Origin of the sequence: Micromonospora okii (genome assembly GCF_020884795.1) — a bacterium.
Taxonomy (GTDB): domain Bacteria; phylum Actinomycetota; class Actinomycetes; order Mycobacteriales; family Micromonosporaceae; genus Micromonospora; species Micromonospora okii.
Map to the genome: position 1 here is coordinate 165328 of NZ_BBZF01000015.1, position 113762 is coordinate 279089.

Consider the following 113762-nt stretch of genomic DNA (forward strand, 5'->3'; position numbering starts at 1 on the left):
CCCAGCGGCCCCAGGAGCCGTCGGCCCGCTGCCCGGCCAGCACCCACTCCCCCGCCCGGCCCACCGCGTCCGCCACGGCCGGCCCCCGGCCGTAGCCGGCCAGGGCGAGCACGGCGCAGCTCGTGGCGTAGTACGGCGAGGCGTGCCAGCGGTCGGCCCAGCCCCCGTCGGGGCCCTGCCGGTCGACGAGCCAGCCGGTGAGCCGCCGCACCACCGCGTCGAGCCGGGCGTCGGCCGGCGCGCGGTGGGTCAGGTGCCAGCCGAACGCGTCGAGCACGTGCGCGTTGGTGGTGATCGAGGCGCCGTCCTCCCCCCGCCAGGTGCAGAAGTGCTCGCCGGTGTCGTATCCCCACAGGCTCGCCGGGGCCACCGGGTGGCCCAGCCGGGCCAGCGCGTAGAGGGTCACGGCGGTGGTGTCGGCGTCGGCGGGCAGCCCGGGGGCGGTGGGCGTGCCGGCGGGCCCCACCGTCGCCACGAGGTCGGCCAGCAGCCGGGGCGGGACCGGCAGCGCGATGCCCGCCCGGCTCAGGGTGCTCAGCGCCCAGGCCCGTTCGAACACGGTGATCGGGGTGGCGCACGGCACCGGCCCGCCCTGCCGGCGGGCCACGTCCTCCAGGTAGGACAGCGCCGCCGCGACGCCCGGCCCGGAGTCGGGCACGCCGAGCCAGGCCGCGGTCGCCGCCGGCGAGGCGCCGACGGTGCCGGGCCCGACCGGTCTCGCCCCGGCCGCGCGGCGGGCCGCCGGGCCGGCGACCTCCAGGGCGTGCAGCAGCTTCTCGGGCAGGGGGCCGCCGGCGGCGACCAGCGCGCGGACCCGGGCCAGCCGGACGCCATCGAGGCCCGGTGGCAGCGGCAGCGGCCCCGCCTCCCACCAGGGGGCCAGGCCGGGCGGCGGGGCGGCGCGCAGCGCGTCGAGGTGCGCGGTCACCGCGCCGGCCAGCGCGGGAACGGTCAGGTCGACGGCGGGGAGGTCGGGCGGCGCGGACGCGGCCGGGCCGGTGAGCCGCCCGTACAGCAGGCGCAGCCCCCGGTCGGCGGCGGCGGCGAGGCGCACGGCGGGGCGGGCGCCGCCGAGCCAGGCGGCGTCGCCCCGGCGCAGGGCGGTCAGCAGCGCCTCGGTGGCGCTCAGCGTCGGCACCAGGGCGTACCCCTCCGGGCCGCCCCAGCCGCCGTCGGGGCGCTGCGCGGCCAGCAGGTACCCGATCCGCTCGCCGTGGTGGACCAGCCAGGGCGCGAGGCTGACCAGGCGGGCGGTCTCGTACACCGAGGGCGAGGACTGCCCGCAGCGGGTGAGGGTCATCGCGGCGACCAGCTCGCGGGCGTCGGCTGCGGAGACCGGGTCGCGCCCCGGCCGGCCGGCCCGCCCCGGCTCCCCGGCGGCGGCGTGCTCCGGCTCCTCGGCGGCGTGCTCCGGTTCCCCGGCAGTGGCCCGGCCCGGTTCCCTGGTGACGGCGCGCTCGGCGACGCCGGGGAGGAGGGCCGCGCCGCGCCGCCGGGTCGCCGTCACCGTTCGCCCCAGAAGTCGGTGGACCGGTAGAAGCCGCTGCTGAACCCGATCTGCCGCGACAGGTACGCCGCCTGGAGCGGACAGGTCGCGGCGAGCGGGGTGAGCAGGTCGGTGCACCGCTCGACCAGCTCGACGATGCGCTGGTCGACCTCGGCCCGGTCGGCGACGAGCAGCAGGGCGTTGAGGTCGCCCCAGCGCAGGTCGCGCTCGTGGGTGGCCAGGTCGTTGACCAGCCGCAGCACCCGCTGCACCCCGTCGCTGGCGGCCACCAGCCGGTCGAGGTGGCGGTGGGTCTCCGCGTCGCCGGTGGAGATCCAGTGCACGACGTTGACCACGGTGCAGGCGAGGTTGTCGGCGTTGTCGAGGTATTCGGCGAGGCCGGGCAGGGGCGCGCCGGCGGTCTCGCGGGCGGTCTTCCAGTCCCACTCGCGCGCCATCGCGGTCACCGTCCGGCGTACCGCCCCACGCCAGGTGTCGCGCAGCTCGGCGAAGGCCGGCGTCGTGGCCAACTCGTCGCGCAGCTCGGCCAGGAGCCGGCCGAGCGGGTCGTCGGCGTCGGGGCTGGCCCCTTCGGCGACGGCCAGGGCCCCGCTCACCACGCGGTCCACGTCGGCCCGGGACTTCGCCAGGTAGTCGACCTGCCAGTCGAGGGCGAACCCCCACAGCACCGCCCGGTTGGTCACCCGTAGCTGCTCCGGGGTGCACCACGGCGCGCCGAAGGCGATGGCCAGGGCGATGTTGCTGTACAGGGCGGCGTCGAAGGGCCGGCCGGAGAAGAGGTCCGGGTAGCGGGCGGCCTGCCGTTGCAGGTCGCGCTGCCCCTTCGCGGCGAGGGCGCAGATCCGGCCCTGCTCGGCGGCGGCGGACATCTGGTCGGGCAGCAGCGGGCCCGGCGGCGGGGTGGCGACGTTCACGCGGCGGCCCCGGCGCTGATCGGGGTCAGGTCCAGCTCGACGCGGCCCCCGGCGCGCAGCGCGGCGGCGAGTCGCACGCCGGGCGGCCCGGAGCCGCGCGTGCGCAGCCGGTAGCGGCTCAGCACGTTCGCCACGATGAGCTGCGCCTCCACGTAGAACAGGTGCATCCCCAGGCACTGGTGCGGCCCGCCGCCGAAGGGGAAGAACGCGTACCGGTGCCGGGCCCGGACCCGCTCGGGGGTGAAGCGGTCCGGGTCGAATACCTCGGGCCGCTCCCAGTACCGCGCCAGCCGCTGGGTGATCAGCGGGCTGAGCAGCAACGTCGCCCCGGCGTCGAGGCGGACCCCGCCGAGCACGGTCGGGCGGGTCACCTGCCGGGGGGCCACCCAGCCCACCGGGTAGAGCCGGACCAGCTCGTCCAGCACCATCCGGGTGTAGCGCAGCCGGGGTAGGTGCTCGGGGCCGACCCGGTCCTCGCCGACGACCTCGTCGATCTCCGCCTGCAACCGGGCGGCCACCTCCGGGGCGCGTTCGAGGTGCGGCCACAGCCAGGTCAGCACGTTGACCGTCGTCTCGGTCGTCACGGCGACCATCGCGACGGTGTCGTTGCGGACCTGCCGCTCGTCCAGCGGGCGGCCGTCGGCGGTGGTGCCCCGCCACAGGGTGGCGATGACGTCGTCGCCCTCGGCGGCGGTGGCCCGCGCCGACCGGACGATCGGCACCAGCACCTCGTCGATGCGCCGCACGGCGTCCCGGAAGACCCGATCGCCGGGCATGGGCAGCGCCAGCGGGACGAACGGCGCCAGCACCCGGGGGATCAGCGAGGTGGCGATGGCGTCCTGGGCCTCGATGACGCGCAGCGCGTCGGCGACCGTGACCCGGTCCCCGAAGAACGTCTCCATGACCGCCCGGCAGACGATCCGGGCCTGCTCGGCGCCGATGTCCACCGGCCGGCCGGCGCGGGCGGGCCCGTCCAGCTCGGCCACGGCGTCGGCGATCGTCCCGGCCATCCCGCCCAGCAGCGCCTCGACGCGCTTCGCGGTGAAGAGCGGCTGGAGGACGCGCCGGCTGTCGGACCACACCGGACCGTCGCCGAGGATGCCGTCGCCGAACAGCCGGCGCAGCGGGCCCCAGAACGCGCCGTCGCCGGCGCGGGCGAAGCCGCCGGAGCGGTCGGAGAGCACCTGCTGGACGTGGGCCGGGTCGGTCACCAGGTAGGGGCGGAACGCGCCGAGGCTGAGCCGGACGATCTCGCCGTCGGCGCGCTCGCCGAACCCGACGAGGGCGCGGACGGGGTCGCGCAGCAGGCCGGACGCCACACGCCACAGCGGAACGGTTTTCGCTCGCCGGGCACGGGTGGGGGCGGTGTGTGGGGTTACCACGTGTGGTGCACTCCCCTGGTCAACGGTGAGTCGCGACGCGACCGTGCAACGTGATGCTTCACGGGGAGCATGCCATCGAGCAGGTCAACTTCTCCAGGGGAGAGCGGAATAATTTTCGCGAGCGAAAATTTCCGCTTCCACAAGGGACGGGTCGCGCGCCTCCCACCTGCGCAAATCCCATGGGGCCGGCGGTGCCGGGAGCGGTCCCAGCGACGAGATCCGGGGGCCGCTCCGTCGAAGGCCGCCGCCGTACCGCGACCGGGCCCTCGGTCGCGAGAACCCGGCGCGGCCGGGCGGGCTGTGCCAGGCTCAGGTCATGGACGACAAGACCATCCTTAACCGGATCTCCGAGCTGGTCGACGAGGAGCACCGGCTCCGCTCCGCCGCCCAGGCCCGCGAGTCCGACACCGAGGGCGAGCGGGTCCGGCTGCGCGAGCTGGAGGAGTCCCTGGACCAGTGCTGGGACCTGCTGCGTCGGCGGCGGGCCGCGCGCCAGACCCACGGCGACCCCGACGCCCAGGGGGTACGCCCCAGACCCGAGGTCGAGCGCTACCTCCAGTGAGCGCGGCCGGCGCGGCCCGGGCGGGGCGCGCGGGCGCCGGGCGGTGACCCGGCACCCGCGCGGCGGGGCTCAGCGCAGGCCGGCCTCCCGCAGCAGCAGCTCGGTCAGGCGCTCCGGGTCGACGTCGTCGGCCGACAGCCCGCGCGCCGCGAACCAGGCCCCCACCACCCGCACGTCCCGGGCCAGGAACTCCGGGCCCTGCGGGTTGGCCACCAGGTCCACCACCTGCGGCAGGTCGATCATGACCAGCCGACCGGAGTGCACCAGCAGGTTGTACGGGGACAGGTCGCCGTGGGCGTGCCCGGCCCGGGCCAGCACCACGAGGGCGTCGACGAGCTGCTCCCAGAGGTCGCGCAGCTCGTCCGGCTCGGGGCGGCACTGGGCCAGCCGGGGCGCGGCAAGGCCCTCGTCGGGGTCACCGACGAACTCCAGCATCAGCTCGGTGCCGAGCAACTGCACCGGGTACGGCACGGCGATCCGGCCGTGCGCCGCCCCGATCTCCCAGAGCCGGGACAGTGCGGCGAACTCGGCGGCGGCCCACTGCCCGGCGATCATCTGCCGGCCGAAGGCCGTCCGCCCCTCCATCGCCCGGTTCTCCCGGGACCGGCGCACCCGGCGGCCCTCCAGGTAGCCCGCGTCGCGGTGGAAGAGCCGGTGCTGGGCGTCCCGGTAGCGCTTGACCGCCAGCAGGCAGGACCGGTCGGTGCCCGGCACGCCCCGGCGGACCAGGTGGACGTCGGCCTCCTTGCCGGTCTTGAGCACGCCGAGCTCAGTGTCCCGGGCGGCCAGCTCGGTGACCAGCCAGGCGGGGTGCGGCTCGGGGCCGTGTACGGCCCGGTCCCAGGAGGACCAGGCGTCGCCGCCGCCGTCCGGGTCGGGGTCGGGGTCGGTCAGGACCGGCTCGGCGGGCCGGCTGCGCTTCAGGAAGCGGGGTTCGTCGTCGTCGAAGCGGCTCTTGCCGCGCGTCCGGCGCCCCTGCGCCGGGAAGTCGTCGTCACGCACTGTGCTGGTGATCCCTTGATCGAAGCTGGTGAAGGCAGGTGGAAGAGCCCTGCGAAGACGGCCATGACCGACCTCCTTCTCCTCGTTCGACCGGGAACACCGGCTGCGCCCGCGCGCGGCACCATGCTGGGCCGCGCCGGCCCGCCGCCGCAACCGAATTACCCCGCCCCGGCCAGGACGGCGGCGACGGCGGCGAGCACGCCGTCGACGGTGACCGTCGGGGCACACCGGGGGTCCGCCCAGACCCGCCCCCGGTGCAGCCAGACGCTGGGCAGGCCCACCGCCGCCGCCCCGCCGATGTCCCCCTCCGGGCCGTCGCCCACCATCCACGCCCCGCGCAGCGTCGTCCCGGCCCGCCGGGCGGCCAGCTCGAAGATCCTCGGGTTGGGCTTGCCGAACCCGGCCTCCTCGGAGATCACCCAGTCGGCGACGTACCGGTCCAGCCCGGTGCCGCGGATCTTCGCCTCGTGCTGGCGTACGGCGCCGTTGCTGACCACGACGGGCACCCAGCCGGCCCCGTGGGCGATCCGCAGCGCGCAGGCCACCAGCGGGTCGAGCCGGGTGTGGGCCAGCACCCCGTCGTGCAGCTCCTCGACCAGGTCGGCCGAGGGGACGAGCAGCCCGTACCGGTGGCGCAGGGCGTCGGCCAGGTCCCAGCGGTCGGTCAGCCCGTCGGCGTCGTTGGAGACCAGCCAGTCGATGTCGCTGGCCGGGGCCCCGACGTCGGCCAGGAACCGCTCGCCCCAGGCGCGGAACGGACCAGCCCGGTCGAGCAGGGTGTCGTCCAGGTCCAACAGGAGCAGCGGCACTCGGGCACCTCAGGGAAGACGGGCGGGCCGGAGCGGAGCACGGCCGGTCAGCAGCGCATCGAGGCGCGGGCCGCCCCGGGGTCGGCGGGGCGGTCGGCGAGCATGGAGTGCGCGGCCCGGGTGGCCGCGAGCACCGCCGGGTCGAGGTCGGCCACCAGCACGTCCTCGCCGGTGTCCGCGCCCCGGGCCAGCGGGCGGCCCTGCGGGTCGTACACGGCCGCCCCGCCGTTGAACCGCCAGGGCGACGCGCCGTCGACGGCGTTGGCGAAGACGACGAACATGGTGTTGTCCAGGGCGCGCGCGGCGTAGTAGAGGTCCCGCCGGTGCGCGGAGCCGGCGAGGTATCCGCTCGGGCAGAGGTAGCCGTGGGCACCGTCCACGGCGGCGGCCCGCCCGTGCTCGGGGAAGCAGCCGTCGTAGCAGATGCCGAGGCCGAAGCGCCAGTCGTCGACCAGCAGGGTCGCCCCCCGATCGCCGGGGACGAACAGCTCCCGCTCGTCGGCCCAGAGCTGCTGCTTGTCGTACGCCGCGCGGGCCGTGCCGCGCCGGTCCACCGCCAGCGCGGAGACGGTGCGCCGGCCGTCCGGGTGCCGGACCGCCGCGCCGATCACCACGACGGCCGCGCCGTCGCGGGCGGCGGCCCGCAGCGGGTCGAGGCGGGCGTCGTCCACCGTGCCGTCCCCGGCCGCCGCGACGTCGGTGCGGGGCGGGTCGGCGGCCAGCGCCGGGAGGTGGTAGGCGGGCAGGAACAGCTCGGGCAGCACCACCACCCGCGCGCCCGCGTCGACGGCCCGGCCGACGAGCCGCGCGGCGGAGGCGGCGTTGCCGGCGACGTCGCCCGGCACCGGGTCGGCCTGGACGGCCGCCACGGTCAGCGGCGCGGCGGGCAGAACGGGGGTGGCGGACTGCGTCACCGGGCGATCGTAGCCGCCCGATGTCCGCGGGCGGCAGGGCCGGTGTCGGGCCCTTTCGCAAGCCGTACGTACGGTTTGCACCCCGTCCGGCCACCTGACACGATCGTCAGGTGCCCAGAGTAAGCCAGGACCAGCTCGACGCCCGCAGGCAGGAGATCCTCGCCGCCGCCCGCGCGTGTTTCGCCCGGCACGGGTACGAGGGCGCCACGGTGCGCCGGCTGGAGGAGGCCACCGGGCTGTCCCGGGGGGCGATCTTCCACCACTTCCGGGACAAGGACTCGCTCTTCCTCGCCGTCGCCGAGGACGACGCGGCGGCCATGGTGGAGACCGTCGCCCGCAACGGCCTGGTCCAGGTGATGCGGGACCTGCTGGCCCGGGCCGTCTCGCCGGACACCACCGGCTGGCTGGGCAGCCAGCTCGAGGTCTCCCGGCGGCTGCGCACCGACCCCGCGTTCGCCCGCCGCTGGGCGGAGCGCTCCGCCGCCATCGCCGAGGCCACCCGGGACCGGCTGGCCCGGCAGCGGGAAGCGGGGGTGCTCCGCGAGGACGTGCCGATCGACGTGCTCGCCCAGTTCCTCGAACTCGCCTACGACGGGCTCGTGCTGCACCTGGCGATGGGCCGCCCGGCCGGCGACCTCGGGCCGGTGCTCGACCTGGTCGAGGAGGCCGTCCGCCGCCGCTGACGGTCACCACCCGGCACCCCGCCCCGGGCCGGGTCACCCCTGGCGGGCCTACCCCACAATGAGGGCCGGCGTTCCCCTCGCGCGACAGGAGCAGCAGCATGACCGTCCTCGCGGCGACCGGCGACACCTGGGGCATCCCCGGCCCCACCTTCCTCGGGTTCTATCTGCTGGTCGCCCTCGCGGTCGTCGTCGGCGCCGTCCTGCACCGGCGTCGGGTCCTCGCCGGCTCCCCGGTCGCCGACGCCGGCCGGCTCGGCCCGCAGCAGGCGGCCTACCTCAACGGCGGCGACCGGCTCGCGATCGTCGCCTCGCTGGGCGGCCTGCGCGGCAGCGGCGCCGTCGCCACCGGGTCCGGCCGGCGGCTGGTCGCCACCGGCCCCCTGCCGGCCGGTGCCACCCCGCTCGACCACGCGGTGTACCAGGCCGCCACGCGCGGCCTGCACGCCCGCTACCTGGGCCGCGACGGCCAGGTGCGGCGGGCCCTCGAACGGCTGCGCGACGACCTCCGGCGGCAGGGCCTGCTGCTCAGCCCCGAGCGGCGCATGGCCGCCCGCCGTGGGGCGTTCCCGCTGCTCTCGCTCGTCGTGCTCGGTGTGGTCCGGGTCGTCGCCGGGCTGTCCAACGACCGGCCGGTGGCCTTCCTGAGCATCTCCCTGCTTCCGCTGGTCGTCGCGGCGGTGCTGCTCGCCCGGGTGCCGGCGCGCACCAGGGCCGCCGACGCGGCCCTGCGCGACCTGCGGCGGCGTCACGCGCACCTGGCCCCGACCGCCGCCCCGGCGTACGCCACCTACGGCGCGGCCGGCGCGGCGATGGGCGTCGCCCTGTTCGGCGGCGCAGCGCTCTGGGTGATGGACCCGACCTTCGCCGCGGAGGCCGAGATCCAGCGGCAGGCGATGTCGGGCGGCGCCTCCGGCGGGGGCAGCTCGTGCGGCGGCGCGGGCGGCTGCGGCGGGGGGTGCGGCGGGGGCTGCGGCGGGGGGTGCGGCGGATGACCGCGCCGGCCGACCCCGGCGCGGGGCCCGCCGGGGTCGGCATCGGCTGGCGGCCGGAGATCGCCGGCTTCGTCGCCGGGCTGCCGGGGCTGCGCTTCGTGGAGGTGGTCGCCGAGGCGGTCGCCCCGCACGGGCCGCCGCCGGCCGGGCTCGCCGAGCTGGTCGAGCGCGGCGTCACCGTCGTACCGCACGGGGTGCGGCTCTCCCTCGGCGGCGCGGAGCCGGTCGACGCGGCCCGGGTGGCCCACCTGGCGCGGGTGGCCGACCTGGTGCGCGCGCCGCTGGTCAGCGAGCACATCGCCTTCGTCCGGGCCGGCGGCCTGGAGGCCGGCCACCTGCTGCCGCTGCCGCGCAGCCGGGAGGCCGTCGCCGCCGTGGTGGCCAACGTGCGCCGGGCGCGGGCCGAGCTGCCGGTGCCGCTCGCGCTGGAGCCGATCGCCGCGCTGTTCGACTGGCCGGACGACGAGCTGGACGAGGCGGACTTCCTCACCGAGATCCTGGACGCCACCGACGCGACGTTGCTGCTGGACGTCGCCAACGTGCACGCCAACGCCCGCAACCGGGGGGCCGACCCGCTCGACCTGCTCGACCGGCTGCCGCTGGAGCGGGTGTCCTACGTGCACGTCGCCGGGGGTGCCGAGCAGGGCGGTTTCTACCACGACACGCACACCGACCCGGTCCCGCCGGAGGTGTTCGACCTGATCCGCGAGCTGTGCGCCCGGCACCGCCCGCCCGCGCTGCTGTTGGAGCGGGACGGCCATTGGCCGCCCGCATCGACGCTGCGCGCCGAGCTGGACGCGATCGCCGCCGTGTCCGGTTACCCGGTGGTGACGTGAGCGGCGACCCGGCCGTCCCGGCCCCGGGCGACCTGGCGGCCCGGCAGGCGGCCCTGGTGGCGGCGCTGGTCGCCGGGGGGCCGTTGCCACCCGGGTTCGCCCCCGCCCCGGTCGACGCGGCCCGCCGCGCCCTGCTGCGCAAGCGGGCCGGCGATGTCGCCCGGCACTGGCCGCTGCTCGCCGCCGGCCTCGGCCCGGCCTGGCCGGCGACCTTCGCCGGGTGGGCGGCGGGCCGGCCCACCAACGGCTCGCTGCGCGACGGCTGGGACCTCGCCCGGGAGCTGCGCGGGCGGGGCGAGCTGCCACCGCTGGGCGCGGAGGAGCTGGCCACCCGCGAGGCGGCCAGCCGCTACGACGGCACGCGGGCCCCGCGCCGCCGCCGGCTGCCGGCCCTCGCCCGCGCCGGCGGGGCCGTCGCGGTGCAGCTCGCGGGCCGGGTACGCCTGCTGCGCCCGGCCCGCCGCTGACCGCCGTCCCCTCTCGGCACCCCGCCCGTCCGCGCCGCCGACCGTCGACCGTCGCGTGGCCGCCACCGCCGCCGTGCGGCAGGATCGGGGGCATGGATCTAGGGCTCACCGACCGGGTGTACGTGCTGACCGGCGCCTCGCGCGGGCTGGGTTTCGCCACCGCCGAGTGCCTCGTCGCCGACGGGGCGCGGGTCGTCCTCTCCGCCCGGGCGACCCCGGGGGTGGCCGAGGCGGTGGAGCGGCTCGGCGGCCCGGAGCGGGCCATCGGGCTGACCGCCGACCTGGCGGACCCGGCCACCCCCGAGCGGCTGGTCGCCGCCGCCAGGGAGCACTTCGGCCGGCTCGACGGCGCGCTGGTCTCGGTCGGCGGGCCGCCGGCAGGCACGGCGGCCGGGGCGAGCGACGCGCAGTGGCGGGAGGCGTTCGAGACCGTCTTCCTCGGCACCGTCCGCACCGCCCGCACGGTCGCCGCCGCGCTGACCGGCGGCGGGGCGATCGGGCTGGTCCTGTCCACCTCGGCGCGCGCCCCGCTGGCCGGGCTGGGCATCTCCAACGGGCTGCGGCCCGGGCTCGCCGGGGTGGCCAAGGACATGGCCGACGAGTACGGGCCCCGGGGCGTGCGGGTCGTCGGGCTCCTCCCGGGGCGGATCATGACCGACCGGAACCGGCAGCTCCTGGCCGCCTCGGGCGACGCCGAGCGGGCCCGCGCCGAGGTCGAGGCGGGCATTCCGCTGCGCCGCATCGGTGAGCCCGCCGAGTTCGGCCGGGTGGCCGCGTTCGTCCTCTCCCCCGCCGCCGGCTACCTGACCGGGATCACCCTCCCGGTCGACGGCGGCGCGCTGCGGGGCCTGTGATGACCGGCGCGGCGCACCGGCGGCGGCCGACCGGGGAGGATCCGCCCCGGCCCGGAGAGGCCGGTCGGTGGCGGCCAACCCGGGAGGAGCTGGCCGCGGCGGCGGACCGCACCATCCCGGACCTCATCGCGCCGGGGCTGGACGTGCTCTTCGTCGGGATCAACCCCGGGCTCTGGTCGGCGGCGACCGGCTGGCACTTCGCCCGGCCGGGCAACCGGTTCTGGCCGGCCCTGCACCGGGGCGGCTTCACCCCCCGCCAGCTCCACCCCAGCGAGCAGGACGCGCTGCCCGGCTACGGGCTGGGCATCACCAACATGGTGGCCCGGGCGAGCGCGCGGGCCGACGAGCTGACCGCCGCCGAGCTGGTCGAGGGCGCGGAGATCCTCACCGGCAAGGTGCGCCGCTACCGGCCCGCGTGGGCGGCGGTGGTGGGGGTGACCGCGTACCGGATCGGGTTCGGTCGGCCGAAGGCGGCCTTCGGGCCGCAGCCGGAGCTGCTCGCCGACGCCCGGCTCTGGGTGCTGCCCAACCCGAGCGGGCTCAACGCGCACTTCACGGCGGAGACGCTGGGGGCGGCGTTCGCCGAACTCCGCGCCGCCGCGACCGCCTGACGCGGCGGCCCGCTTCCCGGTGACGGCGTGGCGTCAGTTGGCGGCGGCCGGCGGGACCGGCTCGCCGGGGACGTACGCGGCCATCGGCACGGTGGTGACCACCGGCTCGGGGCCGGTCGCGTCCACGTACGGGGTGGGCGAGTCGGCGACCGCGAACTGGGTGCGGTACAACTCGGCGTAGAGGCCGCCGACCGCCACCAGCTCCTCGTGCCGGCCGCGCTCGACGATCCGCCCCTCGTCCAGGACGAGGATCTGGTCGGCGTCCCGGACGGTGGAGAGCCGGTGCGCGATCACCAGCGCGGTACGCCCGGTCAGCGCCACCGACAGGGCCCGCTGCACCGCCGCCTCGCTCTCCGAGTCCAGGTGCGCGGTCGCCTCGTCGAGGATCACGATGGACGGGGCCTTGAGCAGCAGCCGGGCGATGGCGATGCGCTGCTTCTCGCCCCCGGAGAAGCGGTACCCGCGCTCGCCGACGGTGGTCTCCAGCCCGTCGGGCAGGGAGCGGACCAGGTCGGCGACCTGCGCACCCGCCAGGGCGGCCCAGATCTCGTCGTCGGTCGCGTCCGGCTTGGCGTAGCGCAGGTTCTCGGCGATGGTCTCGTGGAACAGGTGCGAGTCCTGGGTGACCACGCCGATCTCGTCGCGCAGCGAGGCGAGCGTGGCGTCGCGGACGTCGACCCCGCCGACGAGCACCTGGCCGTCGGTGACGTCGTACACCCGGGGAAGCAGCATGGACAGGGTGGACTTGCCCGCCCCGGACGGGCCGACCAGGGCGACCATCTGCCCGGGCTCGACGGCGAACGACACGCCCCGCAGCACCGGCTCGTTGACGGTGCGGTCGAGCGTGGTGACCTCCTCCAGCGAGGCCAGCGACACCTCGGAGGCGGCGGGGTAGCGGAACCGGACGTCGCGGAACTCCACCCGGCCGTTGCCCCGGGGCACGGGCACCGCGTCGGGCCGCTCCTCGATGCCGGGGCGCAGGTCGAGCACCTCGAAGACCCGGTCGAAGGAGACCAGCGCGCTCATCACGTCCACCCGCACGTTGGACAGCGCGGTCAGCGGGCCGTAGAGCCGGGTGAGCAGCAGCGCCAGGGTGACCACGGTGCCGGCGCTGACGCTGCCGGTGACCGCGAGCCAGCCGCCGAGGCCGTAGGTGAGCGCCTGGGCCAGCGAGGCGACCAGCAGCATCGCCACGAAGAACGTCCGCGAGTACATCGCCGACTGGATGCCGATGTCGCGGACCCGCTCGGCGCGGCCGGCGAACCGGCGGGCCTCCACCTCGGGCGAGCCGAAGAGCTTGACCAGCAACGCGCCGGCCACCCCGAACCGCTCGGTCATCGTGGCGTTCATGCCCGCGTTCAGGTTGTACGACTCGCGCGTGATCTCGGCCAGCCGCCGGCCGACCCGGCGGGCCGGGACGATGAAGATCGGCAGCATGACCAGCGACAGCACGGTGATCTGCCACGACAGGGTGAGCATGACCGCGGCGGTGAGCACGAGCTGGATGACGTTGCTGACCACACCGGACAGGGTGGAGGTGAACGCCCGCTGGGCCCCCATCACGTCGTTGTTCAGCCGGCTGACCAGCGCGCCGGTCTGGGTGCGGGTGAAGAACTGGAGCGGCATCCGCTGGACGTGGTCGTAGACCCGGGTCCGCAGGTCGAGGATGATCCCCTCCCCGATGCGCGCCGAGTACCACCGCTGGGCCAGGGAGAAGAGCGCGTCGGCGACCGCGAGGGCCCCGATGACCAGGGCCAGCCGGACCACGGTCGACCCGGCCTCGGGCCCGCCCCGGCTGATCGCGTTGATCACGTCACCGGCGAGGACGGGGGTGGCGACGCCGATCACTGCGGCGACGACCACGGTGACGAGGAAGACGACGATGTCCCGTCGGTACGGCCGGGCGAACTCGACGATCCGCCGGGCGGTGCCGCGCGTGAGCCGGTGGCCGGAGACCTCGTCCTGGCTGCGCATCGACCGGAGCACACTCCAGCCGGACATGCCACCGTCGGACATCACGTGTCACCTCCGGATCGTGGGCGCCCCCGCGCCGTCGGGTTCCTGCTCGACGGCCACGGCGACCGGCCTCGGGTCGATTCTCCCGACGCCTACGACAACCTCGGCGGTGACCCCGTTCTTCCCCGGGCCCGGGCCGTTCCCCCCGGGCCGCTCCCCGCGCGGGTCGCGCCCGGCGCGGGCTACTCCCCCCGGCCGGCGAGGTCGCGCAGCCGGCGGGTCTGGGCCTCGCGCTCGGCCCGCTGCTGCTCGGTGTGGGACCGGCCGCCGGCACCGGCGAGCAGGGCCTTGATCTCGACCACGGCGTCGCGGGGGTGGGCGAGCAGACCGGCGGCGAGGTCGCGCACCGTGGCGTCCAGCTCGGCGCCCGGCACCACGAGGGTGGCCAGCCCGAGCCGGTCGGCCTCGGCGGCGCCCATCCGCCGGCCGGTGGCGCAGATCTCCAGGGCGCGGGCGTAGCCGACCATCTCGACCAGGCGCTTCGTGCCGGCCAGGTCGGGAACCAGGCCGAGGGTCACCTCGGCCATCGAGAACGTGGCGTCGGAGGCCAGCACACGCAGGTCGCACGCGAGCGCGAGCTGGAAGCCGGCGCCGATGGCGTGCCCCTGCACGGCGGCCACCGAGACGACGTCCGGCCGGTGCAGCCAGGTGAAGGCGCCCTGGAACTCCGCGATCCGGTCGGCGCACTCCTGCTCGGGCAGGGCGGCCAGCTCGGCGAAGGAGCCCGGGCCGGTGGCTCCGGCCACCGCGAGGTCGAGGCCGGCGGAGAAGGCACGCCCCTCGCCGCGCACGACGACGACGCGTACGTCGCCGGGCAGGTCGCGGGAGAAGCCGCTCATCGCGCGCCACATCGCCGGGGTCTGCGCGTTGAGCACGTCGGGCCGGCACAACGTGACCGTCGCGACCGGCCCGTCGCAGTCGAGTCGTACCCCGACCGCTTCCGGGGTCACCGGGCGTCCCGGGGGATGGCGCTGGTGGACGACGTCGGTGGGCGGGTCACGCCTTCTTGCGCCGCCGGGCGCCGCCACGCTGCCGCAGCTGGACGCCGGACTCGGTGAGCACCCGGTGGATGAACCCGTAGGATCGTCCGGTGGAGGCCGCGAGCGCACGGATGCTCTCTCCCGAGGTGTACCGCTTTACCAGGTCCTTGGCGAGCGTCTGACGCTCGGCTCCGACGATCCGGCGACCCTTCTCAGTGCTGGTGGCTGTGCCGGTGGCTGCCATGCTGATTCCTCACGTCCCAGACTGTGCGGTTCGATACGGTCCCACCTATTAGACCGCCTCGAACGATCATGCGCCAGATATCAACTATTCGCCAACCGACACGCTATGCAATGTCGGTTACCCGATAGGGTGACGGCGGCGGGGGGTCCACCCGCCCACGTCCGCAACGATCGTCGCTCTCCGGAGACGGTTGACTTCGCCGCCCGCCGGTCACGCAGCGCAACGCCCCGCAAAAAGGTGCCGAAACTCACCCTCCGCGCGAATCGGTCGAGATCGGGCGGAGGGTGAGACCCAGGTCAGGCCAGCTCGACCAGTTCGAGCAGGTCGTCGCTCCAGGCGTCCTCGTCGCCGTCGGGCAGCAGGATCGCCCGGTCGGGCTTGAGCGCCAGCACCGCGCCGGGGTCGTGGGTGACCAGCACGATCGCCCCCGGGTACCGGGCGATGGCGTCGAGCACCTGCTCCCGGCTGACCGGGTCGAGGTTGTTCGTCGGCTCGTCGAGCAGCAGCACGTTGGCGCCGGAGCAGACCAGGGTGGACAGGGCCAGGCGGGTCTTCTCCCCGCCGGAGAGCACCCCGGCCGGCTTGTCCACGTCCTCACCGGAGAAGAGGAACGCGCCGAGGATCTTCCGCAGCTCGGTGTCGGTCTGCTCGATCGCGGCGGCGCGCATGTTCTCCAGCACCGTCCGCTCCACGTCCAGGGTCTCGTGCTCCTGGGCGTAGTAGCCCAGCCGCAGCCCGTGCCCCGCGTGCACCTCGCCGGTGTCGGGTTGAAGCAGGCCGCCGAGCATCCGCAGCAGCGTGGTCTTGCCCGCGCCGTTGAGGCCGAGGATGGCCACCCGGGAGCCCCGGTCGACCGCCACATTCACGTCGGTGAAGATCTCCAGCGAGCCGTACGACTTCGACAGGCCGCTCGCGGTCAGCGGCGTCTTGCCGCACGGCGCCGGGTTCGGGAAGCGGACCTTGGCCACCTTGTCGGAGACCCTGACCTCCTCCAGCCCGGAGATCAGCTTCTCGGCGCGGCGGGCCATGTTCTGCGCCGCGACGGTCTTGGTGGCCTTGGCCCGCATCTTGTCGGCCTGGGCCATCAGCGCGCCGGCCTTCTTCTCGGCGTTGGCCCGCTCCCGGCGGCGGCGGCGCTCGTCGGTCTCCCGCGCCTCCAGGTACGCCTTCCAGCCCAGGTTGTAAACGTCGACCACGGAGCGGGTGGCGTCGAGGAACCAGACCTTGTTGACCACCGACTCCAGCAGCGCGCCGTCGTGGGAGATCACGATGAGGCCGCCCTTGTGGTTGGCGAGGAAGCCGCGCAGCCAGGTGATCGAGTCGGCGTCGAGGTGGTTGGTGGGCTCGTCGAGCAGCAGGATGCCGCCGCCGTTCTCCCCGGCGTCGCGGAACAGGATGCGGGCCAGCTCGATGCGGCGGCGCTGGCCGCCGGAGAGGGTGCCGATGGTCTGGGCGAGCGCCCGGTCGGGCAGGCCGAGGTTGGCGCAGATCCGAGCGGCCTCGGCCTCCGCGGCGTACCCGCCGAGGGCGGCGAACTGGTCCTCCAGCGCGCCGTAGCGGCGGACCAGCTTGTCGTCGGCGTTCTCGGCGAGCTGCGCCTCGACCTCCTTCATCCTGGCCATCAGCACGTCCAGCCCCCGGGCGGAGAGCACCCGGTCGCGGCCGGTGACGTCCAGGTCGCCCGTGCGCGGGTCCTGCGGGAGGTAACCGATCGCGCTGCGTCGGTCGATCTGCCCGGCGTACGGCTGCCCCTCCCCCGCCAGCACCTTGAGGGTGGTCGTCTTGCCCGCGCCGTTGCGGCCCACCAGGCCGATGCGGTCGCCCGGCTGCACCCGCAGGGTGGTGTCGGACAGCAGGATTCGGGCGCCGGCGCGCAGCTCCAGGCCGGTGGCAGTGATCATGTCGAGGGCTCGCTCTCGGGGTCCGGAAAGGCTGACTCAGGGCACGCGAAAGCGCCGCCGGGTGGTTGGTTCCCGTCGGCGCGGGGCGGTTCAGCCTTCGCAGCGCAGCACGGGGCAAGTGTACCGGGCCGCCCGACGCCCGTTGCCCGGATTACCGTTCAAGATCATCGGGTACGGAGGCGTCGTCCGGACCCGGTCCGGCACCGCAACCACCAGACGTGACGAATCGGTGATCGGGGTCAACATGGAGCTGAACGAGAACGCGCAGGTCGACACCAGTCAGGTGGACGATCGGCGAGGGTCCGGCGGGGGCGGTGGCCTGGGTGGCATCCCCATCCCCATCGGCGGTGGACGCGGCGGCATCGTCGGCATCATCGTCGCGGTGCTGGTCGCCCTCGTCGGCGGCGGCTTCGGGCTGAACGCGGCCATCGACGGCGGCGGCTCGGAGCAGGGCGACAACACCTCGCTGGAGCAGAAGTGCTCGGCCGAGGACGCGCTCCAGCAGCTTGACTGCCGCAACACGCTGTACGTCAACTCGATCCAGGCGTACTGGCGCACCGCCCTGCCCGAGACGTTCGGCGAGCAGTACCAGCCGTCCAAGACGGTCTTCTTCAGCCAGGGCGTCAGCACCCGCTGCGGCCAGGCCGACTCCGGCGTCGGGCCGTTCTACTGCCCCGCCGACGACCTGGTCTACATCGACCTGACCTTCTACCGCCAGCTCGCCGACCAGCTCGGCGCGAAGGGCGAGTTCGCCCAGCCGTACGTGCTGGCCCACGAGTACGGCCACCACGTGCAGGACCTCCTCGGCACCGAGGCGCAGATGCGCCGCCAGCAGCAGCGCGACCCGGACAACGCCAACGCGCTGTCGGTGAAGCTGGAGCTCCAGGCCGACTGCTACGCGGGCGCGTGGGCCAAGAACGCCACCGGCACCGCCGACCAGCAGGGCCAGAAGATCTTCAAGAGCATCACCGAACAGGACATCGCCCAGGCCATCGACGCCGCCGAGAAGATCGGCGACGACGCCATCCAGCAGCGCTCGGGCCGCCCGGTGAACCCGGACGAGTTCACCCACGGCACGTCGCAGCAGCGCAAGGACTGGTTCACCAAGGGGTACGACACCGGCGACCCGAAGCAGTGCGACACCTTCGGCGGCAGCCTCTGACCCTCGCGCCTCGGCTGGCGGTCGTCACCGGCCGCCCCGGGCTCTCTCCCGGCACCTCCCTCCGGCGTCTGACCTTGTACCGGTACTGATATCGGTACAAGGTCAGACGCCGGATTCGGTACGAGGCTGGCCGGATCACCTCTCCACTCACCGGCACCATCCATCCACCCCCTCCGATAGTTTCCGGAAGTCGTTGACGCGTTCGAAACGCCGCTGCAATACTCCGACGCGTAACGAAATTCATCCATGTTTGTTAATGCCAGGCATCGTCAGGCGTCCCGCCACCAGGAGGACCTGCGCATGTTCGTCAACCTCGGCGGCCCCCGCCGCCCGTTCGCACCCCGAGCATCGCGCCGCACCCTCCGATTGGCAGCGCTCGCCACCACCGTGGCACTGGGTGCCGTCGGTCTCGCGGTCGCCGCCACCCCGTCCAGCGCCGCCGCCTGCAACGGCTATGTCGGTCTCACCTTCGACGACGGTCCGACCGGCAGCACCAGCACGCTGCTCTCCGTGCTGCGGGCCAACAACGCACGGGCGACCATGTTCAACGTCGGGCAGAACGTGCAGGGCAACCAGTCGGCCGCGCGGGCCCAGGTCGATGCCGGCATGTGGGTCGCCAACCACAGTTGGAACCACGCGCACATGACCTCGATGAGCCAGAGCCAGATGCAGTCGGACCTCTCCCAGGCCAACTCGGCGATCCAGTCGGCGACGGGCGTCCGGCCGCAGTTGTTCCGCCCGCCCTACGGCGAGACCAACTCGACCCTCCAGTCGGTCGCCACGTCGCTCGGCCTGCGCCAGGTGATCTGGGACGTCGACTCCCAGGACTGGAACGGCGCCAGCGTCAGCCAGATCGTCGCCAACGCCGGCCGGCTCCAGGCCGGCCAGGTGATCCTGATGCACGACGGCATCCAGAACACCCGCGACGCGATCCCGCAGATCATGGCCAACCTGACCAGCCGCGGCCTCTGCCCGGGCATGATCTCACCGAACACCGGCCGGGCGGTGGCCCCGGACGACTCCCCGTCGCCGACCGGCACGCCGACCACCCCGCCGCCTGGCGGAGGGTGCACCGCGACGGCGACGACCCCCAACGTCTGGGGCGACCGGTACAACACCTCGGTCACCGTCCAGGGGGCCAGCAACTGGACCGTGGTCGTGGCGGTGACCGCGCCGCAACGGATCAGCACCACCTGGAACGGCACCCCCAGTTGGGACAGCACCGGTTACGTGATGACGATGCGGCCCAACGGCAGCGGCAACACCTTCGGCTTCACCACGATGATGAACGGCAACAGCAGCGCCAGGCCCCAGATCCGTTCCTGCACCGCCGGTTGACGCCGGGTACGGCACCGGCGGCCCGAAGCAGCGCGACACCTTCGGCGGCCCCCTCTGACGCTCGCGCCGTCCCCGGCGGGCTCTGGGCCCCTCACCCAGCGCCCGCCGGCGGGCCTGTGCCACCAGGGTCGGCTCACGGCCTGCCGGGAACCGCCTCCGGGACGGCCCCCTGCCGGGTCACCCCCTCGCCACCCGGGCGGGGAGCGAGCGCGCGGGTGAGGCCGGCGATGACGATCATGACGACGGCCAGCGGCAGGGTGGTCAGACCGAACGCCTCGGGGATCTCGTTGCCGCGCACCAGGGCGAGGTAGAGCGACCCGACGATCGCGGATCCGAGAGCGGTGAACATCTGCTGCGTGGTGATCAGGATGCCGCTGCCGAGGCCGGCCGTGGCGGCGGGCACCCGGCTGAGGATGATGCCGAACAGCGGCGACCAGACCAGTCCCACACCGAGCCCGGTCAGCGCCATCGCGGGCAGGACGGTGGCCGCGTGCGACGGGTCGAACTGTCGCACCACGTACCCGAGGAGACCGTAACCGGCCGCGGCGACCACGGCCCCGACGGTGAGGACCGAGACGCCGTACCGGCCGACCAGGCGGCCCCCGATGATCGAGGCGGCCAGGAACCCCAGCGCGAACGGGAGCAGGCTGACGCCGGTGGCCAGCGGCGACATGCCGGTGGACTGGGCGGTGCGCGCGTAGATGAACATGAACCCGCCGAACGCGGTGAAGAACGGGGCACCGATGGCCAGGCCGATCGCCATGCTCCGCATCCCGAGCATCGACGGGGGCACGAGCGGCATGCCGCCGCGTTGCTCGCTGCGGCGCTGCCACCACCAGAGGCCGGCGGCGACGGGGACGAAGGCGACTAGGGCGAGGACGGTCCAGGCCGGCCACCCCAGCGCACGGCCCTCGGCCAGAGGAACGATGAGCAGGGTCATCGCTGCGGTGAGCAGCAGCGCGCCAGCGAGGTCGAGCTTCGGGCGGACGGCACCGCGAACGTCGGGCACCCAGCGGGCGACGGCGAGCATCACCACGACCGCGACCGGGGCGTTGACCCAGAAGATCGCCCGCCAGCCGAGCCAGTCGACACCGGAGCCGGTCAGCGCGCCGGCGACCAGGAAGGCGAGCGCGGTCGCGATCCCGGCCGACGCCCCGAAGAGCCCGACCGCCCGGTCGCGGTGGCGGCCCTCGTTGCCTGCGTGGATGATGGCCAGCACCTGCGGTGAGACCAGCGAGGCACCGACGCCCTGCAGGAGCCGGGCGGCGATGAGCTGCCACGGGTTCTGGGCGACCGCGCAGAGCAGACTGGTGACCAGGAACAGCGCGAGGCCGACCTGCATCACCCGCCGCCTGCCGAACCCGTCGCCGAGGCGCCCGCCGATCACGACGAGACTCGCGAACGTGACGCCGTACGACGCCACGACGAGCTGGAGCACGGCGTCGGACGCGCCGAGTTCCGCCCCGATCTCGCCGAGCGCCACGTTGACGCCGAAGAAGGACATGACGGAGAGCCCGGCCGCGACGAGGACGGCGACCAGCGCCGCGTAGGGCATCCTCTTCGGTTCGTGACGGCCGACTGGAACAGCGGATACGGATCGTGTTTCCTTCACACCACCGATCGTCGGTCACGCCGGTCCTGGTATTCAGTGTCCAGTGATCCTGGTACCGGGAGTACCTGGATGCGGCTCGCGACTACGGAGACAATCGCATCATGCCTGCGACAACCGACGCCCGACGCGCCGAACTCGCCGGGTTCCTGCGTACCCGACGGGAGCGGATCACGCCCGAGGACGTCGGCCTGCCCCTCGGCAGCCGGCGGCGCACCCCCGGGCTGCGCCGCGAGGAGGTCGCGCAGCTCGCCGGCGTCGGCGTCACCTGGTACACCTGGCTCGAACAGGGCCGCCGGATCAACGCCTCCACGCAGGTCCTCCACGCGATCGCCAACACCCTGCGCATGGACACCCAGGAGCGGGCGCACCTGCTGCGGCTAGCCGGGGCGACCGCCACCCCCGGCAGCAGACCCGCCCCGCTGCCGGACGGCATCGAGGCGATCCTCGACCGGCTCGACCCGTACCCGGCGTTCGTGCTGTCCGAACGCTTCGACATCCTCGCGCACAACCGCGCGTACGGTCTGGTCTTCGGTGACATCGACACGCTGGACCCGGAGGACCGCAACCACCTCTGGCTGTTCTTCACCCACCCGTCCTGGCGCGGCAACTGCATGAATCGCGGCCCCGCCTCCCGTCACCTCGTCAACAATCTCCGCGCCGCGATGTCGACACACCTCGACGACCCGATCTGGACCTCGCTGATCGGTCGCCTCCGCAGGGCGTCCCCGGAGTTCGACGGCCTGTGGAAGCACTACGACGTGACGTCGCCGGCGTTGCCGGCGAAGGGCTTCCACAGCCCGTACGGCGACGTGCGCGTGCACGGCACCCGACTAACGGTCGGCCTCGACGGCCTCAACCACTTGATCGTCTACACACCGAGCGACGCGGAGAGCCGATCCCGCCTCGAACGCCTCTGCGCCGAGGGCTGACCGCGACCTGGTCGTGCCGGACACCGCCGTATCCTCTCGAGTACGCATCCTCTCCGGCGACTTGACTCCTCGCATCGCACTGCCGCAGACCGGTCTACGCGATCTTTTGGTGTGCTCTCAGGGCTCCCGCATCCACAGCTTCGGATCGTTGACGAAGACGCCCTTGCCCTGGTGGCGGCGGATGACCCGCAACGCTTCCAGTCGCACGTAGACCTGCTTGACGGTGGACGGGCTGACCTTGTGCGTGGCGGCGAGCTGCGTGATCGAGGGCAGCTTGGCACCCGGTGCGAACCTCCCAGCCCTGATGTCGGCGACGATCTCGTCAGCGATGCGGATGTAGTCGGCAGTAATCGGCATGGCTCCCCCTGCGTGGCACGTCAATTCGATCACGCAACGCCACTCCGCAACAACACATGGTTTGACTGGGGTGACTGGGACAGCTAAGTTGGCTCTTGCCTCTCCCCTTGCGTGGCAACAAGGAGAAGAGGCTCCCCCTGGTCGGGGCGGGTGTGCACGCCCGTCCCGACCCACGGTTCACTCCGTCGCCGTACCGCCGATCAGGGCTGCGGCGGCGGAGCGGGCGGGTCGTGCGCTGCCGGCATGCGGACGGCCCGCCCTTCCAGCAACCACCGCACGGGCCCTCCGCGCCTCCCCCGCCCCGGAAAGGATCGTCGTGGCACAGGTGTATCGAGGTGGCCAGCTCCACGGGACCGGCCAGCCGGCCCGGATGACCCCGCGCGAGGTGCTCACCCGGGAGTTCGACCCGCGCCGGCGCGGCGTCGACCGCGAGCAGGTACGCGACTTCCAGGCCCGGCTGGCCGGCGAGCTGGCCGACCTGTACCGGGAGCTGCGGCTACTCGTGCAGGAGAACACCCGGCTGCAGCGGGCGCTGCGCGACTGGCAGCTCATGCACGCCCGCGAGTGCCGGCCCCCGGAGGAGCATCACGGGAACCAGCGCTGGTGACCGCCCGCCCCTCCCCCGGCGACCTGCTGACGGTCGACGGCTGCGCCTCGGTGCAGTTCGCCGGGGATCGCGCGCTCACGTTCCGCGTCGTCTCGGTGTCCGACCGGCCGACGTACCACGGGTGGCTCTGGCTGACCGGCTACGTACTGGACCGCAGGGGTCTGGCGACCGGCAAGCGCGAGATCTTCGTCCAGCTCTCCGGGCTGCACCCGAGCCGGGGCGCGGAGGCAGCCGCAGCGCGACCCCCGCACCACTGACCCGGTCCGCGTCCTCCCACCGGCGGCTCGGCACGGAGGGCGGGCATACGGCGGGCGGGCCCGGTCGCCGAAGCGATCGGGCCCGCCCTATCCCGGAAGGAAGCGGTTGTCAGACGCGCTGCCACAGGGCGGGAGTGTTCGGGGGCTCCCACCCGGGGTGGGCGGTGTGCGACTGGAGGCAGCGGTACGACTGCCCGCCGTAGAGCACCGTCGCGCCGGCGGTGTAGGTGCCGCCGACCTGCCAGGTGGTGTCACCCGGCGAGCTGGACCCGGTGGGGGTGGGCGTCGGGTTCGGGCCGCTGCCCGAGGTGATCAGGGTCAGGCCGTAGGCGGCCAGGATCGGGTTGACCGGCTGGAAGTACATCGTGCCACCGCTGGTGCAGTTGCCCGAGCCGCCCGAGGTGACGCCCTGGGCCTGGTTGCCGGACATCCAGGAGCCGCCGGAGTCGCCCGGCTCGGCGCAGGCGTTGCTGCGGGTCACGCCCGAGACGGTGCCCTCCGGGTAGGTGACGGAGGTGTTCTTCTGCTGGATGGTGCCGCAGCGCCAGCCGGTGGTGGAACCGGAGCGGCAGACGGCGGCGCCGACGGCGGCCTCGGTGCTGCCGGCCACGGCGACCGTGCTGCCGTTGTACTGGTTGACCAGGCCGCGCGGGGTGTTGCCGGCGTCCACCTGCACCCAGGCGTAGTCACGGCCGGGGAAGGTGGAGCCGCGGAACGTGCCGCTCGGCGACGTGGTGCGGCTGCCCGTGGTGCCACAGTGCCCGGCCGTGACGAAGCCGCCCTGCACCGAGAAGCCGACCGAGCAACGGCCGCCGCCGCTCATGTAGTAGGCGTTGCCGCCGATCACGTCGGCGTACGGCCGGGGCTGCTCCGTGGTGGCCTCCACCCGGACCACGCCGGCCGGCGCGCCGGAGACGAACGCGTCCAGCGCCTTGGCGGCGGCGGAGCGGGACAGCACCACGACGCTGTTCGTGGGCAGGTCGGCGTACCAGCCGACGACGCCCTTGGGCGCCTTCCGCTGGTTCAGCCGCTCCACCACCGCGTCCAGGGCCTTCTCGCCGTGCCGCACGGAGACCGGGACGGCACCGAGGTCACGCACGGCAGCCGCGTCGGCGGCGTTGGTGACACCGGTGGTGACGGCGCCCTCGCCCGAGACCCAGGTGCCGCCGTAGCGGCTGCCGAAGGTCTTGCGCAGCACCTGCTCGACGCGGCCGGCCTGGGTGCCGGCCTCGAGCCGGGCCCGCGCCTGGGCGGGGGTCAGCCGCAGGTCACGCTGGAGCGCGGTGAACATCTCCGGGGCGATGCCCTGGGGGGCCACGGCGGCCGCGTCAACGGGGGCGGGACGGGCCCCGGCCTGCGCGGTCATGGTGAAGGTGAGCACCGTGGCAGCGGCGCCCAGGAAGGCTGCCGCCACAGTGGCTGGTCGTCGACGCATTTAGGGGCTCCTTGCAGGTGGTGGAGGTCCGGCATCGGGCGGGCGCGCACACCGACACGTCCGCCGCGCTACCGGAGAGCTAACATTTGTTGTTAACTCTGTTGCCAGTACGGTAAGTGAGGCATTCGAATGCGTCAACACTCCCGCCGGCCAGCCGGTGGCTGCCGTGACCGTCTGGAGTCGCCTTGCCCACCACGTCCCGCCCCGCCCCGGCCCGCCGCCGGGTGACGCCCGGCCAGCCGGCGCCCCTGCCCCGGCACGAGCTCGACGTCGCCACGCCCGCCGAGCTGCCCCTCGCGGTCAACTCCTTCGCCGAGCTCGGGCCGCTGTCCCAGGCCAACTTCCCGCACCGGCACACCTTCTACGAGCTGGTGTACGTGACCCACGGGCGCGCCACCCACGTCGTCGACCTCGTCGCGTACGAGGTCCGGCCGCCGCAGCTCTTCCTGGTCACGCCCGGCCAGGTGCACCACTGGCGCGACGCGGACGACCTACAGGGGCAGATCGTGCTCTGCGACCCCGAGTTCCTGCTGGCCGACCCGGCCGACCGGGACGCGCTGCACCGCTCGGGCCACCGCTCCTGGCGGCCCCGGGACGCGGCGCACGCGGGCCGGGTCCTGTCCGTGCTGGAGCAGATGAGGGGCGAGCTCCACCGGGCCGAGCCCGGCTGCCGCACGGTGGTGCGGGCGTACCTGCACATCCTCATTGCCGAGATGGGCCGGTCGAACCCGGTCGGTCCGGACGCCCACCCGGCCGACGACCCGCAGGGGCACCTGGGCCGCGCCTCGGCGGTGGCCCGCCGCTTCGACGAGCTGCTCGCCGAGCCGGCCCTGCTCGGCGAGCCGACCCGCGCCTACGCCCGCCGCATCGGCGTCTCGGTGCGGCACCTCAACGAGGCGGTCCCCCGGGCCACGGGCGCCACCCCGGCCCAGCTCATCCGCCGGGCCCGCGTGCTGGAGGCGAAGCGGCTGCTGCTCCAGACCGACCTGACCGTCGCCCAGGTCGCCGCCCGGCTGGGCTTCGTCGACCCCGCCTACTTCTGCCGCTTCTTCCGCCGTGAGGCGGGCGACGCGCCCGGCGCATTCCGCCGTCGCGGCGGAAAACACCACGACCCCGGCAACGAATACATCGACGTTGACGGATAGCGGACCCTATGGTCGGGCAGCAGGGCCGACCCGACCCGGGTCGGTCGCAACGCCCCTCCGAGCGACTAGGAGCTGCCATGACCGGCGCACCCACCGGCGCGGACGAGCCCCGCGACACCACCGGTGTCACCCGCAAGACCGTGCTGAGGGCTGCGGCCCTCACCCTGCCCGCCCCGCTGCTCGTCGGCGGCGCGGCGCGTGCGCTGGCGCGGGCCGACGACCCCGCCGGCGCGGCGCTGTCGCCCACCCCCATGTGCGACGACGGCGACGACCCGACGCCGCCGCAGATGGAGGGCCCCTACTTCAAGCCCAACTCGCCGCGCCGCAGCTCGCTGATCGAGGCCGGCACCGTCGGCACCCGGCTCACCCTCAGCGGCTACGTCTACGGCCTGGGCTGCCAGGGCATCTCCAACGTGCTGCTGGACTTCTGGCAGGCCGACAACAACGGCGGCTACGACAACGCCGGCTACCGCTTCCGCGGGCACCAGTTCACCGACACGACCGGGCTGTTCCGGCTGACCACGATCGTGCCGGGCCTCTACCCCGGGCGGACCCGGCACATCCACGTCAAGGTCCAGGCCCCGGGCCGGCCGGTGCTCACCACCCAGCTCTACTTCCCCGGCGAGCCCCGCAACAACACGGACTCGCTGTTCAACCCGGTCCTGCTGATGAACGTGCGGTCGGTGTCGGGCGGCCAGGAGGCCACCTTCGACTTCGTGCTCAACATCCAGCAGGCCCCCAACCCCACCGCCAGCCCGACCGCCAGCCCCACCGGCAGCGCGCCGCCTCCGGGGGGCACCTGGGCGGTGGGCACCGCGTACCGGGCCGGTGACCGGGTGACGTACGCCAACGTCGGCTACCGCTGCCTCCAGGCGCACACCGCCCAGGTGGGCTGGGAGCCGCCGACCGCGCCCGCGCTCTGGGCCCGCGGCTGACAGCCCGAACCCCGAACGGGCCCGCGCTCTGGGCCCGCGGCTGACAGTCCGGCCCGCCTGCCGGGGGGCGGGCCGAAAAGCGGGCTCGCGGGTACGGGCGGGCGACCGGTGGCAAGCTGCCGCGCAAGCGGCGGACGGGCCGCCGGTCGCCCGTTCCCGCAGTTCCGACCGGGCCGCCCGTCGCCCGTTCCCGCAGCCCCGACTGTGTGCGTCAGGTCGACGGGCGGACCGCGCCCGGCGGGTGCTCGCCGAGGCGCTCCACTTCGCTCAGCCCCTCGCGCAGCAGGTCCAGGGCCTCGTCGGGCCGGCCGGCCGCGTCGAGGTGATCGGCCAGCGCCAGGACGGTGGCCGCCAGCTCGCGCCGCCGGCCGGCGGCACGGAACCCGTCGACCGCGGCCCGCAGGTACCGCTCGGCGCCGCGCCGGTCGCCGGCGTCCGCGCGGAGCAGGCCGCGCATCCGCGCCGCCCGGGCGGCGCCAGGACCGTCCCCGCCCCGGTCCAGCACCTCCCCCACCAGCTCGTCCGCCGTCGCCGCCTGCCCCAGCGCGCGGTACGCCTCGGCCAGCTCGACCGCGGTGTCGCCGGCGAGCCCCTCCTGGCCGGCGACCCGCAGCGCGTCGTACGCGGTGGTCAGGTCCACCAGCGCGCCCGGGACGTCCCCGGCGGCCCAGCGGCCCCGACCCCGAGCCCGGTGGCACGAGGCGAGCTGCACGTCCAGGGCGGCCTGCCGGGCCGCCTGCCGCGCCTGCTCCGCCGCCGTCGCCGCCTCCGCCGTGCGGCCCCGCGCCAACAGGCTGCCCGCCACCGCCAGGTGCAGCCGCGCCACCCGGACCGGTTCGGCCAGCACCGCCAGGGCCAGGGCCCGCGCCGCCGAATCCGCCGCCGCCGGCTCGTCGTCGAGCTGGCTGTGGCAGAGCGCGAGTTCCGCGTCCAGGGTCAGCAGCACCGCCGGGTCCGGGTAGCCGTCCCGCACCAGCCCGTCCCGGGTCGAGGCCAGCAGGTACGTCGCGTACCGCAGGTCGCCGGCCCGACCCGCCAGCACCGCGCGGACGGCGACCGCCTCGGCGCGGACGTGCGGCGCGGCGACCGCCAGCAGCTCGTCGGCCTGGTCGACCTGCGCCACCGCCTCGGCGGTGTCCCCCCGCCGCAGGGCGAGGTCGGCGAGGCCGAGCCGGGCCCGGGCGAGCAGGACCGGGGCGTCCAGCGGCGCGGCGGCCGAGATCACCTCCCGGTAGCCCGCGCCCGCCCCCTCCGGGTCGGCCGGCGCGGCGCAGTCGGCCTCGACCAGCCGCAGGAGCAGGCCCACCGCCTCGGCCGGGGACCGGCCGGTGGTCAGGTCTGCCGGGGTGACCCCGAGCCGCTCGGCGAAGTGGGCGACGGCGTCCGCCGAGGGGGTACGCCGGCCGGCCTCCACGGCGGAGACGTAGGCCGCGGTGTAGTGCGGCTCGGCGAGGGCGCGCTGGGTGAGCCCCCGGGCGGCGCGCAGCCGTTGGACGCGGGCCCCCACCCCGCTGCGCGGGCCGCTCACGTCAGCCGCTCCGCCGCGCGCAGCCCCCGACGCAGCACCTCCGCCGCCTCGGCGCGGGCCCCCTCGGCGAGCAGCGACTCGCCGAGGTGCCGGCAGGCGACGACGACCTCCCCCATCAGTCCGGCCTGCTCGTAGCGGTCGGCGGCCCGGGACAGCAGCCGGCGCGCGTCGTCCCCCGCGCCCCGGGTTGCGCGCACCAGGCCGAGCACCAGGTCGGCCTCCGCCATCAGCTCCTGGTGCCGGGACCCGGCCGCCGTCCGCGCGGCCTCCCCGGCCAGCTCCTCCGCCTCGTCGAGCGCGCCCTCCCGGCGACGGGACTCGGCCAGCTCCAGCGTCGCCCCCGCGTGGTCGAAAACCGCGCCGACCGCGCCGAGCATCTGCCGGGCCCGGCGCAGCTCCGGGCCGGCCTCGGCCGGACGGTCGGCCCGGCGCAGGACGTAGCCCCGGGCCCAGTGGCACAGGGCGATCTCCCGGGTCAGCCCCAGCTCGGCGTAGCGGCGGACCGCCTCGCGCAGGTAGCGGTCGGCCTCATCCAGCTCGCCGTCGCGCCGCAACTGGCCGGCGACGGCATAGAACTGGGCCACCCACTCCCCCCGGGTGGCCCGGGGCAGCAGGGGCAGCGCCTCCCGCTCCAGCCGCCGGGCCCGGTGCCGCCAGCTCAGCTCCAGGAACGTGTACATCAGCGCGTTGGTCAGCCGCAGCTCGGCGTCGGGATCGACCGGCGGGGCCGCCCGCAGCGCCCGCAGCCCGTCCTCCAGGAACGCCACCGCGCGGGGGGCGTCGCCGCCGACCAGCAGGCAGTAGGACTGCCGGGCGAGCACCGCCGCGCGCAGCGCGGGACAGGCCGACGGCTGCGCCGCCAGTCGCGCGTAGCCGGCCGCGGCGGCCGGGGCCCGGCCCCGGTGCAGGTCCGCCTCCGCCGCGTAGTACCGCGCCCAGCCACCCAGCTCCGGCAGGTGGTAGTCGTCGGCCCGGCGGCGGACGTCGGCGAGCACGCGGTCGGCGGCGTCGAGGTCGCCGGCCGACAGGGCCCGCCGGGCGCTCGCCAGCTCCCCGGAGAGCCGGGCCGCCGCGTCGGCCGGTCGCCCGTAGCGCAGGTCGTCGACCGGGAGCCCGAGCCGCTCGGCGACGTGGGCCAGCGCCTCCGGGCTGGGGGTGCGGGTGCCGGCCTCGATCGCACCGAGGAACGCCCGCGTGTACCGGGGCTCGGCGACCTGCTGCTGGGTCAGCCCCCGGGCCGTGCGCAGGCGGCGGATACGGTCACCGAGTGGCTCACCGCCCGGGACGACGCCGCCCGTCGCCTCCATCCCCACCCCTCTCGCGTGCTGCCACCAGCCTAGTTACCTGTTCACGCGGGTCGATCACTCAGGGCCCGGCTCGGGGTCGCGGACCAGGACCCGTACCGCGCGGGCGGCGCCCACGGCGGCGACCAGCACCGCGTGCCGGGGCTCCGGGACGTCGAGCAGCCGCTCGTCGCGCAGCGCCGCGAGCGGGGCCAGCCGCCGGTCGGCGAGCACGGTGTCCACGGCCCGACGGTCGCCGCCGCAGACCAGGCCCGCCAGGGTCGACGCCTCGGGCAGCAGCAGCCGCACGGCCAGCTCCGCCGCGTCGCCGAGGGCCGCCTTCGCCTGGTTGTCGCGTCGCCGGGCGAAGCGCTGCTGCGACCAGCCCCCGGCGGCGGTGCGCCCCTGCACGTACCGGGTGTCCACCTTGGATACGACCAGGTCGGGCCCCTCGGCTACGCCGACCGCCACCGCGCCCTTGCGGGCCAACAGCAGCCCGATCCGGCGCGGCGCGGTCGCGGCGGCCACGAAAGCGGCGAGGTCGACGGCCCCGGGCGCGCCCGGGGGGCGGTGCAGTTCGGCGGTCGCCCCGTCGGGGGCCGCGAGCAGCAGCCCGTACCGCTGGGGGGTGGTCGCCGGCGGGCCGTGCCGGTCGGCGAAGCCGGAGACCCAGCGGGCGACGCGGGCCGGGTCCACCTCGACCCACCGGCCGCCCCCGGCGGCGGGACGACTGCTCATGCGCCGACCGTACGGCACGCCGGGCGCGCCGCCGGTGGCCGGGGGACGGGGCCGAGCGGCGCGACGGGCGGCGAGCGGCCCAGCCGTCGCCGGCCCGGCCGCGCTCAGCGCCCGAGCAGCGTGACGACCGCGAGGGCCGCGACGATCGCGCTGGAGAGCAGGGCGGTGGCCAGCCGGCCCCGGGGACCGGTCAGCGCCCGCCCCAGCAGGGTGCCGCCGCCGGCGACCAGCAACTGCCAGCTCGCCGAGGCCAGGAACGCCCCGGCCACGAAGAGGGCGGCGGCCGCCCGGCCCGGGTCGTCCGCCTCCCCGCGCCCGAGCACGAGCGCCGCGAAGTAGACCACCGTCGCCGGATTGAGCATGGTCAGCGCCAGCACCCCGGCGAACGCCCGCCCGGGTGTGTCGAGGCCCCGGCCGTCGCCCGCGCCGGCCGACGCGGGGCGGGGGCGCAGCGCCCGCCAGGCGGTGTGCCCGGCGAGGGCGAGCAGCACGGCCGCCGCAACCAGCCGCAGTGGACCGGCGACCGGGGTCAGCAGCTCCGCGACGGCCGCCCCGCCGAGCACGGCGACGGCGGCGTAGAGGCCGTCGGCGGTCGCCACGCCGAGCGCGGCGGCGGCCCCGACCCGCAGCGACGTGCGGGCGCTGAGCCCCAGGATCAGCACGGCGATCGCGCCGACGGGCACGGCGACGCCGTAGCCGGCCACCAGGCCGGCCAGGAACGCCCCGGTCACGACGGTCGGCGGCGGGCCGGGACGCACCCGGGCGAGGTCCGCTGTCGACGCGCGGTGTCGGCCGCGCGGGCAGGGACCTGCTTCGGGTACGCCTCGGTCATGGCCTCATCATCGGCCCCGTGCCTTCGACCCGCGAGCGGTTTCCCGGGGGCCACGCCTCGACGGCACCGCCCTCTCTCGGGAACACGCTGCGTCAACCCGCTGCTTCGGCCGTCGATCCGCGCGCCCCCTTTGCTCTGCTTCCGTCGGTGCAACACGGGCAGCGAGCAGCGGCTTCGCGTCTCGGGCCAGCGCGGGCCGACGGCGAGGACGGTCACGCACCGCGCTCGTTGCGCCGGCGGCAGCAGAGCAAAGGGGAGGTGGGAGGTGTGGGTCGGTCGGCGGGGCCGGGGTCACGGTGACCGATCCGCGCCCGGCGTCGCGGGGGCCGGCGGGCCGGCGGAACACAAGATGCCGCGAGCGTCCCCCTCGGCAGGGGGACGCTCGCGGCATGCTGCGTGGTGCGGGCCTACGTCAGACGTTGAAGCCGAGGGAGCGGAGCTGGTCGCGCCCCTCGTCGGTGATCTTGTCGGGGCCCCACGGCGGCAGCCACACCCAGTTGATCCGGATGTCGTCGACCAGCCCCCCGCCGGGGCCGGTGGTCAACGCCTGCCGGGCCTGGTCCTCGATCACGTCGGTCAGCGGGCAGGCCGCCGAGGTCAGCGTCATGTCCAGGGTGGCCACGTTGTCGTCGTCGACGTGGACGCCGTACACCAGGCCGAGGTCGACCACGTTGATGCCCAGCTCCGGGTCGACGACGTCCTTCATCGCCTCCTCGACGTCGGCGAGGGCGGCCTTGCCGCGCGCCGCGGGCGTCGCGGCGTCGGTCGTGCCGGCCTCGGGCGTCGCGGCGTCGGTCGCCACGGCGCCGGCCTCCGGCGCGGCGGCGGTCTGCTCAGAACTCATGCCTTCACCTCCGGGCTCACGCCCACCCCGGCGCGTGCCGCGGCGTCCTTGAACGCCATCCACGACAGCAGCGCGCACTTGACCCGGGCGGGGTAGCGCGCGACACCCGCGAACGCCACCCCGTCACCGAGAACGTCCTCGTCCGGCGTGACCTGACCACGGCCGGACAGCAACTCCACGAACGCCCCGTGCACCCCGAACGCCTCGTCCACGGCCCGGCCGCGCAGCAGCTCGTGCAGCACGCTCGCCGACGCCTGGCTGATCGAGCAGCCCATCCCGTCGTACGACACGTCGTGCAGCACCTCGCCGTCGGTGGCGACCCGGACCGTCAGCTCGTCGCCGCAGGTCGGGTTGACGTGGTGCGCCTCGCCGACCCGGTCGGCCGGGTCGGCGGCGTCCCGCAGACCCCGGCCCTGCGGGCGCTTGTAGTGGTCCAGGATGATCTCCTGGTAGAGCTGGTCGAGCTGCATCAGTCGAACACCTTCCGCACCTGCTCCAGGCCCCCCACCAGGGCGTCGATCTCCTCGGTGGTGGTGTACAGGTAGAACGAGGCCCGCGTCATGGCCGGCACGCCGAACCGGGTGCACACCGGCTTGGCGCAGTGGTGGCCGACGCGCACCTGCACGCCGAGCGAGTCGAGGACCTGCCCCACGTCGTGCGGGTGGACGTCGCCGAGCGCGAACGAGATCGTCCCGCCCCGGCCCACCGGCACCGTCGGCCCGAAGATCCGCAGGCCGGGAACGGCGGCGAGGGCGTCCAGCGCGTACGCCGTCAGCTCCTTCTCGTGCCACTGGACCGCCCGCATGTCCAGGCCGGTCAGGTAGTCCACCGCCGCGCCGAGCGCCACCGCCTCGGCGATCGGCGGGGTGCCCGCCTCGAACCGGGCCGGCGGGGCGGCGAACGTCGAGCCGGTCATGCCGACGGTCTCGATCATCGACCCGCCGCCGAGCACCGGCGGCATCGCCGCCAGCAGCTCGCCCCGGCCCCAGAGCACGCCGATGCCGGTCGGGCCGCACATCTTGTGCCCGGTGAAGACGATGAAGTCGGCGTCGAGGTCGACCACGTCGATCGGCAGGTGCGGCACCGACTGCGAGCAGTCGAGCAGCAGCAGCGCCCCCACCTCGCGGACCCGCGCGGTGATGCGGGAGGTGGCGTTCACCGTGCCCAGGATGTTCGACATGTGCACCAGCGAGACGATCTTCGTCCGCTCGGTGACCAGGTCGTCCAGGCCGGACTCGTCGAGCCGGCCGTTGTCGGTGACCGGGAACCAGCGCAGGGTCGCGCCGGTGCGCTCGCAGAGCAACTGCCACGGGACGATGTTCGAGTGGTGCTCCATCTCGGAGATCACGATCTCGTCGCCGGGGCCGAGCCGGAACCGGGGGTCGGCGTCGGGGCGCAGCGAGGCGTTCGAGAACGCGTACGCCACGATGTTGATCGCCTCGGTGGAGTTCTTGGTGAACACCACCTCGTCGACGCTCGGCGCGTTGACGAACGCGGCGATCTTCGCCCGCGCCCCCTCGTACGCCTCGGTCGCCTCGGTGCCCAGGGTGTGCACCGAGCGCGACACGTTGGCGTTGTGCCGTGCGTAGTGCTCGGTGAGCGCGTCGAGCACCTGGCGCGGCTTGTGCGAGGTGTTCGCGCTGTCCAGGTAGACCAGCCGGTGCCCGTTGACCTCCCGGTCGAGGATCGGGAAGTCGGCGCGCACCCGTGCCACGTCGAGGCGCGGCACGTCGCCGTACTGCGGCATCCCCTCGGGGATCGTGATGGTGGTCATCTGCCCGACCGGCCCTCTCCTGTCAGGCCCGCGCCGCGCCGGCCCCGGCGACGTAGCGCTCGTAGCCCTCTTCCTCCAGCTTGTCGGCCAGCTCGGGGCCGCCCTGCTCGACGATCCGGCCGGCGACGAAGACGTGCACGAAGTCCGGCTTGATGTAGCGCAGGATGCGGGTGTAGTGGGTGATCAGCAGCAGCCCGGTGTCGCCGGTGTCACGGACCCGGTTCACGCCCTCGCTCACCACGCGCAGCGCGTCGACGTCGAGGCCGGAGTCGGTCTCGTCGAGGATCGCCACCTTCGGCTTGAGCAGTTCGAGCTGCACGATCTCGTGCCGCTTCTTCTCGCCGCCGGAGAAGCCCTCGTTGACGTTACGCTGGGCGAACGCCGGGTCCATGTGCAGGCGCTCCATGGCACCGCGCAGCTCGCCGCCCCAGGTGCGCAGCTTCGGCGCGGTGCCGTCGATGGCGGTCTTCGCGGTGCGCAGGAAGTTGGCCACCGAGACGCCGGGCACCTCGACCGGGTACTGCATGGCCAGGAAGAGGCCGGCACGGGCCCGCTCGTCGACGGACATGGCCAGCACGTCGGAGCCGTCGAGGGTCACCGAACCGCCGGTGATCTCGTACTTCGGGTGGCCGGCGATGGAGTACGCCAGGGTGGACTTGCCCGAGCCGTTGGGGCCCATGATGGCGTGGGTCTCCCCCGACCGCACGGTCAGGTCGACGCCGGCCAGGATCGGCTTGAGCTCACCCTCGGGCAGCTTGACCGACACCTTCAGGTCGCGGATCTCCAGGGTGCTCATTAGCGGGTCACTCCATTGCTCGGCGTGAGACTGACGTAGATGTCGCCGTCGCGGACTTCGACGGGGTAGACGGGTACGGGTTCGGTGGCGGGCAGCCCGGTCGGCTGGCCGGTCCTCAGGTCGAAACGAGATCCGTGCAGCCAGCATTCCAGCGTGCAGCCCTCCACCTCCCCCTCGGAGAGGGCGACGGCGGCGTGCGAGCACTCGTCGTACACGGCGTAGAAGGCGTCGTCCTCGGCGTGCACGAGGGCGACCGGCGTGCCGTCGACGTCGGCGCTGACCACGGTGCCCTTCGGCAGGTCCTCGGTCGAGCAGATCCGGATCATCAGGCGCCCGCCTTGAGGAGGCGTGCCTCGATCGCGTCGCCGAGGCGCTCGCGCAGCTCCTCCACCGGGATCTTGTTGACCAGCTCCGCGAAGAAGCCGCGCACCACCAGGCGGCGGGCCTCGTTCTCCGGGATGCCCCGGGCCATCAGGTAGAAGAGCTGCTCGTCGTCGAAGCGGCCGGTGGCGCTGGCGTGCCCGGCCCCGGCGATCTCGCCGGTCTCGATCTCCAGGTTCGGCACCGAGTCCGCCCGCGCGCCGTCGGTGAGCAGCAGGTTCCGGTTGATCTCGTACGTGTCGGTGCCGGTCGCCTCGGCCCGGATCAGCACGTCGCCGACCCAGACGGTACGCGCGTCCGCGCCCTGCAACGCGCCCCGGTAGCCGACGTAGCTGCGGCAGTCCGGCACGTTGTGGTCGACGAACTGGCGGTGCTCCAGGTGCTGACCGCCGTCGGCGAAGTAGACGCCGTACAGCTCGGCCTCGCCGCCCCGGCCGGTGTACTCCACCGTCGTGTACTGCCGGACCAGGTCGCCGCCGAGGCTGACCTGGACGTGCACCACCCGGGCGTCGCGGCCCAGCCGGACCTTCAGGTGCTGGGCCTGCACGGCATCGGCCGCCCAGTCGGCCACCGTCACCAGGGTCAGCTTCGCCCCGTCGGCCACGGTCACCTCGACGTTGTCGGCCAGGGTCGCCGAGCCGACGTGCTCCAGCACGACGGTGGCCTCGGCGAACCGGCCGACCTCGACGAACGTGTGCCCGAAGGCGAGCCCCTCCGCGCCGTCGCCGACCGCCCGCAGGCGCACCGCCTCGCCCGGCACCGCGTCGCCGGCCACCTCGACCAGCAGCGCGTCGGTGGCCCCGCCGTACGCCAGCGCGCTGATCCGGTCGACCGGGGTGAGCACGCTGCCCACCCGGGGGTCGTCCGTGCCGACCCGGGAGACGGTGACGCCCTCGGGCAGGTCGCCGTGCTCGTGCCGGACCGTGCCCGTCGCGGGCCGAGCGTCGCCGGCCAGCCCGCGCAGGCGCTTGAGCGGGGTGAAGCGCCACTCCTCCTCCCGGCCGGTGAGGGCCGGGAAGTCGGCGACGTCGTACGAGCGGAGCGCCTGCGACTTGGTGCTGGGCGGCGCGGAAGCCTGGGTAGTCATCTCTTCCTTGGTCTTTGTCTACGACGACGGTGTCTTGAGCTGGGGCGGTGGCGTCAGCCGACCGCGCCCTCCATCTGGAGTTCGATCAGGCGGTTGAGCTCCAGGGCGTACTCCATCGGAAGCTCCTTGGCGATCGGCTCGATGAAGCCGCGCACGATCATCGCCATCGCCTCGTCCTCGCTCAGGCCCCGGCTCATCAGGTAGAAGAGCTGGTCGTCGCTGATCTTGGAGACGGTCGCCTCGTGCCCCATCGCCACGTCGTCCTCGCGGATGTCGACGTACGGGTAGGTGTCGGAGCGGGAGATGGTGTCAACCAGCAGCGCGTCGCACTTGACCGTGCTGCGGCTGTGGGTCGAGCCCTCCAGCACCTGCACCAGGCCCCGGTACGACGTCCGGCCGCCGCCGCGCGCGATCGACTTCGACACGATCGTCGAGGAGGTGTGCGGCGCGGCGTGCACCATCTTCGCGCCCGCGTCCTGGTGCTGGCCCTCGCCGGCCATCGCCACCGAGAGCACCTCGCCCTTGGCGTGCTCGCCGGTCATGTAGACCGCCGGGTACTTCATGGTGACCTTGGAGCCGATGTTGCCGTCCACCCACTCCATGGTCGCGCCCTCGTGGCACACGGCCCGCTTGGTGACGAGGTTGTAGACGTTGTTGGACCAGTTCTGGATGGTCGTGTAGCGGCAGCGGGCGTTCTTCTTGACGATGATCTCCACGACCGCGCTGTGCAGCGAGTCGGAGGAGTACAGCGGGGCGGTGCAGCCCTCGACGTAGTGCACGTACGCGCCCTCGTCGACGATGATCAGCGTCCGCTCGAACTGGCCCATGTTCTCGGTGTTGATCCGGAAGTACGCCTGGAGCGGGATCTCCACGTGCACGCCCTTCGGCACGTAGATGAACGAGCCGCCGGACCACACGGAGGTGTTCAGCGCGGCGAACTTGTTGTCGCCGACCGGGATCACCGTGCCGAAGTACTCCTTGAAGATGTCCTCGTGCTCCTTGAGCGCGGTGTCGGTGTCCAGGAAGACGACGCCCTGCTCCTCGAGGTCCTCGCGGATCTTGTGGTAGACGACCTCGGACTCGTACTGCGCCGCCACACCCGCGACCAGGCGCTGCTTCTCCGCCTCGGGGATGCCCAGCCGGTCGTAGGTGTTCTTGATGTCCTCCGGCAGGTCCTCCCAGCTCGTGGCCTGCTTCTCGGTGGACCGGACGAAGTACTTGATGTTGTCGAAGTCGATCCCGGTGAGGTCCGCGCCCCAGGACGGCATCGGCTTGCGGCCGAACAGCCGCAGACCCTTCAGCCGCAGGTCGAGCATCCAGGCCGGCTCGTTCTTCTTGGCGGAGATGTCCCGGACCACGGCCTCGTTGAGGCCACGCTGGGCGGCGGCCCCGGCGACGTCCGGGTCGGCCCAGCCGTACTCGTAGCGGCCCAGCGCGGCGAGCTGCTCATCCTGGGTCAGGGGCTGGACGGTCTGCTCGGTCATCTATCTGTCCTCACAGTGGTGACGGTTCTACCGGACTGGGCACGCCCCGGCTGGGCCGGGATGTGCGTGGTGCACACCCCGTCGCCGTGCGCGATGGTGGCCAGGCGCTGCACGTGGGTGCCGACCAGACGGGAGATGACCGCCGTCTCGGCCTCGCACAGCTGGGGAAACTCGGCGGCCACGTGCGCCACCGGGCAGTGGTGCTGGCAGAGCTGACCGCCGGAGGCGATCGTGGACGCGTTGGCAGCGTAGCCCTCGGCGGTGAGCGCCCCGGCGAGCGCCTCGGCCCGCGCCAGGGGGTCGTCGCCGGCGTCCTCCATCGCGGCGCGGCAGCGCTCCTCCAGGGCGGCGACCTGGTCGGCGGCGAACGCCTCGACCGCGTCGGAGCCCCCGCTGCGGGCGATCCAGCGCAGCGCGGCCGTGGCGATGTTGTCGTAGTGGTGGGTGCCGCAGCGGCCCCGAGCCGCGTCGGTCAGCACGAAGACCTTCGCGGGGCGGCCCCGCCCCCGGCTGCCCCGCACGACCTGCTCGCGGGCGAGCACGTCGCCGTCGGCGAGCATCGCGTCGAGGTGCCGGCGGATCGCCGCCGGGCTGAGGCCGAGCGCCGAGCCGAGCTGCGCCGCGGTGGTCGCCCCGCGCTCCAGCAGCAGGTGGGTGACCCGGTCGCGGGTCGACAGGTCGGCGGCGGGCACGGGGGCCCCGGCGGCCGGACCGGCCGCCGGTCGCCGCCCGGGAAGCGCCGCCACGTTTTTCACAACGGCAACGTTACGTAATTCAGGGAGGGGCCGCAAACCCGACCCCGGTGATACGAGCCACCGGGGTGGCGGAGTCACCCGGTCGGGCTCCACTACGTTGCGTAGGATTCCCCCGTGACGCCATCCGCCCGGTTCCGGGTCTCCACCACCGTGCTGCGCCGCCTGGCGCTCGCCTCGATCATCGCGAACGTGGCCATCGTGGTCACCGGCGGGGCGGTCCGGCTGACCGCCTCCGGCCTCGGCTGCCCCACCTGGCCCCGCTGCACCGACGAGTCGTACACGACGACGCAGGAGATGGGGGTGCACGGCGTCATCGAGTTCGGCAACCGGCTGCTCACCTTCGCCGTCGGCGCGATCGCCCTGGCCGTGGTGGTGGCCGTGCTGCTGCACGGGGCGCGCCGGAGGGCGCTGCTGCCCCTGGCGGTCGGGGTGCTGTTCGGCATCCCCGCGCAGGCCGTGGTCGGCGGCATCACCGTGCTGACCAACCTGAACCCGTGGGTGGTCGGCCTGCACTTCCTCGCCTCGATGGCGGTGATCGCGGTCGCATACGCGTTGTGGCGGCGCGTCGACGAGCCCGACGGCCCGGCGAGGCCCACGGTGCCCGCCCCGCTGCGGGCGCTCGCGCTGGTCACCACCGTGGTCAGCACCGCGGTGCTGGTCATCGGCACCTGGGTCACCGGCAGCGGGCCGCACGCCGGCGACCAGGGCGCCGCCCGCAACGGCCTCGACCCGGAGTCGATCTCCCAGGTGCACGCCGACAGCGTGTTCCTGCTGCTCGGGCTCTCGGTGGCGCTGGTCTTCGCGTTCCGCGCGGTCGGCGCGCGGCGGGCGGAGCGGGCCGCCGTCGTGCTGGTCGCGGTGGAGCTGGGCCAGGGCCTGATCGGCTTCGTCCAGTACTTCACCCACGTGCCGGCCCTGCTCGTCGGCGCGCACATGCTCGGCTCGTGTCTGGTCCTCCTGGCCACCCTCGGGGTGCAGTGGTCCACCCGCGAGCGCCACCTGCCCTCCCTCAAGGGCAGCAAGCACGCCGGGCGCGCCGATTCGGCGGCTTCCGGGCCTCGGCGCGACCGGGAAGCCCTCGTTCCTTGAATCAGCGCGCCGAGGCGGGCCGGTGCCGGTGGAGGTGGGTGTGGATGGCCTCCGCCAGCCGGGCGGGGGCCAGGGCGTCCTGGCCCAGGAACAGGGACGGCTCGGTCAGTTCCAGCTCGACCAGGACGGGTGAGCCGTCCGGGCCCGGGATGAGGTCGACGCGGGCGTAGAGCAGCCGCTCCGCGCCACCGGGGACCGCCGCGAGGGCCCGCCCGGCGACAGCCGCCTGCTCGGGGGTGGCCGCGCGGGGGCTGATCTCCTCGGCCCGGTACAGCCCGTCGGGGCCCAGGTCGGGGCCGGTCAGCATCGGGCCCTTGCGGATGGCGTGGCTGAACCGGAGCCCCTCGGGGCCGGTCAGGTAGAGCAGGGCCGTCTCGCCGGCCGTGTCCACCGCCGTCAGGTACGGCTGGACCATGGCGAGGCGCCCGGCGTCCGACAGCCGCCGCAGGTGGGCCGCCGCCAGCTCGCGGTGCCCGGGGTCGGCGAGGTCGTACCGGCCGGTGTCCTGGCTTCCCGCGCTGACCGCGGGCTTGATCACGTACTCCCCGTGGGCGGGCGGCGTCCAGGTCTCCCCCGGCGCGACCCAGCCGGTCGGCACGGTGGGCACCCCGGCGGCCGACAGCTCGTCGAGGTAGCGCTTGTCGGTGTTCCAGCGCACCACGTCGGCCGGGTTGACCAGCCGGGGCACGGTGTCGGCCCAGGCGACGAACTCGGCGCGGCGCGGCGCGTAGTCCCAGGGCGAGCGGAGCACGACCAGGTCGTGGGCGGCCCAGTCGACCGCCGGGTCGTCCCACGCGGCGATGGTGACGGCGATCCCCCGGGCCGCCAGCGGGGCGAGGACCAGGCGCTCGTCCGCGTCGAGGTCGGGCAGCTCGGCGCAGGTAACGAGAGCGACCCGGGGTTCCCCCCGGGTCGACTGGTGGTGGTGTTCGGTCACTTATCTCAACGAGCCATCACGCGCCGGGCCATCGACCGCCAGAGGTCGTTGCTCGGCCGCATCTGGTCCATCAGTTCACGCTCCCAGGCGTTCTCGACGGCGACGCCCGCCTCGGCGCACGCCTCCCGCGCGGCGACGGTGTCGTCCGCGAACTGGTCGCCCCAGGCCCCGTCGGAACCCACGAGGACGATCCGCGCACCGCGCTTGCCGACGTACTCGATGACCGCCTTCGCCCCGCCGTGGGCGGCGGCGAACGACCTGATGCCCGCGACCACGCCGCTGGGGGCCTGGTCGGTGACGGTCTGCTGAGCCGTCAGCGTCGTATCGGAACCCTCTGCCATACGCGAAGCCTATGCAGAAGTCCCTGCGTATGCGCGAGAACCATGAACAATTTGTGATGCCCATTACCCGCATGTTTAGCCCCGGGCAGGGGCGATTCGACCGGTTATATCCGGACTAGGAACCGCATAGCGCCCCGGCAAAGTTACCCGTAGTGACGCAGGTTGAGCGGACCCGGCGCAGGGGATGACATTTCTCGCCACGGATGCCGAAGGCCCGACAACTCATCAATGTTCATGATTTTTCGGCGCGGCATGGCCGGGAACGGCGGCGGGCCGGGGCCAAGGCCCCGGCCCGCGTCGCGGCGACGGATCAGACCAGCGCGTCCACGGCGACGGCCGCGAAGACGATGGTCAGGTAGACGTACGACCAGTGGAACAGGCGCATCGGCTTGACCGCCCCGCCCGCGCGCACCTGGCGGCACAGCCTGTGCGCCTCGTACACGAAGACCCCGCCCGCGACCAGCGCGGTGACGCCGTAGATGGGGCCCATCCCGAGCGGCCAGACGGCCAGCGAGGAGAGCAGGGTCAGCCAGGCGAAGCCGATGATCTCGGCGTTGACCCGGCGGGCCGAGGCCACCACCGGCAGCATCGGGATGCCGGCGCGGGCGTAGTCCGCCTTGTACTTCATCGCGAGGGGGTAGAAGTGCGGCATCTGCCAGAAGAAGACCACCGCGAAGAGGGCCCACGCGGCCGGGGCCAGCGAGCCCGTCACCGCCGCCCAGCCGATGAGCACCGGGGCCGCCCCGCACGCGCCACCCCAGAAGGTGTTCTGCGCCGTGGTCCGCTTCAGCCAGAGGGTGTAGACCACGTCGTAGTAGACGATGGCGGCCAGCGTCAGCCCGGCGGCCAGCAGGTTGGTGAACGCCGCCATCAGCGCCACCGAGATCACCGCGAGCACCAGGCCGAAGACCAGCGCGCTGCGCGGCGACACGGTGTGCGTCGGCAGCGGGCGGCGCTTCGTGCGCCGCATGAGCTGGTCGATGTCCCGGTCGATGTAGCAGTTGAGGACGCTGGCCGCGCCGGCGGCGAGCGAGCCGCCCACCAGCACCACGGCCACGAGCCACAGCGACGGCAGCCCGCCCTCGGCGAGCATCATCGCCGGGACGGTGGTGACCAGCAGCAGCTCGACGATGCGCGGCTTGGTCAGCGAGACGTACGCCGAGACCACCGCCCGGACGTCCCGCCGCGGCGCCGCCGCGGCCGGGAGGGCCTTCGGGGCCTCGGCCACGGCCACCGTGCGCACCGGCGGCTGCCCGGCAGAGTTGCTGACGGGGCGCTCGGTGATCATGCTCACGGGTGCCACCTTCCGGCGTCGGCAGGGGAGGTCGGGTCGGTCGGACCCGTCCGGGTCCACACACCGCCCCACACACTACGCGTCGTCGTTTTGGCTGCCCGCGCGACCCGACAACGGTGCGGGCCGTCACACTCCCGGGTGCAAGGGGCGATGGTCCCGAACCGCACCGAAACGGCATGCCGAGATCCCAGGGTGCAGGTTTAGCACCGCTCGATAGGGTCATCACCGAGGGTTCCGCCCAACTGCCGAGGAGCACAACCATCGTGGCTGTCAACCGTCCCGAGCAACCCGCACTCAACTGGTCCGACCTCGACCGCCGGGCCGTCGACCTCGTCCGCGTGCTGGCCATGGACGCCGTGGAGAAGTCCGGCAACGGCCACCCGGGCACCGCGATGAGCCTCGCGCCCGCGGCGTACCTCCTCTTCAACCGCGTGATGCGGCACAACCCGGCCGACCCGAACTGGCCCGGCCGGGACCGCTTCGTGCTCTCCGCCGGCCACTCCAGCCTGACCCTCTACATCCAGCTCTTCCTCTCCGGCTACCCGCTGGCCCTGGACGACCTCAAGTCGCTGCGGCAGTGGGGCTCCCTCACCCCGGGGCACCCGGAGCACGGCCACACCCCGGGCGTGGAGACCACCACCGGCCCGCTGGGCCAGGGCCTGGGCAACGCGGTCGGGATGGCGATGGCCGCCCGCCGCGAGCGCGGCCTGTTCGACCCGGAGCCCGAGCCGGGCGCCTCGGTCTTCGACCACGACATCTGGTGCATCGCCTCCGACGGCGACATCGAGGAGGGCATCAGCCACGAGGCCAGCGCCCTCGCGGGGCACCAGCAGCTCGGCAACCTCTGCGTGATCTACGACGACAACGAGATCTCGATCGAGGACGACACCCGCATCGCCAAGAGCGAGGACGTGGCGGCCCGCTACGAGGCGTACGGCTGGCACGTGCAGACCGTCGACTGGCGCGCCGGCGACGCCGACCAGGGCGACTACCACGAGGACGTCGAGGCGCTGCACCGGGCGCTGCTGGCGGCGAAGGCGGAGACCACCCGCCCCTCGTTCATCGCGCTGCGCACCATCATCGGCTGGCCCGCGCCGAACAAGAAGAACACCGGCAAGATCCACGGCTCGGCGCTCGGCGCGGACGAGGTGGCCGCCACCAAGCAGCTCCTCGGCTTCGACCCGGCGCGGACCTTCGAGGTCGAGGAGGAGGTCCTGGCCCACGCCCGCACGGTGCTGGAGCGCGGCGCGGCGGCCCAGCGGGAGTGGGAGCAGGCGTACGAGGGCTGGGCGAAGGCCGACCCGGAGCGCAAGGCGCTGTGGGACCGGATGGCCCAGCGGGCGCTGCCGCAGGGCTGGGCCGACGCGCTGCCGACCTTCCCGGCCGACGCCAAGGGCGTCGCCACCCGGGCCGCCTCCGGCAAGGTGCTGGAGGCCCTCGCCCCGGTGCTGCCGGAGCTGTGGGGCGGCTCGGCCGACCTGGCGGAGAGCAACAACACCACCATGAAGGGCGAGCCGTCGTTCGTCCCTGCGGCGCACGCCACCAAGGACTTCCCGGGCCACGAGTACGGCCGCACGCTGCACTTCGGCATCCGCGAGCACGCCATGGGCGCGATCCTCAACGGCATCGCCCTGCACGGCGGCACCCGCCCGTACGGCGGCACCTTCCTGGTGTTCAGCGACTACATGCGCCCCTCGGTGCGGCTCGCCGCGCTGATGAAGCTGCCGGTGGTCTACGTGTGGACGCACGACTCGATCGGCCTCGGCGAGGACGGCCCGACCCACCAGCCGGTGGAGCACCTGACCGCGCTGCGGGCCATCCCCGGGCTGGACGTGGTGCGCCCCGCCGACGCCAACGAGACCGCCTGGGCGTGGCGGCAGGCCCTGGAGCACACCGACCGGCCGACCGCGCTGGCGCTGAGCCGGCAGGCCCTGCCGACGCTGGACCGCTCGACCCTGGGCCCGGCCGAGGGCGTTGCCAAGGGCGGGTACGTGCTGGCCGAGGCCTCCAACGGTAAGCCGCAGGTGATCATCGTCGGCACCGGCTCGGAGGTGCAGCTCTGCCTCACCGCCCGGGAGCGCCTGGAGGCCGACGGCACCCCCACCCGGGTCGTCTCCATGCCCTGCCAGGAGTGGTTCTACGAGCAGGACGAGGCGTACCGGGAGTCGGTGCTGCCGCGCGGGGTAAAGGCACGGGTGAGCGTGGAGGCGGGCATCGCGATGTCCTGGCGCGGGGTCGTCGGCGACTCGGGCGAGAGCGTCAGCCTGGAGCACTACGGCGCGAGCGCCCCGCACTCCGTGCTGTTCGAGCAGTTCGGGTTCACCCCCGACCGGATCGTGGCCGCCGCGCACGCGGCGCTGACCCGGGTGGGCGACATCACCGGTTTCACGACCGGCAACTGAGGGGAGCGTGGACGGCATGACGGACAGGCTTAGTGAACTCACCGCCGCCGGGGTGGCGGTCTGGCTCGACGACCTCTCCCGGGTGCGGCTGAGCAGCGGCGGGCTCGACCAGCTCCGCCGGGAGCAGCACGTGGCCGGGGTGACCACCAACCCGACGATCTTCGCCAAGGCGCTCGCGGACGCCGACACCTACGACTGGCAGCTCCGCGACCTCGCCACCCGTGGGGTGGAGGTGGAGGAGTCGGTACGCATGCTCACCACGTACGACGTGCGGTGGGCCTGCGACGTGATGCGCCCGTCGTACGACGGCAGCGACGGTGTCGACGGCCGGGTCTCCATCGAGGTGGACCCCCGGGTGGCCCACGACACCGACAAGACGGTCGCCGAGGCCAAGGCGCTGTGGTGGCTGGTCGACCGGCCGAACCTCTTCATCAAGATCCCGGCCACCGAGGCGGGCCTGCCGGCGATCACCGCGACCCTGGCCGAGGGGATCAGCGTCAACGTCACGCTGATCTTCGGCCTGGACCGGTACTCGCAGGTGATGGAGGCGTTCCTCGCCGGCCTGGAGCAGGCGAAGGCCAACGGCCACGACCTGTCGAAGATCGGCTCGGTGGCGTCGTTCTTCGTCTCCCGGGTCGACGCCGAGGTCGACAAGCGGCTGGAGAAGATCGGCTCCGACGAGGCCAAGGTGCTGCGCGGCAAGGCCGCCGTGGCCAACGCCCAGCTCGCGTACGAGCGCTACGGCGAGGTCTTCTCCTCCGACCGGTGGCAGGCCCTCGCCGACGCCGGCGCCCACCCGCAGCGCCCGCTGTGGGCGTCCACCTCCACGAAGAACCCGGACTACCGGGACGTGATCTACGTCGAGGAGCTGATCGCGCCCGGCACGGTCAACACCATGCCGGAGCCGGTCATCCACGCGTACGCCGACCACGGCGAGACGCGCGGGGACACGATCACCGGCGCGTACGACGCGGCCCGGAAGGTCTTCACCGACCTGGAGTCGGTCGGCGTGGACATGTCCGACGTGATCGCCACCCTGGAGCGGGAGGGCGTGGAGAAGTTCGAGGCGAGCTGGCAGGAGCTGCTCGACGGGGTCCGCAAGTCGCTCGGCGCGGCGGCGAAGGGCACCGGGCGGCCCAGCAAGGCCGCCCAGGGCAACGCGGAGGCCGCGCAGCAGGCCGGGGGCAACGCGTGACCCACGCCCGCGGACGCGCCCCGGGGCACCGCCCCGGGGCGTCCCGTCTGCGGGCCGGGGCGGCCACGTGAGCGACCTGCTCGCCGGCCCGGCGGACGCGTCCGCCGGGCTGGCGGTGCACGGCGCCGACGCGGTCGACCCGGCCGCCCCGGCGTCGACCCGGGACGCCCTGGTCGCCCAGGGCCTTCCCGGGCGGATCGCCGCGCAGGACCCCACGCTGTGGGGGCCGGGGCGGCTCGGCTGGCTGGACACCCACCGGCGCAGCCGGGAGCTGATCGACCAGCTCGCCGCGCTGACCGCCGAGCTGGCGGACCTCGACCACGTCGTGCTCGCCGGCACCGGCGGGGCCGCCCTCGCGGGCGAGGCGATCGCCCGCACCCTCGGCAGGCCGCTGACCGTGCTGGACGGCACCGACCCGGGGCAGGTCCGGGCGGCGCTGGCCGACCGGCTGGAGCGCACCGTCGTGGTGCTGGCCGACGCCCCGGGCACCGCCGTGGAGACCGACGCCCACCGGCGGGCGTACCTGCGGGCGTTCCTCGACGCCGGCCTGACCGAGGCGGAGGCCGGCCGGCACTTCGTGGCGGTCACCCACCCGGGCTCGGCGCTGGAGACGGCCGCCGCCGAGCTGGGCACGGTCACCGTGCTCGCCGACCCGGAGGTGACCGGCCCGTACGCGGCGCTGACCGCGTTCGGGCTGGTGCCGGCGGCGCTGGCCGGGGTCGAGGTGACCGAGCTGCTCGACCAGGCCGAGGCGCTGGCGCGGTCCCTGGGCGGCGACGCCGGCAACCCCGCGCTGGCGCTCGGCGCGGCCCTGGCCGCCGCCGCCACGCGGGGCCGGGCCACGGTCGCCCTCGCCGGCGACAGCAGCGGGCTCGACCCCCTCGGCGACTGGATCGCACAGCTCCTCGCCACCGCGACCGGCAAGGCCGGCCTCGGCCTCCTGCCGGTCGTGCTGGAGTCCCCTGCCGCGCCCGGCGGCACCGGCGCGGACGTGCTCACCGTCAGCTACGGCGGCGCGCTGCCGCCCGGCGCGGTGCCCGGCGGCGGCCTCGCCCCCGACCTGGCGGTCAACGGCCCGCTCGGCGCGCACTTCCTCGCCTGGGAGTACGCCACGGCGGTGGCCGGCGCGGCGCTCGGGGTGGACCCGTTCGACCAGCCCGACGCCGACGCGTGCGCCGAGCACACGGCCCACGCCCTCGCCTCGGGCCCGCCGGCGCGGTCGCCGTCGTCGGTCGGGGGCGCGATCGAGGTGTACGCCCCGGCGGGCGGCCCGGCCGACCTGACCGGCGCGCTGCGCCACCTGCTCGACGGGGTCGGCGGCGACGGCTACCTGGCGGTGCTGGCGTACCTGGACCCGGCCGGCGACGCCGCCGTGGCGGGGCTCCGGCCGCTGCTGGTTGAGGCGTCGGGGCGGCCGGTGACCTTCGACTGGGGGCCGCGCTGCCTGCGCTCGACGGGCCAGTACCACAGGGGCGGCCCACGGACGGGGAATTTCCTTCAGGTGACCGGTACGGTCGACAATGATCTGGAGGTGCCCGGGAGGCCGTACACCTTCGGCGGTCTCCAGGCGGCCCAGGCCGCGGGCGACCGGCAGACCCTGGCCGACCGGGGGCGGCCGGTGCTGCGACTGCACCTGACCGACCGGGCGGCGGGGGTGGCCGAGCTGCTCGACGCGGTCCGGCAACTACGAGCGTGACGATGGAAGACGTGACATCAGCGGAGCGAGGAGGCAGTAATCCGGTGAACCCGCTGCGCGATGCGCAGGACCGGCGGCTGCCGCGGATCCCGGAGCCCTGCGCTCTGGTGATCTTCGGGGTGACCGGGGACCTGGCGCGGAAGAAGCTGCTACCGGCGGTCTACGACCTGGCGAACCGGGGGCTGCTGCCCCCCGGCTTCGTGGTCCTGGGCTTCGCCCGGCGCGACTGGGGCGACGGCGACTTCGAGTCGCTGGCCCACGACGCGGCCAAGCAGCACGCCCGCACACCCTGGCGGGAGGAGGTCTGGGCCCGCCTCTCCGGCAACATCAAGTTCGTGGGCGGCTCGTTCGACGACGACGACGCCTTCGACCAGCTCGACCGGACGCTCGACGAGCTGCGGGACAGCCACGGCATCCACGGCAACGCCGCCTTCTACTTCTCCATCCCCCCGGCGGCGTTCCCCGTGGTGCTCAAGCAGCTCGCCCGCACCGGCATGGCCGACAACGACAAGTGCAACGGCTGGCGTCGGGTGGTGGTGGAGAAGCCGTTCGGCCACGACCTGCCCTCGGCCAAGGAGCTCAACGACCTGGTCGACGACGTCTTCACCCGGCAGGACGTCTTCCGCATCGACCACTACCTGGGCAAGGAGACCGTCCAGAACATCCTGGCCCTGCGGTTCGCCAACAGCCTGTTCGAGCCGCTGTGGAACTCCAAGTACGTCGACTCGGTGCAGATCACGATGGCCGAGGACGTCGGCATCGGCAGCCGGGCGGGCTTCTACGACTCGGTCGGCACCGCCCGCGACGTGCTCCAGAACCACCTGCTCCAGCTCCTGGCGCTGGTGGCGATGGAGGAGCCGACGAGCTTCGACGCCGACGAGATCCGGACCGAGAAGCTGAAGGTGCTCAAGGCGATCACCCTGCCGAAGGACATCTCCCAGGGCACGGTGCGCGGGCAGTACCTCCCGGGCTGGGTCGCCGGGCAGCGGGCGGTCGGCTACCTCGACGAGGACGGCGTCCCGGCGGACTCGACCACCGAGACGTACGTGGCCGTGGAGCTGGGCATCCAGAACCGCCGCTGGGCGGGGGTGCCGTTCTACATCCGGGCCGGCAAGCGGCTGCCCCGGCGGGTCACCGAGGTCGCCATCCTGTTCAAGAAGGCGCCGCACCTGCCGTTCAACCCGGCGGACATGGAGATGCTGGGCACCAACCAGCTCGTCATCCGGGTGCAGCCCGACGAGGGCGTGGTGCTGAAGTTCGGCTCGAAGGTGCCGGGCACCACGATGGAGGTCCGCGACATCGCGATGGACTTCCAGTACGGCGAGGCGTTCACCGAGTCCAGCCCCGAGGCGTACGAGCGGCTGGTGCTGGACGTGCTCATCGGCGACCGTACCCTCTTCCCGGACGCCGCCGAGGTCGAGCAGAGCTGGGCGGTGGTGGACCCGCTGGAGCACGCCTGGGCGGGCACGAAGCCGGAGCCGTACCGGGCCGGCGAGTGGGGGCCCCGGGCCGCCGACGAGATGCTGGCCCGCGAGGGCCGGGCTTGGCGGAGAGCGTGAGCGAGCGAAGCGAGCGAACCAGGAGGTTCCGTTGATCGGGCTGTGGGACACCACCGGCAACGAGGTGGTCAAGGCGCTCGCCGCGGAGCGGCGCAGCGCCGGCGGCGTCGCCAGCGGCATGGCGCTCACCCTGATCGTGGTGGTCGACGAGAAGCGGGTACGCGAGGCGGAGGCCGCGGCGACCATAGCTGCCGCCGCCCACCCGTGCCGGCTGCTCGTGGTGGTCCGCTCCGAGGTCGACCGGGACCGCAACCGGCTGGACGCGGAGATCGTCGTCGGCGGCCGGCTCGGCCCGTGCGAGGCGGTCGTGACCCGGATGTACGGCCGGCTGGCGCTGCACGCCGAGTCGGTCGTGATGCCGCTGCTGGTGCCCGACGTGCCGGTGGTGACGTGGTGGCACGGCGAGCCCCCGGCGGAGATCGCGACGGACTTCCTCGGCGTGGTGGCCGACCGCCGCATCACCGACTGCGCGCAGGCCGCCGACCCGATCGAGGCGCTGCGGCTGCGGGCCCGGGACTACGCCCCCGGCGACACCGACCTGGCGTGGACCCGGATCACCCCGTGGCGCACGCTGGTGGCGGGGGCGTTCGACACCACCGACGCGCGGGTCACCGAGGCCCGGGTGGTGGCCCCGCCGACCGACCCGACGGCCGCGCTGATGTGCGGCTGGCTGGGCAGCCGGCTCGGGATCACCCCGCACTGGGAGCCCAGCGACGACGCCCCCCGCATGCGGGAGGTGCGGCTGACCTGCGCCAACGGCGACGTGCTGACCCTCACCCGGGAGGACAGCGTGGCCACCTTCCAGCGCACCGGGCAGACCGACCGGCAGCTTCCGCTGGTCCGCCGGCCGCTCGGCGACGAGCTGGCCGAGGAGCTGCGCCGGCTGGACGCCGACCAGGTCTACGCCGAGGCGCTGGGCGCGGTGGCCGGCGTCGACGGGCTGGACGCCCGGCCCGGCCAGCGGGTGCACGTCTGGAAGGACCCGGCGACCGCGAAGCGGGCCGAGGCGGGCGTCACCGCCCACGCCGGCACCAGCGCGACCCCGTGACGGCGCTTCCCGGCCGGGCCCCGGCGGCCCGCCCGGGGCGCGCCGCCCCCGTGGAGGGCCGCCCGGCCCCCGGCACGACGAGGAACAGGGCCGTCGGTCGGCGGCCCGGAGACGAAGGCACAACACATGAGTGAGGCGAGTGTCGCCGTGCACGCCGACGCCGGCCTGCTGGCGCAGGCGGTGGCGGCCCGGCTGGTGGTGAAGCTGCTCGACGCGCAGGCCGAGCGCGGCCAGGCGTCGATGGTGCTGACCGGCGGGCGGATCGCCGCCGCCGTCTACCGGGCGGTGGGCGAGCTGCCGGCCCGGGACGCGGTCGACTGGTCTCGGGTGGACGTCTGGTGGGGCGATGAGCGGTTCCTACCGGCCGGCGACCCGGATCGCAACGAGACGCAGGCGCGGGCGGCGCTACTGGACGCGGTGCCGCTGGACCCGGCCCGGGTGCACGCGATGCCGGCGTCCGACGGCCCGGCCGGGGCCGACCCGGAGGCCGCCGCCGCCGGGTATGCCGCCGAGCTGGCCCGCGCGGCCCGCCCGGGGAACGCCGCGCTCCCCCACTTCGACGTGCTGATGCTCGGGGTGGGCGAGGACGGGCACGTGGCCTCGGTCTTCCCCGGGCACCCGGTGCACCACGACAGCCGCCCGGTCAGCGCGGTGCGGGGCAGCCCGAAGCCGCCTCCGGTGCGCACCACGCTGACCCTGCCGGCCATCAACACGGCCGAGGAGGTCTGGCTGGTGGCCGGTGGCGGCGACAAGGCGCGGGCGGTCGGGATGGCGCTCGCCGGGGCCGGCCCGGTGCAGATTCCGGCGGCCGGCGCGCGGGGCGTGAGCCGCACGCTCTGGCTGCTGGACCGGGCGGCGGCGGCCGAGGTCCCGCCCCGCTTCCGCAGCCTCCGCTGACGGTGCAAGGAAGGGCACCTTGTTAACGCTTCCGGTATAGGAAGGTGCCCTTCCTAACCAGCGCGGGCCGACGTGCGGCGGGAGCCGGAGCGAGGACGGACCCGCTGGGCAGACGACTGCGCGCGGCCCGTCGGGTGACGGACCGCGCGCAGTTCGTACGACTCGGCAGGCTGGCTCTCAGGTGTTGAGCTGAAGGCGCAGCCAGAGGCCCAGCCCGATGATGCAGGCGAACCAGACGATGCCCACCAGGACGGTGTAGCGGTCCAGGTTCTTCTCGGCCACCGAGGAACCGGCGAGGCTGGAGCTGACCCCACCGCCGAACATGCTCGACATTCCGCCGCCCTTGCCTCGGTGCAGCAGGATCAGCAGCGTGAGCAGGATGCTCGTGATCGACAACAACACGATCAACGTGTAGGCGAACCAGATCGGCATGGCTGGGGTCAGTCCTCTCGTTGCGATCCTCGCCCGGACAGGTCGGGCACGCGGCACCGACCGGCGGACGGGCGGAATCAAGGATAGCGAGCCGTCAGCGGCTGATGTGCTCCGGGAAGCGGCAGATCTTGGCGAATTCCTCGCCGTCGAGGCTCGCACCGCCCACCAGGGCCCCGTCGACGTCCGGCTGAGCCATGATCGAGGCGACGTTGGAGGACTTCACCGACCCGCCGTACAGGATTCGCACCTGGTCCGCGGTGGCCTGGTCGTACGTCTCGACCAGCCGCTTGCGGACCTCCCCGCACACCTCCTGGGCGTCCTCGGGAGTGGCGGTCTTGCCCGTCCCGATGGCCCAGACCGGCTCGTACGCCACGACGACCTTGGTGACCTGCTCCGCGGTGAGCCCCCGGAGCGCGCCGTCGAGCTGGTCGCAGCAGTGCGGCACGTGCCGGAGCTGCTCGCGGACCTCCAGGCCCTCGCCGATGCAGAGGATCGGGGTGAGCCCGTTGGCCAGCGCGGCGGCCACCTTGTCGTTGACCAGCGCGTCGTCCTCGCGGTGGTACTGCCGCCGCTCGGAGTGGCCGACCACCACGTACGTGCAGCCGAGCTTCGCCAGCATCGCCCCCGAGATGTCCCCGGTGTAGGCCCCCGACGGGTACGGCGACAGGTCCTGCCCGCCGTAGCCGATCAGCAGCTTGTCGCCCTCGATCGCCGTCTGCACGGTGCGCAGGTCGGTGAAGGGCGGCAGCACGACGCACTCGACGTCGGTGAGCTGCTTCTCGTTCAGGCTCGCGGCCAACTTCTGCACCAGCAGGTTGGCCTCGAAGTGGTTCAGGTTCATCTTCCAGTTGCCGGCCATCAACGGCCGGCGGGTGGTGCTCGCCATTCAGTTCTCCAGAGCCGCGATGCCGGGGAGGGTCTTGCCCTCCAGGTACTCCAGGGAAGCGCCGCCACCCGTGGAGATGTGGCCGAACGAGGACTCGTCCAGGCCGAGGGTGCGCACCGCCGCCGCAGAGTCACCGCCGCCGACCACGCTGAACGCGTCGGACTTCGCGATCGCCTCGGCGACACCCCGGGTGCCGTTGGCGAACGCCGGCATCTCGAACACGCCCATCGGGCCGTTCCAGAAGATCGTCCGCGCGCCTCCCGGTTCGCCGCAGGCGGCGTCCTTGATCGCGGCAGCGAACCCGGCGACCGTCTCCGGGCCGATGTCCAGGCCCAGCCGGTGGCTCGGGATCCCGTCGGCCGGCACCGTGTCGTGGGCGGCGTCGGGCGCGAAGGCGTCGGCGACCACCACGTCGACCGGGAGCATGATCTTACCCTCGGACCGCTCCAGGAGGTTGCGGCAGGTCTCCACCATCTCCTCCTCCAGCAGCGACGTGCCCACCTCGTGGCCCTGAGCCTTGAGGAAGGTGAAGCACATGCCGCCGCCGATGAGCAGCCGGTCGACCTTCGGCAGCAGCGCCTCGATCACCGCGAGCTTGTCGGAGACCTTGGAACCGCCGAGCACCACCACGTACGGCCGCTCGGGCTCGCCGGCGAGCTTCGCCAGCACCTCCACCTCACGCAACACGAGGCGGCCGGCGACGTGCCGCAGCCGGGCCGGCACGTCGAAGACGCTGGCGTGCTTGCGGTGCACCGCGCCGAACGCGTCGTCGACGTACGCCTCGCCGAGGGCGGCGAGCTGGTCGGCGAACGCGCCCCGCTCGGCGTCGTCCTTGCTGGTCTCGCCCTTGTTGAAGCGCAGGTTCTCCAGCAGGGCCACCTCGCCGTCGGCGAGGGCGTCCACCGTGGAGCGGGCCGAGTCGCCGACGGTGTCCTCGGCGAACCGGACCGGCGCGCCGAGCAGCTCGCCGAGGCGGTCCGCGACCGGACGGAGGCTGAACTGCGGGTCGGGCGCGCCCTTCGGGCGGCCCAGGTGCGAGAAGACCACGACCTTCGCGCCGGCCCCGGTCAGGGCGGTCAGCGTCGGCAGCACCGCGCGGATGCGGCCGTCGTCCGTGATGGCGCCGGTCTGCTTGTCGAGCGGGACGTTCAGGTCGGCGCGCACGAGCACGCGCCGACCCGACACCCCCTCGGCGAGCAGGTCGTCGAGGCTGCGGATGCTCACAGGGAGCTACCCACCAGCTTGACCAGGTCCACCAGGCGGTTGGAGTAGCCCCACTCGTTGTCGTACCAGCCGACGACCTTGACCTGGTTGCCGATCACCTTGGTCAGCGGCGCGTCGAAGATGCACGACGCCGGGTCGGTGACGATGTCGGCGGAGACGATCGGGTCCTCGTTGTAGACCAGGACGCCCTTGAGCGGGCCCTCGGCGGCGGCCTTCAGCGCGGCGTTGACCTCGTCCACCGTGGTCTCCCGGCCGACCTCGACGGTCAGGTCGGTGGCGGAGCCGGTCGGGATCGGCACGCGCAGCGCGTAGCCGTCCAGCTTGCCCTTCAGCTCCGGCAGGACCAGGCCGATCGCCTTCGCCGCGCCGGTGGAGGTCGGGACGATGTTCAGCGCGGCGGCCCGGGCGCGGCGCAGGTCGGAGTGCGGCGCGTCCTGGAGGTTCTGGTCCTGCGTGTACGCGTGGATGGTCGTCATCAGACCCTTGGTGATGCCGAACGTGTCGTGCAGCACCTTGGCCATCGGGGCGAGGCAGTTGGTGGTGCAGGAGGCGTTCGAGATGATCGTGTGCTTGGCCGGGTCGTACTCGTCGTGGTTGACGCCCATGACGACCGTGACGTCCTCGTTCTTCGCCGGGGCGGAGATGATGACCTTCTTGGCCCCGCCGTCGACGTGCGCCTTCGCCTTGGTGGCGTCGGTGAAGAAGCCGGTGGACTCGATCACCACGTCCACGCCGAGGTCGCCCCACGGCAGCTTCGCCGGGTCCTTCTCGGCGAACGCCTTGATGGTCTTGCCGCCGACGGTGATCTCGTCGGAGCTGGCCTTGACCTCCTGCGGCAGGCGGCCCAGGATGCTGTCGTACTTGAGCAGGTGGGCGAGCGTCGCGTTGTCGGTCAGGTCGTTGACCGCCACGACCTCGACGTCCGCGCCGGACGCCAGCACGGCCCGGAAGAAGTTACGGCCGATGCGGCCGAAGCCGTTGATGCCAACCCGGATGGTCACAGGTCCCATCTCCTCGCGTTGTGATCCGCCGGCGTCAGCCCGGGGCCGACGCGTGTGCGCCGGTCGTCGGAGCCGGCCGTTGACAGTTCGTTCGGCCACCCCGCCGCGGTCGGAAGAGACCCTGACCGCCAGGGGCGGTGAGCACGGCGAGGAGTGCCGGTGCCGGCCCCCTTGCCGTACGCAGCGACCCTATCCGAGCGTGCCCCGCCGCGCCGCACGGGGTGGTGATCTTCGCCCCGCCGCGCCGCCGTCCACCCGCGCCTACCGCCACCGTCCCATCAGACCACGAGCATGTCGGGCGTGACTGCCGCTTCCGTATCCGGGATGCCCAGGTCGCGGGCCCGCTTGTCGGCCAGCGCCAGCAGCCGGCGGATGCGCCCGGCGATGGCGTCCTTGGTCAGCGGCGGATCGGCGAGGGCGCCCAGCTCCTCCAGGGACGCCTGCCGGTGCTCCAGGCGCAGCTGCCCGGCCGAGGTGAGGTGGTTCGGGGCGTCCTCGGCGAGGATCTCCAACGCCCGGGTCACCCGGGCGGCGGCGGCCACCGCGGCCCGCGCCGAGCGGCGCAGGTTGGCGTCGTCGAAGTTGGCCAGCCGGTTCGCCGTCGCCCGCACCTCGCGGCGCACCCGGCGCTCCTCCCAGGCCAGCACGCTGGAATGTGCTCCTATACGGGTCAGCAGCGCGGCGATGGAGTCGCCGTCCTTGACCACCACCCGGTCCACGCCGCGCACCTCGCGGTTCTTCGCGGTGATGCCGAGGCGCCGGGCCGCGCCGACCAGGGCCAGCGCCGACTCCGGGCCGGGACAGGTGATCTCCAGGGCGCTGGAGCGGCCCGGCTCGGTCAGCGAGCCGTGCGCCATGAACGCCCCCCGCCACGCCGACACGGCGCAGCAGACGTTGGCGGCGACCACGTGCGGCGGCAGGCCGCGCACCGGCCGGCCCCGCACGTCCAGCAGGCCGGTCTGCCGGGCCAGGGCCTCGCCGTCCTTGACCACCCGGACGATGAAGTGGCTGCCCTTGCGCAGCCCGCCGGAGGCCAGGACGTGGATCTCGCTGGGGTAGCCGTACACCTCGGCGACCTCGCGGCGCAGCCGCCGGGCCACCGCCCCCGTGTCCAGCTCGGCCTCCACGACCACCCGGCCGGAGACGATGTGCAGCCCACCGGCGAAGCGCAGCAGCGCCGCCATCTCCGCCCGACGGCAGCAGGGCTTGGGCACGTCGACCCGACTCAGCTCGTCCTTGACCGCAGCCGTCATCGCCATGTGCGCCCCCTCACGGACCGGTGCCGGCGTGTCGCCGGAGATTACGTACGTGCTTAACGATCGGCGCCCAGGACAGGCACCAGGGCGGCGCCCAGGGCGGCCGGATCGTGACGGGGCTCGCCACCGTCGACGGCGACGGGGGCGAGGACCAGGCGGGCACCCAGCGATTCTGCCGTACGTTCGACCGGCGCGGGATCACCCACCGCCTTGGCGTCGGCCAGCACCATGTCCACCGTCAGCTCCGGCAGGTAGTGCCGCAGCGTGGCCAGGTGGTCGGCGAGGGAGAGCCCGAGGGTCTCCTTCTCCGCCGCGAGGTTCAGGGTGACCAGCCGGCGGGCCGGGCTGGCCACGATGGCGGCGGCCAGCCCCGGCACCAGCAGGTGCGGCAGGACGCTGGTGAACCAGCTCCCCGGCCCGAAGATCAGCCAGTCCGCCTCGGCCGTCGCCGCCACCGCCTCCGCGCAGGCGGCCGGGGCGGTGGGGGTGAGCCGCAGCGACTCCACCCGCCCGCCGGTGACCGCCACCTGGTGCTGCCCGCGCACGGTGCGCACCTCGTCGGGGTACGCCGGGTCGGCCCCGCGCACCCGGGCCTCGATGCCGACGGGCTGGCGGGACATCGGCAGCACCCGCCCCACCGCGCCGAGCATCGCCCCGGCGTGCTCCAGGGCGGCCACCGGGTCGCCGAGCAGCTCGGTCAGCCCACACAGCACGAGGTTGCCCACGGCATGCCCGGCCAGCCCGTCGTCGGTGTCCGCCGGGTCGCCGGGGGTGCCGGCGAAGCGGTGCTGGAACAGCCCGGCGCTGCGCCGGGTGGCCGGGTGGTCGCCGGCGAGGGCCACCAGCGCCTGGCGCAGGTCGCCCGGGGGCAGGCCGCCCCGGCGGGCGCGGAGCCGGCCGCTGGAGCCGCCGTCGTCGCCGACGGTGACCACGGCCGTGATGTCCAGGTCCAGCTCCGGGGCGCAGCGGCGCAGCGCCCGCAGGGACACCGACAGGCCGTGGCCGCCCCCGAACGCGACCACCCGGGTACGACGCCCGGTGCCCTCGTCACGCGGTGGCGCTGCCGCCGCCGTCATTCGCGCCCCAGGTCGCGGTGCTGGGCGTTGGCCGCCAGCCCGCAGCGGCGCAGCCGGGCGGCCAGCTCCTCGGCGATGGCGACGCTGCGGTGCTTGCCGCCGGTGCAGCCGACGGCCACGGTCAGGTACCGCTTGCCCTCCCGCTCGAAGCCGGCGCTGGTGGCGTTGACCAGGTCCGCGTACGCGCTCACGAACGCCTCCGCGCCCTCCTGGCCCAGCACGTACGCGCTGACGCCCTCCTCCCGCCCGGTGTGCTCGCGCAGCTCGGGCACCCAGTACGGGTTCGGCAGGAACCGGGCGTCGAGGACGAAGTCGGCGTCCGGCGGGAGGCCGTACTTGAAGCCGAAGGAGAGCACGGTGAGCCGCAGCCGGCGGGCGTCCTCGCCGCCGAACAGCTCCTCGATGCGGCGGCGGAGCTGGTTGACGTTCAGGTGGCTGGTGTCGATGATCACGTCTGCGTGGTCCCGGGCCTCCTCCAGCAGGCCCCGCTCCACGGCGATGCCGTCGGCGAGCCGCCCGTCGCCCTGCAACGGGTGCGAGCGCCGCACGCTCTCGAACCGGCGGATCAGCACCTCGTCGTCGGCGTCGACGAAGACCACGCGCGGGGAGAAACCCCGCTCCTTGAGCTCGCGGATCGCCCCGACCAGGTCGGTGGAGAAGGCGCGCGAGCGCACGTCCAGGACCATCGCGGTACGCCGGGCCGCGCCGCCGGCCTTCACGGCCAGCTCGGCCATGTCGAGCATGAGCGCCTGGGGCAGGTTGTCCACCACGTAGTAGCCGACGTTCTCCAGCGCCCGCGCCACGGTGCTGCGCCCTCCGCCGGACAGCCCCGTCACCACCACCAGGGTCGTCTCCGCCTCAGCCTCCGTCGCCGGTGTCTGTGTCGAGCCGCCGGCGACCGGAGCCTCGGACATCCGCGCCTCGTTCACCACTGCCCACTCCCCCACGGGTCACGCCACGGTCCAGCCGACCGCGCTTGGCCGACCGTCGACTCTATCCCGCCGGGCCGTGTCGATCCCCTCCGCCCACGTCCGCGCCGCTCTCCTCGACCATCCGCTCCGGGTGGCGCGGCTTCGGGCCGGTCGACGTGCTGCCGGACGACCCCACCCGGATCGGGTCGGATGCCCGCCCGAGTTCTATCCTGCGGGCATGTCGACCACCGATCGGGATCTCGTCGTCGCTGCCGCGCAGGCGGGGGCCGCCGTGGTGCGGGCGCAGTACGGCGCGTCGTCGGCCCGCGTCGACAAGGGCGGGGGCGACTTCGCCACCGCCACCGACATCGAGGCGGAGCGGGTCGTCGTCGAGGTCCTTCGCGCCGCCCGCCCGGACGACGCGGTGGTGGGCGAGGAGAGCGGCCGCACGGGCCCCGGCCACGCCGGGCGGGTGTGGCTGGTGGATCCGCTGTGCGGAACGCTCAACTACGCGGCGCGCACCATGCTGGTCGCGGTCAACGTCGCGCTGCGGACGGCCTCGGGGATCGCGGTCGCGGCCTCGGCCGACCCGTTCACCGACGAGGTGTTCTGGACCGACGGCCCATCCGCGTGGGTGCGACGCGACGGCGTGGACAGTCCGCTCGTGCCGTCGGGCGAGTCGCGGCTGGTGGACGTCAACCTCGATCCGCCGTTCGCGATCGCCCCCGACTTCCGGGCCGCCCGACTGCTCGCCGACCCGGGGTTCGTCGAGCGGTTCCGCCCGCGCGTGGTCTCCACCACGCTGGCCGTGGCCTGGGTCGCGGCGGGTCGGCGGGCCGCGTACGTGACCGAGGGCGACCTCCAAGACAGCGTGCACTTCACCAGCGGCATCGCCCTGTGCCAGGCCGCGGGTTGCGTGGTGACCGGTATCCAGGGACAGCCCCTGCACACGGGCGTGGGCGGGCTCGTGGTGGCCGCGGACCGGGAGACGCACACCGCCCTGCTGGCCCTCATCGGCAACCAGCCCGCGAGCTGAGACAGACATGCGGCAGCCGCATCGGACGGCGGCAGGCCCACCGCGTCCAGCCCGCCCAGGACGAACTGTCGCCCGACGGGCCGGCGGGGTGCGTCGCAGGGACCCCGCACACGGCCTGTCCGGCTAGGGGCGCGGGTGGCTGGGGCCGGCTACGGGGCAGGGGGCGGCGGGGCAGGGGAAGGGTTGAGGGCGGCGGTGATCGCCTCGGCGGTGCGCCGGCCGACGCCGGGGACCTCGGTGATCTCCTCGACCGACGCCGCCGCGAGGCGCTTGAGCGAGCCGAAGTGGCGCAGCAGGGCCTTGCGCCGCACCTCGCCGAGGCCGGGGACGTCGTCCAGCGCCGACTCCGTCATCCGCTTGGAGCGGCGCTGCCGGTGGAACGTGATGGCGAAGCGGTGCGCCTCGTCGCGCACGCGTTGCAGCAGGTAGAGCCCCTCGGAGGTGCGCGGCAGGATGACCGGGAACTCGTCGTCGGGCAGCCACACCTCCTCCAGCCGCTTGGCCAGGCCGCACAGCGCCACGTCGTCGATGCCCAGCTCCGCGAGGGCCTGGGCCGCCGCCGCGACCTGCGGCGCGCCGCCGTCGACCACCACCAACTGCGGGGGGTACGCGAACCGGCGGGGCCGCCCCGTCGTCGGGTCGATGCCCGGCAGGTCGGGGTCGGCGGCGGTCTCCTCGCCGATCTCGCCGGTCTCGGCGCGGGCGTCGAGGTAGCGGGCGAAGCGCCGCCGCAGCACCTCCGACATGGCGGAGAGGTCGTCGGTGGCGCCCCGGACGATGAACCGCCGGTACTCGCCCTTGCGGGGCAGGCCGTCCTCGAAGACGACCATGCTGGCGACCACGTCGGTGCCCTGGATCTGGGAGACGTCGAAGCACTCGATGCGCAGCGGCGAGGTGCGCATCCCCAACGCCTCGGCGATCTCGTCGAGGGCCTTGCCGCGGGTGGTCAGGTCGCCGGCGCGCCTGAGCTTGTGCCGGGCCAGGCCGTCCTTTGCGTTGCGCTCCACCGTCTCCAGCAGGGTGCGCTTGTCGCCGCGCTGCGGCACCCGCAGGGACACCCGGCTGCCCCGGCGGCCCGACAGCCAGTCGGCCAAGGCGTCGGCGTCGGCGGGCAGGGCGGGCACCAGCAGCTCCCGGGGGACGTCGGCCTCGCCCTCCTCGCCGCCGTACACCTGGGTGCAGAAGTGGTGCACCAGGTCGCCGGGCGTGAGGTCCTCGGTCTTCTCCACCACCCAGCCGCGCTGGCCGCGCACCCGGCCGTCGCGGACGTGGAAGACCTGGACGGCGGCCTCCAGGGGGTCGTCGGCGAAGGCGACCACGTCGGCGTCGGTGCCGTCGCCGAGCACCACGGTCTGCTTCTCCATGGCCCGCCGCAGCGCGGCCACGTCGTCGCGCAGCCGGGCCGCCTTCTCGAACTCCAGCGCCTCGCTGGCCTCGGTCATCTCGCGTTCCAGCCGGCGCACCATCGTGTCGGTGCGCCCGCCCATGAAGTCGCAGAAGCGGTCGACGACGTCCCGGTGCTCCTCGGCCGAGACGCGGCCGACGCAGGGGGCGGAGCACTTGCCGATGTAGCCCAGCAGGCAGGGGCGGCCGACCTGCCCGGCGCGCTTGAACACCCCGGCCGAGCAGGTGCGCGCCGGGAAGACCCGCAGCAGCAGGTCGAGCGTCTCGCGGATGGCCCAGGCGTGCGAGTACGGCCCGAAGTAGCGCACGCCCTTGCGCTTGACGCCGCGCATCACCTGGAGCCGGGGGAACTCCTCGCCGACCGTGACGGCGAGGTACGGGTACGACTTGTCGTCGCGGTAGCGGACGTTGAACCTCGGGTCGTACTGCTTGATCCAGGTGTATTCGAGCTGGAGGGCCTCGACCTCGGTGCCGACGGTGACCCAGTCGACCGACTCGGCGGTGGTGACCATCTGCTGGGTGCGCTGGTGCAGGCCCCACAGGTCGGCGAAGTAGGAGTTGAGCCGGCTGCGCAGGTTCTTCGCCTTGCCGACGTAGATCACCCGGCCGGTGCCGTCGCGGAACCGGTAGACCCCCGGGGACTCGGGGATGGTGCCGGGCGCGGGGCGGTAGGTCGAGGGGTCAGCCACGATCCGAGACTAGCCGCTGGCTCCGACAGCCCAGATCACGCCGACCCGCCTCGGCGACGCTGGACCGCCGCGCCCCGCCGGCCGGGCCACCGCCTATCGACGTCTTCCAATACCGTGGCGGTCCGCCTACCATTCGGTAACTGAATGTTCTTCACGTAGCGATCGGCCCCCGTCCCGCGCCCTGATCCCCACCCCTCGGAGGATCACCATGCCCCGTCCCGCCACCACGCGCCGCCTGCTGGCCGGCGCGACCGCCGCCGTCGGCGTCGCGGCCCTGCTCGTCGCGGCCCCCGCCCCGCCCGCCGCCACCGGCGCGCCGGCCACCACAGAGTCGGCCACCGCAGCCGCGACCACCACCCGAAGCGCGTTCGCCGCCAACGACTACTGCCTGGGTGAGTGCGGCGACATCCTGCCGCCCGGCCAGAACGGCGACGCCACCCTCGTCGAGATCCTCGCCCACCAGAGCCTCGGCACGATGCCCCGGCACTCCGCCGACCAGCTCGGCAGGTACGCGGACCTCGTCTACGGCTACGCCGGGCTGCGCGAGGAGCAGATCGGCAGCTTCTTCAACGACGCCTCCTTCGGCGTCCCGTCCGGTCAGGTCGAACGCGACTACTCGCCCCGCTCGGACGTGCGGATCGTGCGGGACAAGGCCCTCGGCATCCCGCACGTCACCGGCACCACCCGGGGCGGCACCATGTACGGGGCCGGGTACGCCGGCGCGGAGGACCGGCTGTTCACCATGGACCTGCTGCGCCACGTCGGCCGGGGCACCCTCACCCCGTTCGCGGGCGGCGCGCCCGGCAACCGGGCGCTGGAGCAGAGCGTCTGGCGCAACTCGCCGTACACGGAGGCGGACCTGGCGGCCCAGGTCGAGGCGCTGCGCGCCAAGGGCCCGCGCGGCGAGCAGCTCTACGCCGACGTGCGGGAGTACATCGCGGGCATCAACGCCTACATCGGCGCGTGCATGGCCGACCGCGACTGCCCCGGCGAGTACGTGCTGACCGGGCACCTCGACGCGATCACCAACGAGGGCGGCCCCGAGCCGTTCACGATGACCGACCTGATCGCCATCGCCGGCGTCGTCGGCGGCCTCTTCGGCGGCGGCGGCGGCAACGAGATGCAGTCCGCGCTGGTCAGGATCGCCGCCCGCGCCAAGTACGGCCCGACCGAGGGCGACCGCGTCTGGGCGGCCTTCCGCAACCAGAACGATCCCGAGGCGGTGCTGACGCTGCACGACGGGCAGAGCTTCCCGTACGGCGCGGCCTCCCCGGACGCCGCCAGCGTGGTGCTGCCCGACGCCGGCTCCGCCAAGGCCGAGCCGGTCGTCACCGACCCGACCGGCTCCGCCACCGCCAGGACCACCTCCAACCGGGGCTCCGAGCTGGCCGCCGCGCTCTCCGGGCTGACCATCGACCCCGCCCACCGGGGCATGTCCAACGCCGCCGTCGTCTCCGCCGCCCACTCCGCGACCGGCAACCCGGTGGCCGTCTTCGGGCCGCAGACCGGCTACTTCTCCCCCCAGCTCCTGATGGTGCAGGAGCTGCAGGGGCCCGGGATCAGCGCCCGTGGGGCGGCGTTCGCCGGCCTGAACCTCTACGTGCTGCTCGGCCGGGGCCAGGACTACGCCTGGAGCGCCACCTCGTCGACCCACGACATCACCGACACGTACGCGGTGCCGCTGTGCACCACCGACGGCAGCGCCCCCACCCTCGCCAGCAGCCACTACCTCTACCGGGGGCAGTGCGTGGCGATGGAGCAGCTCGCCCACACCAACAGGTGGAGCCCGACGGTCGCCGACGGCACGCCCGCCGGGTCGTACAAGCTGGTGGCCTGGCGCACGAAGCTCGGCCTCGTCGCCTGGCGCGGCGCCGTCGGCGGCAGGCCGCACGCGTTCACCCAGCTCCGCTCGACGTACCGGCACGAGGCCGACTCGGCGATCGGCTTCCAGATGTTCAACGACCCCGCCGCGATGGGCTCCGCCGACGCCTTCGTCACCGCCGCGCACGGCGTCGACTACGCCTTCAACTGGTTCTACGTCAACTCCACCCAGTCGGCGTTCTTCACCTCCGGGCTCAACCCGGTGCGCGCCGCCGGGTCGAACCCGAACCTGCCGATGAAGGCCGAGCCCGCGTACGAGTGGCAGGGCTACCAGCCGGCGACGAACACCGCGACGTACGCCCCGCTGTCGACCCACCCGCGCTCGGTCGACCAAGACTACTACGTGAGCTGGAACAACAAGCAGGCCAAGGACTTCGGGGCCGCCGACGGCAACTTCAGCTTCGGCGCGGTGCACCGGGGCGACCTGCTCGACCGGCCGCTGAAGGCGGGCATCGCCGCCGGGAAGAAGTACGACCGGGCCTCGCTGACTGAGCTGGTCGAGCGGGCCGGGCTGACCGACCTGCGCGGGATCGAGGTGCTCGACGAGCTGATCCGGGTGCTGGAGAGCCAGCCCGTCACCGACGCCGCCCTGGCCGCCGAGATCGGCCGGCTCAAGGCGTGGCGGCAGGACGGCGCCCTGCGCGTGGAGACGGCCAAGGGCTCGAAGGTGTACCGGCACGCCGAGGCGATCCGCACCTTCGACGCCTGGTGGCCGCTGCTGGTGCGGGGGATGTTCGCCGCGCCGCTCGGCGCGGAGCTGTACCAGTCGCTGACCAACGCCATGCAGATCAACGAGTCGCCCTCCGGGCACCAGCGGGGCGACGCGGGCAGCGTGCCCGGCTCGGCGAACGGGGCCCAGACGCACAAGGGCTCGGCGTTCCAGTACGGCTGGTGGGGTTACGTCGACAAGGACCTGCGGGCGGTGCTCGGGCAGCCGGTGGCCGGCGGCCTCGGGCGCACCCACTGCGGCGGCGGCACCCTCGCCGGCTGCCGGCAGGTCCTGCTCGACACGCTGCGCAGCGCGGCGGCAACCCCGGCCGCCCAGACCTACCCCGGCGACGACACCTGCGCCGCCGGGGACCAGTGGTGCGCCGACGCGATCGTCCAGTCGCCGCTGGGCGGGATCACGCACGCCACCGTCGCCTGGCAGAACCGGCCCACGTACCAGCAGGTCGTCTCGTTCCCCGCGAGGCGCGGCGACGACCTGACCAACCTGGCCGCCGGTCGGGCGGTGACCGCGTCGAGCACCCAGTTCGGCTATCCCGCCGCCCGGGCCGTCGACGGTGACCTGGGCACCCGGTGGGCCAGCTCCCGCAACGACGACCAGACGCTCACCGTCGACCTGGGCTCCGCCCGTCAGGTGGGCCGGGTGACGCTGAACTGGGAGGCGGCGTACGCGCGGTCGTACCGGATCGAGGTCTCCGCCGACGGGACGACCTGGCGCACGGCCTGGTCGACCACGGCCGGCGACGGCGGCACCGACGTGGTGGCCTTCCCCACCGAGACCGCCCGGTACGTGCGGATGCGCGGCCTGACCCGGGCCACCGAGTACGGCTTCTCGCTGTGGGAGCTGTCGGTGTACGCCCACTGATCCCGCAGGGACGGCGGCGGCCGGCACGGTCGTCCGTGCCGGCCGCCGCCGTGGTCGCCGCCCGCCTCAGGCGAGGGTGATCCGGTCGCCGTCGACCGTGATCTCCTTGGCCGCGAGGGGCTTCTTCGCCGGCCCGGACTGCACGGAGCCGTCGGCGATGGAGAACCGGCTGTTGTGGCAGGTGCAGTTGATGGTGCCGCCGTCGACGTTCGACACGGGGCAGCCCTGGTGGGTGCAGATCGGGTCGAACGCCTTGTACGTGCCGGCCTCGGGCTGGGTGATCACCACGCCCTTGGTGGCGTACACCGCGCCGCCGCCGACCGGGATGTCGGCGGTGCGGGCCAGCGGCTCGGCCGCGCCCTGGCTGCCCGTCGCGCCCGCCGGGGCGGAGCCGGTCGGGGTGGAGCCGCCGGCCGGCTCCTTCTCGCCGCCGCAGGCGGTCAGGGCGACCGCCGCCCCCACCGCCCCGGCCCCGGCCAGCAGCGCCCGCCGCGTCTGCCGGCCCAGCCCGCTCCGCTCCCGCTCGTCACTCATGTCTGGCCCCTCTCTCGACTGCGCCGCCCGTCGCGATCCGCGGCACGAAAGCTCTCCACGGCGCACCGCCCCCGACGGTTCAACGAATCGACCGACGTGATCGTCATCGGTCAGCGGTGATCGATGTCAGCGCGCCCCGGCGGTGGCCTTGCGACCCGCCCGGGGACGGCCGGCGGCCCCGTTGGCCTTCGCCGCCCGGCCGGTGGCCGCCTTCGCGCCCTTCGGCTCGCCGTCGAGCTTGAGCACCTGGCGCAGGAACTGCCCGGTGTGGCTCTCCGGCACCTCGGCGACCTCCTCCGGAGTGCCGGCCGCCAGCACGGTGCCGCCCCGGTGGCCGCCCTCGGGACCCATGTCGATCAGCCAGTCGGCCGTCTTGATCACGTCGAGGTTGTGCTCGATGGTGATCACCGTGTTGCCCTTGTCGACCAGGCCCTCCAGCACCATCAGCAGCTTGCGGATGTCCTCGAAGTGCAGGCCGGTGGTCGGCTCGTCGAGCACGTACACCGTCCGGCCGGTGGAGCGCTTCTGCAGCTCGGAGGCGAGCTTGACCCGCTGCGCCTCGCCGCCGCTGAGCGTGGGGGCCGGCTGGCCCAGCCGGACGTAGCCGAGGCCGACGTCGACCAGCGTCCTGAGGTGCCGGTGGATGGCCGGGATGGCGGAGAAGAACTCGGCCGCCTCCTCGATCGGCATCTCCAGCACGTCGGAGACCGTCCGGCCCTTGTAGTGCACCTCCAGGGTCTCCCGGTTGTACCGGGCGCCCTTGCAGACCTCGCACGGGACGTACACGTCGGGCAGGAAGTTCATCTCGATCTTGATGGTGCCGTCGCCGGAGCACGCCTCGCACCGACCGCCCTTGACGTTGAACGAGAACCGGCCCGGCCCGTACCCCCGGACCTTGGCCTCGGTGGTTTCGGCGAACAGCTTGCGGACGTGGTCCCAGACGCCGGTGTAGGTGGCCGGGTTGGAGCGGGGGGTGCGGCCGATCGGCGACTGGTCGACGCCGACGACCTTGTCCACGTGATCCAGGCCGGTGACGCGGGTGTGCCGGCCCGGCACGTGCCGCGCGCCGTTGATCTGGTTGGCCAGCACCGCGTGCAGGATGTCGTTGACCAGCGTCGACTTGCCCGAGCCGCTGACCCCGGTGACCGCGATGAGCTGCCCGAGCGGGAACGACACGGTGAGGTTGCGCAGGTTGTGCTCGCGCGCCCCGTGCACCACCAGCTCCCGGTCGGGCGTCTGCGGCCGGCGGGCCTTCGGCGTCGGGATCTCCCGGCGCCCCGACAGGTACGCCCCGGTGACCGACTCGGGGTTCGCCAGCAGCTCCGGCACCGAGCCCGAGTGCACGATCCGCCCGCCGTGCTCGCCCGCGCCCGGCCCGATGTCGACGATCCAGTCGGCGGTGCGGATGGTGTCCTCGTCGTGCTCCACCACGATCAGCGTGTTGCCCAGCCCGCGCAGCCGCACCAGCGTCTCGATGAGCCGGTGGTTGTCGCGCTGGTGCAGCCCGATGGACGGCTCGTCGAGCACGTAGAGCACGCCGACCAGGCCGGAGCCGATCTGGGTGGCCAGCCGGATGCGCTGCGCCTCGCCGCCGGAGAGGGTGCCGGCCGGGCGGTCCAGGGAGAGGTAGTCCAGCCCGACGTCGAGCAGGAACCGCAGCCGGGCGTTGATCTCCTTGAGCACCCGCTCGGCGATCATCTTCTGCCGGTCGGTCAGCTCGATGCCGCCCAGCAGGTCGGCGCACTCCCCCACCGACAGGTTGCACACCTCGGCGATGCTCTTGCCGGCCAGGGTGACCGCGAGCACCTCGGGCTTGAGCCGCGCGCCGCCGCAGGCCGCGCAGGGCACGTCCCGCATGTAGCCCTCGTACTTCTCGCGGGAGTGCTCCGACTCGGTGTCGGTGTGCCGCCGCTCGATCCACTGCACCGCGCCCTCGAAGCCGGTGTAGTAGGAGCGCTCGCGGCCGAACTTGTTGCGGTAGCGCACGTGCACCTGGTCGTCGGAGCCGTGCAGGATCGTCTTCTGCGCCCGCGACGGCAGCGCCCGCCACGGCGTGTCGACGTCGAAGTGCTCGGCCGCGCCGAGGGCCTCCAGCAGGCGCAGGAAGTATTCCAGGTTGTGCCCGCTCGCCCAGGGCTGGATCGCGCCCTCGCGCAGGGTGCGCTCCGGGTCCGGCACCACCAGCTCCGGGTCGACCTCCTTCTTCGTGCCCAGGCCGGTGCACTCGGGGCACGCGCCGTAGGGGGCGTTGAAGGAGAAGACCCTGGGCTCCAGGTCCTCGATGGCGAGGGGATGGTCGTTGGGGCAGGCCAGGTGCTCGGAGTAGCGGCGCTCCCGGTCCGGGTCGTCCTCGGGCAGGTCGACGAAGTCGAGCAGCACCAGGCCGCCGGAGAGGCCGAGCGCCGCCTCGACCGAGTCGGTGAGCCGCTGCTTGGCGCTGGGCTTCACGGTGAGCCGGTCGATGACCACCTCGATGGTGTGCTTCTCCTGCTTCTTGAGCTTCGGCGGCTCGGTCAGCGGGTGCACCACGCCGTCGACCCGGGCCCGGGCGTAGCCCTTGCCCTGGAGCTCGGCGAAGAGGTCGACGTACTCGCCCTTGCGGCCCCGCACCACCGGGGCGAGCACCATGAACTTCGTGCCCTCGGCCATGCCGAGCACCCGGTCGACGATCTGCTGCGGGCTCTGCTTGGAGATCCGCTCCCCGCAGACCGGGCAGTGCGGCTCGCCGACCCGGGCGAAGAGCAGCCGCAGGTAGTCGTAGACCTCGGTGATCGTGCCGACGGTGGAGCGCGGGTTGCGGGAGGTCGACTTCTGGTCGATGGAGACGGCGGGGCTCAGGCCCTCGATGAAGTCGACGTCCGGCTTGTCCATCTGGCCGAGGAACTGCCGGGCGTACGACGACAGCGACTCGACGTAGCGGCGCTGCCCCTCGGCGAAGATCGTGTCGAAGGCCAGGCTCGACTTGCCGGAGCCGGAGAGCCCGGTGAAGACGATCAGGGCGTCCCGGGGCAGGTCGAGACTGACGTCACGCAGGTTGTGCTCGCGCGCGCCACGGATGATCAGTCGGTCGGCCACTGTCCGTGTACTCCCGGGTGAAGAAGGCGAGGAGGATTTGTCCCACTCGGGGGCGGGCCGGGAAGGTCCGGGACCGCGCCGAGCGGTGGTGCGGGCGCAGAAGAAGCGCCTCGGCAACTCTAGCCCCGAGGTACGACAACTTCCCGCGCCCGCACATTCCCCCAGCTCACCCGGGTCGCGCCGGAAACCCTCCCCCGGCCGGCGGGCCGCCCGACCCCCCGCCGCGCAGCACACCGGCGGCCGATACGCGCCCGGTCAGCGCCCGGCCACCGGGACGACACGCTGCGTCACGGTCGGGCCGCGCGCCGCCGGCCGCCGCGCCAGCCGCCCCGCCGCTCGGCGGCCACCCGGGTCTCCCGGCGGCGGGTCTCGTGGGCCAGCTCCCGCTGGAGCCGACGCCAACTGTCGTACCGGCGGGCGGTCAGCTCCCCGGCGGCCAGGGCGTCGCGGACCGCGCAGCCCGGCTCGGCGTCGTGCGCGCAGTCGCCGTAGCGGCAGCCGACGGCCAGCGCGGCGATGTCGGCGAAGGCCCGGCCCAGCCCCGACGCGCCGTCGAGCAGGCCGACCGCCCGCACCCCCGGGGTGTCCAGCACCGCCCCGCCGCCCGGCACCGGCACCAGCGCCCGCCAGGTGGTGGTGTGCCGGCCCTTGCCGTCGACCCGGCGGATCGCCTGCGTCGGCATCACCACCGCCCCGGCGAGCGCGTTGACCAGGCTCGACTTGCCCGCCCCGGACGGGCCGAGCAGCCCCAGGGTGCGGCCCGGCGCGACGTGCTCGCGCAGCGGGCCCAGGCCGGTGCCCCGCTCGGCGCTGACCGCCAGCACCGGCACACCCGGGGCGACCCCGGCGAGCTGCCGGGCGATCGCCGCCGGATCGGCGGCGAGGTCGGCCTTGGTGAGCACCACCAGGGGCGCGGCCCCCGACTCGTGGGCCAGCGAGAGCAGCCGCTCGACGCGGGCGACGTCCGGTTCGGGGTGCACCGGCTCGACGACGGCCGCGGCGTCCAGGTTGGCGGCGAGCACCTGCCCGCTGGCGTCCTTGCCGGCGGTGCGGCGCACCAGCGCGGTGCGCCGGGGCAGCACGCGCTCCACCGTGACGGGCCCGTCCGGCCAGGTGCGCAGCAGCACCCAGTCCCCCGCGCAGGGCAGCCGGGTCAGGTCGCGGGCGGCGGCGGCCAGCACCGCCGCGCCGAGGGTGGCGCGGACCGGGCCGTCCGCGCCGAGCACGGTGCACACCCCCCGGTCCACCCGGGCCACCCGGCCCGGCCGGCAGCCTGCGCGGGCACGGGAGTCGGCCGCCCGCTCGGCGTCCCAGCCGAGGGCGGTCAGATCGATGGTCATGGCAACCTCATCGGGGTCGGGGCGGACGGTGGCAGCGCGCGGGCACGTCGACCGGCATGACGACCACCTCCCTCCCCGTCGTTGCGGTGCCGCGTTCTGCGACGGCTCCGGCCCGCCGTGGCGTGGCCCGAAGCCGTTCGACCTCGACGGTAGGTGGCCCGCCGACGCACCGAAAGCGATTTCCACGGCGACGCGGCACCGGCGGGACGCTAGGGTTCGTGGGGTGACCGCGGACCCGCTGCTGCTGACCGGTGACCTCGACGCCGCCACGGCCCGCCTGCTGCGCACGGCCGACACGTTCGACGCGGCGGCCGTGGGCGCGCCGTCGCTGCTGCCCGGCTGGAGCCGGGGGCACGTGCTGACCCATTTGGCCCGCAACGCCGACGGCTTCGTCAACCTGCTCACCGCCGCCCGCACCGGCGAGGCCATCCCGATGTACGCCAGCGCGGAGGTCCGCGACGCCGACATCGCCGCCGGCGCGGCCCGCCCGCCCGCCGCCCACACCGACGACCTGCGCCGCACGGCGGAACGGCTCGCCGAGGCGCTCGCCGCCATGCCGGTGGAGGCGTGGGCGGCGACGGTCGAGACGCGGCGCGGCCCGTGGCCGGCAGCGATGCTGGTCTGGGGCCGGCTGCGCGAGGTCGAGGTGCACCACGTGGACCTGGCCGCCGGGTACGCCCCGGCCGACTGGTCGGAGGCGTTCGCCCAGCGGCTGCTGCACGAGGTCACCGCCGGCCTGGCCGCCCGCGACGACCCGCCGGCGATGGTGCTGCGCTTCGACGGCCGCCGCCACGAGCTGGTCGTCGGCGACCCGGACGGCGCGCCCACGATCACCGGCCCCGCCCACGGCCTCGCCTCCTGGCTGATCGGCCGCGGCGGCGGCGAGACGCTCGCCGTCACCCCCGACGGCCCTCTGCCGACCCCACCAGAATGGATGTAGAAACGCCATGACCTACAGCGGAGACGTCAGCCCCGGCGGCGCACCGGCGGTACGCGAACTCGACGGGCTCACCATCACCAAGGTGTCGGTGGGGCCGATGGACAACAACGCCTACCTGCTGCGGTGCACCGACACCGGCGAGCAGTTGCTGATCGACGCGGCCAACGAGGCACCCCGGCTGCTGGAGCTGGTCGGCGACACCGGCCTGGCCACCGTGGTCACCACCCACCAGCACATGGACCACTGGGTGGCGCTGGAGGAGGTCGTCGCCAAGACCGGCGCCCGGCCGCTGGTGCACGCCGACGACGCCGTCGGCCTGCCGATCGAGGCCGACACCCTCGCCGACGGCGACACCGTGGCCGTCGGCGACCGGGAGCTGGAGGTCATCCACCTGCGCGGGCACACGCCGGGCTCGATCGCCCTGCTCTACCGCGACCCGGCCGGCACCCCGCACCTGTTCACCGGCGACTCGCTCTTCCCCGGCGGGGTGGGGAACACGGACCGGGCCCCGGAGCGGTTCGCGCAGCTCATCGACGACGTGGAGCACCGGCTGTTCGACCGGCTGCCGGACGAGACCTGGTTCTACCCGGGGCACGGCGGGGACAGCACCCTCGGCGCGGAGCGCCCCGCGCTGCCCCAGTGGCGGGCCCGGGGCTGGTGACCCGGGGCCGGTTCGCGCCGCCCCGTGCCGGCGCGAACCGCCCGGGCCCCGCCGCGTGCCCCTCCGGCCGCCGGGCCGCCGGCGTCGGGTCGACGGCGGCGCGCAGCCGACGCCGCGCGCCGAGCAGCACCACCCCGGCCAGCAGCAGGCCGGCCGCCATGGTGACCAGCATCGGCGAGGGGTCGCCGGGCAGCAGCCCGGCCAGTGAGCGGGAGACCGTGCCGAGGCCCACGTAGAGGCCGGCCCAGAGCGCGGCGCCCGCCCCCGCGTAGGCCAGGAACCGCGCGTACGACATCCGCAGGCCGCCCGCCGCCAGCGGCAGCAGCGCGTTGAGCACCGGAAGGAAGGGCGCGACCAGCACCATCCGCCCGCCGCCACGGCGCAGCACGTCCTCCGCCGCCGCCCAGCGCGGCTCCCCGATCCAGGCACCGACGCGGCTGCGCCGCAGCCGTTCGCCGTACCGCCGGCCGGCGAGGAAGCTCAGCGACCAGCCGGCCAGGCAACCGGCGACCACGGCGGCGACGGTGGCCGCGCCGGTGACCGGTCGCCCGACGCCGACCGCGGCGAGGACCGCGACGTCGCCGGGGACCAGCACCCCCAGCAGCGGGACGGCGTCGAAGACCATCACCACCCCGAGCAACCCCATCATCAGGATGGTGGGAAGCTCTCCGGCCTGCTCGGCCCACTGCGTCATACCCGTACGCTACGGCCGTTGCCGACCCCGGGACATCGGGTTCCGCCCCCCAGCCTCCCCTGAGCCGCTCTCAGGGTCCGCCCCTGGGGGGCGGGGGCGCAGCACCTCCACCCGGCGCACCGGGGAGTCGACGGCGGGTTCGGTGGTGGGGACGCGGTAGCTGGTCACCAGCTCCAGCAGGTCCCGGGGCAGGTGGCCCCGCCCGGGGTCGCCGACGAGCACCTGGCTGCCGTGGGCGACGGCGCGGCGCAGGAACGGCAGCATCCGCCCGGCGAGCTGCCGGTCGTAGAAGACGTCCCCGGCGACGATTAGGTCGGCGTCGGTGACGGCGCCGAGCAGGTCCTCGCCGGTGGCGGCGACGGTGACCCGGTTGGCCCGGGCGTTGACGGTGACCGCCGCGACGGCGTACGGGTCGATGTCGTTGGCGACGACCCGGGACGCGCCGGCCAGCGCGGCGGCGATCGCGACCAGTCCGGAGCCGGCGGCCAGGTCGAGCACCCGGCGGCCGGCGGCCAGCTCGGGGTGGTCGAGCAGGTGCCGGGCGAGGGCCTGCCCGCCGGCCCAGGCCGACGCCCAGTACGGCGGCGGCAGCCGGCGCCCCGCCGCGGCCTCCATGCGGGCCCACCAGACGATGGAGTCCTCGGCGAGGTGCAGCCGCACCTCGGGGACGAAGGGGGTGGGGACCAGCCGGAGCCGGTCCAGCCCGCTGCCGGGCGTGTCGATCTCCCGCTCCAGCTCGGTCAGCGCGGTGGCTGCGGGATCGCTCACCGGGGCAAGCATGCCGCAGCGGGCCGCGTGTCGCCCGGTTTTTCCCCGGTCGGGCCGAACTGGAACAGGATTGCTGCGTTCGCTGCGGCACTTCGTCCAGCAGATACGGGTTTCGCCGGTTAGGGTCGGGGAGGTACAGGGCGATCACCGGCCGGCGGTCGGTGGTCTCCCGCTTTGAACAGGGAGAGATGCATGGCTACCGGCACGGTCAAGTGGTTCAACTCGGAAAAGGGCTTCGGCTTCATCGAGCAGGACGGCGGGGGGCCGGACGTGTTCGTCCACTACTCGGCCATCGCGTCCAGCGGCTACCGGGAACTCAACGAGGGCCAGAAGGTCGAGTTCGAGGTGACCCAGGGGCAGAAGGGCCCGCAGGCGGACAACGTCCGCCCGATCTAGCTCCGTGCCGGTGGCGGCGGCCGGGTCGACCGGTCGCCGCCACAGCGCACCCGCGCGCCGCCGGTTCACCGGCGGCGCGTCACTCTCAGGCCGGGCCCGGCGCGGCGGGCAGGTCCCGGCGGCCCCGGACCGGCCCGGCGAGCACGATCAGCGGGGTCAGGGCCAGCCACGCGGAAGCTGCCCTTGCCGATTACGCCGCACGGCGGCCCGGGTGGCGGGGTCGGGGCGGGGTCAGCCGGGCGGGCGGCGGGAAGGCTCCGGGCGGGCGGCGCGCACCTGGTCGCGATGCTCGCGCATCGCGGTCGTCATCGCCGCCAGGAAGCGGTGCACCGTCTCCAGCTCCTCGTCGCTGAAGTCGGCCACCACCCGGTCGGTGCGGCGCCCCAGCGGCTGGAAGAACTCCACGGCCAGCGCGGCGCCCCGGTCGGCGTAGCGCAGGAACACCTTTCTGCGGTCGCCGGTGTCGCGGTCGCGCCGGATGTGCCCCGCCCGCTCCAGCCGGTCGACCAGCGCGGTCACCGAGCCCGAGGAGAGGCCGAGCTGCTCCCCCAGCCGGCCCGGCGTGATCGGCGCACCGGCCAGCTCGGCGTCCATGACGGCGATGAGGGCGTGCAGGTCGGTGGCGTTGAGGCCGTGCAGCCCGGCGAAGGCGTGCCCGATGTGCTGGGCGTCGGCCGAGTAGCGTCGCAGGTCGTTGGTGATCTCCGCGACGAGCTGCTCACGCCGGGTGTCCCGTCGCCGATACATGCCGTGACTTGCCACGCCCGCTGTTTCCCCTCGCCGCCCGTGCGTTTGCAGCATAGTCGAGGCACCCGATAATCTCGTTCGTCAAGATACTTCAGACACGAGATACGGTGCACGGCCGTACCCGCGGCCCGCCCGACAACCGCGAGGGGCCCCCGATGTCCGTGTTCACCCGCGTCGCCCGGGGCCGGCTCGCCGCCTGGCTCACCGTGGCCGCCGCGATCGTCCTCAGCGCGGCCGTCTTCGGGCTTCCGAAGCCGGAGAACCCCGCCCCCGTCTCGTCCACGGGCCTGTCGGTGCAGTGGCAGTCGACGCAGGTCGAGCGCCTCCAGGACGAGCTGCCCTCCCACGACGTGCAGCCGGCGATCGTCGTCGTCGCCCGCGCCGACGCCGCCCCGCTGACCGACGCCGACCGCGCGGCGCTCACCGGCAGGGCCGGCGAGCTGGGCCGCCTCGCCGTGGGCGGCAAGGTCAGCCCGCCGCAGGTCTCCCCCGACGGCACCGTGGCGCTCGTCGCCGTGCCCCTGTCCACCGCCGGCGGCCAGGAGGCCGTCGTGGACGCCGTGGACGACCTCCGCGCCACCCTCGACGGGCTGCCCGACGGGCTCACCGCACAGGTCACCGGCGGGCCCGCGTTCACCGCCGACCTCTCGGAGGTCTTCGCCGGCGCCGACGTCACGCTGCTGGCCGTCACCGCCGGCGTCGTGGCCCTGCTGCTGCTCGTCACCTACCGCAGCCCGTTCCTGTGGATCGTCCCGCTCGTCGTCGTCGCGGCCACCGAGCAGCTCACCCTGCGCGCCGTCGACAGCATCGTGCCGGCCTTCGGCATCCACCTCCAGGAGGGCCAGGTCACCGGCATCGCCAGCGTCCTGGTCTTCGGCGCCGCCACCGACTACGCCCTGCTGCTCATCGCCCGGTACCGGGAGGAGCTGCGCCGCGAACAGGACCGGTTCGCCGCGATGCGCGCCGCCCTGCGCCGCACCGCCGAGCCGATCCTGGCCAGCGGCGGCACCGTCGTGCTCGGCGTGCTCACCCTGCTGCTGTCGGAGCAGGAGACCAACCGCGCCCTCGCCGTGGCCTGCGCCACCGGCGTGGTGTTCGCCATGATGTCGGCGCTGCTCGTCCTCCCCGCCGCCCTGGTGCTCTTCGGCCGTGGCCTGTTCTGGCCGTTCGTGCCGCGCGTCGGCGGCCCCGCCCGCGAGGGCCGGCTGTGGGGTCGGCTCGGCGCCGCCGTCGTGCGCCGCCCCGCGCCCGTCGCGGCCCTGGCGACGCTGCTGCTCGTCGCCCTCGCCCTGGGCGGGCTCGGCATCCGCACCGGCCTGTCGGAGACCGAGCAGTTCCGGGTCAAGCCCGAGGCCGTCACCGGCGCGGAGACCCTCGCCCGGGCCTTCCCCGCCGGCACCACCCAGCCCGTCGCCGTCCTCACCACCCCGGCGGCGGCACGTGCCGTGACCGAGGCCGCAGCGGCCGTGCCCGGCGTCACCTCCGCCCGGCCCGCCGACGCCGGGGCCACCGTCGCCCAGATCGACGTGGTGTTCGAGGCCGAACCCGGCACCGCCGCCTCGGACCGGGCGGTGGAGGCGCTGCGCGACGCGGTCGCCGCCGTGCCCGGCTCCGCCCCGCCCGCGATCGACGGCGTCGGGGAGTTCGACGGCGCTGTCGTCGGCGGCTCCGTGGCGGCCACCTACGACTCCGACCGGGCCGACGCCAAGGACCTGAAGCTGATCCTGCCGATCATCCTGCTGCTCGTCGGCGCGGTGCTCGTGCTGCTGCTGCGCGGCCTGGTCGCGCCGGTGCTGCTCGTCGCCACCGTCATCGCGTCGTTCTTCGCCAGCCTCGGCGCGGCGTGGCTGCTCTTCGACCACGTCCTCGGCTTCCCGGCGCTGGACAGCGGCGTGCTGCTGCTCGCCTTCGTGTTCCTCGTGGCCCTCGGCGTGGACTACAACATCTTCCTCGTCACCCGGGCCCGCGAGGACGCCCGCCGCACCGGCACCCGCGCCGGGATGCTCTCGGCGCTGCGCGTCACCGGCGGGGTGATCACCAGCGCGGGCGTGCTGCTCGCGGCGGTCTTCGCCGTCCTCGGCGTACTGCCGCTGATCACGCTCACCCAGATCGGGATCATCGTCTGCATCGGCGTGCTGCTCGACACGCTGCTGGTGCGCACGGTCCTCGTGCCGGCGCTGGCCTTCCTGCTGGGCGACCGCTTCTGGTGGCCCGGTCGGCTGGGCCGGGTATCTTTTGACGAGACGCCCGCGGACGCCGACCGTGGGGCGACCGGACCGACGGCAGCCCGGAGCTGACCGCCGCTGCCGGCGCCTCTGCGTCCCGCCCCGGGCGCCGGCAGCCCGACAATCGCCCAGGTCCCGCCCGGCCACGACGGCCGCGGCGACCCCGACGCCGCCTGTGCTCCGCTCAGGCGGGAGGATTGAGCTTATGCAGCTTCGCACCGACCTCCGCAACGTCGCCATCATCGCTCACGTCGACCACGGTAAGACCACCCTGGTCGACGCCATGTTGCGGCAGGCCGGCGCCTACGGCGCCCGCGGCGAGACGACCGAGCGGGTGATGGACTCGATGGACCTCGAAAGGGAGAAGGGCATCACCATCCTGGCCAAGAACACCGGCGTGCGCTACCTGCCGGCGGACGGGTCGGAACCGGTCACCATCAACATCATCGACACCCCGGGCCACGCCGACTTCGGCGGCGAGGTGGAGCGCGGCCTGACCATGGTCGACGGCGTCGTGCTGCTCGTCGACGCCAGCGAGGGCCCGCTGCCACAGACCCGCTTCGTGCTGCGCAAGGCGCTCAAGGCCCGGATGCCGATCATCCTGGTGATCAACAAGGTGGACCGCCCCGACGCCCGGATCAAGGAGGTCGTGGACGACACGTACGAGCTCTTCCTCGACCTGGACGCCGACGAGGAGCAGATCGACTTCCCGATCGTCTACGCCTGCGCCCGCGACGGCATCGCCTCCCTGACCCAGCCCGCCGACGGCTCCGTCCCCAGCGACAGCAGCAGCCTGGAGCCGCTGTTCCGCACCCTGCTGGACACCATCCCGCCGCCCGCGTACGAGCAGGACGCGCCGCTGCAGGCGCACGTCACCAACCTCGACGCCTCCCCCTTCCTCGGCCGGCTGGCGCTGTGCCGGGTCCGGCAGGGCACCATCTCCAAGGGGCAGACGGTCGCCTGGTGCCGCACCGACGGCAGCACCCAGCGGGTCCGCATCTCCGAGCTGCTGATGACCGAGGGGCTGGAGCGCAAGCCCGCCGACAGCGCCGGCCCGGGCGACATCATCGCCGTCGCCGGCATCCCCGAGATCATGATCGGCGAGACCCTGGCCGACGCGGAGAACCCGGTCCCGCTGCCGCTGATCACCGTCGACGAACCGGCCATCTCGATGACCATCGGCACCAACACCTCGCCGCTGGTCGGCCGGGTCAAGGGCGCCAAGGTCACCGCCCGGATGGTCAAGGACCGCCTCGACAAGGAGCTGATCGGCAACGTCTCCCTGCGGGTGCTGCCCACCGAGCGCCCCGACGCCTGGGAGGTGCAGGGGCGCGGTGAGCTGGCCCTGGCCATCCTGGTGGAGCAGATGCGCCGCGAGTCCTACGAGCTGACCGTCGGCAAGCCGCAGGTGGTAACCCGGGAGATCGACGGGAAGACCTGCGAGCCGGTGGAGCGGCTGACCATCGACGCCCCCGAGGAGTACCTGGGCGCCATCACGCAGCTCCTGGCCACCCGCAAGGGCCGCATGGAGCAGCTCGTCAACCACGGCACCGGCTGGATCCGGATGGAGTGGCTGGTCCCCGCGCGCGGTCTGATCGGCTTCCGCACCGAGTTCCTCACCGACACCCGCGGCACCGGCATCCTGCACCACGTCTTCGAGTCCTACGAGCCGTGGTTCGGCGAGCTGCGCACCCGCAACAACGGCTCGCTGGTCGCCGACCGGGCCGGCTCGGTCACCGCGTTCGCGATGATCAACCTTCAGGAGCGCGGCCAGCTCTTCGTCGAGCCCGGCACCGAGGTGTACGAGGGCATGATCGTCGGGGAGAACTCCCGCTCCGACGACATGGACGTCAACATCACCAAGGAGAAGAAGCTCACCAACATGCGGGCCTCGACCTCCGACGAGACCGAGAAGCTCGTCCCGCCGCGCAAGCTCTCGCTGGAGCAGGCCCTCGAGTTCTGCCGCGAGGACGAGTGCGTCGAGGTGACCCCGGCGGCCGTGCGCATCCGCAAGGTGGTGCTCGACCAGCAGCTGCGCGGCCGGGCCGCCGCCCGCCGCAAGCACGCCGGCTGACCCACCACCCGCTCGGCAGCCCCACCCGGAGCCCGGCCCGCCCCTCGGCGGCCGGGCTCCCCCGTCTCCCCAACTCCCACCCCGCCCCCTCTCCCCCACCGCGCCGCCCACCACCCGCCGCCCACGAGGTCGGCGGCACGCTGGGAGACCGCGCGAGATCGTGGTACGGAACGGCCCCTATGGGGGCGCAGTCCTGCCAAGATCTCCGCCTGTCTCGGTCTGTGGATGCGGAATCTCGGCTCGCGGGAGGGGAGAGCAGTGGGCTGGGCGGAGGGGGTGACGGACGGACGGTCGGGGTCGGCAAGGGCTGACGGCGCGACCGGGAAACCGGAAAACGGGCACGGGACGCCGGCACCCCGATGGCGGGCTCGGGAAGACGGGGTGCGTGTCAGGAGGGTTTGGTGGCCTGGACGGCAAGGACGTCGGGGACGGCGGCCGAGCCGTTCTCGACCACCTGGGTCAGCCGCAGACCGGCGGTGGTGACGGCGTTGAGCAGGTCGGCCAGGGGCAGGTGCCAGGCACCGACCCGCGCCCGCACCCCGGACGTGTTCCACGACCGGACCGTACGCTTCCGCGAGGCGTACCCACCATCGATCACGATGCGCTCCGGCTCGGACCGGTCGGCGAACGCGCCCACGAAACACGGGTGCACCCCGACGTGCACCAGCCGGCCACCCGGTGCCAACACCCGCGCCGCCTCCGCGATCGCCGCCGGATAGTTCGGCATGTCGGTGTGCGCCAGCACGAAGACCGCGGCCGGTACGGAGCCCGTAGCCAGCGGCAACGCCGTCGCGTCGGCGCGGGCCACCGGCAGCCGGGCCCGGGCGTGACGTAGCTGCCCGCCGGACAGGTCCACGCCCACCGGCGTCCACCCGAGACGGCGCACCTCGGCCGCGTGCGCCCCGGTGCCGCAGCACAGGTCCACGCAGCGGCCCGGACCCTCGCCCAGCAGATCGGCCAGGACCGACCGGACCCGGTCCATGTAGACGGACGAGGTGTCGCTGGCGTACTCCTCGTACCAGTCGGCGATGTCGTCGTAATAGGCGGTCGTCACCTCCGCACACTAGCCCCGCGCGCGGGCCCGCCGCTGCCCGGCGTACGGCCCGAAGATCGGCTACGGTCACCCGCATGACCTGGGACGACCTCGACGCCCACCTCGACACGCTGCCGGGCACCGTCTCCGCGTACGCGGGCCGGCTCGACGCCCCGCCGACCTGGACCCGCCACCCCGACGCCACCCACTACGCGGCCAGCACGATGAAGGTCGCCGTGCTGCTGGCCCTGCACCGGGCGGCCGAGGCCGGCGCCCTCGACCTGGACGCCCCCGTCGAGGTGCGCAACGAGTTCGACTCCGCCCTGCCCGGCGCGCCGCGCTTCGCCTGCGCCCGGCACTACGACAACGACGCAGCCGTCTGGGAGCGGCTGGGCGGCGGCGCGTCCCTGCGCTGGCTCGCCGAGCGGATGATCGTGCGCTCCAGCAACCTGGCCACCAACCTCTGCCTCGCCCACGTCGGGCTGCCCGCCGTGGCGCGGGCGTGGGCCCTGGCCGGCGCCCGGCACAGCGTCACGGGGCGCGGCATCGAGGATTTCGCCGCCCGGGAGGCCGGGATCACCAACCTGGTCACCGCCGCCGACCTCGCCGCCCTCCTCGGCGGGCTCGCCGCCGGGGCGGCCCGGCCCGGCCCGCTCGCCTCCCCCGCCGGCTGCGCCGCCATGCGCGACGTCCTGCTCGCCCAGGAGTTCCGCGACGACCTCGCCGCCGGGCTGCCCGACGGCGTCCCGATCGCCCTCAAGAACGGCTGGGTCCGCGGCGTGCGGCACGGCGCCGGGGTGGTCTACCCGCCCGACGCCCCGCCGTACGTGCTGGCCGTCTGCGCCACCACCGACCTCGCCGACGGGGGCACGGGCGGGGACGGCCCCGACGACGCCTGCCGGCTGCTCGCCGACGTCTCCGCCCGGGTCTGGGCCGCCCGCCACGACCTGCGCCCCGCCGGCTGACCCGGGCCTCAGTCCAGCAGGTTGTCCCGCAGCGCCGCCAGGTGCGCGTCGGTCAGCCCCAACCCGTCGCGCAGGTACGCGTCGAACGAGCCGTGCACCCGCCGCACCTGCTCGTACGCGGCGTCCAGGTACTCGGCGCGCACCTCCAGCAGCGGCCGGACCGCCGCCTCCGCCAGGTCCGGCTGACGGCTGCGCATCGCCTCCAGCAGCACCTCCTGGAGGCTCTCGGTCCGCTCGTTGGTGCGCAGGTAGTCCTCCCGGATCGCCTCCTCGTCGACGCCGAGCGCGGTGAGCAGGATGACGCTGAGCCAACCCGTGCGGTCCTTGCCGGCCGAGCAGTGGAACAGCAGCGGCAGGTTCTCCGGGTCGGCGGCCAGCCGGGCCGCCGCGCCGAAGCCGGCCCGGGCCGCCTCCCCGGTGACGAACCAGCGGTAGACCTCCGCCATCGCCGCCGGGGTGCCCTGCTCGGCCAGCGCCTCCTCCGCGCCCAGGTCGTGCCCGAGCAGCACCGCCGAGATGGAGACGAACAGCGGGTGCGCCGGGTCGAGCACCGGCAGCCGCACCACCCGGGGCGCGCCGGCCAGCCGGTTCGGCGGGGCCGCCGCGATCTCCGAGTCGTCGCGCAGGTCCACCACGCAGGCCGGCGCGATCCTCCCCAACACCGGCAGGTCCTCGTCGACCAGCCGGCCCAGCGCCGGGGTCCGGATCAGCCGGCCGGCGCGCACCCGCCGGCCGTCCGCACCCACCAGGCCGCCGAGGTCACGCGCGTTCGGCGCGCCCACCAGTCTCCACTCCCGCACCGTCATCCGCTCTCCCCTGTCGTCGCCGTGGCCCCGTATAGGGTGCCGCACATGACGATCGCCGTGGTCCGCACACATCGGCTCTCCGCCCCCCTGCACACCCCGTTCGTGACCGCGCTGCGCCGCACCACCACCGTCGAGACCCTCGTCGTGGAGCTGGTCGACCGCGACGGCCGGTCCGGGTTCGGCGAGGCCCCGCAGGTCTGGCAGGTCACCGGCGCGTCCGTCGCCGCGGCGGAGGCGTGCGTCCAGGAGATGCTCGCCCCGGGCCTGATCGGCCGGGACGCCGACGACCTGGTGGCCCGCTGCGCCGAGGTCCGGCGCGCGGTCGCCGGCAACGAGGCCGCCAAGGCCGCCGTCGACGTCGCGCTGCACGACCTGGCCGCGCGGCGGCTCGGCGTACCCCTGGTGCGGTTGCTCGGCGGCACCGCCCTGCGGGTGCCGACGGACGTCACCCTGGCGGCGGGCGACGCCAGCGACCTGGCCGCCGCCGCACGGCAGCGGCGGGCCGAGGGGTTCTCGGTGCTGAAGCTGAAGGTGGGCACCGACGCGGCGGGCGACCTGGAGCGGGTCCGCGCGGTGCGCGCCGCCGTCGGCCCGGACGTGCGGATCCGGCTGGACGCCAACCAGGGCTGGACCCCCCGCGAGGCGGTCCGGGTGATTCGCGGCATCGAGGACGCCGGCCTCGACGTCGAGCTGGTGGAGCAGCCGGTGGCCGCCCGCGACCTCGACGGCCTGGCCTGGGTCAGCGACCGGGTGGGGCTGCCGGTCCTGGCCGACGAGTCGGTGTACGGCGTCCGCGACCTGGTGGAGGTCATCCGGCGTCGGGCCGCCGACATGGTCAACGTCAAGCTCGCCAAGTGCGGCGGGCTGCACGCCGCCCGGACCCTGCTCGACCTCGCCGCCGCCCACGGCGTCGGCACGGTCGTCGGATCGATGATGGAGAGCCAGGTCGGCATCGGCGCGGCGGCCAGCCTCGTCGCCGCCTACGGCACCACGGCCGTGTCGGACCTCGACGCCGCCTGGTGGCTGGCCTGGTCGCCGGTGGGCGGCGGCGTCCGGTACGACGGCGCGACGGTGGTGCTGCCGGACGCCCCGGGCCTCGGCATCAGCCGGGTGACTGAAGCAAACATGCAGCAGGCTGGTTGAGAGGCGGCGATTTCTTTCATAGGGTCACGGGGACGCCGTGAGCTTGGGAGTGGACGTGGAACTGCAACCCGGTCGCGAGGCCGTCGTCCGGGTCGCGGTCGCGACCCTGTGGACCCGCCCCGAGGCGGTACGTCCCGTCGACCGCCCCGCCCTCGACCCGCACGCCGACGTCGCCGCCTGGATCTCGGGAATGGACTCCGACGAACAGGTGGGCGACTGCGTACTGAGCCAACTGCTGCTCGGCGAACGGGTGCTGGTCACCGAGCTGCGCCCCGACGGCTGGGCGCACGTCGTGGCCCTCGGACAGCCGGCGACCGGGCTCGACCCGCGCGGCTACCCCGGCTGGCTGCCCGCCGCCCAGCTCGCCCCGCCGCCGGACGACGCCCCGGACGACCCGGCCGCCGCCTGGGTCGTCGACGCGACCGTCACCGCCCTGAGCGACGCCCCCGGCGGCGAGCCGCGCGTCGCCGGGGTGGTCCTCGGCACCCGGCTGGCCCCCGCCGGCCCGCCGGCGGACGGCTGGCGGCCGGTGCACGCCCCCGGGCACGACCGTCCGCTGTGGCTGCCCGAGGGGCACCTGGTGCCCCTGCCCGCCGCGCCCCCGTCCGCCCCGGACGTGCTCGCCGTCGCCGCCCGGCTGATGGACGTGGTCTACGTCTGGGGCGGCGTGTCGGCGTACGGCATCGACTGCTCCGGCCTGGTGCACCTGGCCTGGCGGCGGTTCGGGGTGGTGCTGCCCCGCGACGCCCACGAGCAGGCCGGGGCGACCACCCCCCTGCCGTTGGGCGCCGAGCGCCCCGGCGACCTGTACTTCTTCGCCCGGCCCGGCCGGCGCATCCACCACATCGGCTTCGTCAGCGCCGCCCCCGACGCCGAGCAGGACCGGCGCATGTTGCACGCCTGCTACCGGCACCGCCGGGTGCTGGAGGAGAGCATGCCGGCCGAGCGGACGGCCACCCTGGTCGGCGTGCACCGGGTCTGACCGGACAGGGGCGTCCCCGCCTGGCGGGGACGCCCCTGTCCGTGTGTCGCGGCGGCGACGGCGACGGCGCTGTCCAGGATCGCGACGACGACGGCCGCGCGTGCGGCCGCGTCGCTCAGCCGCGCGCCGCGGCCAGCTCGCGCCGCCGGTCCCGGGACGACTTGATCAGGCTGGCGATGGTCGCCACCAGCAGGGTGCCGAGGATCACCACGAGGGAGAGCCAGATCGGGATGTGCGGGGCCCAGCCCACCGGCTCGCCGCCGTTGAGGAACGGCAGGTGGTTGTCCGCCAGCGCCTCCAGCACCAGCTTCACGCCGATGAAGCCGAGCACCACGGCGAGCCCGATGCTGAGGTAGATCAGCCGGTCCAGGAGCCCGCCCAGCAGGAAGTAGAGCTGGCGCAGCCCCATCAGCGCGAACACGTTCGCGGTGAAGACCAGGTACGGCTCCTGGGTGATGCCGAAGATGGCCGGGATCGAGTCCAGCGCGAAGATCAGGTCGGTGGTGCCGATCGCGATCATGACGATGAGCATCGGGGTGAACAGCCGGCGGCCGTTCTCGTGCGTGGTCATCTTCGCGCCGTCGTAGTCCCGGGAGATCGGCAGCGCCCGCCGGCTCCACCGGATCAGCAGGTTCTCGGAGAAGTCGTCCTCGTCCGGCTCACCCTGCCGGAAGAGGTTGATCGCGGTGTAGATGAGGAACGCGCCGAAGATGTAGAAAACCCAGGAGAACTGGGAGATCAGCGCCGCACCGGCCGCGATGAACCCGCCGCGCATCACCAGGGCCAGCACGATGCCGATGAGCAGCACCTTCTGCTGGTACTGCCGGGGCACCCCGAAGCGGGCCATGATGATCACGAAGACGAAGAGGTTGTCCACCGAGAGGCTGTACTCGGTGAGCCAGCCGGTGTAGAACTGGCCTGCCACGCTCCCGTCGAAGGCGAGCCAGAGCCCGCCGCCGAAGAGCAGTGCCAGCGCGACGTAGAAACCGACCCAGAGGCTCGCCTCGCGGACACTCGGCTCGTGGGGCCTACGGCCGATGATCAGCAGATCGACGGCCAGAACCGCCGTCAGCGCGACGAGCGTTCCCGCCCACACCAGTGCGGACACGTCCAATTCCCATCCTCCGGCAGACACGCGGCGTCGGCCACACCGTACGCCCGTGCGAGCGAACAGCGCGCGGCGACGCTGACAATGGTGGCTGTCGGAGGTCTCTTCCGTCGCCGACCCGCAACGGGACCGGCGACCCACGGAGCCGGGTCGTGCCACCGGGGGCCGGCGCTCGACCGTGCTGACGACTCCGTCGCGGGGGAATACTCCCCTCCTTCGGCCACCCATTGTTCACCATGCGGAGCTAAGAACGCATCTCGTGTCGGTGCCGGGAAGTATCGCCACCATGTCCTTCGTGACGAACGTCTCTACGCCGAGCGCATCCTAGGAGACCATCCCGTATCTTCCCAGTCGGTGCCGGCCGCGAACGCTCGCGTTGGTGCGGCGCGAACGCACTGGTCAGATGCGAGCCGGTGCGGGCCTCGCGGGTGTCGCCTCGCTGGGTGTCGCCTCGCCTGGACCGGCCACAGCGGAGCCGGCCGCACCGGGGCCCGGGGCGTCGCGGGCCGAGGGTCCGTGGGACGCTTCCGGCATGGTGCTTGAGGTTGCGCTCATCGACGTGACGCCGGGACACGAGGACGACTTCGCCGCCGCGTACGCGCGGGGGCACGCGATCCTGGCCGGCACGCCCGGCTGCCGCTCGGTGCGGATGACCCGGGGCGTCGAGTCGCCGTCGCGGTTCGTGCTGCTGGTCGAGTGGGACTCCGTCGCGGCCCACGAGGAGAACTTCCGGGCCACCGAGCGGTTCCAGCAGTGGCGCGAGCTGATCGGGCCGCACTTCGCGGGCCCCCCGCGCGTCGAGCACTTCGTCGACGTCCCGGCCTGAACACCTCCCGGCCCCAGCCTGAGCAGGTCCCGGCCCGGACTGGGCACGTCCCGGGCCCTGGCCGGAAAGGACGCCCCCGCCGCTTTCGGCCCGACCGCAGCCGCCCCGGCCGAGTCACCCCAGCCGCGTTCCGTCCGACCGGACCTGCCTACCGTGTCGCCGCGCCGTCGCGGCGCACCACGCCCACCGCGCCCGACGCGGCGGTGGTGGTCTCGCGTTGGCCAACACGGGTCGGCCCACCCGGTTGGTCAGCGCGGATCGGCTCGCGCGGTGGGTCAGCGCGGATCGGCTCGCGCGGGAAATGTCGCACCCCTCGGCTATCGTGCGCCTCGCACGCGCCGGCCACCGGTGCCGACGGGCTCGGGGCCGCCGGGCCCGGTGGTCGCGCGGCGATGATCGCCGGCGTCCACCCACCGGGGTCGGCTCCGCTGACGCCGTGACGGCACGAATCGCTCTGGTGACCGGTGTGAGCCGGGGCGCCGGCTTCGGCGCCGCAGTGGCCCGCACGTTGGCCGCCGACGGGCACCGGCTGCTGCTGACCGGCTTACCAGGGTGCGACGGCGGCACCGGTGACCCCCGGCCGGCGTCCTCAATCCACGGGCGGTCGGGGCCGGGGCAACGCAGACACGTCCCGCGCCCCCCGCGTCGACACCGGACGCCCACCCGACCGCCTCGACGGCGACAGCGGCGAGTCGTCAGCCACCCGGGCCGGATCGTCGGCCGGCTGGGCCCGGTCGTCAACTACCCGGGCCAGGTCGTTGGCCGCCTCGGCCTCCCGGTCCTCGGTCAGCAGAGCCGGATCGTCGGCCAGCCGGGCCAGCAGAGCCGGATCGTCGGTCAGCCGGGCCAACAGGGTCGGGTCGTCGGCCGCCCGGGCCAGCAGCTCCGCCGTCCCGGCCGCCGGCAGGGCGGCGTCGAGCAGCCGGTCGACCACCGCGTCGTACCACGCCAGGTCGGCGGTGGCGACCAGCCGCACGTCGGTGGTCAACGCCTCGATCATCACCGTGCGCGGGTCGGCGGGGTCGGGGAACGAGTAGCGGGAGAAGGGCGTCAGCGGGTGGGTGCCGCCCGAGGTCACACCGGGCGGGACCACCAGGATCGTCACGTTCGGTCGACCCGCCAGGTTGACCAGGTGGCGTAGCTGATCACGCCAGATCCCGCCCGGCATCCCGCCCGGCTCGCAGGCGGCCAGTTCCAGCAGCGCCGTGTACCTGGGCGGCTCCGGCCGGTGCAGCATCTCCTGGCGTACCAGCCGGGCCCGCACGTCGACCTCCACGTCGACCTCCGGGTGCAGCAGCCGGGCGACCCCGAGCCGCAGCCGGGCGTACGCCGGGGTCTGCAACAGGCCCGGGACGACGGCCGGTTGGTACTCCACCACGGTCTCCGCCCCGGCCTCCAGCTCGGCGTACGCGCGCTGCCGCTCCCCCATCCCGCCGAGCGTCTTCCACCAGCCGCGCCCGGTCGCGGCGTCGCGGGCGATGACGATCAGCGCGTCGCGCTCATCCCGGGACACCCGGTAGACGTCGAGCAGGTCGAGCACGTCGGCGAGGTCCGGCCGGCTCTGCCCCAGCTCGATGCGGGACAGTTTGGAGGTGGAGGCCCAGCCCAGGCGGCCGCAGACCTGCTCCAGGGTCAGCGACTCCCGCCTGCGGAGCTTGCGCAACTCGGCACCGAGTCGCGCACGTCGAATCACCGGACTCGTTGGCAACGGCATCCCCGCCTCCCCAGAACGGAGAGTACGCAGATCAGTCACACTCTGCAATACCTTGCTTGCTGTCCGCAACACGACGAGGTTGACGCCCGTAAATACAGAGAATGAGTGGCCATTGTGCGCGGAAGGGCCACTCATTCTCTGTATTTGCCGTCGCCCGCCGCGGGCCCTCGCCCGGGGCGGGGTGGGCGGGGGCGGGCGGCGGAGCGGGCTTACTTCACGCCGGCGGCGTCCATTCCTCGGAGTTCCTTCTTGAGGTCGGCCACCTCGTCGCGGATGCGGGCGGCCAGCTCGAACTGCAACTCCCGGGCGGCGGCCAGCATCTGGTCGTTGAGCTCCTGGATGAGCTGCGCCAGGTCGGCCCGGGCCATCCCCTCGCGGGACGGGCCCGTGGTGCCGGCCCGGCTGCGGCTGCGGGTCTCCTTGACCGGGGCCTTGCCCCGGGAGAGCTGCCGCGCCGCGCCGCCGACCCGGGAGTTCTCGGTGTCCTCCGCCTCCCGGTAGATGTCGTCGAGGATGTCGTGGATCTTCTTGCGCAGCGGCTCGGGGCTGATCCCGTGCGCCTCGTTGTGGGCGATCTGCTTGTCCCGGCGCCGGTTGGTCTCCTCGATCGCCTCCGCCATCGACGGGGTGATCTTGTCGGCGTACATGTGCACCTGACCGGAGACGTTCCGGGCGGCCCGGCCGATCGTCTGGATCAGCGACCGGCCGCTGCGTAGGAAGCCCTCCTTGTCGGCGTCGAGAATCGCCACCAGGGACACCTCGGGCAGGTCGAGGCCCTCCCGGAGGAGGTTGATGCCGACCAGCACGTCGTAGTCGCCCTTGCGCAGCTCGCGCAGCAGCTCCACCCGGCGCAGCGTGTCCACCTCCGAGTGCAGGTAACGCACCCGGATGCCGTTCTCCAGCAGGTAGTCGGAGAGGTCCTCCGCCATCTTCTTGGTCAGCGTGGTCACCAGGACCCGCTCGTCGCGCTCGGTGCGCAGCCTGATCTCGTGCATCAGGTCGTCGATCTGGCCCTTGGTGGGCTTCACCACCACCTCGGGGTCGATCAGGCCCGTCGGACGGATCACCTGCTCGACGAACTCGCCCTGGGCCCGCTCCAGCTCCCACGGGCCGGGGGTCGCGGAGAGGAAGACCATCTGCCCGACCCGCTCCAGGAACTCGTCGAAGCGCAGCGGCCGGTTGTCGGCCGCGCTGGGCAGCCGGAAGCCGTGGTCGATGAGCATCCGCTTGCGGGAGGCGTCGCCCTCGTACATGCCGCCGATCTGCGGGATCGTCACGTGCGACTCGTCGACGACGGTGAGGAAGTCGTCGGGGAAGTAGTCGAGCAGGCAGTGCGGCGGACTGCCTGGCAGCCGGCCGTCGATGTGCATGGAGTAGTTCTCGATGCCGGAGCAGAAGCCGACCTGGCGCATCATCTCGATGTCGTACGTGGTGCGCATCCGCAGCCGCTGCGCCTCCAGCAGCTTGCCCTGCCGCTCCAGCTCGGCGAGGCGCTCGGCCAGCTCGACCTCGATGTCGCGGATCGCCCGCTCCATCCGCTCCGGCCCCGCCGCGTAGTGCGTGGCCGGAAAGATCATCAGGCCGTCGACCTCACGGACGATGTCCCCGGTGAGCGGGTTGAGGTAGTAGAGCTTCTCCACCTCGTCGCCGAACAGCTCGATGCGGACGGCCAGCTCCTCGTACGCCGGAATGATCTCCAGCGTGTCGCCCCGGACCCGGAAGGTGCCGCGCTGGAAGGACATGTCGTTGCGGGCGTATTGGATGTCGACGAGGCGGCGCAGCAGCTGGTCGCGGTCGAGTTCCTGCCCGACCGCGACCCGGACGGCGCGGTCCAGGTACTCCTCCGGGGTGCCCAGGCCGTAGATCGCCGAGACGGTGGCCACCACCACGACGTCCCGGCGGGTGAGCAGCGACATCGTCGCCGAGTGCCGCAGCCGCTCGACCTCCTCGTTGATCGAGGAGTCCTTCTCGATGTAGGTGTCGGTCTGCGGGATGTACGCCTCGGGCTGGTAGTAGTCGTAGTAGGAGACGAAGTATTCGACCGCGTTGTGCGGCAGCAGCTCCCCCAGCTCCTTCGCGAGCTGGGCGCAGAGCGTCTTGTTGGGGGCCAGCACCAGGGTGGGCCGCTGCAACCGCTCGATGAGCCAGGCCGAGGTGGCGCTCTTGCCCGTGCCGGTCGCGCCGAGCAGCACGGTGTTGCGGTCGCCGCGCCGCACCCGACGCTCCAGGTCGTCGATGGCGGCCGGCTGGTCGCCGGCGGGCTGGAACTCACTGACGACCTGGAAGCGGCCGTCGAGCCGGGGAATGTCGAGCGCCATGACACCAACGGTACGCCGAGGGTCCGACAGCCCGACCCGTCACGCTGGGTCCGTGATCGGCTTCGATATTCGCATTGTGTGCCGCATTCCACCGGGCTAGGGTGTGGCCGTAGGCCGCTCGCGGCGGCCGTCCGGCGCGGCGGCCGGCCCGAAGAGGCAGGCACGCCCCCGGCACAGGGGTCGCAGCACCCGGACATCACCGGCGTGCGCGCCGACGTGGTCGCGCCGAGGGCGCAGACCGGCCGCCGCGAGCGCCCCATCGGTATCGAGCGCTCCACCGCGAGCGCCCGCGAGCCCACCTGAGCACCCCGCCCGGCGACCTCGTGCTGCACCCGCTCGGCCAGCGCCAGCCCGCCGGACTGCCCGGCGACCCGCCGCCGCGAGCGCCGGCCGGCCCACGCCGAGCGCGCCCCACGGGCCCGTGTCGGGCGTCACCTGGCCCGCGCGTCGGCAGTTCATCCTGCCGTGGAGAACTCCCCCGGGCCGACGCCCCGTCCCGACCGCGCGACCGGACCGACACACCGTTCCGACGGGGCGACCGGGCCGGCACACCGTCCCGACCGGGCGACCGGGCCGACGCCCCGTTTCAACCGCGCGAACGGGCCGACACATCGTCCCGGCCGGGCGACCGGGCCGTCGCCGCGTTCCGCAGAGGGCCCGTTCCGGCCGCCCGCGCCGCCGGCGGGTGCCGGCCTCTCCGGCGTCCCGTTCCCCACCTGGCCGGCCGTCGGGGTCGCCACGCACCGCGCCCGGCCGAGCGGCGGACCGGCCCGGCACCGCCGTCGCCGGGACGGCGCGGCACCGGCCGGCGGGGCGGCCCCGGCCCGCCGGGGGGAGGACGAGAGCGGGGCCGGCCGCCGCCGTACCGCCGTGATCAGCCTGGGCGCGGTCGCCGTCGCCGCCGCGGCGCTGCTGGCCGCCGGGCTGTTGACCTGGGCGCCCGCAGCCCCGGAGCCGGCCCGGGCGCTGACCGCGGCGGAGGCGGAGCGGTTCGCCGCGGTACGGGTCACGAACCACCGCGACGTGCGCTCCGGCGTGCGGGTGACCGTCGGCGACGCCGCCGCCAGAATCGACGCCGTCGGCTGGGTCGACTGGTCCCGGCCGTTGGCCTACCTCGATGTCGGCGGGCCCGGCGCCGGGCCGGATCGGGGCCTGCTCCAGGCCGTCCCGGGGCTGCTGATGGCCCGCCCCGATCCGGGGGCGGTGCCCGCCCCGGCGTTCCCACCGCTGGTGCCGCCGGCCGACGGCTGGCGGGTCGCCGCGCCGGGGGCCGCCCGGTCCCTACGCCCGGCCCTCGACCTGCTCTTCGCGCTCGCCGCGCCCCGCACCGAGCCGGCCGGGGCCGTCCCCGACGGGGCGGGCCGCTGGCTGGCCCGGGCCGAGGTCGGCGGCCAGCCGGTGGACGTCCTCCAGGCCCCCCTGCCCGGCGACGACGACCGCAGGCGGGACGACCGCCCGCACCCGCCGGCCCCCACCCGCACGGCCGAGCCGACCCGCACCCCGGCACCCGCCCGCACGGCCAACCCAACACGCCGGCCGGCACCCACCCGCACGGCCGAACCAGCACGCACGCCGGCACCAGCCCGCACGGCAGCGCCGACCCACCCGAGAGCATCCGTGCGCGCGGCCGGACCAACACGCGCGGCGGCACCCGCCCGCACGGCCGGGCGCAGCGGCACGGGGGCCAGGGCCGGCGACGCCACCCCGTCGCTCGCGGCCGTACCGTCGAGCGGCCCGACGCGCACGGACTGGCCCGCGCCGGTGGCCAGCCTCCCGGCGGCCGTCGCCACGCCCGGTGCCGCCCGCCTCCTCGGCGGGGCCGCCCGCTGGTGGGTCGACCGGGACGCCCGGCTGCACCGGCTCCAGGGGCGCCTGGCGGGAGGCGCGCCGGTGACGCTGGAGCTGCACCGGGCCAACCGCCCGGTGCTGTGGCCGGTGGCCGCGCTGGGCGGCCGGGCCGGGCTGCCCCGGGCCCTCACCGGGCCCGAGGAGGACCGGCTGGGCCGGCTCGCAGGTCGGATGCGGGCCCGGGGTGGCGCGGCCGTGACCCTCGCCGCCCCCGTCGCCCCGGGCGAGGCGCTGCGAGGCGCGGGGTGGGTGAGCTGGACGGCCCGCGCGGCGTACCTGTCGGCGGGTGCCCCCGACGCCCCGCCGGGGCGGACGCTGCGCCGCTACGACCCCACCGGGGTCTGGATCGCGCCCGCCGCCGGGAACCCGGCCGCCCCGCCGCCGCTGCCACCCCCGCGCGCCGGGCACGCCTGGCGTCGCGGCACGCCCGGCGCGGACGACGTCGACCGGCTGCTGGCCGCGGCGCTGCGGGTCGGCGACGCGACGGCCCCCCGGTCGGCGACCCGGATCCGCGGTGACCGCCTGGCCGACCGGGCCGTCGACGTGGTGGAGGTGGAGACGGGGCACGGGCGGGTGCGCTACTGGATCGACCGGGTCGGTCAGCTCCGCCGACTGGAGCTGCGCACCCGGCTGGGCACGTACGCCCGGCTCGACCTGGCCCCCGGCCCGGTGCAGGCGATGCCGCCGCCGGTGACCGCGCCGAAGCCACGCGCCCCGCGCTGACCGGCCCCGGCCCGGATGCGGGTCAGGGCCGCCAGCCGGTCTGCGCGGCCCACTCCTCGGCGCGGTGGTGCTCCTCGTCGAACCACGGGTCCTTCGCCGTGGTGTAGGTGACGGTGTCCGGCGCGCTGGCCGCCAGCTCCCGCTTGAGTGCCAGGTACGCGGTCCGCTGATCCGGGTCGGCGCGCAGGTGGTCGCGCATCAGCAGCGCGTACCGCCAGCCGGGCGAGCCCTCCGCGCGCAGGTGCAGCTGCACCGGGCGGCCGGGGTCGGCGCTGCCGTGCAGCCGCTTCTCCCAGCGGTCGCTGCCCGGCGGGCGCGGATTGTCCCACCACTCGCCCGGCACCCGGGGGAAGCCGGCGGCGGCGAGGCGCTCGGCGAGGGGGCCGTCCGCCTCGGCGAGGCTCGGCACGGCGAGCTGGACGTCGATGACGTCCTTGGCGGCGAGGCCGGCCACGGCCGTCGAGCCGATGTGGTCGATGCGCAGGTCTGCCGGGGCGATCGCGTGCCGGATGCGGGCGGCCAGCCGGGCGTACTGCTGGGGCCAGGTGGCGTCCGGCCCGGCCAGGGCCACCCGGTCGGAGCGGACCACGCGGCGCAGGCGCACGTTCTCCTCGTACGGCAGCAGCCGCTCCTGCCAGAGCCGGTCCACCTCGGCGTGCAGCTCGTCGAGGCCGCCCTCGTTGGTCAGCTCCACGTCGGCCGCCGCGCTGCGGCGGGCGTCGTCGGCCTGCGCGGCGATCCGCCGCTCGGCCTCCTCCCGGGGCATTCCCCGGTCGCGCTCCAGCCGGGCGAGCCGGGTGGCGACCTCCGCCCGCACCACGACCACCAGGTGGTACGTCGGGGCGAGCCCCACCTCGACCAGCAGCGGCACGTCGTTGACCACGATCGCGTCGGGTGCCGCCGCGGCGGCCAGCTCGGCGCTGCGGGCCCGGACCCGGGGGTGGGTGATCGACTCCAGCCGGCGACGGGCGCTCTCGTCGGCGAAGACCGCCGCACCCAGGGCGGGACGGTCGAGGGTGCCGTCGGGGGTGAGCATCCGGTCGCCGAAGGCGGCCACGATCTCCGCCAGCCCGTCGCTGCCCGGGGCGACCACCTCCCGGGCGATCCGGTCCGAGTCGATCACCACGGCGCCGAGCGCGGCCAGCCGGGTCGCCACGACGCTCTTGCCCGACCCGATTCCGCCGGTCAGTCCCACCATCAACACCACACCAGTCAACCCGATCAGGGGGCCGCCGCCGGCACCGGGGCTCGTCCGAGCACCCACCTCGCGCCCACCGTCCCAGGGTCTATTCTAGCGGTAGAATACTCGGCATGGAGCTCACTCCGGCCGAACTGACCGTGCTGGGCCTGGTCATCGAGCGCCCCCGGCACGGCTACGACCTGGACCAGGTGATCGAGCAGCGTGGCATCCGGCAGTGGTCCGACGTCGGGTTCTCCTCGATCTACTACCTGCTCGCGAAGCTGGAGAAGCGCGGCCTGGTCCACGCGCCCGAGGCGCGGGCCGCCCCGAGGTCCCGGCGCGTGTTCCACGCGACCGACGAGGGCCGGGAGGTGGCGGCGCGCACGGTGCTGGCTCTCATCGAGGAACCCCAGCCGGTCCCGCACCCGCTCCTCGTCGGCATCGCCAACCTGCCCCTGCTCACCGAGCGGGAGTACGCGCGGGCGCTGCGCACCCGGCTGGCCCGGGTCGAGGCCCGCATCGAGTCGGTGGAGCGGGCACGGCGGGCGCAGTCCCCCCTCCCCCGGCCGGCCCGGGAGGTGTTCTCGTACTCGCTGAGCCTCCTCGAGGCGGAAAGGCAGTGGCTCGCCACCCGGGCCCAGGTGCGTGATGACGGAGAAGACTGACTTCAGGAAGACCCTCGACGCCTATCGGGCGAGAAGGGGCCGGTTCCGGACCGTGGACGTGCCCGACACGCAGTACCTCATGATCGACGGTCACGGCGACCCGAACACGTCACCGGCGTTCTCCGGTGCCGTCGAGGCCCTCTACCCGCTGGCGTACCGGCTGAAGTTCGCCAGCAGGCGTGACCTCGGGCGCGACTACGTCGTGCCGCCTCTGGAGGGGCTGTGGTGGGCCGAGGACATGGACGCGTTCACCGTGGAACGTGACAAGTCACGGTGGGACTGGACACTGATGATCATGACCCCGGACTGGATCGACCAGGACATGTTCACCGCCGCCGTCGCGCAGGCCGGGGCCGGGAACCGCCCGTCGCGCCTCGACGACGTCCGGCTGGAGACCCTCTCCGAGGGGCGGTGCGTGCAGACACTGCACGTCGGCTCCTTCGACGACGAGGCCGAGGTGCTGGCGCGGCTGCACCACGAGGTCGTACCGGGTGAGGGGTTGCGGATGGTGGGCAGACACCACGAGATCTACCTCAGCGACGCCCGCCGGGTCGCCCCGGAGCGGCGACGCACGATCCTGCGGCAACCGGTCGCCGCCGCCGAGACGACCGGGTAGGCGACGGCGAGGGCCCCGCCCCCGGCGATCTCGCGATCGCGGGGACGGGGCCCTTCCCGTCGTTCAGCGGCTCACTTGCCGCCGGCGAGCTTCTCCCGCAGGGCGGCGAGCGCCTCGTCGGTGGCCAGGGTGCCGGCCGGCTCCTCGGCCTGCCGGCTCGGGGCCGAGCTGGTCGAGGTGGTGGTGCCGCCGGTGGAGACGGCCGGGGCCGGGTTGGCAGCGGCCTCGGCGTCGGCGGCCCGGGAGGTCTGCACCTGCTTGGTGTGGGCCTCCCAGCGCTGACGCGCCTCGGCGTACTGGTTCTCCCAGGTCTCGCGCTGCTTGTCGTACCCCTCGAGCCACTCGCCCGTCTCCGGGTCGAAGCCCTCCGGGTAGATGTAGTTGCCCTCGTTGTCGTACGTCGCGGCCATGCCGTAGAGGGTCGGGTCGAAGTGCTCCTCGCCCTCGACGAAGCCCTCGTTGGCCTGCTTGAGCGACAGCGAGATCCGGCGGCGCTCCAGGTCGATGTCGATGACCTTGACCATGACCTCGGAGCCGACCTGGACGACCTGCTCCGGGATCTCCACGTGGCGCTCGGCCAGCTCGGAGATGTGGACCAGGCCCTCGATGCCGTCGTCCACCCGGACGAACGCGCCGAACGGCACCAGCTTGGTGACCTTACCCGGCACGATCTGCTGGATCGCGTGGGTGCGGGCGAACTGCCGCCACGGGTCCTCCTGGGTCGCCTTCAGCGACAGCGAGACCCGCTCGCGGTCCAGGTCGACGTCCAGGACCTCGACCTCGACCTCCTGGCCCACCTCGACGACCTCGGACGGGTGGTCGATGTGCTTCCAGGACAGCTCGGAGACGTGCACGAGGCCGTCCACGCCGCCCAGGTCGACGAACGCGCCGAAGTTGACGATCGAGGACACGACGCCCTTGCGGACCTGGCCCTTCTGCAGCTTGTTGAGGAACTCGGTGCGCACCTCGGACTGCGTCTGCTCCAGCCAGGCCCGGCGGGACAGGACCACGTTGTTGCGGTTCTTGTCCAGCTCGATGATCTTGGCCTCGAGCTCGCGGCCGACGTACGGCTGCAGGTCACGCACCCGCCGCATCTCGACCAGGGAGGCGGGCAGGAAGCCGCGCAGCCCGATGTCGAGGATGAGACCACCCTTGACGACCTCGATGACCGAGCCGCGAACGACGCCGTCCTCGTCCTTGATCTTCTCGATCGTGCCCCAGGCCCGCTCGTACTGCGCCCGCTTCTTGGAGAGGATCAGACGACCCTCCTTGTCCTCCTTCTGGAGGACGAGGGCCTCGATGTGGTCACCGACCGAAACGACCTCGGCCGGGTCCACGTCGTGCTTGATCGACAACTCCCGAGAGGGGATGACACCCTCGGTCTTGTAGCCGATGTCGAGCAGGACCTCGTCCCGATCGACCTTGACGACGGTGCCTTCGACAATGTCGCCGTCGTTGAAGTACTTGATGGTCTCGTCGATCGCGGCGAGGAAAGCCTCCTCGGAACCGAGATCGTCGTGGGTGACCCGGGTGGCGCTCGAGGGGGCCTCGATGCTGCTCGTCATGTGGGCGGTTGCTCCGGTCGGATGGGTTGTCACAGCAGGCTGGTGTCGTCGCGGTGACCTGTTCGCGCCAGCGGATCCGTCGCCGGGCACACCGAGAGATCGTTTGTGAGAAGCTCATTGGTGGCTCCGGTGACCGCGCGCCTGCTCCCTGCCGAGGCACACGATCCACGAGCGCATCGTCTAGCCTACCCGCTGCATTACCACAGCGTGCAAGCCCTCCCAGGTCTCCTCGGCCGCACCACCTGCGAAAGCGGAGATTTGGCGCGGTAAGGGGTCGTCGCTGTCTCGTCCGTCACAGGAGACGCAGGAGTCACACGATCGTCGGCGGGCCGACGCGGGCCCGCCGGGGCTGGGCACCTAGCGTGAGCGGGTGGACGACGACAGGGTGACCCGGCGCCGGGTGGACGCCGCAGAGATCCGCCGGGCAAACCGCCGCTGGTGGGACGCCGACGCGGACGACTACCAGAGCGAGCACGGCGCGTTCCTCGGCGACGTGGACTTCGTGTGGTGCCCCGAGGGGCTGCGCGAGGCCGACGCCGGGCTGCTCGGCGACGTCGCCGGCCAGCGGGTCCTCGAACTCGGCTGCGGCGCGGCGGCCGCCGCCCGGTGGCTGGCCGCCCGGGGCGCCCGCCCGGTCGCCCTGGACCTCTCCGCCGGGATGCTGCGGCACGCCGCGCGGGCCGCCGACCGCACCGGCGTCCGCGTGCCGCTCGTGCAGGCCGACGCGCTCGCCCTACCCTTCGCCGACGCGGCATTCGACACCGTCTGCACGGCCTTCGGCGCGATCCCGTTCCTGAACGACTCGGCCGCCGCGATGCGGGAGGTCGCCCGCGTGCTGCGCCCCGGCGGGCGCTGGGTCTTCTCCGTCACCCACCCGATGCGCTGGATCTTCCTCGACGACCCGGGCGAGGGCGGGCTGACCGCCGTTCACTCGTACTTCGACCGCGCCCCCTACGTGGAGCAGGACGAGCACGGGGTGGCCACCTACGTGGAGCAGCACCGCACCCTCGGCGACCGGGTCCGCGAGCTGGTCGCCGCCGGGTTCCGGCTGGTGGATCTCGTGGAGCCGGAGTGGCCCGAGGGGCACGAGGGGATCTGGGGCCAGTGGAGTCCGCTGCGCGGCCGGCTCTTCCCGGGCACGGCCATCTTCGTCAGCGAGCGGCCCGCCAGGTGACGCGATCGGACAACGAGTCCGACCCGCCGGAGGGGGCGCGCGACTACGCTGGCCCCATGAGCGCCGAGCCGATCGCGACACCACCTGGCCCCTGGTGTCCGGACCCGATCCGGCAGCAGCGTGCCGACTACACGCTGGACGACCTGCTCACCCTGCCGGACGACGCCCCCCGCGTCGAACTCGTCGACGGAGTCATCCAGGTGACACCCTCCCCCACCCTGGGCCACCAGGACATCTCCTTCCTCCTGCGGCTGTGGCTGCACACCCACGCACCACGGCAGTTCCGTGCCGCCCAGGACGTCGGTGTACGGCTGTCCCGCAACAGCAGCCGCAGGCCGGACGTCCTCGTCTGCCGAGCCGAGATCGCCTCCACCGCCTCGCAGGTCGGCCCCGAGGACGTCGTCCTCGCCGTCGAGATCGTCTCCCCGGGCACCCGTCGGGTGGACCGGTTCGCGAAGCCGGGCGAGTACGCCGCCGCCGGCATCCCCTTCTACTGGCGCGTCGAGCAGGGCCCGGTGCACCTGTACGCGTACCGGCTGAGTGACCGGATCGGGCCGGGCGGCGAGCGCCAGTACGAGCTGGTGGCCGACAGCGCCGACGTGATCGAGCTGACCGAGCCCTTCGACATCAAGCTGCCGATCGCCGAGATCACCCCCTGACGGCCGGTGACGGCCCGCCCTGGGTCGGCTCCACGTCGGCGGCATCGCGCCTGCGCCCGCCCCCGGAACATCCCACCTCACCGACGTGCCGACCGGCCGGCCGGCGTCGTTTCCGGCCGCCGCCCCCGGGTACCCGCACGGCATGGCCGACAAGGAGGAGTTCCGCGCGGGCGACCACGTCTCCTGGGCCAGCCACAGCGGCCGGGCGTACGGCGTGGTCGAGGAGAGGCTGACCGAGCGGACACACGTACGCGGACACGCGGTGAACGCCTCGCCGGAGGCCCCGCAGTACCGCATCCGCAACGACGACTCGGGGCGGGACGTCGCCCACCGTCCGGAGGTGCTGCGCCATGAGCCGAAGTGACGATCCGCAGCAGACCTACCGGGAGTTCACCGAGGCGGTGAACATGACCCCCCGCGAGCTGCACAGCTGGCTGGAGAGCGACGAGTCGAAGCACGTCGGCTGGCGGAAGGAGGGCACCAAGGGCGGGGAGTCGGTCGGCCACGAGTCCGGCCGAAGGATCATCGACCTGCTGCGCCGCAAGCGGGACCAGCTCTCCGAGGCCGACTACAAGCACATGCGCAAGGTCGTCGGCTACGTCCGACGGCACATGGCGCAGCGCCCGAGCGGCGACGTCCGGGAGACCCGCTGGCGGTACTCCCTGATGAACTGGGGCCACGACCCCGTCAAGGCCCCGCTCCCGCCGCCGGGCGGCCCGTCCCGCAAGGCCCTCCAGCGGCACGGCGCCCCGCCCGAGGAGCGCCGGGGACCGGGCCGGGGCCCCGCGCCCCGCCGGACACACGCCCGCGACGAACCGCGTCCCCGCTGACGGCCGCGCGACCGACGGCCCGACGTCCGGCGGCCGCACGACTCCCGCCGCCGGCCGCGCGACACTGTGCCGACGACCGCTTGACCCTGCCACTGGCGGCAGGGTCGGAGCATCAGCGGCATGAACGACGCAGAGCGCAGGGTCATCCTCGTCACCGGCGCGGGCACCGGCATCGGCCGGGCCACCGCCCGCGCCTTCAGCGCCGACGGCGCCCACGTCCTCGCGGTCGGCCGCCGCACGGGGCCGCTGACCGAGACCGCGGCCGGCCACCCGCTGATCACCCCGCTGGCCGCCGACGTCACCGCCGCCGACGCGCCGGGCCGGCTGGTGGACGCGGCCCTGGAGCGGTACGGGCGACTGGACGTGCTGGTCAACAACGCCGGGATCGCCGGGGGCGGCCGGCTCACCGAGTGGGACGAGGCGGCGGCCCGGCGGCAGCTCGACACGAACCTGCTCGCGCCGGTCCGGCTGGCCCACGCGGCCGTGGACGCGCTGGCCGTGACCGGGGGGACCATCGTCAACGTCACCACCTCCGTCGGGCAGCGCGCCTGGCCGGGCTCGGCCGTCTACGCCGCGGGCAAGGCCGCCCTCGACTCGCTGACCCGGAGTTGGGCCGTGGAGCTGGCCCCGCGCGGCGTCCGGGTGGTGGCGGTGGCACCGGGCGCGATCGACACGCCCATCGACGAGCACCAGGGCCTGTCCCCGCAGCAGCGCGCGGCGGTACGCCGGTGGCAGCTCGCCCGCACTCCCCTGGGCCGCATCGGTCGGCCCGAGGACGTAGCGTGGGCGATCCGGCAGCTCTGCGACCCGGCGGCGGGTTTCGTCACCGGGGTGGTGCTGCCGGTGGACGGGGCGGCGGTGGTCGCCTGATCGGCCCGGAGGCCGGTCACCGTGACGGGACGGGGGACGGGCGCGTGCGGATCGGCGAGCTGGCCAGGATCACCGGTTGCACCCCCCGCTCGCTGCGGCACTACGAGGCGCAGGGCCTGATCGCCGCCGAGCGGGCGGTGAACGGCTACCGCGACTACGACGAGCGCGCCGCCACCCGGGTCCGCAACATCCGTCGCCTGCTCGACGCCGGGCTGACCCTCGACGACGTGCGGCTGTTCCTGCCCTGCCTGGACGGGGACGTGGCCGCCGCCGCGCCGTCCCCCGCCGGCGTCCGGGTCGGCCTGCAACGGCTGGCCGTGCTGGAGTCGCGGATCGCCGCCCAGGTGGCGGTCCGCGACCGGCTCGCCGCCGCCCTGCACGACGCCGCCGCGGCCTGTGTGGTCGACCTGGAGCATCCCGTCGGGCTCGGCCTGGTCGCGGTTCCCGGGCAGCCCGACCCGCGGAAGGATCAAGCCTGACCGCCCGGAGCGGGTCGGGCTGCCCGGGAACCGCCGACGAGAGCCTCAGTGGTCGGCGCTGTTCCAGTCCCGGCCCTCGCCGACGGAGACCTCCAGCGGCACCGACAGCGGGTACGCGTCGCCCATCCGGGCGCGGACCAGTTCCTCCAGGGCCTCCCGCTCGCCGGGGGCGACCTCAAAGACCAGCTCGTCGTGCACCTGTAGCAGCATCCGCGAGCGCAGCCCGGCGTCACGCAGCGCCGCGTCGACGTGCAGCATCGCCACCTTGATGATGTCGGCCGCCGAGCCCTGGATGGGGGCGTTGAGGGCCATCCGCTCGGCCATCTCCCGGCGCTGGCGGTTGTCGCTGACCAGGTCGGGAAGGTAGCGGCGGCGGCCCAGGACGGTGGAGGTGTAGCCGTCGTGCCGGGCCCGGGCCACGACCTCCTGGAGGTAGTCGCGGACCCCGCCGAACCCGGCGAAGTAGTTCTCCATCAGCCCGCGCGCCTCCTCGGCGGTGATGCCGAGCTGCTGGGAGAGGCCGAACGCGCTGAGCCCGTACGCCAGGCCGTAGTTCATCGCCTTGATCTTGCGCCGCTGGTCGGCGGTGACCTGCTCCACCGGCACGCCGAAGACCGACGAGGCGGTGGCGGCGTGGAAGTCGTGGCCGGAGTTGAACGCCTCGATCAGCGCGTCGTCCGACGACAGGTGCGCCATGATCCGCATCTCGATCTGGCTGTAGTCGGCGGTGAGGAGGCACTCGTAGCCCTCCCCCACCACGAACGCGCGGCGGATGCGCCGCCCCTCCTCCGTGCGGATCGGGATGTTCTGGAGGTTGGGCTCGGTGGAGGAGAGCCGGCCGGTGGCGGCCACGGTCTGGTTGAACGTGGTGTGGATGCGGCCGTCGTCGGAGACCGCCTTGAGCAGGCCGTCGATGGTCGACTTCAGCTTGGCCACGTCGCGGTGGCGCAGCAGGTGGTGCAGGAGCGGGTGCTCGGTCTGCGCGTAGAGCCACTGGAGGGCGTCGGCGTCGGTGGTGTAGCCGGTCTTGATCTTCTTGGTCTTCGGCAGGTTCAGCTCGCCGAAGAGGATCTCCTGGAGCTGCTTGGGCGAGCCGAGGTTGAACTCCCGCCCGACCACCTCGTACGCGGCCTGCGCGGCGGCCTTCACCTCGCCGGCGAAGTGCGCCTCCAGCTCGTGCAGGTAGTCGTTGTCGGCGGCGATGCCGATCCGCTCCATGCCGGCGAGCACCCGCATCAGCGGCAGCTCCACCTCGGCCATGAGCCGGGCGGACTGCTCGCCGTCGCGGGACAGCTCCGCGTCGATGGCGTCGGCCAGGTCGAGGGTGGCCCGCGCCTGGAGCATCAGGTTCTGCTCCGCCTCCCCGTCGCCGCCGAGCCCCTCGAAGGTGAGCTGCCCGGTGTCGGGGACGTCGACCCGCAGCTCCCGGTGCAGGTAGCGCAGCGCCAGGTCGGTCAGGTCGTACGAGCGCTGGTCGGGACGGGCCAGGTAGGCGGCGATCTGGGTGTCGCGGGCGATGCCCGCCAACTCCCACCCGTGCGCGGCGAACGCGAGCACGGCCGGCTTGCTGTCGTGCAGCACCTTGGGGCGGGCGGGGTCGGCCAGCCAGCCGGCCAGGGCGGGCTCGTCGGCGGCGTCGAGGCGGGCGGGGTCGACCCAGGCCGCCGCGCCGCCGCCGGTGGCCAGCGCCAGGCCGAGGACCGAGGCGGTGTGCCGCCGGTTCGGGCCGGTGTCGAGCTTGACGGCCACCCCCACCGGGCTGCCCGCCGGGGCGTGCGCGTCGAGCCAGCCGGCCAGCGCGCCCGGCTCGGTGAGCACCTCGCCGGCCAGGTCGAAGCCCGACTCGGCCTCCGGCTCGACGGACTCCAGGTACTGGTAGAGGCGGTCGCGCAGGATGCGGAACTCCAGGGTGTCGAAGACCTGGTGCACGGCCTCGCGGTCCCAGCCGGTCCAGCGGGCGTCCTCGGGGCGGATCGGCAGCTCCAGGTCGGAGACCAGGCAGTTGATCTCGTAGTTGCGGATCACGTCGGCGAGCCGCTCGCGCAGGCTCTCGCCGGCCTTGCCCTTGATCTCGTCGGCGCGGGCCACGACCCCGTCGACCCCGCCGTACAGGTTGATCCACTTCGCGGCGGTCTTCGGCCCGACCCCGGGGACGCCGGGCAGGTTGTCGCTGGTCTCGCCGACCAGGGCGGCCAGGTCGCGGTAGCGCTGGGGCCCGACGCCGTACTTCGCCTCGATGGCCGCGGCGTCCATCCGGGCCAGGTCGGAGACGCCCTTGCGCGGGTAGAGCACGGTGATGTTGTCGTCGACGAGCTGGAAGGCGTCCCGGTCGCCGCTGGAGATCAGCACCGACATGCCCTGGTCGCGGGCCTGGCAGGCGAGGGTGGCGATGACGTCGTCGGCCTCGTACCCCTCCATCTCCACCACCGGGACCTGGAGCGCGGCCAGCACCTCCTTGACCAGGCTGACCTGGCCCTTGAAGTCGGCGGGGGTCTCGCTGCGGCCGGCCTTGTACTCCGCGTACTTCTCCGTGCGGAAGGAACGGCGGGACACGTCGAAGGCGACGACGATGTGGGTGGGCCGCTCGTCGCGCAGCACGTTGATCAGCATGGACGTGAAGCCGTAGACGGCGTTCGTCGGCTGCCCCGTGGTGGTGGAGAAGTTCTCCACCGGCAGGGCGAAGAACGCCCGGTATGCCAGGGAGTGTCCGTCGACGAGGAGCAGGCGCGGCGTCGTAGCTGTCACGGCAGCGACTCTAGTCCGGGACTGTGACAAGCCGGGACACCGGCACGTCCCGGCGCGGGCGGCCCCCGCGCCGGGACGCCGGTCAGAGCACCTTGGCCAGGAAGGACCGGGTCCGCTCGTGGCGGGGATTCGCGATCACCTCGCGGGGGTCGCCGGCCTCCACCACCACGCCGCCGTCCATGAAGACCAGCGAGTCGCCGACCTCCCGGGCGAAGCCGATCTCGTGGGTCACCACGATCATCGTCATGCCGTCGCGGGCCAGGTCCTTCATCACGTCCAGGACCTCGCCCACCAGCTCCGGGTCCAGCGCGCTGGTCGGCTCGTCGAAGAGCATCAGCTTCGGCCGCATCGCCAGGGCCCGGGCGATCGCCACCCGCTGCTGCTGGCCGCCGGAGAGCTGGGCGGGGTACGCGCCGAGCTTGTCGCCCAGCCCCACCCGGTCCAGCAGCGTCGCCGCCCGCTCCCGGGCCGCGGCCTTCTTCTCCTGCCCCAGCAGCACGGGCGCCTCGACGACGTTCTGGAGCACCGTCATGTGCGGGAAGAGGTTGAACCGCTGGAACACCATGCCGATGGCGCGGCGCTGCGCGGCCACCTCCCGCTCCCGCAGCTCGTACAGCTTCCCGCCGCGCTCCCGGTAGCCGATCAGCTCGCCGTCGACCCGGATCCGGCCGGCGTCGATCTTCTCCAGGTGGTTGATGCAGCGCAGGAAGGTCGACTTGCCGGACCCGGACGGGCCCAGCAGGCAGCACACCTCCCCCGCGCGGACCTCCAGGTCGATGCCCTTGAGCACCTCCAGCGGCCCGAACGACTTGTGCACCTGCTCGGCCCGGACCATCACGTCCGACCCGGCGGCCGGCGCGTCGGCCTGGGCGGGGACGACCAGCTCGCTCACGGCTCCACCTTCCCCGGGGTCCCGCCGGTCTCCGCGTTCATCCCCCGCAGCCGCAGCCGGGCCCGCCCGGCGCTGCCGTGCCCCCGGCCGAAGTGCCGCTCCAGGAAGTACTGGCCGACCAGCAGGATGCTGGTCAGGAACAGGTACCACAGGCACGCCGCGACGTACATCGGGAAGATCTGGAACGTCCGCTTGCCGACCGCGTCGAGCTGGAAGAACAGCTCGACGCTGACCGGCACGTACAGCAGCAGCGAGGTGTCCTTGAGCATGGCGATGGTCTCGTTGCCGGTCGGCGGGATGATCACCCGCATGGCCTGCGGCAGCACCACCCGGCGCAGCAACTGGCCCCGGCCCATGCCGAGCGCCTGGGCGGCCTCGGTCTGCCCGGGGTCCACCGACTGGATGCCGGCCCGGACGATCTCGGCCATGTACGCCGCCTCGGAGAGCGCGAGCCCCAGCAGGCCGGCCATGAAGCCGGTGAGCACGTCCCGGGAGGAGAAGCCGAACAGCCGCAGCTCCAGGTTGTCGATGCCGAAGAGCTGGCCGAGCTGGGTGTCGAACGGCACCCCGAACTCGATGCGGCTCCACAGGATGCCGATGTTGCCGAAGACGGCCAGCAGCACCAGCCGGGGCACGGCTCGGAAGAACCAGGTGTAGAGCCAGGCCACCCCGCGCAGGATCGGGTTGTCGGACAGCCGCATCACCGCGACGACCACGCCGAGGGTGATGCCGATCAGCATCGCGCTGACCGTCATCAGCACGGTGCCGCGCAGCAGGCCCTCGATGATCGGCGGGCGGAACATCTTGTCCACCATGAACGACCAGTTGAAGGCGTCGTTGGTGGTCAGCAGGTGGACGAACATCGCGGTGAGCACGGCCAGCACGGCCACCGCGACCCAGCGCCCCGGGTGCCGCACGGGCACGGCGCGGATCGGCTCCGGCCGCGCCCGTACGGTTGTCGCTTCGTCGGACTTCATGTCGCGCTACGGGTTGACCGCGGGGTCCGTGATCGCCCCGTCGGCGACCTTCCACTTGTCCAGCACCGTCTTGTACGACCCGTCGGCGATGAGCGCCTTCGTGGCGTCCCGGACGGCCTCGGCGAACGCCGCCTGGTCCTTGCCCACCACGTAGCCGTACGGCGCGGCCTCGTACTGCTTGTCGAGCAGGTCGAGGACCCCGTTGGACTGGGTCACCGCGTACACGCCGACCGGGTAGTCGGCGAGCATGGCGTCGTCCTTGCCGGAGACCACGGCGGCGGTCGCGGCGTCCTGCCCCGGGAACTGGTCGACGGTGATCGCCGGCTTGCCGGCGTCGGTGCACGCCTTGGAGCGCTTCTGGATGTCCTCGACCTGGACGGTGTCCTTCTGCACGGCGATCTTCTTGCCGCAGGCGTTGTCGACGGCGACGCCGGCCGGGTTGCCCTTCTTGGTCACCCACTGGGTGCCGACCTGGAAGTAGCTGACCATGTTGGCCTGGCCCTTGCGGTCGTCGTTGATCGTGAACGACGAGACGCCCACCTCGTACTTGCCGGAGTTGACGCCGGTGATGATGTCGCCGAACGGGGCCGAGACGAACTCCGCCTTCAGGCCGAGCTTCTGGGCCACCGCGCTGAACAGCTCCACGTCGAAGCCGATCACCGTCTTGCCGTCCGAGTCGAGGAACTCCGCCGGGGCGTACGTCGAGTCGGTGCCCACGACGATCTTGCCGTCGGCCTTGATGGCGGCCGGCACCCTGTCGGCCAGGGACGAGTCCGCGGAGGCGCTGACGGAGGGGCCGGCACCGGGCTTTTCGGTGCTCTCCTCCTCGCCGCACGCGGCGAGGGAGAGCAGGAGCACGGCCGCGCCGGCGACGCCGAACGCCGCCCGCCGACCACCGTTGAGCTGGAACATGAGGGGAACTCCTTACTGAGGGTCGGCCGGTCAGGCCACGCCGAGGTACGCCTCTTTGACCGCCGGGTCGTGCAGCAGCTCGGCGCCCGTGCCCGCCTTGACGATCCGGCCGGTCTCCAGCACGTACGCCCGGTGGGCGCGGGCCAGCGCCTGTTGGGCGTTCTGCTCCACCAACAGGATCGTGGTGCCCTGCTGGTTGATCTCGGTGATGATGGTGAAGATCTGCTGGATCAGCATCGGCGCCAGCCCCATCGAGGGCTCGTCGAGCAGCAGCAGCTTCGGCCGGCTCATCAGCGCCCGACCCACCGCGAGCATCTGCTGCTCGCCGCCGGAGAGGGTGCCGCCGTGCTGCTTGCGCCGCTCGGCGAGGCGGGGGAAGAGCGTCAGCACCCGGTCGAGGTCCTGCGCGATGCCGGCCCGGTCCCGCCGGGTGTACGCGCCCATGTCGAGGTTCTCCAGCACCGTCATGCCGGGGAAGATGCCCCGGCCCTCGGGCGCCTGGCACAGCCCGCGCCGGACCCGCAGGTCCGCGCGGAGCTTGGAGATGTCCTCGCCGTTGAACCGGATGGCGCCGGAGGCGATCGGCCGGATGCCGGAGATCGCCCGCATGGTGGTCGACTTGCCGGCGCCGTTCGCGCCGATCAGGGCGACGATCTCGCCCTCGGCCACGGTCAGGCTGATGCCGTGCAGCGCCTGGATCCGCCCGTAGAGCAGGCTCACGTCCTCGATCTCAAGCAGCATCGTCCGGCACCCCCAGGTACGCCGCGATCACCTTCGGGTTGTCCCGCACCTCGACGGGCAGCCCCTCGGCGATCTTCTTCCCGAACTCCAGCACCACGATCCGGTCGGTCACGCCCATCACCAGTCGCATGTCGTGCTCGATCAGCAGCACGGTGACGCCGGTGTCGCGGATCTGCCGGATGAGCTGGAGCAGCTCCTCCTTCTCCGCCGGGTTGAAGCCGGCGGCGGGCTCGTCCAGGCACAGCAGCACCGGATCGGTGGCCAGCGCGCGGGCGATCTCCAGGCGCCGCTGCTCGCCGTACGAGAGGTTGCGGGCGAACTCGTGCATCCGGTGCCGGATGCCGACGAACTCCAGCAGGCGCTCGGCCTTTTCCCGGCCCTCGCGCTCCTCCTTCCAGTGTCGCGGCAGCCGCAGCAGCGCGGCGACCACGCTGGTCTTGTGGTGCGCGTCCGCGCCGACCTGGACGTTCTCCAGCGCGGTCATCTCGGGGAAGAGGCGGATGTTCTGGAACGTCCGCGCCATGCCCATCTTGGTGATGTGGTGCCGCTTCTTGCCGCTGATCTTCTGGCCGCGGAACCGGATCTGCCCCTCGGTGGGCTGGTAGATCCCCGTCATCGCGTTGAAGCAGGTGGTCTTGCCGGCGCCGTTGGGCCCGATCAGGCCGAGGATTTCCCCCTTGTAGAGGGTGAAGTCCACGTCGTTCAGCGCCACGACGCCGCCGAAGCGCAGCGTGACGTGGTCGACCTCCAGCAGCGGCTCGCGCCGCGCCACCGTCTCGACGGCGGGGGCGCCCGCCTGGGCCGGAACGGCCGGGGTCTGTTCGGTGTCACTCACCGACGATCACCTCCTTGCGACGGTCCTTGAACTCCGCCGCCCGTCGTCGGTTCGGGATGAGGCCCTGCGGCCGGAAGATCATCATTACCACGAGGACCAGGCCGAAGAAGAGGAACCGGTACTCGTAGAGCTCGATGCCGAACAGCTCGATGCCGCGGAACCGCTCGATCATGTACGCCACCAGGCCGCCACCGACGATCGCGCCGACGATGTTGCCCGACCCGCCGAAGATCACCGCGGCGAGAATGATGATCGAGTTGAGCAGCTCGAAGTTCTGCGAGTTCACGAAGTTCTGCTTGCCCGCGAAGAGCGCGCCGGCCAGGCCGGCGATCGCCGCGCCCGCGGCGAACGCCCACAGCTTGAACTTGAACGTCGGCACGCCCATGAGCTGGGCCGCGTCCTCGTCCTCCCGGATCGAGATCCAGGCCCGGCCCACCCGGCTGTGGGTCAGGTTCCGCACCCCGATCACCACCAGGATGATCAGCGTGAGCACCAGCCAGTAGTACGGCCGGGCGTCGAGCACGCCGAAGAACGGCTTGCCGTCGGCGTACTCGCCGGGCGGGTGCGGGATCTGGTTGAAGCCCCGCTGCCCCTTGAGGAACGTCGAGCTGGTCGCCGCGATGCGGATCATCTCGGCGAAGCCGAGGGTCACCAGCGCCAGGTAGTCGCCGCGCAGCCGCAGGGTCGGCGTGCCGAGCATGACGCCGGAGACCATGGTCAGGCCGATCGCGATCGGCACCACCAGCAGCCACGGCCAGAGCGTCTTGATGTCGCTGCTCGGCGAGGTCAACACCGCCACGGTGTACGCGCCGACGGCGAAGAAGCCGAAGTAGCCCAGGTCGAGCAGGCCGGCGAAGCCGACCACGATGTTCAGCCCGACCGCCAGCAGCACGTAGATCGAGATGGTGAACAGCACCTGGGTGAAGTTCGCGCCCGGGGTCGGGATCGGGCCCAGGTACTGGTAGAACTCCTTGTTCGGCAGCGCGTAGAAGAACACGATCAGCGCGGCCAGCAGCACCCAGCGCACCCAGCGCGGGGCGTGGTGCCAGCGCTCGCCGACCGCCTCGCGGCCGGAACGGAGCTTGTCCAGGACGGTCGTCATGCCCGTGCCCTCCCCAGCGATTCACCCAGCAGGCCGGTCGGCCGGAACATCAGCAGCACCACCAGGACGGCGAAGGCCGCGAAGTCCTTCCACTGGCTGCCGAACAGGCCCGAGGCGTAGTTCTCCACCACGCCCAGCAGCAGGCCGCCGAGCAGCGCGCCCCGCAGGTTGCCGATGCCGCCGAGCACCGCGGCGGTGAACGCCTTGAGCCCCAGCAGGAAGCCCACGCTGTAGGTCAGCGTCTGGATCCGCACGTCGTAGAGCAGGCCCGCCACGCCGGCCATGGAGCCGCCGGCGATGAAGACCATGAGAATCACCCGGTCCTTGTTCACGCCCATCAGCGCGGCGGTGTTGGCGTCCTGCGCCACCGCCCGGATGCCCCGGCCGGTCCGGCTGCGGTTGATGAACAGGTCGAGGCAGATCATCATCACCAGCGCGGCGCCGATGGTCAGTAGCTGCACCCCGTCGATCGGCACCCCGAACAGGTGGAACAGCGGCTTGGGGCTGACCAACTGGGGGGCGCCCTGCGGCAGGCGGCGGGTGTAGACGCCGAACGCCTCGGAGATCGCGATCGACGCGCCGATCGCGGTGATCAGGAAGGCCAGCGGCGGCGCGTTGCGCCTGCGCAGCGGCCGGTACGCCACCCGCTCGATCACCGTCGCAGTGCCCGCCGACGCGATCGCCGCGACGATCATGGCCACCAGCAGGTAGAACAAAATCGACCCGAGCCCGCTCACCGACGAGTCCTGGTCCAGGCCGAACCCGTTCCAGGTCCAGATCGCGGCGAACGCGCCGGCGATGAAGACCTCCGAGTGGGCGAAGTTGATGAGTCTGAGCACGCCGTAGACCAGCGTGTAGCCGAGCGCGACCAGGGCGTAAATCGCCCCCTGCGTCAGGCCGGTCGTGGTCAGGGTGCCGATGTTGGAAAAGAGTCCGTCGAAGTCCAAGGCAGGACACTCCGTCAGGTGGGAAGAAAAAGAGGGTGCGGCCGGGAGCGAGCTCCCGGCCGCACCCGCGATCACTGCTCAATCGCTTGTCGCAGCGACCGGCCTCAGGACTTGGGGATCTCCTGGTCCGGGACGACCTTGCCGCCCTTGACCTTGAACGCCCAGACCTTGACCTGCGTCGGGTCCAGCTCGCCACCCTCGACGAACTTGTAGTTGCCGGCGACGCCCTCGCCGCTGTAGCTCTTCACGAACTCCAGCAGCCCCTCGCGGGTGGTCTTGCCGGCCTTGATCCCGGCGAGCAGGATGGTCGCCGCGTCGTAGGCGGTGTCGCTGTAGGTGCCCGGGTCCACGCCGTTGAGGGCCTTGTAGTCCGCGGCGAAGGTGCCCCGGGCCTCGGTGGACGGCTGGCAGGGGCAGGTCAGGATGGTGCCCTCGGCAGCGGCCTGGCCGGCGGAGGTGATGTACCCGCCGTCGTTGACGCCGTCGCCGGCGATCAGCGGCGCGGTGACCCCGGCAGCGGTGAGCTGCTTACGGATCAGACCGGCCTCCTGGTAGTAGCCACCGTAGAAGACGGCCTTCACGTTGGCGGCCTTCACCTTGGTGACCACGGCGGAGAAGTCGGTCTGCTTGCCCTCGCCCTGGACCTTGTCCGACCCGACGACCACCGGGCCGAGGACCTTCTTGACCTCGTCGGCCAGGCCCGCGCCGTACGCCGACTGGTCGTCGATGACGTACGCCTTGTCGGCCTTGAGGACGCTCTTGATGTAGTTGCCGGCCGCCGGGCCCTGGCTCAGGTCGTTGCCGACCGCGCGGAAGAAGGTCTTCCAGCCCTGCTTGGCCAGGGTCGGGTTGGTCGCGGAGGCGGTGATGGTGACCAGACCGGCCTCGTTGAACAGCGGGCCGGCGGCCTCGGACTCACCCGAGTAGGCCGGGCCGACGACGCCCAGGAGCTTGGTGTCGTCGATCGCCTTCTGGGCGAGCTGCGGGGCCTGGTCCGGGCTGCCCTGCGAGTCCAGCTCGACGAGCTCGACCTTGCAGTCCGCGTTCTCCTTGTTGTACTTGTCGACCGCGAGCTTGACGCCGTTGTTCTCGTTGATGCCGAGCGCGGCCGAGCTGCCGGTCAGGGCGCCGAAGAACGCGATCTTGCTGCCGCAGGCGCTGCCCCCGGCCTCCTCCTCGTCGCCGCCGCTGGAACAAGCGGTGCCACCGGCGACGAGCGCCAGCATGGCGACGCCACCGATCACGCGTGCGAGCTTCTGCCTCAAGGCCCGAACCCTCCTCCGTCCCATGGCCCGAACCACCCGCTACCCATTGGCTCTTGCGGGGGCGGACGAACCAGACCGTCGTCGCCGGTCTGGGGCGGGACGTTATCCCACCCGGAAGCTGTGACGTAAGGCCCAGCCAGCGGGGTTGATCGAACCGTTACACGCCGTGGCGGAGCGAAGACGATCGCTGTAAGAAATTTCGATCCCGAAATTTCTTCACGTCACGCACATCGGTAACGAGCGCTGCCCGGGACCGCCCGCTACCGACCGGTAGTCGGCGGCACCGCCCACCAGACACGGGACGCCCGACCGTCGTCCACGAGCAACAACAGCCGACGCTCCACACCGGCCACCGCGACCGCCGTGTCCCCGTCGTCCCGCACCGCCGCCGGGCCCGGCACCGTCACCGCTCGCCACGACACGCCACCGTCCACCGAGGCCCACAGCCGCCGACCCGCCCCGTCCCCGGTGACCGCCACCAACCCCCGCCCCACCGCCGTCAGACCCACCACCGACAGCACCCCCGCACCGGCCGCCCCGAACCCGCCCACCCGCCGCCATCGCGCCGCCCGGCCCGACCCCGACGCGCCGGACTCCCCCACCGGCCGCCACGCCGCGAAGCCGGCCCGCACCGGACCCACCGCCACCGGCTCCCCGTCGAGCAGGACCACCCGCTGCGCCAGGCCCCGCCCGTCCGGAACGGGCAACTCGGCCCGCCGCCACGCCCGCCCGTCCGCCGACGTCCACGCCAGCGGGGCCAGCGCCGCACCACCGGCCGGCAGCAGCGAGCCCACCACCAACCACCCGGACGGCCCCGCCACCGCGTCGTACGCAGTCGTGCGGCCCCGGGCGTCGCCCGCCAACTCCGGCGCGCCCTCCACGATCGCGAACCCGGACGCGTCCGGCGACGTCCACACCGCGGCCCCGTCCACCCGCGCCCCGGCGATCAGCCAACCGCCCGGCCCCGCCGCCAGCCGCCCCGCCGCCACCGCCCGCTGCCCGCCGAACAGCTCGAACCCCGCCGGCACCTCGCGCACCGACCCGTCCGGCCGCTGCACCCAGGTGCCCGTGCGCGGGTTGCCGTGCACGCCGCCGCTCTTCGCCCCCAGCGCCGCGATCCGGCCGTCCCGGCAGGCGACCGCGTACAGCACGTGCTGGCGACCGTAGAACGACTCGCCCCGCACCGGCAGCGCCGACCAGGAGATCCCGTCCGCGCTGGACCACGCCGCCGGCCGCGTCCCGCCCGCCACGTCGGCCACCCCGCCGACCGCGAACCAGCGCCCGCCGCAGGCCGCCGCGTCGCGCAGCACCAACCGGCCGGCCGCGCCCGGCGGCACCGGCAGGGTCACCTCCCGCCAGTCGGGGCGCAGCGGCCCGGTGGCGGGCGCGGGGCCCGGCACCGACCGGCAACCGACCGGCAGCGCCACGAGCCCGGCGACGACCACGCCGAGCACCGCCCGGGCGCGGCGAGGGGACATGAAGCGGATCGTATCGATCGATCCCGGGCCGCGCGGGCCCCGACGCCCGGAGGCGGGAAACGGTCAGGAGGCCGGCGCGGCCACCTCGCCGCCGGCGGTCTCGGCGAGAATCCGCTCCGAGACCTCCCTCATGGTCATCCGGTGGTCCATCGCCGTGCGCTGGATCCACTTGAACGCCTGCGGCTCCGTCATCCCGTACGTGGTCATCAGCGCACCCTTGGCGCGCTCCACCGTCTTGCGGATCTCCAGCCGGTCGGTCAGGCCCGCGACCTCGGCCTCCAGCGCGGCTATCTCCGAGTACCGGGACAGCGCGATCTCCACCGCCGGCACCAGGTCGCTCTTCTGGAAGGGCTTCACCAGGTACGCCATCGCGCCGGCCGCCCGCGCCCGCTCCACGAGGTCCCGCTGGCTGAACGCGGTCAGGATGATCACCGGGGCGATCCGGGCGCCGGCGATCCGCTCGGCGGCGGCCAGCCCGTCCATGATCGGCATCTTGATGTCGAGGATGACCAGGTCGGGCTTCAACTCCTCGGCGAGGCGGACGGCCGTCTCGCCGTCGCCGGCCTCGCCGACGACCTCGTAGCCCTCCTCGACGAGCATCTCGGCCAGGTCCAGCCGGATGAGCGCCTCGTCCTCGGCGATCAACACCCGCCTGCGCTCGGCATCCGTCCGCGTCTCGGCCACGAGCCACTCCCACCAGTTCGACCCCGACACCCGCGGTGCCGGGTGTCGCCGTCACTAGCGTAGTGGGTACGCTCTGGGGGCCGAACCACGGAATGCCCCTGTAGTCCAACGGCAGAGACGATGGATTCAAAATCCATACAGTGTGGGTTCGAATCCCACCGGGGGCACAAATCTGTCGTACGGGCGTTCGAAGATGACCCCGTGCACCCACCCGACGTGCGGGCTCGGGCCCGCGAACTCCGCGCGGAGGGCCACAACATACGTTCCGTGGCCCGTTCGCTGTCCCTGCCCTACATGACTGTCTGGCACTGGTGTGTCGACCGCCCCGAACGAGCCCTCGTCGGCACCGCGAGACGCTGCTTCCGGTGCTCACCCGAGGTCGACAAGCCGACACATTCGGATGCCTATGCGTATCTTCTCGGCCTGTACCTGGGCGACGGGCACCTCGTCACCTCCGGAAAGGCACCGGTGCTCCGCATCTCCTGCACGACCACCTACCCGGGCCTGATCGAGTCGTGTGAGCAGGCGATGCTCGCCGTGCTGGCGGCGAAGGTGCAGCGGATTCCCAAGCAGGGGTGCGTCTCCGTCGAGAGCAGCGGAGCCCACTGGCCCTGCCTCCTGCCGCAGCACGGGCCGGGGAAGAAGCACGAGCGGCCGATCGTCCTCGCCGACTGGCAGCGCGAGATCGTCGCCGCCCACCCCGGCGACTTCGTGCGCGGCCTGTTCCACTCCGACGGCTGCCGGTTCGCCAACCGGGTGACCGTGCGCGGCAAGGACTACGTCTATCCGCGCTACATGTTCTCCAACCGGTCCACCGACATCATGTCGCTGTGTCAGTGGTCCCTCGACCTGCTCGGGATCGCCTGGCGGATGAACCTTCCGTGGTCCCTGTCGGTGGCGCGCCGCGAGGCGGTCGCCGCGCTGGACCGGCACGTCGGCCCGAAGTCCTGACCCGCTGGGCGGGACCGCCGCTTGACCCGGCACCCCCCCGCTCAGCCGAGCGCGGCGAGCGCCTGTTCCAGGTCGGCGCGCAGGTCCTCCGGGTCCTCCAGGCCGACGGAGATCCGCAGCAGCCCGCCGACGGGCTTGGCGTCGTCGTCGACCGGCCGGTGGGTGAGCGACGCCGGGTGCTGGACGAGGGTGTCGACGCCGCCGAGGGAGACGGCGTGGGTGATCAGCCGGCAGGTGGCGGCGACGGTGGCGGCGGCGGGCGCGCCGCCGCGTACCTCGAAGGCGAGCAGGCTGCCGGTGCCGGTCATCTGCCGGCCGACGAGGCCGGCGGGGTCGTCGACGCTGGGGTGGTGCACGCGGGCGACGGCGGGGTGGCGGGAGAGCCAGGCGGCGAGCTTCTCCGCGCCGGCGCACTGGGCCCGGACCCGGACGGGGAGGGTCTGTAGGCCGCGGTGCAGCAGGTACGCGCCGAGGGGGTGCAGGATCGCGCCGGTGAGGGCGCGGACCTGGCGCAGCCGGGCGGCCCAGTGCTGGTCGCAGGCGACGACGCCGGCGAGGACGTCGCCGTGGCCGCCGATGCTCTTGGTGGCGCTGTGCAGGACGAGGGCGGCGCCGTGCCGGGCGGGTTGCTGGAGCACGGGGGTGGCGACGGTGTTGTCGACGAGCAGGGGGGCGTCGCCGGCGGCGGTGGCGAGGGCGGCGATGTCGACGAGGTCGAGGGTGGGGTTGGCGGGGGTCTCGACGATGACGAGGGCGGTGTCGGGGCGGACGGCGGCGGCGACGGCGTCGGGGTGGGCCCAGGTGACGTCGGTGCCGAGCAGGCCGGTGGCGAGGACGTGGTCGGTGCCGCCGTAGAGGGGGCGGACGGCGACGACGTGTCGTCTTCCGTCGCGGGTGGCGGCGAGGAGGGTGGCGGTGAGGGCGGCCATGCCGCTGGCGAAGGCGACGGCGGCGGGGGTGCCTTCGAGTTCGGCGAGGGCGGTCTCGAAGCGGGCGACGGTGGGGTTCCAGAGGCGCTGGTAGACGGCGCTGCCGTCGGCGGGGAGGGGTCCGCCGGTGGCGAGGAGTTCGTAGGCGTCGCCGCCCTCGGCGACCGACGGCAGCGGGTTGGTGGTGGACAGGTCGATGGGTGGGACGTGGACGCCGAGGGCGGCGAGGTCGGCGCGGCCCGCGTGTACTGCCCTGGTGTCCATGGTCGTCATGCGGGAAGCGTCGAACATCAGGGCAATGGAGGGCAAGAGAACCGCAGAACATTCTGTACGAGGCTCTTTGACAATCCGATGATTCGGAGCAGGATGGGTGAATGCCTCTCGCACCGAATGATGTGCGGCCGTTCGCCGCCCTGGACGACGTCGATCGCGCGATCCTGACCGAGCTGGCCGCGGACGGCCGGCTGCCGAACAACGCGCTGGCGGACCGGGTGGGGGTGGCGCCGTCGACGTGCCTGACCCGCACGCGGGCGCTGCGGGAGAGCGGG

At 73.8% G+C, this 113762-nt stretch carries 102 protein-coding genes, 1 tRNA gene and 2 pseudogenes (1 of these 105 running past the window's edge); 44 read left to right on the plus strand and 61 right to left on the minus strand.

The features are described 5' to 3' along the window. From LPU43_RS10230 to LPU43_RS10240, 3 genes are all read right to left on the minus strand, one after another. Positions 1-1507, minus strand: a 1507-nt coding sequence (locus LPU43_RS10230; RefSeq protein ID WP_229400035.1) for a prenyltransferase/squalene oxidase repeat-containing protein, incomplete at its 3' end; no start/stop codon positions are given. Next, complete coding sequence (locus LPU43_RS10235) at positions 1504-2376, minus strand: terpene synthase family protein (protein WP_229400363.1); 873 nt, start codon at positions 2374-2376, stop codon at positions 1504-1506. The genes LPU43_RS10235 and LPU43_RS10230, both read right to left, overlap by 4 nt. Positions 2377-2417: 41 nt before the next feature. Next, positions 2418-3740: a cytochrome P450 gene (locus LPU43_RS10240; RefSeq protein ID WP_229400036.1), complete on the minus strand. Its 1323-nt coding sequence runs from the start codon at positions 3738-3740 to the stop codon at positions 2418-2420. A gap of 379 nt (positions 3741-4119) precedes the next feature. On the opposite strand from LPU43_RS10240, the gene LPU43_RS10245 reads away from it, so the two are divergent. Beyond that, complete coding sequence (locus LPU43_RS10245) at positions 4120-4365, plus strand: DUF2630 family protein (RefSeq protein ID WP_229400037.1); 246 nt, start codon at positions 4120-4122, stop codon at positions 4363-4365. 69 nt (positions 4366-4434) lie between these two features. Here LPU43_RS10245 and LPU43_RS10250 read toward each other — a convergent pair whose 3' ends face one another. The 3 genes from LPU43_RS10250 to LPU43_RS10260 all read right to left on the minus strand — a co-directional run bounded on the left by LPU43_RS10250 (position 4435) and on the right by LPU43_RS10260 (position 7090). Continuing rightward, on the minus strand, positions 4435-5367 hold the full coding sequence (locus LPU43_RS10250) for a serine protein kinase RIO (RefSeq protein ID WP_229400038.1): 933 nt from the start codon (positions 5365-5367) through the stop codon (positions 4435-4437). Between the two features lie 158 nt (positions 5368-5525). Next, positions 5526-6176: an HAD family hydrolase gene (locus LPU43_RS10255; protein WP_229400039.1), complete on the minus strand. Its 651-nt coding sequence runs from the start codon at positions 6174-6176 to the stop codon at positions 5526-5528. Between the two features lie 47 nt (positions 6177-6223). Further along, the gene (locus LPU43_RS10260) at positions 6224-7090 is read right to left on the minus strand and encodes a carbon-nitrogen hydrolase family protein (protein ID WP_229400040.1); all 867 of its coding nucleotides are present in this window, start codon (positions 7088-7090) and stop codon (positions 6224-6226) included. 110 nt (positions 7091-7200) lie between these two features. Between LPU43_RS10260 and LPU43_RS10265 the strand changes: the two genes are divergently transcribed. The 6 genes from LPU43_RS10265 to mug all read left to right on the plus strand — a co-directional run bounded on the left by LPU43_RS10265 (position 7201) and on the right by mug (position 11533). Then, the gene (locus LPU43_RS10265) at positions 7201-7773 is read left to right on the plus strand and encodes a TetR/AcrR family transcriptional regulator (protein ID WP_229400041.1); all 573 of its coding nucleotides are present in this window, start codon (positions 7201-7203) and stop codon (positions 7771-7773) included. A 98-nt stretch (positions 7774-7871) separates the two neighbouring features. Continuing rightward, on the plus strand, positions 7872-8765 hold the full coding sequence (locus LPU43_RS10270; protein WP_229400042.1) for a TIGR04222 domain-containing membrane protein: 894 nt from the start codon (positions 7872-7874) through the stop codon (positions 8763-8765). Further along, positions 8762-9601 carry a multinuclear nonheme iron-dependent oxidase gene (locus LPU43_RS10275; RefSeq protein WP_229400043.1) on the plus strand — a complete coding sequence of 280 codons (840 nt, stop codon included), beginning with the start codon at positions 8762-8764 and terminating at the stop codon, positions 9599-9601. The genes LPU43_RS10270 and LPU43_RS10275 overlap by 4 nt, the downstream gene beginning before the upstream one ends. Continuing rightward, complete coding sequence (locus tag LPU43_RS10280; protein ID WP_229400044.1) at positions 9598-10068, plus strand: SCO6045 C-terminal-like domain-containing protein; 471 nt, start codon at positions 9598-9600, stop codon at positions 10066-10068. The genes LPU43_RS10275 and LPU43_RS10280 overlap by 4 nt, the downstream gene beginning before the upstream one ends. A 92-nt stretch (positions 10069-10160) precedes the next feature. Further along, the gene (locus tag LPU43_RS10285) at positions 10161-10922 is read left to right on the plus strand and encodes an SDR family oxidoreductase (protein ID WP_229400045.1); all 762 of its coding nucleotides are present in this window, start codon (positions 10161-10163) and stop codon (positions 10920-10922) included. Next, on the plus strand, positions 10922-11533 hold the full coding sequence (gene mug / locus LPU43_RS10290) for a G/U mismatch-specific DNA glycosylase (RefSeq protein ID WP_229400046.1): 612 nt from the start codon (positions 10922-10924) through the stop codon (positions 11531-11533). Before LPU43_RS10285 ends, mug begins: the two co-directional genes overlap by 1 nt. A gap of 33 nt (positions 11534-11566) precedes the next feature. Here the strand turns inward: mug and LPU43_RS10295 are convergent, their stop codons facing one another. The 4 genes from LPU43_RS10295 to LPU43_RS10310 form a co-directional block, all read right to left on the minus strand. Next, complete coding sequence (locus LPU43_RS10295; protein ID WP_229400047.1) at positions 11567-13549, minus strand: ABC transporter ATP-binding protein; 1983 nt, start codon at positions 13547-13549, stop codon at positions 11567-11569. Positions 13550-13731: 182 nt separating this feature from the next. Further along, positions 13732-14499, minus strand: a complete 768-nt coding sequence (locus LPU43_RS10300) for an enoyl-CoA hydratase/isomerase family protein (protein WP_229400048.1) — start codon at positions 14497-14499, stop codon at positions 13732-13734. A gap of 46 nt (positions 14500-14545) precedes the next feature. Next, entirely contained in the window at positions 14546-14773 is a 228-nt protein-coding gene (locus LPU43_RS10305; protein ID WP_007462679.1) for a helix-turn-helix domain-containing protein, read from the minus strand. Positions 14774-15069: 296 nt separating this feature from the next. Beyond that, positions 15070-16674 carry an ABC-F family ATP-binding cassette domain-containing protein gene (locus LPU43_RS10310; protein WP_229400049.1) on the minus strand — a complete coding sequence of 535 codons (1605 nt, stop codon included), beginning with the start codon at positions 16672-16674 and terminating at the stop codon, positions 15070-15072. A 244-nt stretch (positions 16675-16918) separates the two neighbouring features. On the opposite strand from LPU43_RS10310, the gene ypfJ reads away from it, so the two are divergent. Beyond that, positions 16919-17836 carry a KPN_02809 family neutral zinc metallopeptidase gene (gene ypfJ / locus LPU43_RS10315; protein ID WP_229400364.1) on the plus strand — a complete coding sequence of 306 codons (918 nt, stop codon included), beginning with the start codon at positions 16919-16921 and terminating at the stop codon, positions 17834-17836. A gap of 300 nt (positions 17837-18136) precedes the next feature. After that, positions 18137-19174, plus strand: a complete 1038-nt coding sequence (locus LPU43_RS10320; protein ID WP_229400050.1) for a polysaccharide deacetylase family protein — start codon at positions 18137-18139, stop codon at positions 19172-19174. Positions 19175-19307: 133 nt separating this feature from the next. Here the strand turns inward: LPU43_RS10320 and LPU43_RS10325 are convergent, their stop codons facing one another. Beyond that, a complete protein-coding gene (locus LPU43_RS10325) occupies positions 19308-20729 on the minus strand; it encodes an MFS transporter (RefSeq protein ID WP_229400051.1) in 1422 nt (473 codons plus the stop codon). 158 nt (positions 20730-20887) lie between these two features. Between LPU43_RS10325 and LPU43_RS10330 the strand changes: the two genes are divergently transcribed. After that, the gene (locus LPU43_RS10330; protein WP_229400052.1) at positions 20888-21715 is read left to right on the plus strand and encodes a helix-turn-helix transcriptional regulator; all 828 of its coding nucleotides are present in this window, start codon (positions 20888-20890) and stop codon (positions 21713-21715) included. A gap of 117 nt (positions 21716-21832) precedes the next feature. Here LPU43_RS10330 and LPU43_RS10335 read toward each other — a convergent pair whose 3' ends face one another. Next, positions 21833-22072 carry a winged helix-turn-helix domain-containing protein gene (locus LPU43_RS10335; RefSeq protein WP_229400053.1) on the minus strand — a complete coding sequence of 80 codons (240 nt, stop codon included), beginning with the start codon at positions 22070-22072 and terminating at the stop codon, positions 21833-21835. A 316-nt stretch (positions 22073-22388) separates the two neighbouring features. On the opposite strand from LPU43_RS10335, the gene LPU43_RS10340 reads away from it, so the two are divergent. Beyond that, positions 22389-22679 (plus strand): DivIVA domain-containing protein, encoded by a 291-nt coding sequence (locus tag LPU43_RS10340; protein ID WP_229400054.1) that lies wholly within the window; start codon positions 22389-22391, stop codon positions 22677-22679. Then, a complete protein-coding gene (locus LPU43_RS10345; RefSeq protein WP_229400055.1) occupies positions 22676-22936 on the plus strand; it encodes a hypothetical protein in 261 nt (86 codons plus the stop codon). The genes LPU43_RS10340 and LPU43_RS10345 overlap by 4 nt, the downstream gene beginning before the upstream one ends. Before the next feature lie 109 nt (positions 22937-23045). Here LPU43_RS10345 and LPU43_RS10350 read toward each other — a convergent pair whose 3' ends face one another. Beyond that, complete coding sequence (locus LPU43_RS10350; protein ID WP_229400056.1) at positions 23046-24371, minus strand: carbohydrate-binding protein; 1326 nt, start codon at positions 24369-24371, stop codon at positions 23046-23048. A gap of 185 nt (positions 24372-24556) precedes the next feature. On the opposite strand from LPU43_RS10350, the gene LPU43_RS10355 reads away from it, so the two are divergent. Both LPU43_RS10355 and LPU43_RS10360 read left to right on the plus strand, forming a co-directional pair. Beyond that, entirely contained in the window at positions 24557-25516 is a 960-nt protein-coding gene (locus LPU43_RS10355; protein ID WP_229400057.1) for a helix-turn-helix domain-containing protein, read from the plus strand. 77 nt (positions 25517-25593) lie between these two features. Continuing rightward, entirely contained in the window at positions 25594-26451 is an 858-nt protein-coding gene (locus LPU43_RS10360) for a carbohydrate-binding protein (protein WP_229400058.1), read from the plus strand. A gap of 211 nt (positions 26452-26662) precedes the next feature. Here the strand turns inward: LPU43_RS10360 and LPU43_RS10365 are convergent, their stop codons facing one another. The 12 genes from LPU43_RS10365 to LPU43_RS10420 all read right to left on the minus strand — a co-directional run bounded on the left by LPU43_RS10365 (position 26663) and on the right by LPU43_RS10420 (position 37953). Then, a complete protein-coding gene (locus tag LPU43_RS10365; RefSeq protein ID WP_229400059.1) occupies positions 26663-27979 on the minus strand; it encodes a helix-turn-helix domain-containing protein in 1317 nt (438 codons plus the stop codon). Continuing rightward, on the minus strand, positions 27976-29286 hold the full coding sequence (locus LPU43_RS10370; protein WP_229400060.1) for a helix-turn-helix domain-containing protein: 1311 nt from the start codon (positions 29284-29286) through the stop codon (positions 27976-27978). Before LPU43_RS10370 ends, LPU43_RS10365 begins: the two co-directional genes overlap by 4 nt. A gap of 54 nt (positions 29287-29340) precedes the next feature. Beyond that, complete coding sequence (locus LPU43_RS10375) at positions 29341-30000, minus strand: acVLRF1 family peptidyl-tRNA hydrolase (RefSeq protein WP_255684827.1); 660 nt, start codon at positions 29998-30000, stop codon at positions 29341-29343. 104 nt (positions 30001-30104) lie between these two features. Next, complete coding sequence (locus tag LPU43_RS10380; RefSeq protein ID WP_229400366.1) at positions 30105-30731, minus strand: LysE family transporter; 627 nt, start codon at positions 30729-30731, stop codon at positions 30105-30107. Between the two features lie 513 nt (positions 30732-31244). After that, positions 31245-31676, minus strand: coding sequence for a metal-sulfur cluster assembly factor (locus LPU43_RS10385; RefSeq protein ID WP_229400061.1), 432 nt, complete (start codon positions 31674-31676; stop codon positions 31245-31247). Next, entirely contained in the window at positions 31673-32146 is a 474-nt protein-coding gene (gene sufU, locus LPU43_RS10390) for a Fe-S cluster assembly sulfur transfer protein SufU (protein ID WP_229400062.1), read from the minus strand. The genes LPU43_RS10385 and sufU overlap by 4 nt, the downstream gene beginning before the upstream one ends. After that, positions 32146-33450: a cysteine desulfurase gene (locus tag LPU43_RS10395; RefSeq protein ID WP_229400063.1), complete on the minus strand. Its 1305-nt coding sequence runs from the start codon at positions 33448-33450 to the stop codon at positions 32146-32148. The genes sufU and LPU43_RS10395 overlap by 1 nt, the downstream gene beginning before the upstream one ends. A 22-nt stretch (positions 33451-33472) precedes the next feature. Continuing rightward, a complete protein-coding gene (sufC, locus tag LPU43_RS10400) occupies positions 33473-34246 on the minus strand; it encodes a Fe-S cluster assembly ATPase SufC (RefSeq protein ID WP_229400064.1) in 774 nt (257 codons plus the stop codon). Then, positions 34246-34572, minus strand: a complete 327-nt coding sequence (locus LPU43_RS10405; RefSeq protein ID WP_229400065.1) for a non-heme iron oxygenase ferredoxin subunit — start codon at positions 34570-34572, stop codon at positions 34246-34248. The genes sufC and LPU43_RS10405 overlap by 1 nt, the downstream gene beginning before the upstream one ends. Further along, positions 34572-35714 carry a Fe-S cluster assembly protein SufD gene (gene sufD, locus LPU43_RS10410; protein WP_229400066.1) on the minus strand — a complete coding sequence of 381 codons (1143 nt, stop codon included), beginning with the start codon at positions 35712-35714 and terminating at the stop codon, positions 34572-34574. The genes LPU43_RS10405 and sufD overlap by 1 nt, the downstream gene beginning before the upstream one ends. A 53-nt stretch (positions 35715-35767) precedes the next feature. Further along, complete coding sequence (gene sufB, locus LPU43_RS10415) at positions 35768-37198, minus strand: Fe-S cluster assembly protein SufB (RefSeq protein ID WP_229400067.1); 1431 nt, start codon at positions 37196-37198, stop codon at positions 35768-35770. Beyond that, positions 37195-37953 carry a helix-turn-helix transcriptional regulator gene (locus LPU43_RS10420; RefSeq protein ID WP_229400068.1) on the minus strand — a complete coding sequence of 253 codons (759 nt, stop codon included), beginning with the start codon at positions 37951-37953 and terminating at the stop codon, positions 37195-37197. Before LPU43_RS10420 ends, sufB begins: the two co-directional genes overlap by 4 nt. Before the next feature lie 114 nt (positions 37954-38067). Here LPU43_RS10420 and LPU43_RS10425 point away from each other — a divergent pair, with 114 nt between their 5' ends. Further along, the gene (locus LPU43_RS10425) at positions 38068-39042 is read left to right on the plus strand and encodes a COX15/CtaA family protein (RefSeq protein ID WP_229400069.1); all 975 of its coding nucleotides are present in this window, start codon (positions 38068-38070) and stop codon (positions 39040-39042) included. Position 39043: 1 nt separating this feature from the next. On the opposite strand, the gene LPU43_RS10430 is transcribed toward LPU43_RS10425, so the two are convergent. The 3 genes from LPU43_RS10430 to LPU43_RS10440 form a co-directional block, all read right to left on the minus strand. Further along, a complete protein-coding gene (locus LPU43_RS10430) occupies positions 39044-39979 on the minus strand; it encodes an ATP-grasp domain-containing protein (protein ID WP_229400070.1) in 936 nt (311 codons plus the stop codon). 5 nt (positions 39980-39984) lie between these two features. Further along, on the minus strand, positions 39985-40320 hold the full coding sequence (locus LPU43_RS10435; protein WP_229400071.1) for a hypothetical protein: 336 nt from the start codon (positions 40318-40320) through the stop codon (positions 39985-39987). Between the two features lie 310 nt (positions 40321-40630). Next, positions 40631-41614 carry a heme o synthase gene (locus LPU43_RS10440; RefSeq protein WP_229400072.1) on the minus strand — a complete coding sequence of 328 codons (984 nt, stop codon included), beginning with the start codon at positions 41612-41614 and terminating at the stop codon, positions 40631-40633. A 263-nt stretch (positions 41615-41877) separates the two neighbouring features. Here LPU43_RS10440 and tkt point away from each other — a divergent pair, with 263 nt between their 5' ends. From tkt to pgl, 6 genes are all read left to right on the plus strand, one after another. After that, positions 41878-44016 (plus strand): transketolase, encoded by a 2139-nt coding sequence (tkt, locus tag LPU43_RS10445; protein ID WP_229400073.1) that lies wholly within the window; start codon positions 41878-41880, stop codon positions 44014-44016. Positions 44017-44032: 16 nt separating this feature from the next. Further along, entirely contained in the window at positions 44033-45211 is a 1179-nt protein-coding gene (gene tal / locus LPU43_RS10450) for a transaldolase (RefSeq protein WP_229400074.1), read from the plus strand. A gap of 67 nt (positions 45212-45278) precedes the next feature. Next, the gene (locus LPU43_RS10455; protein WP_229400075.1) at positions 45279-46907 is read left to right on the plus strand and encodes a glucose-6-phosphate isomerase; all 1629 of its coding nucleotides are present in this window, start codon (positions 45279-45281) and stop codon (positions 46905-46907) included. Between the two features lie 2 nt (positions 46908-46909). Further along, positions 46910-48466, plus strand: coding sequence for a glucose-6-phosphate dehydrogenase (zwf, locus tag LPU43_RS10460; protein WP_229400076.1), 1557 nt, complete (start codon positions 46910-46912; stop codon positions 48464-48466). 31 nt (positions 48467-48497) lie between these two features. After that, positions 48498-49514, plus strand: coding sequence for a glucose-6-phosphate dehydrogenase assembly protein OpcA (locus LPU43_RS10465; RefSeq protein ID WP_229400077.1), 1017 nt, complete (start codon positions 48498-48500; stop codon positions 49512-49514). Positions 49515-49640: 126 nt separating this feature from the next. Further along, on the plus strand, positions 49641-50411 hold the full coding sequence (pgl, locus tag LPU43_RS10470; protein ID WP_229400078.1) for a 6-phosphogluconolactonase: 771 nt from the start codon (positions 49641-49643) through the stop codon (positions 50409-50411). A 177-nt stretch (positions 50412-50588) separates the two neighbouring features. Here the strand turns inward: pgl and secG are convergent, their stop codons facing one another. From secG to rapZ, 7 genes are all read right to left on the minus strand, one after another. After that, positions 50589-50843 (minus strand): preprotein translocase subunit SecG, encoded by a 255-nt coding sequence (gene secG, locus LPU43_RS10475; RefSeq protein ID WP_229400079.1) that lies wholly within the window; start codon positions 50841-50843, stop codon positions 50589-50591. A 94-nt stretch (positions 50844-50937) separates the two neighbouring features. Next, positions 50938-51729 carry a triose-phosphate isomerase gene (tpiA, locus tag LPU43_RS10480; RefSeq protein ID WP_229400080.1) on the minus strand — a complete coding sequence of 264 codons (792 nt, stop codon included), beginning with the start codon at positions 51727-51729 and terminating at the stop codon, positions 50938-50940. After that, complete coding sequence (locus LPU43_RS10485; RefSeq protein WP_229400081.1) at positions 51730-52953, minus strand: phosphoglycerate kinase; 1224 nt, start codon at positions 52951-52953, stop codon at positions 51730-51732. After that, positions 52950-53954, minus strand: a complete 1005-nt coding sequence (gene gap / locus LPU43_RS10490) for a type I glyceraldehyde-3-phosphate dehydrogenase (RefSeq protein ID WP_229400082.1) — start codon at positions 53952-53954, stop codon at positions 52950-52952. Before gap ends, LPU43_RS10485 begins: the two co-directional genes overlap by 4 nt. A gap of 278 nt (positions 53955-54232) precedes the next feature. Next, the gene (whiA, locus tag LPU43_RS10495) at positions 54233-55213 is read right to left on the minus strand and encodes a DNA-binding protein WhiA (RefSeq protein ID WP_229400083.1); all 981 of its coding nucleotides are present in this window, start codon (positions 55211-55213) and stop codon (positions 54233-54235) included. Between the two features lie 53 nt (positions 55214-55266). Further along, positions 55267-56286, minus strand: a complete 1020-nt coding sequence (locus LPU43_RS10500; protein WP_229400084.1) for a gluconeogenesis factor YvcK family protein — start codon at positions 56284-56286, stop codon at positions 55267-55269. Next, positions 56283-57200, minus strand: coding sequence for an RNase adapter RapZ (gene rapZ, locus LPU43_RS10505; RefSeq protein ID WP_229400085.1), 918 nt, complete (start codon positions 57198-57200; stop codon positions 56283-56285). Before rapZ ends, LPU43_RS10500 begins: the two co-directional genes overlap by 4 nt. A gap of 235 nt (positions 57201-57435) precedes the next feature. Here rapZ and LPU43_RS10510 point away from each other — a divergent pair, with 235 nt between their 5' ends. Then, positions 57436-58233, plus strand: coding sequence for an inositol monophosphatase family protein (locus tag LPU43_RS10510; protein WP_229400086.1), 798 nt, complete (start codon positions 57436-57438; stop codon positions 58231-58233). 149 nt (positions 58234-58382) lie between these two features. On the opposite strand, the gene uvrC is transcribed toward LPU43_RS10510, so the two are convergent. Beyond that, positions 58383-60326 (minus strand): excinuclease ABC subunit UvrC, encoded by a 1944-nt coding sequence (gene uvrC / locus LPU43_RS10515; protein ID WP_229400087.1) that lies wholly within the window; start codon positions 60324-60326, stop codon positions 58383-58385. A gap of 208 nt (positions 60327-60534) precedes the next feature. Between uvrC and LPU43_RS10520 the strand changes: the two genes are divergently transcribed. Then, complete coding sequence (locus LPU43_RS10520; RefSeq protein ID WP_229400088.1) at positions 60535-63798, plus strand: penicillin acylase family protein; 3264 nt, start codon at positions 60535-60537, stop codon at positions 63796-63798. A 66-nt stretch (positions 63799-63864) separates the two neighbouring features. Here LPU43_RS10520 and LPU43_RS10525 read toward each other — a convergent pair whose 3' ends face one another. The 3 genes from LPU43_RS10525 to rsgA all read right to left on the minus strand — a co-directional run bounded on the left by LPU43_RS10525 (position 63865) and on the right by rsgA (position 68747). Then, positions 63865-64332, minus strand: coding sequence for a Rieske (2Fe-2S) protein (locus LPU43_RS10525; RefSeq protein WP_229400089.1), 468 nt, complete (start codon positions 64330-64332; stop codon positions 63865-63867). A 126-nt stretch (positions 64333-64458) separates the two neighbouring features. After that, complete coding sequence (gene uvrA / locus LPU43_RS10530) at positions 64459-67407, minus strand: excinuclease ABC subunit UvrA (protein WP_229400090.1); 2949 nt, start codon at positions 67405-67407, stop codon at positions 64459-64461. A 287-nt stretch (positions 67408-67694) separates the two neighbouring features. Further along, positions 67695-68747, minus strand: coding sequence for a ribosome small subunit-dependent GTPase A (gene rsgA, locus LPU43_RS10535; RefSeq protein ID WP_229400091.1), 1053 nt, complete (start codon positions 68745-68747; stop codon positions 67695-67697). Positions 68748-68970: 223 nt separating this feature from the next. Here rsgA and LPU43_RS10540 point away from each other — a divergent pair, with 223 nt between their 5' ends. Together LPU43_RS10540 and LPU43_RS10545 are read left to right on the plus strand one after the other, a co-directional pair. After that, entirely contained in the window at positions 68971-69687 is a 717-nt protein-coding gene (locus LPU43_RS10540; RefSeq protein ID WP_229400092.1) for a maleylpyruvate isomerase family mycothiol-dependent enzyme, read from the plus strand. Between the two features lie 7 nt (positions 69688-69694). Further along, the gene (locus tag LPU43_RS10545) at positions 69695-70348 is read left to right on the plus strand and encodes an MBL fold metallo-hydrolase (protein WP_229400093.1); all 654 of its coding nucleotides are present in this window, start codon (positions 69695-69697) and stop codon (positions 70346-70348) included. A gap of 19 nt (positions 70349-70367) precedes the next feature. Here the strand turns inward: LPU43_RS10545 and LPU43_RS10550 are convergent. Both LPU43_RS10550 and LPU43_RS10555 read right to left on the minus strand, forming a co-directional pair. Continuing rightward, a pseudogene (locus tag LPU43_RS10550) lies at positions 70368-71042 on the minus strand (DedA family protein); the annotation flags it as partial. A gap of 9 nt (positions 71043-71051) precedes the next feature. Next, positions 71052-71822: a class I SAM-dependent methyltransferase gene (locus tag LPU43_RS10555; protein ID WP_229400094.1), complete on the minus strand. Its 771-nt coding sequence runs from the start codon at positions 71820-71822 to the stop codon at positions 71052-71054. Between the two features lie 180 nt (positions 71823-72002). Between LPU43_RS10555 and LPU43_RS10560 the strand changes: the two genes are divergently transcribed. Next, a complete protein-coding gene (locus tag LPU43_RS10560; RefSeq protein WP_229400095.1) occupies positions 72003-72206 on the plus strand; it encodes a cold-shock protein in 204 nt (67 codons plus the stop codon). 231 nt (positions 72207-72437) lie between these two features. On the opposite strand, the gene LPU43_RS10565 is transcribed toward LPU43_RS10560, so the two are convergent. Next, positions 72438-72953 carry a MarR family winged helix-turn-helix transcriptional regulator gene (locus LPU43_RS10565; protein WP_229400096.1) on the minus strand — a complete coding sequence of 172 codons (516 nt, stop codon included), beginning with the start codon at positions 72951-72953 and terminating at the stop codon, positions 72438-72440. Positions 72954-73108: 155 nt separating this feature from the next. On the opposite strand from LPU43_RS10565, the gene LPU43_RS10570 reads away from it, so the two are divergent. Next, positions 73109-75250, plus strand: coding sequence for an MMPL family transporter (locus LPU43_RS10570; RefSeq protein WP_229400097.1), 2142 nt, complete (start codon positions 73109-73111; stop codon positions 75248-75250). A 133-nt stretch (positions 75251-75383) separates the two neighbouring features. Continuing rightward, on the plus strand, positions 75384-77252 hold the full coding sequence (gene typA / locus LPU43_RS10575; RefSeq protein ID WP_229400098.1) for a translational GTPase TypA: 1869 nt from the start codon (positions 75384-75386) through the stop codon (positions 77250-77252). Between the two features lie 388 nt (positions 77253-77640). Here typA and LPU43_RS10580 read toward each other — a convergent pair whose 3' ends face one another. Beyond that, positions 77641-78306 (minus strand): class I SAM-dependent methyltransferase, encoded by a 666-nt coding sequence (locus tag LPU43_RS10580; RefSeq protein ID WP_229400099.1) that lies wholly within the window; start codon positions 78304-78306, stop codon positions 77641-77643. Between the two features lie 74 nt (positions 78307-78380). Between LPU43_RS10580 and LPU43_RS10585 the strand changes: the two genes are divergently transcribed. Continuing rightward, complete coding sequence (locus tag LPU43_RS10585; RefSeq protein ID WP_229400100.1) at positions 78381-79250, plus strand: serine hydrolase; 870 nt, start codon at positions 78381-78383, stop codon at positions 79248-79250. An 8-nt stretch (positions 79251-79258) separates the two neighbouring features. Here LPU43_RS10585 and LPU43_RS10590 read toward each other — a convergent pair whose 3' ends face one another. Further along, on the minus strand, positions 79259-80056 hold the full coding sequence (locus LPU43_RS10590) for a tyrosine-protein phosphatase (RefSeq protein ID WP_229400101.1): 798 nt from the start codon (positions 80054-80056) through the stop codon (positions 79259-79261). 45 nt (positions 80057-80101) lie between these two features. On the opposite strand from LPU43_RS10590, the gene LPU43_RS10595 reads away from it, so the two are divergent. Both LPU43_RS10595 and LPU43_RS10600 read left to right on the plus strand, forming a co-directional pair. Further along, positions 80102-81199 carry a mandelate racemase/muconate lactonizing enzyme family protein gene (locus LPU43_RS10595; protein WP_229400102.1) on the plus strand — a complete coding sequence of 366 codons (1098 nt, stop codon included), beginning with the start codon at positions 80102-80104 and terminating at the stop codon, positions 81197-81199. Positions 81200-81254: 55 nt separating this feature from the next. Beyond that, entirely contained in the window at positions 81255-82181 is a 927-nt protein-coding gene (locus LPU43_RS10600) for a C40 family peptidase (RefSeq protein WP_229400103.1), read from the plus strand. A gap of 115 nt (positions 82182-82296) precedes the next feature. Here LPU43_RS10600 and LPU43_RS10605 read toward each other — a convergent pair whose 3' ends face one another. Next, the gene (locus LPU43_RS10605; RefSeq protein ID WP_229400104.1) at positions 82297-83295 is read right to left on the minus strand and encodes a TerC family protein; all 999 of its coding nucleotides are present in this window, start codon (positions 83293-83295) and stop codon (positions 82297-82299) included. Positions 83296-83821: 526 nt separating this feature from the next. On the opposite strand from LPU43_RS10605, the gene LPU43_RS10610 reads away from it, so the two are divergent. Beyond that, positions 83822-84115 carry an antibiotic biosynthesis monooxygenase family protein gene (locus LPU43_RS10610; RefSeq protein ID WP_229400105.1) on the plus strand — a complete coding sequence of 98 codons (294 nt, stop codon included), beginning with the start codon at positions 83822-83824 and terminating at the stop codon, positions 84113-84115. Positions 84116-84992: 877 nt separating this feature from the next. On the opposite strand, the pseudogene LPU43_RS10615 reads toward LPU43_RS10610, so the two are convergent. Next, positions 84993-85829: pseudogene (locus LPU43_RS10615) on the minus strand (helix-turn-helix domain-containing protein); the annotation flags it as partial. Positions 85830-86038: 209 nt separating this feature from the next. Beyond that, positions 86039-88147, minus strand: a complete 2109-nt coding sequence (gene uvrB / locus LPU43_RS10620; protein WP_229400107.1) for an excinuclease ABC subunit UvrB — start codon at positions 88145-88147, stop codon at positions 86039-86041. Positions 88148-89017: 870 nt separating this feature from the next. Between uvrB and LPU43_RS28765 the strand changes: the two genes are divergently transcribed. Continuing rightward, positions 89018-90718 (plus strand): hypothetical protein, encoded by a 1701-nt coding sequence (locus LPU43_RS28765; protein WP_306416126.1) that lies wholly within the window; start codon positions 89018-89020, stop codon positions 90716-90718. Between the two features lie 22 nt (positions 90719-90740). Here LPU43_RS28765 and coaE read toward each other — a convergent pair whose 3' ends face one another. Next, positions 90741-91922 carry a dephospho-CoA kinase gene (gene coaE / locus LPU43_RS10635; RefSeq protein WP_229400108.1) on the minus strand — a complete coding sequence of 394 codons (1182 nt, stop codon included), beginning with the start codon at positions 91920-91922 and terminating at the stop codon, positions 90741-90743. Between the two features lie 107 nt (positions 91923-92029). Here coaE and LPU43_RS10640 point away from each other — a divergent pair, with 107 nt between their 5' ends. Together LPU43_RS10640 and LPU43_RS10645 are read left to right on the plus strand one after the other, a co-directional pair. Then, complete coding sequence (locus tag LPU43_RS10640; protein ID WP_229400109.1) at positions 92030-92563, plus strand: PadR family transcriptional regulator; 534 nt, start codon at positions 92030-92032, stop codon at positions 92561-92563. Further along, positions 92547-93179 carry a GyrI-like domain-containing protein gene (locus LPU43_RS10645; RefSeq protein ID WP_229400110.1) on the plus strand — a complete coding sequence of 211 codons (633 nt, stop codon included), beginning with the start codon at positions 92547-92549 and terminating at the stop codon, positions 93177-93179. The genes LPU43_RS10640 and LPU43_RS10645 overlap by 17 nt, the downstream gene beginning before the upstream one ends. Before the next feature lie 71 nt (positions 93180-93250). Here the strand turns inward: LPU43_RS10645 and rpsA are convergent, their stop codons facing one another. After that, complete coding sequence (gene rpsA / locus LPU43_RS10650) at positions 93251-94744, minus strand: 30S ribosomal protein S1 (protein ID WP_229400111.1); 1494 nt, start codon at positions 94742-94744, stop codon at positions 93251-93253. Between the two features lie 370 nt (positions 94745-95114). Here rpsA and LPU43_RS10655 point away from each other — a divergent pair, with 370 nt between their 5' ends. The 6 genes from LPU43_RS10655 (at position 95115) to LPU43_RS10680 (ending at position 98756) form a co-directional block, all read left to right on the plus strand. After that, positions 95115-95918: a class I SAM-dependent methyltransferase gene (locus LPU43_RS10655; protein WP_229400112.1), complete on the plus strand. Its 804-nt coding sequence runs from the start codon at positions 95115-95117 to the stop codon at positions 95916-95918. A gap of 56 nt (positions 95919-95974) precedes the next feature. Next, positions 95975-96577, plus strand: a complete 603-nt coding sequence (locus LPU43_RS10660) for a Uma2 family endonuclease (protein WP_229400113.1) — start codon at positions 95975-95977, stop codon at positions 96575-96577. 142 nt (positions 96578-96719) lie between these two features. Next, a complete protein-coding gene (locus LPU43_RS10665) occupies positions 96720-96941 on the plus strand; it encodes a hypervirulence associated TUDOR domain-containing protein (protein ID WP_229400114.1) in 222 nt (73 codons plus the stop codon). Next, the gene (locus LPU43_RS10670; RefSeq protein ID WP_229400115.1) at positions 96928-97407 is read left to right on the plus strand and encodes a DUF3140 domain-containing protein; all 480 of its coding nucleotides are present in this window, start codon (positions 96928-96930) and stop codon (positions 97405-97407) included. The genes LPU43_RS10665 and LPU43_RS10670 overlap by 14 nt, the downstream gene beginning before the upstream one ends. 120 nt (positions 97408-97527) lie before the next feature. Next, complete coding sequence (locus tag LPU43_RS10675) at positions 97528-98277, plus strand: SDR family NAD(P)-dependent oxidoreductase (protein ID WP_229400116.1); 750 nt, start codon at positions 97528-97530, stop codon at positions 98275-98277. A 44-nt stretch (positions 98278-98321) separates the two neighbouring features. Next, on the plus strand, positions 98322-98756 hold the full coding sequence (locus LPU43_RS10680) for a MerR family transcriptional regulator (protein WP_229400117.1): 435 nt from the start codon (positions 98322-98324) through the stop codon (positions 98754-98756). 45 nt (positions 98757-98801) lie between these two features. On the opposite strand, the gene polA is transcribed toward LPU43_RS10680, so the two are convergent. The 11 genes from polA to LPU43_RS10735 form a co-directional block, all read right to left on the minus strand. Next, positions 98802-101501 carry a DNA polymerase I gene (gene polA / locus LPU43_RS10685; protein WP_229400118.1) on the minus strand — a complete coding sequence of 900 codons (2700 nt, stop codon included), beginning with the start codon at positions 101499-101501 and terminating at the stop codon, positions 98802-98804. An 82-nt stretch (positions 101502-101583) separates the two neighbouring features. Next, a complete protein-coding gene (locus LPU43_RS10690) occupies positions 101584-102336 on the minus strand; it encodes an amino acid ABC transporter ATP-binding protein (protein ID WP_229400367.1) in 753 nt (250 codons plus the stop codon). Positions 102337-102389: 53 nt separating this feature from the next. Further along, positions 102390-103370, minus strand: coding sequence for an amino acid ABC transporter permease (locus LPU43_RS10695; RefSeq protein WP_229400119.1), 981 nt, complete (start codon positions 103368-103370; stop codon positions 102390-102392). Positions 103371-103376: 6 nt separating this feature from the next. Then, complete coding sequence (locus tag LPU43_RS10700) at positions 103377-104282, minus strand: ABC transporter substrate-binding protein (protein ID WP_229400120.1); 906 nt, start codon at positions 104280-104282, stop codon at positions 103377-103379. Positions 104283-104312: 30 nt separating this feature from the next. Beyond that, positions 104313-105023 (minus strand): ABC transporter ATP-binding protein, encoded by a 711-nt coding sequence (locus tag LPU43_RS10705; RefSeq protein WP_229400121.1) that lies wholly within the window; start codon positions 105021-105023, stop codon positions 104313-104315. Continuing rightward, entirely contained in the window at positions 105013-105858 is an 846-nt protein-coding gene (locus tag LPU43_RS10710) for an ABC transporter ATP-binding protein (protein ID WP_373321684.1), read from the minus strand. The genes LPU43_RS10705 and LPU43_RS10710 overlap by 11 nt, the downstream gene beginning before the upstream one ends. Further along, positions 105851-106960, minus strand: a complete 1110-nt coding sequence (locus tag LPU43_RS10715) for a branched-chain amino acid ABC transporter permease (RefSeq protein ID WP_229400122.1) — start codon at positions 106958-106960, stop codon at positions 105851-105853. Before LPU43_RS10715 ends, LPU43_RS10710 begins: the two co-directional genes overlap by 8 nt. Further along, complete coding sequence (locus tag LPU43_RS10720; RefSeq protein WP_229400123.1) at positions 106957-107907, minus strand: branched-chain amino acid ABC transporter permease; 951 nt, start codon at positions 107905-107907, stop codon at positions 106957-106959. Before LPU43_RS10720 ends, LPU43_RS10715 begins: the two co-directional genes overlap by 4 nt. Positions 107908-108011: 104 nt before the next feature. Further along, entirely contained in the window at positions 108012-109172 is a 1161-nt protein-coding gene (locus LPU43_RS10725; protein ID WP_229400124.1) for a branched-chain amino acid ABC transporter substrate-binding protein, read from the minus strand. 260 nt (positions 109173-109432) lie between these two features. Then, on the minus strand, positions 109433-110650 hold the full coding sequence (locus LPU43_RS10730) for a hypothetical protein (protein WP_229400390.1): 1218 nt from the start codon (positions 110648-110650) through the stop codon (positions 109433-109435). A gap of 63 nt (positions 110651-110713) precedes the next feature. Further along, positions 110714-111334, minus strand: coding sequence for an ANTAR domain-containing response regulator (locus LPU43_RS10735; RefSeq protein WP_229400125.1), 621 nt, complete (start codon positions 111332-111334; stop codon positions 110714-110716). A gap of 94 nt (positions 111335-111428) precedes the next feature. Between LPU43_RS10735 and LPU43_RS10740 the strand changes: the two genes are divergently transcribed. Further along, positions 111429-111501 (plus strand) — tRNA-Leu (locus tag LPU43_RS10740). 100 nt (positions 111502-111601) lie between these two features. Next, positions 111602-112285: a transcriptional regulator gene (locus LPU43_RS10745; protein ID WP_229400126.1), complete on the plus strand. Its 684-nt coding sequence runs from the start codon at positions 111602-111604 to the stop codon at positions 112283-112285. Positions 112286-112326: 41 nt separating this feature from the next. Here LPU43_RS10745 and LPU43_RS10750 read toward each other — a convergent pair whose 3' ends face one another. Beyond that, positions 112327-113505: a trans-sulfuration enzyme family protein gene (locus LPU43_RS10750; protein ID WP_229400127.1), complete on the minus strand. Its 1179-nt coding sequence runs from the start codon at positions 113503-113505 to the stop codon at positions 112327-112329. Positions 113506-113588: 83 nt separating this feature from the next. Between LPU43_RS10750 and LPU43_RS10755 the strand changes: the two genes are divergently transcribed. Further along, positions 113589-113762, plus strand: partial view of an Lrp/AsnC family transcriptional regulator gene (locus LPU43_RS10755; RefSeq protein ID WP_229400128.1) — the 5' portion only. 306 nt of this gene lie beyond the right edge of the window; only the first 174 of its 480 coding nucleotides appear in the window; its start codon is at positions 113589-113591; its stop codon lies off the right edge, out of view.

Excerpts from the sequence above, each read along its gene's own strand:
- LPU43_RS10700 (WP_229400120.1), bottom strand. The coding sequence starts at position 104,282 with ATGTTCCAGCTCAACGGTGGTCGGCGGGCGGCGTTCGGCGTCGCCGGC.
- LPU43_RS10545 (WP_229400093.1), top strand. The coding sequence starts at position 69,695 with ATGACCTACAGCGGAGACGTCAGCCCCGGCGGCGCACCGGCGGTACGC.
- rpsA (WP_229400111.1), bottom strand. The coding sequence starts at position 94,744 with ATGACGAGCAGCATCGAGGCCCCCTCGAGCGCCACCCGGGTCACCCAC.
- LPU43_RS10385 (WP_229400061.1), bottom strand. The coding sequence starts at position 31,676 with ATGAGTTCTGAGCAGACCGCCGCCGCGCCGGAGGCCGGCGCCGTGGCG.
- sufU (WP_229400062.1), bottom strand. The coding sequence starts at position 32,146 with ATGCAGCTCGACCAGCTCTACCAGGAGATCATCCTGGACCACTACAAG.
- LPU43_RS10350 (WP_229400056.1), bottom strand. The coding sequence starts at position 24,371 with ATGCGTCGACGACCAGCCACTGTGGCGGCAGCCTTCCTGGGCGCCGCT.
- LPU43_RS10705 (WP_229400121.1), bottom strand. The coding sequence starts at position 105,023 with ATGCTGCTTGAGATCGAGGACGTGAGCCTGCTCTACGGGCGGATCCAG.
- rsgA (WP_229400091.1), bottom strand. The coding sequence starts at position 68,747 with ATGACCATCGATCTGACCGCCCTCGGCTGGGACGCCGAGCGGGCGGCC.
- LPU43_RS10590 (WP_229400101.1), bottom strand. The coding sequence starts at position 80,056 with ATGACGGTGCGGGAGTGGAGACTGGTGGGCGCGCCGAACGCGCGTGAC.
- LPU43_RS10295 (WP_229400047.1), bottom strand. The coding sequence starts at position 13,549 with ATGTCCGACGGTGGCATGTCCGGCTGGAGTGTGCTCCGGTCGATGCGC.
- typA (WP_229400098.1), top strand. The coding sequence starts at position 75,384 with ATGCAGCTTCGCACCGACCTCCGCAACGTCGCCATCATCGCTCACGTC.
- LPU43_RS10560 (WP_229400095.1), top strand. The coding sequence starts at position 72,003 with ATGGCTACCGGCACGGTCAAGTGGTTCAACTCGGAAAAGGGCTTCGGC.
- LPU43_RS10285 (WP_229400045.1), top strand. The coding sequence starts at position 10,161 with ATGGATCTAGGGCTCACCGACCGGGTGTACGTGCTGACCGGCGCCTCG.
- LPU43_RS10305 (WP_007462679.1), bottom strand. The coding sequence starts at position 14,773 with ATGGCAGCCACCGGCACAGCCACCAGCACTGAGAAGGGTCGCCGGATC.
- LPU43_RS10715 (WP_229400122.1), bottom strand. The coding sequence starts at position 106,960 with ATGACGACCGTCCTGGACAAGCTCCGTTCCGGCCGCGAGGCGGTCGGC.
- LPU43_RS10360 (WP_229400058.1), top strand. The coding sequence starts at position 25,594 with ATGACCGGCGCACCCACCGGCGCGGACGAGCCCCGCGACACCACCGGT.
- pgl (WP_229400078.1), top strand. The coding sequence starts at position 49,641 with ATGAGTGAGGCGAGTGTCGCCGTGCACGCCGACGCCGGCCTGCTGGCG.
- LPU43_RS10275 (WP_229400043.1), top strand. The coding sequence starts at position 8,762 with ATGACCGCGCCGGCCGACCCCGGCGCGGGGCCCGCCGGGGTCGGCATC.
- LPU43_RS10500 (WP_229400084.1), bottom strand. The coding sequence starts at position 56,286 with ATGACGGCGGCGGCAGCGCCACCGCGTGACGAGGGCACCGGGCGTCGT.
- LPU43_RS10645 (WP_229400110.1), top strand. The coding sequence starts at position 92,547 with ATGACGGAGAAGACTGACTTCAGGAAGACCCTCGACGCCTATCGGGCG.
- LPU43_RS10665 (WP_229400114.1), top strand. The coding sequence starts at position 96,720 with ATGGCCGACAAGGAGGAGTTCCGCGCGGGCGACCACGTCTCCTGGGCC.
- LPU43_RS10595 (WP_229400102.1), top strand. The coding sequence starts at position 80,102 with ATGACGATCGCCGTGGTCCGCACACATCGGCTCTCCGCCCCCCTGCAC.
- LPU43_RS10555 (WP_229400094.1), bottom strand. The coding sequence starts at position 71,822 with ATGCTTGCCCCGGTGAGCGATCCCGCAGCCACCGCGCTGACCGAGCTG.
- zwf (WP_229400076.1), top strand. The coding sequence starts at position 46,910 with ATGGAAGACGTGACATCAGCGGAGCGAGGAGGCAGTAATCCGGTGAAC.
- LPU43_RS10695 (WP_229400119.1), bottom strand. The coding sequence starts at position 103,370 with ATGAAGTCCGACGAAGCGACAACCGTACGGGCGCGGCCGGAGCCGATC.
- LPU43_RS10245 (WP_229400037.1), top strand. The coding sequence starts at position 4,120 with ATGGACGACAAGACCATCCTTAACCGGATCTCCGAGCTGGTCGACGAG.
- LPU43_RS10525 (WP_229400089.1), bottom strand. The coding sequence starts at position 64,332 with ATGAGTGACGAGCGGGAGCGGAGCGGGCTGGGCCGGCAGACGCGGCGG.
- LPU43_RS10750 (WP_229400127.1), bottom strand. The coding sequence starts at position 113,505 with ATGTTCGACGCTTCCCGCATGACGACCATGGACACCAGGGCAGTACAC.
- LPU43_RS10565 (WP_229400096.1), bottom strand. The coding sequence starts at position 72,953 with ATGTATCGGCGACGGGACACCCGGCGTGAGCAGCTCGTCGCGGAGATC.
- LPU43_RS10675 (WP_229400116.1), top strand. The coding sequence starts at position 97,528 with ATGAACGACGCAGAGCGCAGGGTCATCCTCGTCACCGGCGCGGGCACC.
- sufC (WP_229400064.1), bottom strand. The coding sequence starts at position 34,246 with ATGAGCACCCTGGAGATCCGCGACCTGAAGGTGTCGGTCAAGCTGCCC.
- whiA (WP_229400083.1), bottom strand. The coding sequence starts at position 55,213 with ATGGCGATGACGGCTGCGGTCAAGGACGAGCTGAGTCGGGTCGACGTG.
- LPU43_RS10610 (WP_229400105.1), top strand. The coding sequence starts at position 83,822 with ATGGTGCTTGAGGTTGCGCTCATCGACGTGACGCCGGGACACGAGGAC.
- LPU43_RS10325 (WP_229400051.1), bottom strand. The coding sequence starts at position 20,729 with ATGCCCTACGCGGCGCTGGTCGCCGTCCTCGTCGCGGCCGGGCTCTCC.
- LPU43_RS10570 (WP_229400097.1), top strand. The coding sequence starts at position 73,109 with ATGTCCGTGTTCACCCGCGTCGCCCGGGGCCGGCTCGCCGCCTGGCTC.
- LPU43_RS10640 (WP_229400109.1), top strand. The coding sequence starts at position 92,030 with ATGGAGCTCACTCCGGCCGAACTGACCGTGCTGGGCCTGGTCATCGAG.
- LPU43_RS10510 (WP_229400086.1), top strand. The coding sequence starts at position 57,436 with ATGTCGACCACCGATCGGGATCTCGTCGTCGCTGCCGCGCAGGCGGGG.
- uvrB (WP_229400107.1), bottom strand. The coding sequence starts at position 88,147 with ATGGCGCTCGACATTCCCCGGCTCGACGGCCGCTTCCAGGTCGTCAGT.
- sufD (WP_229400066.1), bottom strand. The coding sequence starts at position 35,714 with ATGACTACCCAGGCTTCCGCGCCGCCCAGCACCAAGTCGCAGGCGCTC.
- LPU43_RS10660 (WP_229400113.1), top strand. The coding sequence starts at position 95,975 with ATGAGCGCCGAGCCGATCGCGACACCACCTGGCCCCTGGTGTCCGGAC.
- ypfJ (WP_229400364.1), top strand. The coding sequence starts at position 16,919 with ATGGAGCTGAACGAGAACGCGCAGGTCGACACCAGTCAGGTGGACGAT.
- tpiA (WP_229400080.1), bottom strand. The coding sequence starts at position 51,729 with ATGGCGAGCACCACCCGCCGGCCGTTGATGGCCGGCAACTGGAAGATG.
- LPU43_RS10310 (WP_229400049.1), bottom strand. The coding sequence starts at position 16,674 with ATGATCACTGCCACCGGCCTGGAGCTGCGCGCCGGCGCCCGAATCCTG.
- rapZ (WP_229400085.1), bottom strand. The coding sequence starts at position 57,200 with ATGTCCGAGGCTCCGGTCGCCGGCGGCTCGACACAGACACCGGCGACG.
- LPU43_RS10320 (WP_229400050.1), top strand. The coding sequence starts at position 18,137 with ATGTTCGTCAACCTCGGCGGCCCCCGCCGCCCGTTCGCACCCCGAGCA.
- LPU43_RS10670 (WP_229400115.1), top strand. The coding sequence starts at position 96,928 with ATGAGCCGAAGTGACGATCCGCAGCAGACCTACCGGGAGTTCACCGAG.
- LPU43_RS10270 (WP_229400042.1), top strand. The coding sequence starts at position 7,872 with ATGACCGTCCTCGCGGCGACCGGCGACACCTGGGGCATCCCCGGCCCC.
- LPU43_RS10335 (WP_229400053.1), bottom strand. The coding sequence starts at position 22,072 with ATGCCGATTACTGCCGACTACATCCGCATCGCTGACGAGATCGTCGCC.
- mug (WP_229400046.1), top strand. The coding sequence starts at position 10,922 with ATGACCGGCGCGGCGCACCGGCGGCGGCCGACCGGGGAGGATCCGCCC.
- LPU43_RS10375 (WP_255684827.1), bottom strand. The coding sequence starts at position 30,000 with ATGAGCAGTCGTCCCGCCGCCGGGGGCGGCCGGTGGGTCGAGGTGGAC.
- secG (WP_229400079.1), bottom strand. The coding sequence starts at position 50,843 with ATGCCGATCTGGTTCGCCTACACGTTGATCGTGTTGTTGTCGATCACG.
- LPU43_RS10435 (WP_229400071.1), bottom strand. The coding sequence starts at position 40,320 with ATGGCAGAGGGTTCCGATACGACGCTGACGGCTCAGCAGACCGTCACC.
- sufB (WP_229400067.1), bottom strand. The coding sequence starts at position 37,198 with ATGACCGAGCAGACCGTCCAGCCCCTGACCCAGGATGAGCAGCTCGCC.
- LPU43_RS10395 (WP_229400063.1), bottom strand. The coding sequence starts at position 33,450 with ATGACCACCATCACGATCCCCGAGGGGATGCCGCAGTACGGCGACGTG.
- LPU43_RS10585 (WP_229400100.1), top strand. The coding sequence starts at position 78,381 with ATGACCTGGGACGACCTCGACGCCCACCTCGACACGCTGCCGGGCACC.
- LPU43_RS10330 (WP_229400052.1), top strand. The coding sequence starts at position 20,888 with ATGCCTGCGACAACCGACGCCCGACGCGCCGAACTCGCCGGGTTCCTG.
- LPU43_RS10520 (WP_229400088.1), top strand. The coding sequence starts at position 60,535 with ATGCCCCGTCCCGCCACCACGCGCCGCCTGCTGGCCGGCGCGACCGCC.
- LPU43_RS10370 (WP_229400060.1), bottom strand. The coding sequence starts at position 29,286 with ATGGAGGCGACGGGCGGCGTCGTCCCGGGCGGTGAGCCACTCGGTGAC.
- LPU43_RS10690 (WP_229400367.1), bottom strand. The coding sequence starts at position 102,336 with ATGGTCCGGGCCGAGCAGGTGCACAAGTCGTTCGGGCCGCTGGAGGTG.
- tal (WP_229400074.1), top strand. The coding sequence starts at position 44,033 with ATGACGGACAGGCTTAGTGAACTCACCGCCGCCGGGGTGGCGGTCTGG.
- LPU43_RS10730 (WP_229400390.1), bottom strand. The coding sequence starts at position 110,650 with ATGTCCCCTCGCCGCGCCCGGGCGGTGCTCGGCGTGGTCGTCGCCGGG.
- LPU43_RS10235 (WP_229400363.1), bottom strand. The coding sequence starts at position 2,376 with ATGTCCGCCGCCGCCGAGCAGGGCCGGATCTGCGCCCTCGCCGCGAAG.
- LPU43_RS10405 (WP_229400065.1), bottom strand. The coding sequence starts at position 34,572 with ATGATCCGGATCTGCTCGACCGAGGACCTGCCGAAGGGCACCGTGGTC.